This window comes from Paraburkholderia metrosideri, assembly GCF_904848625.1.
Taxonomy (GTDB): Bacteria; Pseudomonadota; Gammaproteobacteria; order Burkholderiales; family Burkholderiaceae; genus Paraburkholderia; species Paraburkholderia metrosideri.
Genome location: NZ_CAJHCP010000020.1, coordinates 1 through 99,557, shown reverse-complemented (window position 1 = coordinate 99,557; position 99,557 = coordinate 1). Strand labels below are relative to the sequence as shown.

At 62.5% G+C, this 99,557-nt stretch carries 84 protein-coding genes and 1 pseudogene; 37 read left to right on the top strand and 48 right to left on the bottom strand.

Features of this window, described 5'->3' with window-relative positions:
* The 3 genes from LMG28727_RS34700 to LMG28727_RS31610 all read left to right on the top strand — a co-directional run.
* On the top strand, positions 1 to 78 hold a 78-nt coding region (locus LMG28727_RS34700), incomplete at its 5' end, for an IS3 family transposase (protein WP_328811583.1).
* A 193-nt stretch (positions 79 to 271) separates the two neighbouring features.
* Positions 272 to 616: a type II toxin-antitoxin system RelE/ParE family toxin gene (locus LMG28727_RS31615; RefSeq protein ID WP_201646238.1), complete on the top strand. Its 345-nt coding sequence runs from the start codon at positions 272 to 274 to the stop codon at positions 614 to 616.
* Positions 613 to 945, top strand: a complete 333-nt coding sequence (locus LMG28727_RS31610) for a helix-turn-helix domain-containing protein (protein WP_201646237.1) — start codon at positions 613 to 615, stop codon at positions 943 to 945. Before LMG28727_RS31615 ends, LMG28727_RS31610 begins: the two co-directional genes overlap by 4 nt.
* Positions 946 to 964: 19 nt before the next feature.
* Here the strand turns inward: LMG28727_RS31610 and LMG28727_RS31605 are convergent, their stop codons facing one another.
* Positions 965 to 1,516 (bottom strand): cob(I)yrinic acid a,c-diamide adenosyltransferase, encoded by a 552-nt coding sequence (locus LMG28727_RS31605; RefSeq protein WP_201646242.1) that lies wholly within the window; start codon positions 1,514 to 1,516, stop codon positions 965 to 967.
* 254 nt (positions 1,517 to 1,770) lie between these two features.
* On the opposite strand from LMG28727_RS31605, the gene LMG28727_RS31600 reads away from it, so the two are divergent.
* From LMG28727_RS31600 to proC, 6 genes are all read left to right on the top strand, one after another.
* Entirely contained in the window at positions 1,771 to 3,186 is a 1,416-nt protein-coding gene (locus LMG28727_RS31600; protein WP_201646236.1) for an FAD-linked oxidase C-terminal domain-containing protein, read from the top strand.
* Positions 3,187 to 3,293: 107 nt separating this feature from the next.
* Entirely contained in the window at positions 3,294 to 4,787 is a 1,494-nt protein-coding gene (locus LMG28727_RS31595) for an FAD-linked oxidase C-terminal domain-containing protein (RefSeq protein ID WP_201646235.1), read from the top strand.
* A gap of 139 nt (positions 4,788 to 4,926) precedes the next feature.
* Positions 4,927 to 6,015: a glycolate oxidase subunit GlcE gene (gene glcE / locus LMG28727_RS31590; protein WP_201646234.1), complete on the top strand. Its 1,089-nt coding sequence runs from the start codon at positions 4,927 to 4,929 to the stop codon at positions 6,013 to 6,015.
* A gap of 8 nt (positions 6,016 to 6,023) precedes the next feature.
* Positions 6,024 to 7,250, top strand: a complete 1,227-nt coding sequence (glcF, locus tag LMG28727_RS31585; protein WP_201646233.1) for a glycolate oxidase subunit GlcF — start codon at positions 6,024 to 6,026, stop codon at positions 7,248 to 7,250.
* A 38-nt stretch (positions 7,251 to 7,288) separates the two neighbouring features.
* Complete coding sequence (locus tag LMG28727_RS31580) at positions 7,289 to 7,987, top strand: YggS family pyridoxal phosphate-dependent enzyme (RefSeq protein WP_201646232.1); 699 nt, start codon at positions 7,289 to 7,291, stop codon at positions 7,985 to 7,987.
* 57 nt (positions 7,988 to 8,044) lie between these two features.
* Positions 8,045 to 8,860, top strand: a complete 816-nt coding sequence (proC, locus tag LMG28727_RS31575) for a pyrroline-5-carboxylate reductase (protein ID WP_201646231.1) — start codon at positions 8,045 to 8,047, stop codon at positions 8,858 to 8,860.
* A gap of 144 nt (positions 8,861 to 9,004) precedes the next feature.
* On the opposite strand, the gene ubiA is transcribed toward proC, so the two are convergent.
* The 8 genes from ubiA to recG all read right to left on the bottom strand — a co-directional run bounded on the left by ubiA (position 9,005) and on the right by recG (position 18,870).
* The gene (ubiA, locus tag LMG28727_RS31570; protein WP_201646230.1) at positions 9,005 to 9,868 is read right to left on the bottom strand and encodes a 4-hydroxybenzoate octaprenyltransferase; all 864 of its coding nucleotides are present in this window, start codon (positions 9,866 to 9,868) and stop codon (positions 9,005 to 9,007) included.
* Positions 9,869 to 10,118: 250 nt separating this feature from the next.
* Positions 10,119 to 11,978, bottom strand: a complete 1,860-nt coding sequence (gene ilvD, locus LMG28727_RS31565; RefSeq protein ID WP_201646229.1) for a dihydroxy-acid dehydratase — start codon at positions 11,976 to 11,978, stop codon at positions 10,119 to 10,121.
* Positions 11,979 to 12,479: 501 nt separating this feature from the next.
* Entirely contained in the window at positions 12,480 to 12,974 is a 495-nt protein-coding gene (locus LMG28727_RS31560; protein WP_201646228.1) for a Dps family protein, read from the bottom strand.
* Between the two features lie 152 nt (positions 12,975 to 13,126).
* Positions 13,127 to 13,297: a hypothetical protein gene (locus LMG28727_RS31555; protein WP_201646227.1), complete on the bottom strand. Its 171-nt coding sequence runs from the start codon at positions 13,295 to 13,297 to the stop codon at positions 13,127 to 13,129.
* A 74-nt stretch (positions 13,298 to 13,371) separates the two neighbouring features.
* Entirely contained in the window at positions 13,372 to 14,823 is a 1,452-nt protein-coding gene (locus tag LMG28727_RS31550; protein ID WP_201646226.1) for a catalase, read from the bottom strand.
* Positions 14,824 to 14,964: 141 nt separating this feature from the next.
* A complete protein-coding gene (locus tag LMG28727_RS31545) occupies positions 14,965 to 15,105 on the bottom strand; it encodes a hypothetical protein (RefSeq protein WP_201646225.1) in 141 nt (46 codons plus the stop codon).
* A gap of 215 nt (positions 15,106 to 15,320) precedes the next feature.
* Entirely contained in the window at positions 15,321 to 16,280 is a 960-nt protein-coding gene (locus LMG28727_RS31540) for a LysR substrate-binding domain-containing protein (protein ID WP_201646224.1), read from the bottom strand.
* Between the two features lie 190 nt (positions 16,281 to 16,470).
* Positions 16,471 to 18,870 carry an ATP-dependent DNA helicase RecG gene (recG, locus tag LMG28727_RS31535; RefSeq protein ID WP_201646223.1) on the bottom strand — a complete coding sequence of 800 codons (2,400 nt, stop codon included), beginning with the start codon at positions 18,868 to 18,870 and terminating at the stop codon, positions 16,471 to 16,473.
* Positions 18,871 to 19,018: 148 nt separating this feature from the next.
* Between recG and queA the strand changes: the two genes are divergently transcribed.
* From queA to secF, 5 genes are all read left to right on the top strand, one after another.
* On the top strand, positions 19,019 to 20,074 hold the full coding sequence (gene queA / locus LMG28727_RS31530) for a tRNA preQ1(34) S-adenosylmethionine ribosyltransferase-isomerase QueA (RefSeq protein ID WP_201646222.1): 1,056 nt from the start codon (positions 19,019 to 19,021) through the stop codon (positions 20,072 to 20,074).
* Positions 20,075 to 20,258: 184 nt separating this feature from the next.
* The gene (tgt, locus tag LMG28727_RS31525; RefSeq protein ID WP_236592508.1) at positions 20,259 to 21,473 is read left to right on the top strand and encodes a tRNA guanosine(34) transglycosylase Tgt; all 1,215 of its coding nucleotides are present in this window, start codon (positions 20,259 to 20,261) and stop codon (positions 21,471 to 21,473) included.
* Positions 21,474 to 21,670: 197 nt separating this feature from the next.
* Positions 21,671 to 22,000 (top strand): preprotein translocase subunit YajC, encoded by a 330-nt coding sequence (gene yajC / locus LMG28727_RS31520; RefSeq protein WP_201646221.1) that lies wholly within the window; start codon positions 21,671 to 21,673, stop codon positions 21,998 to 22,000.
* Positions 22,001 to 22,116: 116 nt separating this feature from the next.
* Positions 22,117 to 24,192 carry a protein translocase subunit SecD gene (gene secD / locus LMG28727_RS31515; protein WP_201646220.1) on the top strand — a complete coding sequence of 692 codons (2,076 nt, stop codon included), beginning with the start codon at positions 22,117 to 22,119 and terminating at the stop codon, positions 24,190 to 24,192.
* Positions 24,193 to 24,210: 18 nt separating this feature from the next.
* Positions 24,211 to 25,161, top strand: coding sequence for a protein translocase subunit SecF (gene secF / locus LMG28727_RS31510; RefSeq protein ID WP_201646219.1), 951 nt, complete (start codon positions 24,211 to 24,213; stop codon positions 25,159 to 25,161).
* 92 nt (positions 25,162 to 25,253) lie between these two features.
* On the opposite strand, the gene LMG28727_RS31505 is transcribed toward secF, so the two are convergent.
* From LMG28727_RS31505 to LMG28727_RS31490, 4 genes are all read right to left on the bottom strand, one after another.
* A complete protein-coding gene (locus LMG28727_RS31505) occupies positions 25,254 to 26,531 on the bottom strand; it encodes an MFS transporter (protein WP_201646218.1) in 1,278 nt (425 codons plus the stop codon).
* A gap of 316 nt (positions 26,532 to 26,847) precedes the next feature.
* The gene (locus LMG28727_RS31500) at positions 26,848 to 27,414 is read right to left on the bottom strand and encodes a YceI family protein (RefSeq protein WP_201646240.1); all 567 of its coding nucleotides are present in this window, start codon (positions 27,412 to 27,414) and stop codon (positions 26,848 to 26,850) included.
* Between the two features lie 82 nt (positions 27,415 to 27,496).
* Positions 27,497 to 28,057: a YceI family protein gene (locus LMG28727_RS31495; protein WP_201646217.1), complete on the bottom strand. Its 561-nt coding sequence runs from the start codon at positions 28,055 to 28,057 to the stop codon at positions 27,497 to 27,499.
* 10 nt (positions 28,058 to 28,067) lie between these two features.
* The gene (locus tag LMG28727_RS31490) at positions 28,068 to 28,628 is read right to left on the bottom strand and encodes a cytochrome b (RefSeq protein WP_201646216.1); all 561 of its coding nucleotides are present in this window, start codon (positions 28,626 to 28,628) and stop codon (positions 28,068 to 28,070) included.
* Positions 28,629 to 29,064: 436 nt separating this feature from the next.
* Between LMG28727_RS31490 and LMG28727_RS31485 the strand changes: the two genes are divergently transcribed.
* The 8 genes from LMG28727_RS31485 (at position 29,065) to LMG28727_RS31450 (ending at position 38,045) form a co-directional block, all read left to right on the top strand.
* Positions 29,065 to 29,856, top strand: coding sequence for a paraquat-inducible protein A (locus tag LMG28727_RS31485; protein ID WP_201646215.1), 792 nt, complete (start codon positions 29,065 to 29,067; stop codon positions 29,854 to 29,856).
* Positions 29,857 to 29,863: 7 nt separating this feature from the next.
* Positions 29,864 to 30,514 (top strand): paraquat-inducible protein A, encoded by a 651-nt coding sequence (locus LMG28727_RS31480; protein ID WP_201646214.1) that lies wholly within the window; start codon positions 29,864 to 29,866, stop codon positions 30,512 to 30,514.
* On the top strand, positions 30,507 to 32,168 hold the full coding sequence (locus tag LMG28727_RS31475) for a PqiB family protein (protein WP_201646213.1): 1,662 nt from the start codon (positions 30,507 to 30,509) through the stop codon (positions 32,166 to 32,168). Before LMG28727_RS31480 ends, LMG28727_RS31475 begins: the two co-directional genes overlap by 8 nt.
* A complete protein-coding gene (locus LMG28727_RS31470; RefSeq protein WP_201646212.1) occupies positions 32,165 to 32,905 on the top strand; it encodes a PqiC family protein in 741 nt (246 codons plus the stop codon). Before LMG28727_RS31475 ends, LMG28727_RS31470 begins: the two co-directional genes overlap by 4 nt.
* Before the next feature lies 1 nt (position 32,906).
* Complete coding sequence (locus LMG28727_RS31465) at positions 32,907 to 35,042, top strand: site-specific recombinase (RefSeq protein WP_201646211.1); 2,136 nt, start codon at positions 32,907 to 32,909, stop codon at positions 35,040 to 35,042.
* A gap of 219 nt (positions 35,043 to 35,261) precedes the next feature.
* Positions 35,262 to 36,554: a THUMP domain-containing class I SAM-dependent RNA methyltransferase gene (locus LMG28727_RS31460; protein ID WP_201646210.1), complete on the top strand. Its 1,293-nt coding sequence runs from the start codon at positions 35,262 to 35,264 to the stop codon at positions 36,552 to 36,554.
* Between the two features lie 231 nt (positions 36,555 to 36,785).
* Entirely contained in the window at positions 36,786 to 37,169 is a 384-nt protein-coding gene (locus tag LMG28727_RS31455) for a VOC family protein (protein ID WP_201646209.1), read from the top strand.
* A gap of 135 nt (positions 37,170 to 37,304) precedes the next feature.
* On the top strand, positions 37,305 to 38,045 hold the full coding sequence (locus LMG28727_RS31450) for a helix-turn-helix transcriptional regulator (RefSeq protein WP_201646239.1): 741 nt from the start codon (positions 37,305 to 37,307) through the stop codon (positions 38,043 to 38,045).
* Positions 38,046 to 38,175: 130 nt separating this feature from the next.
* On the opposite strand, the gene LMG28727_RS31445 is transcribed toward LMG28727_RS31450, so the two are convergent.
* From LMG28727_RS31445 to LMG28727_RS31435, 3 genes are all read right to left on the bottom strand, one after another.
* Entirely contained in the window at positions 38,176 to 39,630 is a 1,455-nt protein-coding gene (locus tag LMG28727_RS31445; protein WP_201646208.1) for an NAD(P)(+) transhydrogenase (Re/Si-specific) subunit beta, read from the bottom strand.
* Positions 39,630 to 39,962, bottom strand: coding sequence for an NAD(P) transhydrogenase subunit alpha (locus LMG28727_RS31440; protein WP_144144498.1), 333 nt, complete (start codon positions 39,960 to 39,962; stop codon positions 39,630 to 39,632). Before LMG28727_RS31440 ends, LMG28727_RS31445 begins: the two co-directional genes overlap by 1 nt.
* A 101-nt stretch (positions 39,963 to 40,063) precedes the next feature.
* Positions 40,064 to 41,206 (bottom strand): Re/Si-specific NAD(P)(+) transhydrogenase subunit alpha, encoded by a 1,143-nt coding sequence (locus tag LMG28727_RS31435; RefSeq protein WP_201646207.1) that lies wholly within the window; start codon positions 41,204 to 41,206, stop codon positions 40,064 to 40,066.
* A gap of 461 nt (positions 41,207 to 41,667) precedes the next feature.
* Between LMG28727_RS31435 and LMG28727_RS31430 the strand changes: the two genes are divergently transcribed.
* The 8 genes from LMG28727_RS31430 (at position 41,668) to LMG28727_RS31395 (ending at position 50,849) form a co-directional block, all read left to right on the top strand.
* Positions 41,668 to 42,147 carry an NUDIX hydrolase gene (locus LMG28727_RS31430; protein ID WP_201646206.1) on the top strand — a complete coding sequence of 160 codons (480 nt, stop codon included), beginning with the start codon at positions 41,668 to 41,670 and terminating at the stop codon, positions 42,145 to 42,147.
* A gap of 59 nt (positions 42,148 to 42,206) precedes the next feature.
* A complete protein-coding gene (gene mnmA, locus LMG28727_RS31425; RefSeq protein ID WP_201646205.1) occupies positions 42,207 to 43,370 on the top strand; it encodes a tRNA 2-thiouridine(34) synthase MnmA in 1,164 nt (387 codons plus the stop codon).
* Positions 43,371 to 43,600: 230 nt separating this feature from the next.
* Positions 43,601 to 45,211: an FMN-binding glutamate synthase family protein gene (locus LMG28727_RS31420; RefSeq protein WP_201646204.1), complete on the top strand. Its 1,611-nt coding sequence runs from the start codon at positions 43,601 to 43,603 to the stop codon at positions 45,209 to 45,211.
* Positions 45,212 to 45,411: 200 nt separating this feature from the next.
* Positions 45,412 to 46,419, top strand: coding sequence for a glycine--tRNA ligase subunit alpha (gene glyQ / locus LMG28727_RS31415; protein WP_074763047.1), 1,008 nt, complete (start codon positions 45,412 to 45,414; stop codon positions 46,417 to 46,419).
* Between the two features lie 15 nt (positions 46,420 to 46,434).
* Positions 46,435 to 48,534, top strand: a complete 2,100-nt coding sequence (gene glyS, locus LMG28727_RS31410) for a glycine--tRNA ligase subunit beta (RefSeq protein WP_201646203.1) — start codon at positions 46,435 to 46,437, stop codon at positions 48,532 to 48,534.
* Positions 48,535 to 48,544: 10 nt separating this feature from the next.
* Positions 48,545 to 49,099, top strand: a complete 555-nt coding sequence (gene gmhB, locus LMG28727_RS31405; protein ID WP_201646202.1) for a D-glycero-beta-D-manno-heptose 1,7-bisphosphate 7-phosphatase — start codon at positions 48,545 to 48,547, stop codon at positions 49,097 to 49,099.
* Between the two features lie 58 nt (positions 49,100 to 49,157).
* A complete protein-coding gene (locus LMG28727_RS31400; protein ID WP_201646201.1) occupies positions 49,158 to 49,916 on the top strand; it encodes a lysophospholipid acyltransferase family protein in 759 nt (252 codons plus the stop codon).
* 42 nt (positions 49,917 to 49,958) lie between these two features.
* On the top strand, positions 49,959 to 50,849 hold the full coding sequence (locus tag LMG28727_RS31395; protein WP_201646200.1) for a M48 family metallopeptidase: 891 nt from the start codon (positions 49,959 to 49,961) through the stop codon (positions 50,847 to 50,849).
* A 133-nt stretch (positions 50,850 to 50,982) separates the two neighbouring features.
* Here LMG28727_RS31395 and LMG28727_RS31390 read toward each other — a convergent pair whose 3' ends face one another.
* From LMG28727_RS31390 to LMG28727_RS31380, 3 genes are all read right to left on the bottom strand, one after another.
* Positions 50,983 to 51,381, bottom strand: a complete 399-nt coding sequence (locus tag LMG28727_RS31390) for a nuclear transport factor 2 family protein (protein WP_201646199.1) — start codon at positions 51,379 to 51,381, stop codon at positions 50,983 to 50,985.
* Positions 51,382 to 51,406: 25 nt separating this feature from the next.
* Entirely contained in the window at positions 51,407 to 51,793 is a 387-nt protein-coding gene (gene gloA, locus LMG28727_RS31385; protein WP_201646198.1) for a lactoylglutathione lyase, read from the bottom strand.
* An 87-nt stretch (positions 51,794 to 51,880) separates the two neighbouring features.
* Positions 51,881 to 53,002, bottom strand: coding sequence for a porin (locus LMG28727_RS31380; RefSeq protein WP_201646197.1), 1,122 nt, complete (start codon positions 53,000 to 53,002; stop codon positions 51,881 to 51,883).
* Positions 53,003 to 53,569: 567 nt separating this feature from the next.
* Between LMG28727_RS31380 and LMG28727_RS31375 the strand changes: the two genes are divergently transcribed.
* Positions 53,570 to 54,508, top strand: coding sequence for a DMT family transporter (locus tag LMG28727_RS31375; RefSeq protein ID WP_201646196.1), 939 nt, complete (start codon positions 53,570 to 53,572; stop codon positions 54,506 to 54,508).
* A 143-nt stretch (positions 54,509 to 54,651) separates the two neighbouring features.
* Here LMG28727_RS31375 and rsmA read toward each other — a convergent pair whose 3' ends face one another.
* The 4 genes from rsmA to LMG28727_RS31355 all read right to left on the bottom strand — a co-directional run bounded on the left by rsmA (position 54,652) and on the right by LMG28727_RS31355 (position 60,550).
* The gene (gene rsmA, locus LMG28727_RS31370) at positions 54,652 to 55,482 is read right to left on the bottom strand and encodes a 16S rRNA (adenine(1518)-N(6)/adenine(1519)-N(6))-dimethyltransferase RsmA (protein ID WP_201646195.1); all 831 of its coding nucleotides are present in this window, start codon (positions 55,480 to 55,482) and stop codon (positions 54,652 to 54,654) included.
* A 205-nt stretch (positions 55,483 to 55,687) separates the two neighbouring features.
* Positions 55,688 to 56,698 (bottom strand): 4-hydroxythreonine-4-phosphate dehydrogenase PdxA, encoded by a 1,011-nt coding sequence (gene pdxA / locus LMG28727_RS31365; protein ID WP_201646194.1) that lies wholly within the window; start codon positions 56,696 to 56,698, stop codon positions 55,688 to 55,690.
* Positions 56,699 to 56,712: 14 nt separating this feature from the next.
* Positions 56,713 to 58,104 (bottom strand): peptidylprolyl isomerase, encoded by a 1,392-nt coding sequence (locus tag LMG28727_RS31360; RefSeq protein WP_201646193.1) that lies wholly within the window; start codon positions 58,102 to 58,104, stop codon positions 56,713 to 56,715.
* Between the two features lie 73 nt (positions 58,105 to 58,177).
* Positions 58,178 to 60,550, bottom strand: coding sequence for an LPS-assembly protein LptD (locus LMG28727_RS31355; RefSeq protein ID WP_201646192.1), 2,373 nt, complete (start codon positions 60,548 to 60,550; stop codon positions 58,178 to 58,180).
* A 223-nt stretch (positions 60,551 to 60,773) separates the two neighbouring features.
* Between LMG28727_RS31355 and LMG28727_RS31350 the strand changes: the two genes are divergently transcribed.
* Positions 60,774 to 61,853 (top strand): aminoglycoside phosphotransferase family protein, encoded by a 1,080-nt coding sequence (locus tag LMG28727_RS31350; RefSeq protein ID WP_201646191.1) that lies wholly within the window; start codon positions 60,774 to 60,776, stop codon positions 61,851 to 61,853.
* A 3-nt stretch (positions 61,854 to 61,856) separates the two neighbouring features.
* Positions 61,857 to 62,570 (top strand): N-acetylmuramate alpha-1-phosphate uridylyltransferase MurU, encoded by a 714-nt coding sequence (gene murU, locus LMG28727_RS31345; protein ID WP_201646190.1) that lies wholly within the window; start codon positions 61,857 to 61,859, stop codon positions 62,568 to 62,570.
* Between the two features lie 98 nt (positions 62,571 to 62,668).
* Here the strand turns inward: murU and LMG28727_RS31340 are convergent, their stop codons facing one another.
* The gene (locus LMG28727_RS31340; RefSeq protein ID WP_201646189.1) at positions 62,669 to 64,555 is read right to left on the bottom strand and encodes an ABCB family ABC transporter ATP-binding protein/permease; all 1,887 of its coding nucleotides are present in this window, start codon (positions 64,553 to 64,555) and stop codon (positions 62,669 to 62,671) included.
* A gap of 304 nt (positions 64,556 to 64,859) precedes the next feature.
* Between LMG28727_RS31340 and LMG28727_RS31335 the strand changes: the two genes are divergently transcribed.
* Positions 64,860 to 65,252 carry an acyl-CoA thioesterase gene (locus tag LMG28727_RS31335; protein WP_201646188.1) on the top strand — a complete coding sequence of 131 codons (393 nt, stop codon included), beginning with the start codon at positions 64,860 to 64,862 and terminating at the stop codon, positions 65,250 to 65,252.
* A 181-nt stretch (positions 65,253 to 65,433) separates the two neighbouring features.
* Here LMG28727_RS31335 and LMG28727_RS31330 read toward each other — a convergent pair whose 3' ends face one another.
* Both LMG28727_RS31330 and LMG28727_RS31325 read right to left on the bottom strand, forming a co-directional pair.
* Entirely contained in the window at positions 65,434 to 65,769 is a 336-nt protein-coding gene (locus LMG28727_RS31330; protein WP_201646187.1) for a DUF4148 domain-containing protein, read from the bottom strand.
* A gap of 211 nt (positions 65,770 to 65,980) precedes the next feature.
* The gene (locus tag LMG28727_RS31325; RefSeq protein ID WP_201646186.1) at positions 65,981 to 66,922 is read right to left on the bottom strand and encodes a LysR substrate-binding domain-containing protein; all 942 of its coding nucleotides are present in this window, start codon (positions 66,920 to 66,922) and stop codon (positions 65,981 to 65,983) included.
* A 160-nt stretch (positions 66,923 to 67,082) separates the two neighbouring features.
* Between LMG28727_RS31325 and LMG28727_RS31320 the strand changes: the two genes are divergently transcribed.
* Complete coding sequence (locus LMG28727_RS31320) at positions 67,083 to 67,697, top strand: glutathione S-transferase (protein WP_201646185.1); 615 nt, start codon at positions 67,083 to 67,085, stop codon at positions 67,695 to 67,697.
* 94 nt (positions 67,698 to 67,791) lie between these two features.
* On the opposite strand, the gene LMG28727_RS31315 is transcribed toward LMG28727_RS31320, so the two are convergent.
* From LMG28727_RS31315 to LMG28727_RS31305, 3 genes are all read right to left on the bottom strand, one after another.
* Positions 67,792 to 69,021, bottom strand: coding sequence for a serine hydrolase domain-containing protein (locus LMG28727_RS31315; protein ID WP_201646184.1), 1,230 nt, complete (start codon positions 69,019 to 69,021; stop codon positions 67,792 to 67,794).
* 106 nt (positions 69,022 to 69,127) lie between these two features.
* A complete protein-coding gene (locus tag LMG28727_RS31310) occupies positions 69,128 to 72,244 on the bottom strand; it encodes a sensor domain-containing protein (protein ID WP_201646183.1) in 3,117 nt (1,038 codons plus the stop codon).
* A 250-nt stretch (positions 72,245 to 72,494) separates the two neighbouring features.
* Positions 72,495 to 72,971: a nitrate reductase associated protein gene (locus LMG28727_RS31305; protein ID WP_201646182.1), complete on the bottom strand. Its 477-nt coding sequence runs from the start codon at positions 72,969 to 72,971 to the stop codon at positions 72,495 to 72,497.
* Between the two features lie 148 nt (positions 72,972 to 73,119).
* Between LMG28727_RS31305 and fdhD the strand changes: the two genes are divergently transcribed.
* A complete protein-coding gene (gene fdhD / locus LMG28727_RS31300; protein WP_201646181.1) occupies positions 73,120 to 73,959 on the top strand; it encodes a formate dehydrogenase accessory sulfurtransferase FdhD in 840 nt (279 codons plus the stop codon).
* Positions 73,960 to 74,004: 45 nt separating this feature from the next.
* Here fdhD and LMG28727_RS31295 read toward each other — a convergent pair whose 3' ends face one another.
* The 19 genes from LMG28727_RS31295 to LMG28727_RS31205 all read right to left on the bottom strand — a co-directional run bounded on the left by LMG28727_RS31295 (position 74,005) and on the right by LMG28727_RS31205 (position 98,659).
* The gene (locus tag LMG28727_RS31295; protein WP_201646180.1) at positions 74,005 to 74,775 is read right to left on the bottom strand and encodes an enoyl-CoA hydratase; all 771 of its coding nucleotides are present in this window, start codon (positions 74,773 to 74,775) and stop codon (positions 74,005 to 74,007) included.
* 118 nt (positions 74,776 to 74,893) lie between these two features.
* Entirely contained in the window at positions 74,894 to 76,093 is a 1,200-nt protein-coding gene (locus LMG28727_RS31290; protein ID WP_201646179.1) for an acetyl-CoA C-acyltransferase, read from the bottom strand.
* 25 nt (positions 76,094 to 76,118) lie between these two features.
* Positions 76,119 to 78,554, bottom strand: coding sequence for a 3-hydroxyacyl-CoA dehydrogenase/enoyl-CoA hydratase family protein (locus tag LMG28727_RS31285; RefSeq protein WP_201646178.1), 2,436 nt, complete (start codon positions 78,552 to 78,554; stop codon positions 76,119 to 76,121).
* Between the two features lie 145 nt (positions 78,555 to 78,699).
* Complete coding sequence (locus tag LMG28727_RS31280) at positions 78,700 to 80,487, bottom strand: acyl-CoA dehydrogenase C-terminal domain-containing protein (protein WP_201646177.1); 1,788 nt, start codon at positions 80,485 to 80,487, stop codon at positions 78,700 to 78,702.
* A gap of 101 nt (positions 80,488 to 80,588) precedes the next feature.
* A complete protein-coding gene (locus tag LMG28727_RS31275) occupies positions 80,589 to 81,188 on the bottom strand; it encodes a TetR/AcrR family transcriptional regulator (RefSeq protein ID WP_201646176.1) in 600 nt (199 codons plus the stop codon).
* A 250-nt stretch (positions 81,189 to 81,438) separates the two neighbouring features.
* Positions 81,439 to 83,013: a tetratricopeptide repeat protein gene (locus LMG28727_RS31270; protein ID WP_201646175.1), complete on the bottom strand. Its 1,575-nt coding sequence runs from the start codon at positions 83,011 to 83,013 to the stop codon at positions 81,439 to 81,441.
* A 381-nt stretch (positions 83,014 to 83,394) separates the two neighbouring features.
* Positions 83,395 to 84,654: a cardiolipin synthase ClsB gene (gene clsB / locus LMG28727_RS31265; RefSeq protein ID WP_201646174.1), complete on the bottom strand. Its 1,260-nt coding sequence runs from the start codon at positions 84,652 to 84,654 to the stop codon at positions 83,395 to 83,397.
* Positions 84,651 to 85,154, bottom strand: coding sequence for a dihydroneopterin triphosphate diphosphatase (gene nudB / locus LMG28727_RS31260; protein WP_201646173.1), 504 nt, complete (start codon positions 85,152 to 85,154; stop codon positions 84,651 to 84,653). Before nudB ends, clsB begins: the two co-directional genes overlap by 4 nt.
* 194 nt (positions 85,155 to 85,348) lie before the next feature.
* Positions 85,349 to 87,148 (bottom strand): aspartate--tRNA ligase, encoded by a 1,800-nt coding sequence (gene aspS, locus LMG28727_RS31255; protein ID WP_201646172.1) that lies wholly within the window; start codon positions 87,146 to 87,148, stop codon positions 85,349 to 85,351.
* A gap of 77 nt (positions 87,149 to 87,225) precedes the next feature.
* Positions 87,226 to 87,879, bottom strand: coding sequence for a DUF502 domain-containing protein (locus LMG28727_RS31250; RefSeq protein ID WP_074762989.1), 654 nt, complete (start codon positions 87,877 to 87,879; stop codon positions 87,226 to 87,228).
* Between the two features lie 73 nt (positions 87,880 to 87,952).
* Complete coding sequence (locus tag LMG28727_RS31245; protein ID WP_201646171.1) at positions 87,953 to 88,366, bottom strand: FmdB family zinc ribbon protein; 414 nt, start codon at positions 88,364 to 88,366, stop codon at positions 87,953 to 87,955.
* Positions 88,367 to 88,579: 213 nt separating this feature from the next.
* The gene (locus LMG28727_RS31240) at positions 88,580 to 89,203 is read right to left on the bottom strand and encodes a class I SAM-dependent methyltransferase (RefSeq protein ID WP_201646170.1); all 624 of its coding nucleotides are present in this window, start codon (positions 89,201 to 89,203) and stop codon (positions 88,580 to 88,582) included.
* A 175-nt stretch (positions 89,204 to 89,378) separates the two neighbouring features.
* The gene (gene ubiB, locus LMG28727_RS31235; protein WP_074762983.1) at positions 89,379 to 90,956 is read right to left on the bottom strand and encodes a ubiquinone biosynthesis regulatory protein kinase UbiB; all 1,578 of its coding nucleotides are present in this window, start codon (positions 90,954 to 90,956) and stop codon (positions 89,379 to 89,381) included.
* Positions 90,957 to 90,971: 15 nt separating this feature from the next.
* Positions 90,972 to 91,616 carry a ubiquinone biosynthesis accessory factor UbiJ gene (locus LMG28727_RS31230; protein WP_201646169.1) on the bottom strand — a complete coding sequence of 215 codons (645 nt, stop codon included), beginning with the start codon at positions 91,614 to 91,616 and terminating at the stop codon, positions 90,972 to 90,974.
* Between the two features lie 153 nt (positions 91,617 to 91,769).
* The gene (locus LMG28727_RS31225; protein ID WP_201646168.1) at positions 91,770 to 92,765 is read right to left on the bottom strand and encodes a Tim44 domain-containing protein; all 996 of its coding nucleotides are present in this window, start codon (positions 92,763 to 92,765) and stop codon (positions 91,770 to 91,772) included.
* Positions 92,766 to 92,803: 38 nt separating this feature from the next.
* Positions 92,804 to 93,535 carry a bifunctional demethylmenaquinone methyltransferase/2-methoxy-6-polyprenyl-1,4-benzoquinol methylase UbiE gene (gene ubiE, locus LMG28727_RS31220; RefSeq protein WP_201646167.1) on the bottom strand — a complete coding sequence of 244 codons (732 nt, stop codon included), beginning with the start codon at positions 93,533 to 93,535 and terminating at the stop codon, positions 92,804 to 92,806.
* A 67-nt stretch (positions 93,536 to 93,602) separates the two neighbouring features.
* The gene (locus LMG28727_RS31215; protein ID WP_201646166.1) at positions 93,603 to 94,016 is read right to left on the bottom strand and encodes a gamma-butyrobetaine hydroxylase-like domain-containing protein; all 414 of its coding nucleotides are present in this window, start codon (positions 94,014 to 94,016) and stop codon (positions 93,603 to 93,605) included.
* Positions 94,017 to 94,101: 85 nt separating this feature from the next.
* Positions 94,102 to 94,530: an HIT family protein gene (locus LMG28727_RS31210; protein WP_201646165.1), complete on the bottom strand. Its 429-nt coding sequence runs from the start codon at positions 94,528 to 94,530 to the stop codon at positions 94,102 to 94,104.
* 34 nt (positions 94,531 to 94,564) lie between these two features.
* Positions 94,565 to 98,659 carry a DUF3683 domain-containing protein gene (locus LMG28727_RS31205; RefSeq protein WP_201646164.1) on the bottom strand — a complete coding sequence of 1,365 codons (4,095 nt, stop codon included), beginning with the start codon at positions 98,657 to 98,659 and terminating at the stop codon, positions 94,565 to 94,567.
* A 701-nt stretch (positions 98,660 to 99,360) separates the two neighbouring features.
* On the opposite strand from LMG28727_RS31205, the pseudogene LMG28727_RS34400 reads away from it, so the two are divergent.
* Positions 99,361 to 99,557: pseudogene (locus tag LMG28727_RS34400) on the top strand (threonine ammonia-lyase, biosynthetic); the annotation flags it as partial.

The following is a 99,557-nucleotide window of genomic DNA, read 5'->3' as shown; positions in this document are numbered from 1 at the left end:
TACAATCACCACCGCATCAAGCTCAAGCTGAAAGGGCTGAGTCCTGTGATGTACAGAACCCAGCCCTCACGGCATTAGCCAACAACTGTCCAACTTTGCGGGGTCGGTTCAATTCGAGCCGGGCTTTTTTTATGGCACTAGCCGAACGGACGAATGGTGCTTCGTGAACCGTCTCTGTACCGTAACGACTCATCGCCGGATCGCTTCGAGGTCGCTTATGACTTGACCGCACGGCGCGTTACGTATAATATTTTGTACACGAAAGGCGGCTATGGAGCACGAAAAAGAAATACGCTGGCTGGGCTCCAGCTTTCGCGATTTACTCGCTTTTCCCGAGGAGCCACGGCGTCGGGCAGGGTTTCAGCTTCGCAAGATTCAGGCTGGGCTCGACCCTGACGACTGGAAGCCGTTCGACTCTATCGGCCCCGGAACACGCGAAATTCGCATTCGGGAATCCGAAGGCATTTTCCGCGTCATGTATGTGACGAAATTTGTCGAAGCGCTGTATGTACTGCACTGCTTCCAGAAGAAATCACAAAAGCTGGGACCGCTCGACAAAAAGATTGCCGCGACGCGATATCGCGCCATCCTCACTGATAGGAAAACTGAACAATGACGACCGACACAAAAATTCGTCACGTGACAAAGCCCGGTGCCAATCTGTTCGTCGAACTGGGCTTTTCACCCGACGAGGCGAAGCGTCTCTACGCGGCGTCGCAAAAGCAGATTAACGACACACGGCTGCTCAAGGAGCAGCTGATGACTGAACTCTCGAGCTGGATCGAACAACATCATCTGAAGCAAGCCGAGGCCGCAGAAATTCTGATGGTGTCGCGCCCGCGCGTGTCCGACGTGGTCAACAAGAAAACCACCAAGTTCACCATCGACACACTGGTGGAAATGATGAGCCGGATCGGCAAGCCGGTGACGCTGGCCGTTGGTTAGCCGTGGACGACAGCGAGGCTTACGCTTGACGCTCGTGTTGCCACAGCACGTCGGCACCACCGTCCGCGCGATTCAGCACGCGAGCGAGCACGAACAGCAGGTCGGACAGCCGGTTCACGTACTGACGCGGCGCCGCATTGACCGGCTCGTCCTCCCCTAGCGCGACAATCGCCCGTTCGGCGCGGCGGCAAACCGTGCGGCACACGTGAGCAAGCGCGGCCGCGCGCGAGCCGCCCGGCAGGATGAACTCCTTCAGCGGCGGCAACGCGGCGTTGTAGTCGGCGAGCCAGGTGTCGAGTTGCACAAGATGCTGCTCGGTGATCATCGTGTGGCCAGGAATGCAGAGCTCACCGCCCAGATCGAACAGGTCATGCTGGATCGCAACCAGCGCCGCGCGCACGCTGTCCGGCAGGTTTTCGCACAACAGCACGCCGAGGTTCGAATTGAGTTCGTCCACGTCGCCGATCGCGGCAATGCGCGCGCTGTCCTTGCGTACGCGGCGGCCGTCGCCGAGACCGGTGGTGCCGTCATCGCCTGTACGAGTGGCGATCTTGCTCAAGCGGTTGCCCATCATTTCTCCCATGCATTCAGTAACGATGCGTCCATGCAATACGACTTAAAAGGAAGGCTCAAAGGTGAAAGCGCGGCCCCGCCGCACGTAGGTTAAAACGGCCAGTAAAGCCACCGCGTTTATCCATATTGCGCGCATCGTGAAGTCGCCGCCATTATAGGAGCGGTCGCCGCCCCGACGGCGGCCCGCGGGCGATCGGCGTAAAATGAAACACCTGCTGCAAACAGCATTGCCCCAAAAATCAGGAGACAAGCGTGAACCATCCCGTGCCACCGGCCCCGCTGCGCCGGCCGTTTCCCGCCGAGTTGCTGAGCGCGCTCAAAGCCGCCTTCGGTGAGCGCGTGTCGGTTGCCGAAGCCGTTCGCACCCACCACGGCCGTGACGAATCGCCGTTCGATCCCCAACTGCCCGACGCGGTCGTGTTCGCGCGTAACACCGAAGACGTGCAAACCGTCGTCAGGCTATGCGGTCAGTACAACGTGCCGATCATTCCTTACGGTAACGGATCATCGCTCGAAGGACACTTGCTGGCCGTGCAAGGCGGCGTGTCGATCGACTTGTCCGAAATGAACCGGGTCCTGTCCATTAACGCCGAAGACCTGACGGTCACCGTCGAGCCGGGCATTTCGCGCAAGCAGTTGAATGAAGCACTGCGCGACACTGGGCTGTTCTTCCCGATCGACCCGGGCGCGGACGCCAGCATCGGCGGCATGTCGGCCACGCGCGCGTCGGGTACGAATGCCGTGCGCTACGGCACGATGCGCGAGAACGTGCTTGGACTCACCGTGGTTCTCGCCGACGGCCGCGTGATTAAAACCGGTACGCGGGCGCGCAAATCGTCGGCAGGCTACGACCTCACGCGTCTCTTTGTTGGTTCCGAAGGCACGCTTGGCGTGATCACGGAAATCACCGTGCGCCTTTATCCGCAACCCGAGGCGGTGTCCGCTGCGATCTGTGCTTTTCCGTCCATGGGCGACGCGGTGCGTTCCGTCATCGAGACGATCCAGATGGGTGTGCCGATCGCGCGCGTGGAATTTGTCGACTCGCTCGCCATCCGCGCCATCAATCGTCATTCGAATCTGACGCTGCGTGAAGCGCCCACGCTGTTCTTTGAATTTCATGGCACCGAGGCCGGCGTCAAGGAGCAGGTCGAACTGGTCCAGGAAATCACCGCGCAAAATTCCGGCGAAGGGTTTGAATGGGCAACCCGGCCGGAAGACCGCAGCCGTCTGTGGAACGCGCGTCACAACGCCTACTTCGCGATGCTCCAGTTGAAGCCCGGTTGCCGAGCCGTCACCACGGATGTTTGCGTACCGATCTCGCGCCTCGCCGAATGCGTGATAGAAACTGAAAAGGACCTGAACGCGTCACCGCTGCCCTGCCCGATTGTCGGCCATGTCGGCGACGGCAATTTCCACGTCGCGATCCTCGTCGATCCTAACAAACCGGAAGAACTCATCGAAGCCGAGCGGCTCAACCACCTCATCGTCCACCGCGCGCTGCGCATGGACGGCACGTGCACGGGCGAACATGGTGTCGGCTTGCACAAGATGGGCTTCCTGCTCGAAGAACACGGTGACGTCGCAGTAGATACGATGCGCTCGATCAAGCACGCGCTCGATCCGCACAATCTGATGAACCCAGGAAAGATTTTCGCTTGGGCAGCTTGACGTAGCTCACGCGTCACAAAGACGCGGCAAAGGCGCGGCGGCGTTTTTAAAGCGCGCGCGCCAGCCCCGAAAAGCACGATCAGTCAAAGCTGGAGGAGACAAGTCACATGAACGCACCCGCTGAACTGACGGCTGAAGTACTTGCCCAGCGCCAGCGCGAAGTCGTACAGGCGCTGATGGCCGTACTGCCGACCCACTGTCTGCTGTACCGTGAAGAAGACACCGTCGCTTATGAATGCGATGGCCTCGCTGCCTACCGGCGTCTACCGCTTGCGGTTGCGTTACCCGAAACGGAATCGCAGGTGCAACGCATCGTGCAGATTTGCCACCGTCTCGAAGTGCCAATCGTGCCGCGTGGCGCGGGCACCGGTTTGTCCGGGGGCGCCATGCCGATCCGTCATGGCGTGGTGGTGTCGCTTGCACGCTTCAGAAAAATTGTCGAAGTCGACTCGTATGCACGAACCGCCACCGTGCAGCCCGGCGTGCGCAACCTGTCGATCTCCGAGGCAGCCGCGCCATACGGGCTGTACTACGCGCCCGACCCATCGTCACAGATCGCATGCACGATCGGCGGCAATGTGTCGGAGAATTCGGGCGGCGTGCATTGCCTCAAATACGGCCTCACCGTGCACAACGTGTTGCGCGTACGCGCGGTGACGATGGAAGGCGAGATCGTCGAATTTGGCTCGCTCGCGCCCGACTCACCCGGTCTCGATCTGCTGGCGGTGATGATCGGCAGCGAAGGCATGTTTGCGATCGTCACCGAGGTCACGGTCAAGCTGATCCCGAAACCGCAGACTGCGCAGGTCATCATGGCCAGCTTCGACGACGTGGTGAAAGGCGGCGATGCGGTGGCCGGCATCATTGCGGCGGGCATCATTCCGGCGGGCCTCGAGATGATGGACAAACCGGCCACGCGTGCCGTTGAAGAATTCGTCAACGCGGGCTACGACCTCGACGCGGCGGCCATCCTGCTGTGCGAATCAGACGGCACGCCTGAAGAAGTCGCCGACGAAATCGTGCGCATGACCGCGGTGTTGCGTGAACAGGGCGCAACGCGAATTCAGATTTCCCGCTCGGAGGCCGAGCGGCTGCGTTTCTGGTCCGGTCGCAAGAATGCATTTCCGGCCGCCGGCCGCATCTCACCCGACTATTACTGCATGGACGGCACCGTGCCGCGCCGCAGTATCGGGCCGCTGCTCGCGCGTATCGAGGAAATGGAAAAGCGCTACAGCCTGCGCTGCATCAACGTGTTCCATGCGGGCGACGGCAATATGCATCCGCTGATCCTCTTTAACGGCAACGACCAGGATGAGTGGCACCGTGCCGAGGCTTTTGGTTGCGACATTCTCGAAGCCTGCGTGGAACTGGGTGGCACAGTCACGGGTGAGCACGGCGTCGGCATCGAGAAGATCAACTCGATGTGCGTGCAGTTTTCGCCCGAAGAGCGTGACGCCTTCCACGCGGTCAAACGGGCCTTCGACTCGCCCGGCCTCCTTAACCCCGACAAGGGCATTCCCACGCGGGCGCGGTGCGCCGAATACGGCAAGATGCATGTGCGGGGCGGCTTGTTGCCCCACCCTGAATTGCCGCGCTTCTAGTCAGTTATAAAAACGTAAGAACTGCTTCGGTGTCGGGTCTTAGGCCCCGCCACCCTGATTACCCGATGCGGGTCCGCTCCTGGTTGCCAGCGAGCCCCCGCCAGGTACAATCAATCGAAACACAACGAAGCAGGACACCATGGAAGAGGACGACATCGTCGCCGTATGGTCGGAACGCGTGCGTTCGGCCAGCGCCGAAGGACGCGCGTTGCGCATCCGCGGCGGCGGCACCAAAGACTGGTATGGCCAGACGCTGGAAGGTGACATCCTCGACACGCGCGCTCACCGCGGCATCATCGCGTACGATCCAGCGGAACTGGTCATCACCGCGCGGGCAGGCACGCCGCTGCTGGAAATCGAAGCAGCACTCGCCGAACACGACCAGATGTTCGCGTTCGAACCGCCGCACTTCGGCCCGCAGGCTACGCTTGGCGGCTGTGTTGCCGCTGGCATCTCCGGTCCGCGTCGACCCGCTGCGGGCGCAGTGCGCGACTTCGTGCTCGGCGCGGTCGTCATGAACGGGCAAGGCCAGAAGCTGCATTTTGGCGGACAGGTGGTGAAAAACGTCGCCGGTTATGACGTTTCCCGTCTGTTGGCCGGCTCGCTCGGCACCCTCGGCCTGATTCTCGAACTGTCGGTAAAGGTGCTGCCATTGCCGCCGACCGAAGCCACCATCAAGTTCGATATGAATGGCACCGACGCGGTTCGTAAGCTCAACGAATGGGGCGGCCGGCCGTTGCCGATCACGGCCAGCGCGTGGCGCCACGGCACACTAGTCGTGCGGTTGGCCGGCGCTGAAGCGGCAGTCAAGGCGGCGCGCACTTCCCTCGGCGGCGAAGTGGTCGATGCGGTCGAGGCGGAACGTTTCTGGTCCGGCCTGCGCGAACAGACCGACACGTTCTTCTCGGGCATCCCGCCAAAGGCCGCGCTCTGGCGTCTCGCGTTGCCGTCCATCACCGAGCCAATGCAGCTGCCCGGCGCGCAACTGATGGAATGGGGCGGCGGCCAGCGCTGGTGGATTACCGACACCGACGCGCAAACCGTGCGCATCAGCGCCAAGCAGGCCGGCGGTCATGCCACGATTTTCCGCACTGGCCACGGCTACGATCGCAGCGCCGGCGTATTCACCCCGCTGCCCGCACCGCTGATGAAAATTCATCGCGGTCTGAAAAACGCTTTCGACCCGGCCCGCATCTTCAATCGCGGCCGTCTCTACTCCGACTTCTGAGCGACGCGATGCAAACCAACCTCGCGGACTTCATTCGCAATACACCCGACGGCGACGAAGCCGACGCCATTCTGCGCAATTGCGTGCATTGTGGTTTTTGCACGGCCACCTGCCCGACCTACCAGATACTCGGCGACGAACTCGACGGCCCACGCGGGCGCATCTATCTGATCAAGCAGATGGTGGAAGGCGCACCGGTCACACGCAGCACGCAGGTTCACCTCGACCGCTGCCTGACCTGCCGCAGTTGCGAGTCGACCTGTCCATCGGGCGTGCAATATGGGCGGCTGGTAGAAATCGGCCGCAAGATCGCCGAAGAAAAAGTAACGCGGCCGCTGCGTCAGCGGCTCACGCGCCGCCTGCTGGCGAGCGTCGTGCCGAACAGCGCGATTTTCACGCCGACCATGAAACTCGGTCAGCACTTTCGCCCTCTTCTGCCGAAGAAGCTGCGCGACAAGGTGCCTGCGCGTCAACGTCCGCTCGAATGGCCGAGCGCGAAACATCCGCGCAAGATGCTGATGCTGGCCGGTTGCGTGCAACCATCGATGATGCCGAACGTCAACATCGCGACCGCGCGGGTGCTCGACGCGCTCGGCATCGAAACCGTGATTGCACCGGATGCCGGCTGCTGCGGCGCGATCCGCCTGCATCTCGGCTATAACGATGAAGCCCTCGACGACCTGCGCGCCAACCTCGACGCATGGTGGCCTTACGTCGAACAGGGCGCCGAAGCGATCGTGATGAACGCGTCAGGCTGCGGTGCAACGGTCAAGGAATACGCGCACCTGTTACGCCACGACCCGGCTTACGCGGAAAAGGCGCGCCGCATCGTCGAATTGACCCGCGACATCTCGGAGATCCTGCCGGAGTTCGAAGAAGCACTGGTCGCGCAAACGCGCCGCCGCTCGGTTCACACGGTCGCCTTTCATCCGCCCTGCACGTTGCAACATGGTCAGCAGGTGCGCGGCAAGGTCGAGCATTTGCTCACCGCGCTAGGTCTCGAAGTGCGCCTTCCCGCCGACAGTCATCTGTGTTGCGGTTCGGCCGGCACGTACTCGCTGACCCAGCCCAGGCTCTCGTACGCGCTGCGCGATCAGAAGCTCGAGCGCTTGCACGCGCAGGAGCCACAGGTGATCGTGTCGGCGAATGTCGGCTGCATTGCGCATTTGCAAAGCGGCACACCCACGCCAGTCGCGCATTGGATCGAGTTGGTGGAACACATGCTGTCCGTATAATCCAGTCATTGCCTTCGCTGGACTACCGGTTCCGTTCCATGCCCGATCTGATTCACAATCTCGCAGCGGTGCAACAGCGCATCGCCGTGGCCGCGCAGGCGGCCGGACGCGACGCGCGTTCGGTCACGTTACTCGCGGTCTCCAAGACCTTTCCTGCCGAAGACGTGCGCGCCGCGCACGCTGCCGGTCAGCGTGCGTTCGGTGAAAACTACGTGCAGGAATCGCTGACCAAGATCGAAACGCTGGCCGATCTGCGCGCGTCGCTCGAATGGCATTTCATTGGCCCGCTGCAATCGAACAAGACGCGGCCCGTCGCCGAGCATTTCGACTGGGTGCATTCGGTCGACCGGCTGAAGATCGCACAGCGGCTGTCCGAGCAACGTCCTGAGAACCTGCCGCCGCTGAATGTGTGCTTGCAGGTGAACGTCAGCGGCGAGGCATCGAAAAGCGGCGTGAGTATTGCCGAAGCGGTCGAAGTCGCGCAGCAGATCGCTGCGTTGCCGAAACTGAATCTGCGTGGGCTGATGGCCATTCCCGAGCCTGCCGGCGACATCGAAGCACAACGCGCACCGCATCGTGCATTGCGCGAATTGTTCGAGCGTCTGTGTGATGACGGGCTCGAACTCGACACGCTGTCGATGGGCATGTCGAGCGACCTCGAAGCCGCCGTGCTGGAAGGGGCGACGATCGTGCGGGTCGGCACCGCGATTTTCGGCGCACGGGATTACTCTAACTAACCCTGGTGGGCCTCCGTGGACCTCAAGGGCTCTTCACCGAACCTCATCCGGAACATCATGAAAATTGCTTTTATCGGCGGTGGCAACATGGCCGCTGCGTTGATCGGCGGCCTTATCAAACGTGGCGTCGCGCCCGCTGACCTCTACGCGATCGATCCCAACGAAGACGCGCGCAAGCGCAATGAAGAGCAGTTCGGCGTGCGCACCGGCGCGTCGGCGGACCAGGCGCTCGCCGCGTATGACGCCGTGGTGCTGGCGGTCAAACCGCAAATCCTGAAGAGCGTCGCCGAGTCGATCGCGCCGCATCTGACTGCATCGCAACTAGTCATCAGCATCGTCGCTGGAATCCGGATGGACGACATGTCGCGCTGGTTGAACGGCCACGGCCGCATCGTACGCGTGATGCCGAATACCCCGGCGCTGATCGGCATGGGCGTGACGGGACTGGTCGCGACTGCTGGCGTCGACGAAGCGGGGCGCGCGCTTGCATCGCAAGTACTGGGCGCGGTCGGCGACACGGTCTGGTTCGACGACGAAGCAAAGATCGACGCCGTCACCGCGATCTCGGGCAGCGGACCGGCCTACGTGTTCTATTTCATCGAAGCGTTGCAGGAAGCCGCGCGCCAGCTCGGCATGGACGACGCGCAAGGCCGCGCACTCGCTGTCGCGACCTTCACTGGCGCCGCGCAACTGGCCGCGAATTCCGACGAGCCGCCGAGCCTGTTGCGCGAACGCGTGACGTCGAAGGGCGGCACGACGGCGGCGGCGCTCGCATCGTTCGACGCGAGCGGGATCAAGGATGCGATCGTGCGTGGCGTGCTCGCCGCCGATGCTCGCGCGAAGGAAATGGGCGACGAGTTTGGCAAGCAGTAAGGGAATTGAAGCGCAGGTCGGCGCTTCAAGCCTCGTGATGCGTGACAGGCAGGAAATCGATCAGCCGTAGGACGCTGCCGCCTCAGGTTCGAACCAGGGCGGCGCCTACGGCACTCAATGTGCGTGCGTGGCGGAGCAAAGCGCTCAACCCGCGGCCATCAGATAATGCGCCGCAATTCCGACAAATAACGCACCACCCAGCCAGTTGTTATGCCGGAATGCCGCGAAGCACGCCATCCGTTCGCGCTTGCGAATCAGCGTGTAGTGATAGATCGCGCAGCCTACGGCGGCCGCCCACCCCAGCCAGTACAGCATGCCGAAACCCAGCATCACGCCGATGCCGACGTAAATCCCCAGCGTCACTGCATAGCACAGCATGATCGCCGCAACGTCGAAACGGCCGAATGTCAGCGCCGATGTGCGAATGCCGATCTTGATGTCGTCGTCGCGATCGACCATCGCGTATTCGGTGTCGTACGCGACTGACCAGAACACATTGGCCAGCAGCATTACCCACGCAAGCATCGGCACGTGGCCCTGAATCGCGGCGAACGCCATCGGAATGCCGAAGCCGAACGCGATGCCGAGATACGCTTGCGGAATCGCAAAGAAACGCTTGGTGAATGGGTACGAGCCAGCGACAAACAGCGCCGCGACCGAGAGCTCCTTCGTCAGCGTATTCAGCGGCAGGATCAGCAGAAATGCGAGCAGCGACAAACCCGCTGCCAGCGCCACCGCTTCCCATGCCTTGATCTTGCCCGATGTGATCGGCCGATTTTCGGTGCGCTTCACGTAGCGGTCGAAATCGCGGTCCGCGTAATCGTTGATCGCGCAGCCTGCGGAGCGCATCAATATCGTGCCCACGGTAAAAATTACCAGCAGTGGCCACGACGGATGCCCGTCGGACGCAATCCACAGCGCGTTGAGCGTCGGCCACAGCAGCAGCAGGCTGCCGATCGGCTTGTCCATGCGGACGAGCCGCAAATACAGGGGAAGTCGGGCGAACATGGGCGGATTCGGTGAAGTGCGGAGACGGGTGTCGCTATTTTACGGGATGCGGGGAGCGAGCAAGTTTCAGGCGGGCGGGACGCGCTTGGCTTGGCTTGGCTCGGCTTGACTTGACTTGGCTCGGCTCGACTAGCAAAAAACAAACGCGTTCGAACGCAAACCCCCATCGCCCTCCACGCGGCAATAAAAAAGCCGCTCCGAAGAGCGGCTTCATCAGCAGACACGGGCCACGAACAAACCCGCCGCCGTATCAGTCGTCCAGCAACGACAAGTCGCGCACGGCGCCCTTGTCAGCGGACATCACCAGCTTCGCATACGCCTTGAGCGCCGCCGACACCTTCCGCGGACGCACCTTCGAAGGCTTCCAGCCCTTCGCGTCCTGCTCTGCGCGGCGCCGCGCCAGCTCTTCGTCGGACAGCAATACGTTGATTGTCCGGTTCGGAATGTCGATGCGGATCTTGTCGCCATCGCGCACCAGACCGATCGCGCCGCCGGCTGCCGCTTCAGGCGAGCAATGACCGATCGACAGACCCGACGTACCGCCGGAGAAGCGGCCGTCCGTCAGCAGCGCGCAGGCTTTGCCCAGACCCTTCGACTTGATGTAGCTCGTCGGGTAGAGCATTTCCTGCATGCCAGGACCGCCCTTCGGACCTTCGTAGCGGACGATCACGACGTCGCCAGCCTTGACCTTGTCGTTCAGGATGTTCTCTACCGCCTCGTCCTGCGATTCGGTGACGTGCGCCGTGCCTTCGAACACCAGAATGCTTTCGTCGACGCCCGCCGTCTTCACCACGCAGCCGTCCAGCGCGATGTTGCCGGTCAGCACAGCCAGACCGCCTTCCTTCGAGAATGCGTGCTCGTACGAACGGATGCAGCCTTCGGCGCGATCCGTGTCGAGGCTCGGCCAACGCGTGTTCTGGCTGAACGCGACCTGGGTCGGAACGCCTGCCGGACCCGCCTGATAAAACGTGCGCACAGCTTCGTCCTGCGTACGGACGATATCCCACTGATCCAGCGCGTCTTTCAGCGTCGGCGTGTGCACGGTCGGCACGTCGGTGTGCAGCTTGCCCGCACGGTCCAGCTCGCCGAGGATCGCCATGATGCCGCCCGCGCGATGCACGTCTTCGATGTGGTACTTGTTCGTGTTCGGCGCGACCTTGCACAGTTGCGGCACGATACGCGACAGACGGTCGATGTCGTCCATCGTGAAGTCAATTTCGGCTTCGCGTGCAATCGCCAGCAAGTGCAGGATGGTGTTGGTGGAACCGCCCATCGCGATGTCGAGCGTCATCGCGTTTTCGAACGCCTTGAAACCCACCGAGCGCGGCAGGATGCGTTCTTCGTCATGCTCGTAGTACTGGCGAGCCAGTTCCACGATACGGCGGCCCGCGCGCTTGAACAGTTGCTCGCGATCCGCGTGCGTGGCGACTACCGTGCCGTTACCCGGCAGCGACAGGCCCAGCGCTTCGGTCAGGCAGTTCATCGAGTTAGCCGTGAACATGCCCGAGCACGAACCGCAGGTCGGGCATGCCGAGCGTTCCACTTCGGCCACGTCGGCGTCGGAATAGGACGAGTCCGCTGCGATCACCATTGCGTCGACGAGATCGAGCTTCTTGAACTCGAGCGTCTTCGTGACGGGATTAGCCAGCTTCGTCTTGCCGGCTTCCATCGGGCCACCCGATACGAAGATCACCGGAATGTTCAGACGCATTGCGGCGATCAGCATGCCCGGGGTGATCTTGTCGCAATTGGAGATGCACACCATCGCGTCCGCGCAGTGCGCATTGACCATGTATTCGACCGAATCCGCGATGATGTCGCGGCTGGGCAGCGAATACAGCATGCCGTCGTGGCCCATGGCGATGCCGTCGTCGACGGCAATGGTGTTGAATTCTTTGGCGACGCCACCCGCAGCTTCGATTTCGCGCGCGACGAGCTGGCCGAGATCCTTCAGGTGCACGTGGCCGGGCACGAACTGGGTGAACGAATTGACGACCGCGATGATCGGCTTGGAAAAGTCTTCGTCTTTCATGCCGGTGGCGCGCCACAGCGAGCGTGCACCCGCCATATTGCGGCCAGCGGTGGTGGTTCTGGAACGGTATTCGGGCATTGTGGTTGTGGGAGAAATATCGCAGTAAGGAAGCGGGCCGTGGGAATAAAGGCCCTCGCGCGCCCGTGCGAACAACCTTGTGAGCCGCGCTCTGGGCAAACGCCGATTATCCCACAGGCGGTAGGGGTGTGTCGGTCAAGGGGGCGATGGTGAGGTGTTCAACCTCTTTACACGCGGGATCGATACCCGCTTGGGATCCGATCGGATACGAAATGGACTGTCGTCCCACGCCGCGCGAGTTCGGACACGCCCAGTCTTACGGTTCTCGTCCTGAAGACAATTACTGTTCACCCGATGAGAATAGAAAAAACCCTTTGAGAAACAAGTCTCAAAGGGTTGTAGTCGAAATACCAGTATCCAGAAGAGCAAAGCCAGATCGCTAACAGGTCAAGCGATAGGCTTGCAAACAAGCAAAGCAGTTACCGTTTCAACTCGACATCCTATCCGCACGTCGCGACGCGTTTGTCGCGCGATCCAGCGGTCCGGCGGTCCGGCTCAACCTCAAGCCAGCATCGAACGCAACATCCATGCGGTCTTTTCATGCGTTTGCATGCGTTGCGTCAGCAGGTCGGCGGTCGGTTCGTCGTTGGCGGCTTCCGTCGACGGGAAAATCTCGCGGGCGGTGCGCACCACGGCTTCCTGACCTTCCACCAGTTGACGGATCATGTCTTCGGCAGCCGGCACGCCGTCCGCTTCCGGAATCGACGACAGCTTTGCGAATTCCTTGTAGCTGCCCGGCGCGTGAACGCCCAGCGCGCGGATACGTTCAGCGATCGAATCGACCGCCAGCGCCAGTTCGTTGTATTGCGTTTCGAACATCAGGTGCAACGTGTTGAACATCGGACCCGTCACGTTCCAGTGGAAGTTGTGGGTCTTCAGGTACAGCGTGTAGGTGTCGGCGAGCAGGCGCGACAGACCTTCTGCGATCTTCTTGCGATCCTTGTCGCTGATTCCGATATTGACGTGCTGTACGGCTGCGGCTTCTTTCTTGGCCATGATGACTCCTTTGAAGAGTGATACGAACCGGTCGGCAAAATGACGGTTTGCATAAAGCGAACGCGACACATCGAACGCTCGACAGTTTAGCCTGAAATCCGCGGCATTCGTGTGTACCGTGGGCACCTGCCGCACTCGCGGTACGGCTGCAATCAGCCGCCCAGTGTGTGTTGCAGCGCCTGTGCGACGACCACCGCGAAACCGCCCGTGACGATCGCGAATCCCACTGTCTTGCGCCAGATCAACGCGGTTCGTTGTGGTGCGCCGCGGGCGGCATGGCTTGCGGCTGGCGAGCCAATTGTGGCCATCATCATCTGGATCATGAGCGTACTCCGGGTTCGTATCGATACCAGCGGGACGCCGTTGCATCCCGCTTTGCTGCGTTTACTTCAGTGAGTTACCTGCTGCTTTCCTGCAATTCGGCCAGCGCGGCGATCACACCTTCCGCATACGCCGGGTCGGCACGCCGAAAATGCTCGATCTGCCGTGCGACGATTTCCTGCGGCACGCCGTTGATATGGCGCGCGATATTGCCGAACAGACGCTGACGTTGCGCGTCGTCGAACAGCGCGAACAGCATGCCCGGCTGCGTGTAGTAATCGTCGTCCGCGCGATGGTCGTAGCGATCCACGGTGCCCGCTGCGAGCGGCGGCTCCGACGCGTTCGTGTCCTGAGCGAAGTCGCCGAAACGGTTCGGCTCGTAGTTCACGTTGCCGCCGAGATTGCCGTCGACGCGCATCCCGCCGTCGCGATGGAACGAGTGCGGATTCGCTACCCGCGACGCGTTCACCGGGATCTGGTGATGATTGATGCCGAGGCGATAACGCTGCGTGTCGCCGTATGAGAACAGACGGCCCTGCAACAGACGATCCGGCGAAAAACCAATGCCCGGTACGACGTTAGCCGGCGTGAACGCGGCCTGCTCGACATCCGCGAAATAGTTCTGCGCGTTGCGGTTCAATTCGATCGTGCCGACGTCGATCAACGGATAGTCTTTCTGCGACCACACTTTCGTGATGTCGAACGGGTTGAACCGATACGTCGCGGCTTCCGCTTCCGGCATGACCTGAATCGCGAAGCGCCACTTCGGGAAATTGCCCGCGTCGATGTTGCCGATCAGATCGCGCTGCGCGCTCTCACGGTCTTGCGCGACGACCTGTGCGGCTTCAGCGTCGGTGAAGTTCTCAACGCCTTGCATCGACTTGAAGTGGAACTTCACCCAGAAGCGCTCGTTGTTCGCGTTGATGAACGAGTACGTGTGCGAACCGAAGCCGTGCATCTGGCGGAAATTTTGCGGGATGCCGCGATCACTCATCAGAATCGTGACCTGATGCAGCGATTCCGGATGACGCGCCCAGAAATCCCAGGCGGCGACATTGCTGCGCAGGTTGGTGTAGGGGTCGCGTTTTTGCGTGTGGATAAAGTCCGGAAACTTCAGCGGATCGCGAATGAAAAACACCGGCGTGTTGTTGCCGACCACGTCCCAATTGCCCTCTTCCGTATAGAACTTGATCGAGAAGCCGCGCACGTCGCGCTCGGCGTCGGCGGCGCCACGCTCGCCGGCCACCGTCGAAAAGCGCATGAACAGCGGCGTTTCCTTGCCGACCTCGGCGAACACCTTGGCCTTCGTGTAGCGCGAGATGTCGTGCGTGACCTTCAGCGTGCCGAAGGCGCCCGAGCCTTTGGCGTGAACGCGGCGCTCGGGAATCACTTCACGATCGAAGTGAGCGAGCTTTTCGAGCAGCCACACATCTTGCAGGACGACCGGACCGCGCACGCCGGCGGTCATCGAATTCTGGTTATCGGCGACCGGGGCGCCAGCGGCATTAGTGAGCTTCTGTTCGGACATGCGGAACTCCTGCTTGATTTTTATCGGATGAGATTGGGGAGAGGCACGGCACACGGATGCCTGACATCGATGCGTTGCGGCCTGACGGCCTGCTTCGCGTTTTTACGTACCTAACAGCGCTTTACGCGGCTTCACGTGGCTTTACGCGGACAACGCCCGATCGACCAGCAGCGACAACGCGACCGTGCGCATACCCCGCAATGTCGCGGCGAAGCTGTCAGCGGCGGCGCTATCCGGTTGTGCGGCGAGGGCCTGAACTTGCTGGGGATTCGGTTGCGTCATGATTTCCTCTTCGGTCTTGTTGGACTGGGATCGGGCGATCCATGGAGGAAACTATAACAATGCTATCGAACTATCGTGTTTGATTAATTTTATCTATTCGATAGGTAATTGGGGCATTACCCGTCACGCAGGGTAATCGCCGGGCTGTCTGCGTGGACAATGTGCAGCCAGCCCAAGACAAGGCAACGCGAAAGCATGGCCTGCAAGACTACCGATCAGTTGACCGCGACCGGCAGATCCAGCTTCTTGACGCCCGGCAGTTCGCACGCGTTGATCGCGTCGCAGATAGCCTCGATAGCGGGCATCCGCGTGAAGCTCTTACGCCACGCGAGCACGACGCGGCGATCCGGTACGGGTTCGTCGAACGCGACATAGCTGAGCAAGCCGGCGTCGATCCCGCCCGCGTGCGGCTTCACCTCATGCACCGACATGCGCGGCAGCACGGTAATGCCGACGCCGCTCGCGACCATATGGCGAATCGTTTCCAGCGACGACCCTTCGAACGTCTTCTGAATCCCGTCGGCGTTCTGAGAAAAACGCATCAGTTCCGGGCACACGCCCAGCACATGATCGCGGAAGCAATGACCGCTGCCGAGCAGCAACATGGTTTCCTGCTTCAGATCGTCAGCGTCGATTTTCTGGCGGTTTTCCCATGCATGGCCCGACGGCAGCGCGACGACAAACGGTTCGTCATACAGCGGACGCAGCATCAGCCCGGTTTCGGGAAACGGCAGCGCCATGATGGCGACGTCGATTTCGCCCTGCTTCAGCAGTTCGATCAGCTTGAGTGTGTAATTTTCCTGCAGCATCAGCGGCATCTGCGGGACGCGCTTGATCATCTGCTTGACGAGGGTGGGCAGCAGATACGGTCCGATCGTATAAATCACGCCGAGCCGCAGCGGTCCGACCAGCGGATCTTTACCCTGCTTCGCAATTTCCTTGATGGCCAGCGTCTGCTCGAGCACGCGCTGGGCTTGCGTGACGATCTGCTCACCGATCGGCGTGACGCTGACTTCGCTCGTACCGCGCTCGAAAATCTGCACGTTGAGCTCGTCTTCGAGCTTCTTGATCGCCACCGATAAGGTCGGCTGGCTAACGAAACACGCTTCAGCAGCCCGGCCAAAGTGCCGCTCGCGGGCAACCGCAACGATGTATTTCAATTCGGTGAGCGTCATTCGGGGACCAATCAGTGTATTGAATTCGATAGGTTCTAGTTATACACCGATAGGGTCGGTTCGCCAACCTCTGGTTTCGGGCGTGCGCGCGGGCGATCCTGGCGGGCGGCAGGCCAGCGCCGGGTTGCCACATCCTGAACTCCCGCCGCGCGTAGCGCCCATCGAACCCGATGTCGCATCCGATGTCACATCACGCCTTCAGATACTGCTCGCGCGCGCCGAGCCACCGCGCCAGATGCTGCAGCACCACTTCCGGATACTTGTCGAGCAAAGCGGCAGCCGCCTCGCGGGCCGGTTCGATCAGCCATTGATCGTTCTCGAGATCGGCAAATCGCAGCATCGCCGCGCCCGATTGCCTCGCGCCCAGAAACTCGCCGGGTCCGCGAATTTCGAGGTCCCGGCGGGCGATCTCGAAGCCGTCGGTGGTTTCGCGCATGGTTTGCAAGCGCGCGCGTGCTGTCATCGACAGAGGGCCGGTGTAGAGCAGCACGCACACCGACGCCGCGCTGCCGCGCCCGACCCGTCCGCGCAACTGGTGCAACTGCGCGAGGCCGAAGCGCTCCGCGTGCTCGATCACCATCAGCGACGCGTTCGGCACGTCGACGCCCACTTCGATCACCGTCGTCGCGACCAGCAACTGCACTTCATTGCGCGTGAACGCGTCCATCACGGCGGCCTTCTCGGCGGGCGCGAGCCGTCCATGCACGAGCCCGACCTTCAGTTCGGGGAGCGCGGCGACCAGCGTCTCGTAAGTCTCGACTGCGGTCTGCAACTGCAAGGTCTCGCTTTCCTCGATCAGCGGACACACCCAGTACACCTGACGCCCTGTCAGCGCCGCCTCGCGCACGCGGCCGATCACCTCTTCGCGGCGCGCGTCGGAAACGAGCTTGGTCAGGATCGGCGTGCGTCCGGGCGGCAATTCGTCGATGGTCGACACGTCGAGGTCGGCGTAGTAGGTCATCGCAAGCGTGCGTGGAATCGGCGTCGCGGACATCATCAGTTGATGCGGCTGGAAATCGCGTGCGCCGTCGGCGGCGTTCTGCGCCTTGGCCCGCAACGCGAGCCGTTGCGCGACGCCAAAGCGGTGCTGTTCGTCGACGATCACGAGCCCAAGACGCGCGAACTCGACCGCGTCCTGAATGATGGCGTGCGTACCGATCACGAGTTGCGCGGTGCCGAGTGCGGCGGCTTCGATTGCCGCGCGTTTTTCGCGGGTCTTCAGACTGCCCGCCAGCCACGCGACGGAGACGCCGAGCGGCTCCAGCCAGCCGCGCAATTTGCGCGCGTGCTGTTCGGCGAGGATTTCGGTCGGGGCCATCAACGCGGCCTGGTAGCCGGCGTCGATCGCCTGCGCGGCGGCGAGCGCGGCAACGATCGTCTTGCCGCTGCCGACGTCGCCTTGCAGCAGACGTTGCATCGGATGAGGCTGGGTCAGATCCAGCGCGATCTCGCCGCCGACGCGCTCCTGTGCCTTGGTCAGCGCAAACGGCAGCGCCTTCAGCAGACGCGCGACCAGCGCCGCTTCGTCGCCCAGCTTGCGACGCGGCATGGCCGGCGCGGCGCGCGTGCGGCGCTCGTCGTGTGCGCGTTTCAGCGACATCTGCTGCGCGAGCAACTCTTCGAACTTGATGCGCACCCACGCCGGATGGGTGCCGTCGATCAACGCAGTTTCGTCGGACTGCACACCCGGATGATGCAGCGTGCGCACCGCGTCCATCAGCGACGGCACGCCGAGCGGCTCCATATAAGCCCGCGCAATCGGCTCGGGCAGCAATTCGGGCAGTGACGTACGCGCCAACGCGTTGTCGATCGATTTACGCAGATACGCCTGCGTCACACCGGCGGTGCTCGGATAAACCGGCGTCAGCGCCTGCGGCAGCGGCGTGTCTTCATCGACGACGCGCACGGCCGGGTGGACCATCTCCATGCCAAAGAAACCACCGCGCACGTCGCCGCGCACCCGCAGCCGCGCGCCGATCGCCATCTGCTTGACCTGCGAGCCGTAGAAATTCAGGAAGCGCAGCACGAGTTCGTCGCCGGCATCGTCGTGCAGTTTCACCAGCAACTGACGGCGCGGGCGATAGGCGATCTCGTTGTCGAACACGACGCCTTCGGTCTGCGAGATACCGCCTGGCAGCAGATGCCCGATGGGCGTCAACGAGGTTTCGTCCTCGTAGCGCATTGGCAGATGCAGCACGAGGTCGATATCGCGCGTGAGGCCGAGTTTGGCGAGCTTGTCGACGGTTGTGACGGGCGCCTTGGCGGCAGATTTCGTGGCGGACTTCGAAGTAGACCTGCCCGCGGGTCTGCCTGCCGGTTTGTCGCCGAATTCGTTCGGCGGGTTGTCACTCGATGCGTCACCCGATGTGTCGGCCGATGCGTTACCCGAGAGGTCGCCCGGCGCGTCTCCCGGGTTCTGCGCCGACGCCTTACCAGGCTTGCCGTCTTCAGACGCGGCTTCGCGCGTCCGTACCGTCAATCCGGCGGCCGCCCCACCCTCCTGCGCCCCGCTATTCCGCGCGACGCGGCGCTTCGGTTCGGCGCTCTCTTCATCGTTAGCGGAGGGCAATCGGCGGTCGGACAAAGGCATGGGCTGCTTCGCAAGTACAATATCGGCTGTCAAAGGGTTCGCACGCCATACCGCGCGCGGGCTCGCGGGCTGTTCAGCGTCCCGCAATCATAGCCGTCCGGCTTAAGCTTCGGCTCAATTCAGTCTCAATTCGCATCCAGTCGTTCGCATGCTTACGCTTTCCGATTTCGATTTCGATCTGCCACCCGAGCTGATCGCGCAAGTTGCGCTACCCGAGCGTAGCGCCAGCCGCCTGCTCGAGGTGGAGAACTCCGCTTCAGCCGACACCGCGCGTCTGATCGACCGCCGTTTTGCCGAATTGCCCGAGTGCATCGCACCGGGCGATCTGCTGATCTTCAACGATACCAAAGTCCTGAAGGCGCGCTTCCTCGGCCAGAAGGCCAGTGGCGGCAAGGTCGAAGTGCTGGTAGAGCGCCTCACGGGCGAACGCACGGCGCTTGCGCAAATCCGCGCGAGCAAGAGCCCGCAGCCGGGCACCACGATCCGCCTGGCCGATGCGTTCGACGTCACGCTCGGCGAGCGCGTCGAACCGTTCTACACGCTGCATTTCCCCGACGACTGCCTGACGCTGATCGAGCAATTCGGCCGTCTGCCGTTGCCGCCGTACATCGAGCACGACCCCGATTCGACCGACGAAACCCGCTACCAGACGGTGTTCGCGCAAAACCCGGGCGCGGTCGCGGCCCCCACCGCCGGTCTGCATTTCGACGACGGGCTGCTCGCAAAACTCGACGCCCGCGGTGTGGAGCGCGCGACGCTCACGCTGCACGTCGGCGCGGGCACGTTCCAGCCGGTGCGGGTCGAAAACCTCGACGAACACAAGATGCACAGCGAGTGGTATCACCTGCCGCAGTCGCTCGCCGACAAGATCGCGGCGACGAAAGCGCGCGGCAATCGCGTGATCGCGGTGGGCACGACCTCGATGCGCGCGCTGGAAGCCGCCGCGCGCGACGCCGACGCCGCGGGCCGTCCGCTGGGCGCCGCGAGTACTGAGACTGATATTTTCATCACGCCGGGGTATAAGTTCCGCGTGGTCGACCGGCTGGTGACGAATTTCCATCTGCCCAAGTCGACTTTGCTGATGCTGGTGTCGGCGTTCGCGGGCGTGGAAACGATTCGCGCCGCCTATCGCCACGCGATCGAGCAGCGGTACCGCTTCTTCAGCTACGGCGACGCGATGCTGCTGACGCGTCGCGACGGCTGAACGCCCGGCCAACCGCCCGACACGCTCTACCGCCGCCGTTTCAAGTTTTTGCAGTTCCTCTGCCGCCGCGAGCCCTTCCGGCGGCGTTTCAACATTTGCGCCGGACTTGTCGACCGGAGTTGGCGCTTTAGCGGCTACTCCGGTCCCACGCAAAGCGCTTTCCGGTAGCACAGGAGTTCTCTAGATGACCGACGGTCACATCAGCAGCACGCGCGCCGATCACGGCGCGTACCTCGGCGATCACGTCCGCCCCGAAAACGGCCTCAAATTCGAACTGCTCGGCACCGACGGCCAGGCGCGCCGCGGCCGTGTCACGCTGAATCACGGCGTGGTCGAAACGCCGATCTTCATGCCGGTCGGCACCTACGGCACGGTGAAAGCGGTCCAGCCGCGCGAGCTTGAAGAGATGCACGCGCAGATCATTCTCGGCAACACGTTCCACCTTTGGCTGCGCCCGGGTCTCGAAACCATCGAGGCGCACGGCGGCCTGCACCGCTTCATGGGCTGGAACAAGCCGATCCTGACCGACTCCGGCGGCTTCCAGGTGTTTTCGCTCGGCGATCTGCGCAAGATCACCGAAGATGGCGTCACGTTCGCATCACCGATCAATGGCGACAAGCTGTTCCTGTCGCCCGAAGTGTCGATGCAGATCCAGAAGGTGCTGAACTCGGACATCGTCATGCAATTCGACGAATGCACGCCGTACGCAACCAATAACGTGCCGACCTCGCATCAGGAAGCGGCCGATTCGATGCGCATGTCGATGCGCTGGGCACAACGCTCGATCGACGAATTCAAGCGTCTGGGCAACCCGAATGCGTTGTTCGGCATCGTCCAGGGCGGCATGTTCGAAGATTTGCGCGACGAATCGCTGGCAGGTCTCGCCGAGAAAGATTTCCACGGCTTCGCAATCGGCGGTCTGTCGGTCGGCGAGCCGAAGGAAGACATGATGCGCGTGCTGAACCACATCGGTCCGAAGCTGCCGGCCAACAAGCCGCACTACCTGATGGGCGTCGGCACGCCGGAAGACCTGGTGGCGGGGGTGGCCGCCGGCGTCGACATGTTCGACTGCGTGATGCCGACCCGCAACGCCCGCAACGGCTGGCTGTTCACCCGTTTCGGCGACATCAAGATCCGCAACGCCGCGCACAAGAACTCGCTGCGTCCGCTCGACGAACAATGCGGTTGCTACACCTGCCGCAATTTCACGCGCGGCTATCTGCATCACCTGCACCGGGTCGGCGAAATCCTCGGCGCGCAGCTAAATACGATTCACAACCTGCACTACTACCTCGAACTGATGCAGGAAATGCGCGATGCCATCGACGCAAAGATGTTCGAGCCGTTCCGCAAACGCTTCCACGAGAACCGTGCACGCGGCATCGAACAGGCACCGTGACAAGACCCGGCAGCAGTTTCCGCAGAGGATTTCGCGGTCGTGGCCGGAGAAAACCTTACAATTAACTTTCGTTGGCCAGTGTAAAAGGCATAAACGGTTGATCGCAAAGCCGATTCCCCGTGCCGACGCTTAACGGGCCGGTGGTAGAATAATCGGCTGATTTTTTTGATCGTTTGACTGATAACGGAGAGACCAACGTGTCGTTCATTTCCAATGCCTTTGCCCAAGGCACAGCAGCAGGTGGCATCGAATCGAACCTGATGAGCTTCCTGCCGCTGATCCTGATGTTCGGCGTGCTGTACTTCATCATGATTCGCCCGCAAATGAAGCGCCAGAAAGAGCACCGCAACATGCTCTCCGCCATGGCTAAAGGCGACGAAGTGGTGACGAACGGCGGCATCGTGGGCAAGATCACCAAGGTGGGTGAAGCTTACGTCGGCGTCGAAATCTCGGAAGGCACGGAAATCACCGTGCAAAAAGCGTCGATCACGACGATTCTCCCGAAGGGCACGATCAAGTCGCTGTAAGGCCGGCTCTCTCGCGTCCGGCGCGGCCTCGCGGCGATCCACGGCAACCCTGCTGAATCGCCCGCGCTCATCGCCGGACGCATCGCTTCCAAGCCAACCTTCCCGTTGGACCACTCATGAATCGTTACCCCCTCTGGAAATACGCCGTGATGCTGGTGGCTCTGGTCATCGGCCTCGTGTACACGCTGCCCAACCTGTTCGGCGAAGCGCCGGCGGTGCAGGTGTCGAGCGGCAAGGCAACGGTCAGGCTCGACTCGACCACGCTGGCCGCGGTCGAAGCCGCGCTCGCCGCCAATCAGATCAAGCCGGACGGCGTCACGTTCGACAACTCGTCGACCAACGCGAACATTCGCGTGCGTCTGCCGGACACCGACACGCAATTGCGCGTGAAAGACTTGCTGCAGAAGTCGCTGAACGCCGACCCGACCGATCCGCAATACGTCGTCGCACTGAACCTGCAAAGCGCGTCGCCGAACTGGCTGACCGCACTGCATGCTCTGCCGATGTATCTCGGTCTCGATCTGCGCGGCGGCGTCCACTTCCTGCTGCAGGTCGACATGGCCGGCGCGCTGAACAAGAAGCTCGATTCAGACGCATCAGACGTGCGCACGCTGCTGCGTGACAACAACGTCCGCGATGGCGGTGTGAATCGCGTGAATCAGTCGGTAGTGGTCAATGTGGCCGATCAGGCTACGGCGGACGCGGCGCTGAAGCTGCTCGGCCGTGGCATCAGCGAACTCCAGTGGGCTACGCAGCCGGGTCAGGACGGTGGGTTGCAACTGGTCGGCACGTTCACGCCGGCCGTGCAGCGTGCGGTGCAGGACGCCGCGCTCAAGCAGAACATCACCACGCTGCATAACCGCGTGAACGAACTCGGCGTCGCCGAGCCGGTGATCCAGCAGCAAGGCGCCGACCGCATCGTGGTCGAACTGCCGGGCGTGCAGGACACGGCGAAGGCGAAGGACATCATCGGCCGTACGGCAACGCTCGAAGCGCGCCTCGCCGATCCGAACAATCTGCATCCGAACCCGAACGACCCGGTTCCGCCGGGCGACGAACTCTTCACGCAAGGCAATCAGGCGCCCGTCATGCTGCGCAAGCAGGTGATCTTCACCGGCGACCGGATTATCGACGCGTCGGCGGGCTTCGACGAGCATCAGCGTCCGTCGGTCAACATTCGTCTGGATTCGGCCGGTGGCCGTGCCGTGGCGAGCGTGTCGCGCGACAACATCGGCAAGCCGATGGCAATGGTGCTGTTCGAGAAGGGCAAGGGCGAAGTGCTGACGGTGGCGACCATCCAGTCGGAACTGGGCGACCGCTTCCAGATTACCGGCCAGCCTAACCCGCAGGCCGCCGCCGACCTCGCGCTGCTGCTGCGCGCCGGTTCGCTCGCGGCACCGATGGAAATCATCGAAGAACGCACGATCGGCCCGAGCCTCGGCGCGGACAACATCAAGAAGGGCTTCCACTCGGTGGTGTGGGGCTTCGTGGCAATCGCCGTCTTCATGGTCGCGTACTACATGCTGTTCGGCGTGATCTCGGTCATCGGCCTGTCCGTGAATCTGTTGTTGCTGGTCGCGGTGCTATCGATGTTGCAGGCCACGCTCACGCTGCCGGGTATCGCCGCTATCGCGCTCGCGCTCGGTATGGCGATCGACGCCAACGTGCTGATCAACGAACGGGTGCGTGAAGAACTGCGCCACGGCGCGCCGCCGCAACTGGCTATCCAGAACGGTTACGCGCACGCATGGGCAACGATTCTCGACTCGAACGTCACGACGCTGATCGCCGGCCTCGCCCTGCTCGCATTCGGCTCCGGCCCGGTGCGCGGCTTCGCGATGGTCCACTGTATCGGCATTTTGACGTCGATGTTCTCGGCGGTGTTCTTCTCGCGCGGTCTCGTCAATCTCTGGTACGGCGGCAAGAAAAAGCTGAAGTCGCTCGCGATCGGTCAGGTGTGGCGTCCGGAAACGGCACCCGCAGGCTCGAACGCTTACCTCGGTAGCGACGACGCCGCAACCGACACCGCGCAGGCTGTCGCCGCAGTGACCAAGAGCAAGTCGAAGGCGCAGCAAGCCGTCGCGCAGGCACGAGGTGGCAAGCCGACCGTGCGTCGTCGTAATGCGTCGGGCACGTCTGGCCAGCCGGCGGGTTCGTCGAATACGCCGCAGAAACCGGGTTCATCCCGCTGAGTCCCGGAGAACAAGACCATGGAATTTTTCCGTTTTCGCAAAGACATTCCGTTCATGCAGCGTGCGTTGATCTTCAACGCAATCTCGCTGCTGACGTTCGTTGCCGCTGTGTTTTTCCTTGTGCATCGCGGGCTGCATCTGTCGGTGGAATTCACCGGCGGTACGGTCATCGAGGTGCAGTATCCGGGCGCTGCTCCGCTGGATCCGGTGCGCGGCACGTTGTCGAGGCTCGGCTATGCCGACGCTCAGGTGCAGAACTTCGGCACCTCGCGCGACGTACTGATCCGTCTGCCGCTCAAGCAGGGCTACACGTCAGCGCAACAGAGCGACCAGGTGATGGGCGCGCTGAAGACCGACACCCCTGAAGTGCAATTGCAGCGCGTCGAGTTCGTCGGCCCGCAGGTCGGCAAGGAACTCGCCACCGACGGTCTGCTCGCGCTCGCCTGCGTGGTGGTCGGGATCGTGATCTACCTGTCGTTCCGCTTCGAATGGAAGTACGCGGTGGCCGGCGTGATCGCGAACTTGCACGACGTGGTGATCATTCTCGGCTTCTTCGCGTTCTTCCAGTGGGAGTTCTCGCTGTCGGTGCTGGCTGCCGTGCTGGCGGTGCTCGGCTACTCGGTGAACGAATCGGTCGTTATTTTCGACCGGATTCGTGAAACCTTCCGCCGCGAACGCAAGATGACGGTGACCGAAGTCATCAACCACGCGATCACCAGCACGATGTCGCGAACCATCATCACGCACGGTTGTACACAGATGATGGTGCTGTCGATGTTCCTGTTCGGCGGCCCGACGTTGCACTACTTCGCTCTGGCGCTGACGGTCGGTATTCTGTTCGGTATCTACTCGTCGGTGTTCGTTGCTGCGGCGCTGGCCATGTGGCTCGGCGTGAAGCGCGAAGATCTGGTGAAGGACAAGAAAGATAGCGCGGATCCGAACGACCCGAACGCGGGCGCGCAGGTCTGAGCCTGCTGTTGAGGTAGACGTTGCAAAGCAGAAGGCCGGTTCTTTCGAACCGGCCTTCTGCGTTTACCGCTGTCGTGCAACCTGCATCAGCATCAACGGAAACCCAGCTTGCGACGCGCCGCGATCAACGCCACAAGGCTCACCACCGCCGCAAAAATCATGTAGTAGCTCGGCGCGGCCTTCGAGCCCGTCACGTTGATCAGCCACGCGATGATGAACGGCCCAAAGCCGCCGAAAATCGTCACTGCAATGTTATAGGCGAGCGACATCCCGGTCGTGCGCGTCTGCACCGGAAACATCTCCGACAGTAGACCCGGCAACGCGCCGAAGTAGCCGGTCATCAGAAAACCGAACACGATCTGCAACGCGATCAGCGTGCCGAAGGTCGGATGCGCGACCAGATACACGAAGGCCGGATTGATCAGCACGAGCAGCAGCACTGCCGAGCCGAGCATGATCGTCGTGCGCCCGTGCCGATCCGACAGATGCCCGACCACCGGCGAGAACACCATCTGGATCACACCAATCAGCGCAATCGCCGAGAACGCCACTGACGGCGCGAGTCCCAACTGCTTCACGCCATAGGTCGGCATGAACAGCACGAGATAGGTCGACACGGTCCCCAGCACCACCACGCCGATCGCAATCAGCAGTCGCAGCTTCTGACTCGCGAAGGTATCGCGCAGCGGTGTGTCCGTCGTTTCCGCCGCGAGGAACTCGGGCGTCTCATCGAGCTTCGTGCGAATGAACCAGGCGACCGGTCCGATCAGCAGACCGAAAAAGAACGGCACGCGCCATCCCCAGGTGTTCATCTGTTCGGGCGACAACTGACCGGTGAGCAACACCCCGAAGCCTGCGGCCAGCAGCGTGGTGAGGCCCTGGCTCGCCACCTGCCAGCTCGCGAAGAAACCGCGCCGCCCCGGTACATGTTCGGCGAGAAAGGCAGTCGCGCTGCCGAATTCACCGCCCGCCGAGAAGCCCTGCATCAAACGCGCGATCACGAGGATCACGGGTGCGGCCAGGCCAATGCTCCGGTAAGTCGGCAAGATGGCGATGATCAGCGTGCCGCTCATCATCAACAGGATCGACAGCGTCAGCGCGGCCTTACGTCCGGCGCGGTCAGCGTATGCACCGATGACGATCGCCCCGAGCGGTCGCATGAAGAACGACACGCCGAAGGTGCCGAGCGTCAGCAGCAGCGACACCGTATCGTTGCCGGCCGGAAAGAACAGCTTCGAGATGATCACCGCGAAGAAGCCGTACACCACCAGATCGAACCATTCCAGCGCATTGCCTATCGACGCTGCGACCACGGCGCGCCATGAACTCTGTCGACTCCCCGCGATGCTCGTTGCGGTCGTTGCATTCATCCAGATCTCCAGTTCGCGCGGAATATTTTTGATGCGAGCTTGATAGCCCTCATATGTCCGTACCGGATACGCGCATAACCGGTACGGTTTCAGCGCTCTATTTAACTTGAAAATTAATCCGACGCGAGTGGCAAATTGGAAGCAGTGCCGCATAAAGTTTTTAGTTCGCGCGGTATCAGGTTGCGCAGGTAATAAAAAAACCGCTTCATCGCCAACGCGAATGAAGCGGTTTTCGTGTTGCGGCGCAATGTGCGCGGCTATTAATACCGGTACTAAAGGCACATCAGACACGCTCATTCAAGACCGATAGAAACGCTTACTGCTTGATCCCTTCAGTCTGGATATGCAGCTTCGTCTGCATGCTGAAGCCGTATTTCGTACCGAAATCCATGCCGAAATCGGCGCGGTTGAATTCCGTGCTCGCTTCTACACCGCACACTTCACGCTTGAGCATCGGGTGCTGCATGCACTTGAACGATTCGATCTTCAGATTCACCGGCTTCGTAACGCCACGAATCGTCAGGTTGCCGATCACTTCGACCGGCTTGTCACCGTCGAACTTGATATCGGTGCCCTTGTAAGTCACCGAAGGATATTTGGCGACGTCGAAAAACGCGTCCGTCTTCAGATGCTCGTCGAGCTTCGCGTTGCCGGTATCGACCGACGCGGGGTCGACGGTCACCTCCACGGTACCGGTTTTGGCCGCGCGGTCGAGCGTCACCGTGCCGGAGCTTTTCGTGAACTTGCCGCGCCACACCGACAGACCGCCGAAGTGATCCGCCTCGAAGCTCGGGTACGTGTGGGTCGGGTCGAGCTGATAGGTGTCGGCGGCAAACGCGCCGAGCGACAACGACGAAGCCAGCGCGCCAACTGCGATCAACAGGGATGTCTTCAATTCATGCTCCTGGGTATCTGTAAAAAAGCCTCGCCCAAACCGCTCAGCGAGTATCACGACTTCACGAACGTCACTTGCTGGAAACGATATGAAATTTGATCACCACGTCGTCGGCGACCACCGACGTGTCTTTCCACTCGCCCGTGCCAATGTCGAATTGCAACCGCTTGATCGGCAATGAGCCGTCGAAGGTTTGCATCCCGCCCTGCTGGGTCACCGTGACGGGCACCGTCACCGTCTGCGATTTACCCTTGATGGTCAGCTTGCCCGTCACCTTGAACTGGTTGCCGCCCGCCGCTGCAATCGCGCTCGACACAAACGTCGCATTCGGATAAGTCTTTGCGTCGAACCAGTCCTTGCCGCGCACCTGGTCGTTGTAGCTCTCGTCGCCGAGATCATAGCTGCCTACGTCGATGGTCAACTGCGCGCTGCCCTCGGCGGGTTTGGCCGGATCGAACTTGATCTGCGCGGTGAATTTGTTGAACTTGCCTTCCACCGGCACGTTCATCTGCTTCGAGGTCGCCGTCACGGAACTCTTCGCGACATCGACCTGCGCGAGCGCGCTGCCTGCGGCGGTCAGCGAGGCCGCGGCGAATGCGGCGAGCATATAGCGATAAAACGAGACCTTCATGGTGTTCCTTTTATTTGAGGAAAGGGAGCATGCGCGACAACAGGCCGTCGCGATCCAGCCATTGATGTTTGAGCGCCGCCACGACATGCAGCGCGACCAGCACGAGCAACGTGTAATTCAGCGTGATATGGACGGTTTTCAGCAGTTCCTTGAGATGCGGGTCGGGTGCGATCAGACGCGGCAGCGGAATCAGCCCGAGGTACACCACCGGCACATTGGCCGCCGAGCTGTACAGGTAACCGGACGCGGGAATCGCGACCATCAGCACGTACAACAGCAGATGCACGAGATGCGCGGCACCTCGCTGCCACAGCGGCATGCGGCGCGGCATCGGCGGGGCGGCGTGACTGGCGCGCCACAGAATGCGCAGGATCGCGAGCGCGAACACCGTCACGCCGATCCATTTATGCCATGAAAAGTAACGCAGCTTGGTGGGCGTAAAGCCGGGAATATCGGTCATCACCCAGCCGAGCGCGAAGCCGCAAACGATCAGCAGCGCGATCAGCCAGTGAAACGCGATAGCCGTCCGCGTGTACGACTCCCTGCCGCCAAATGAAGGATTGAGTGCCATGACAGATCAACGCAAGCGAGAGTAGGTTAACGGCGCAACTTGCGCTGCTATTCCAGGACTTCCGTCGACGATGCGAACGGCATCGGCGGACAAAACCGGGGTCCAGGTTTGCTGCGGCGCGCTGCGGTACACGTCAAGGGCGCCATGCTACCCCAAGCGCACAAAGCTGGCTGGGCTGATCGGGCGCGGGGCTGGTCCGAATTTTGCAACCGGAGCATGCCACGCTTGAACAATTGGGGACGGAGAGTGTCGGAGCTATGTCAGATAATCTGGAACACGGTATAAGAACCGTTCCTACAACCCGATCGGTTCGTGTAGTCTGCGGACGAAGTCATGCCCCGCACGGCCCAGTAGCCGCGTTTGGTACTATGGCTCCCGACCCGCATTAGAAACCGGCCTTGCACGCTTCCCCTCACGTCGTTTGCCCTTCTGCCGTATGGAACATGACAACCTGATCGCGTGCCATGAATGCGATACGCTGTTCCGCAAGCCACGGCTTGTGGGGCGCGTGTCCGCTCGCTGTCCGCGCTGCGGCGCAACGCTCTATCGCGGCGTGTCGCGCAAGCTCGACACCATCTGCGCGATGACGCTGGCCGCGCTGATCACGTTCCTGATCGCGCAAGGCTTTCCGATCGTCGAACTCGAAACCAACGGCATCACGTCGGAAACCACCCTGTTCGGCGCCTTGATCGCGCTGTGGGGCGAGGACATGCAGATCGTCGCCGTGATGGTGTTCTGCTCGACCATCCTCTTTCCACTCACCGAACTGCTCGCGCTGCTTTACGTGCTGATCCCGCTGCGCGCGGGTTATGTGCCGCCCGCGTTCAACCGGGTGCTGCGCGCGATCCAGTTCGTGCGACCCTGGGGGATGATCGAAGTGTTCATGCTCGGCGTGCTGATCACCATCGTGAAGATGGTCAGTCTCGCGCGCGTGATTCCCGAGGCGGCGCTGTTCGCGTTCGGCGTGCTGACACTGATGTTCGCGGTAGTCGTCACGTTCGATCCGCGCGTGCTATGGGATCTCGCCGACGAACTGGGCGATCGCAGCCAGCGGCCCTTGCCGCGCACGTCGGCGGACAGCGCGGCGGTCGCGGTCAGTTCGGTCGCCGGTCCGCCCGCGCCGCACGATCTGCCAACGACGGCGCAAACCACTGCGCAGACCACCGCGCAACCGGACGCAAAGCCCGGTGCGCCAGGCGCGCTGCCGCCCGCGCCCCATCAGGGATGACGCCGCGATGAAATACGTCACCGCCAGGCGCGCGGGCCTCGTTTCCTGCCACGCATGCGGGCGCGTCGAACCGCGCATCCGCTCCATTACCCCGCAACATTGCACGCGCTGCGGCGCGCGCCTTCACTCGCGCAACCCCGACAGCCTGATGCGCACCTGGGCGCTGCTGATCGCCGCCGCGCTGCTGTATATTCCGGCGAATCTGTTGCCGGTTATGCACACTGCGTCGCTGCTCGGTTCCGAAGACGACACCATCATGAGCGGCGTCGTGTACTTCTGGACCTCGGGCGACTGGCCGCTTGCGGTGATCGTGTTTATCGCCAGCATCATGGTGCCGATGCTCAAGCTGAGCGTGCTCGTGCTGCTCACCATCACCGCGCAGCGCCGCTCGCGCTGGCGGCCCGACCAGCGCACCACGCTGTACCGGATGGTCGAGCGGATCGGCCGCTGGTCGATGCTCGACGTGTTCGTCGTCACGCTGACCGTCGCGCTGGTGCGCTTCAAATCGCTTGCCGTGATTACGGCCGGGCCGGGGGCGATCGCGTTCGGCTCGGTGGTGATTCTGACCATGCTGGCATCCATGCAATTCGATCCACGCCTCATCTGGGACCACGTGGACGGCCGTACTCAAAAACCTCAGGATTCTGACCATGACTAGCCCGCAAGGACCGACGCCCGCCTCCGCCGATGCGCCGCGCAGCGATTCGAACGGACCGAAGCTGCCGCCGCAACTGCCGGACCCCGACATCGAGCCGCGCAGCCGCTGGCTGCCCTCGCTAGTCTGGGTGATTCCGCTGATTGCCGCGCTGATCGGCATCGCGCTCGTGATCAAATCGGTGACCGAAAAAGGCCCGACCATCACGATCAGCTTCATCAGCGCCGAAGGTCTCGAACCGGGCAAGACCCAGGTCAAGTACAAGGACGTGACCGTCGGTTCGGTGAAGACCATCACGCTGTCGAAAGACCTGTCGCACGTTCTGGTCGAGGTGCAACTGACCAAGGAAGGCACAAACTTCGCGGTCAAGGATTCGCGCTTCTGGGTGGTGCGGCCGCGAATCGGCGCAAGCGGCGTATCGGGTCTGACTACATTGCTTTCCGGTGCTTACATCGGCACCGACGCGGGCCGCTCGACAGACACCGAGAAAAACTTCGTCGGGCTTGAGACGCCACCGCCCATTACCGGCGACCAGAAGGGCCACCAGTTCATCCTGCATGGCGATTCGCTCGGCTCGATCGACATCGGCTCGCCGATCTTCTACCGGCGCGTGCAGGTCGGCCAGGTGGTCGGCTTCTCGCTGGATAAGGACGGCACCGGCGTGACCATGCAGGTGTTCGTGTCCGCGCCGTTCGACCAGTACGTCGGCACCAACTCGCGCTGGTGGCATGCGAGCGGCGTCGACCTGCGGCTCGATTCCAGCGGCTTCAAGCTGAACACTCAGTCGCTCGCCACGGTGATCGTCGGTGGTCTGTCGTTCCAGTCGCCGCCGGGCCAGGGCGTCGGCGCGCAGGCACCGAACAACATGACGTTCCGCCTCGCCTCCGACGAATCGGATGCAATGCGCGAACCGGACGGCGTGCCGCTGCGCGTGGTGATGAACTTCAACCAGTCGCTGCGCGGTCTGTCGATCGGTGCGACGGTCGATTTCCGCGGTATCGTGCTCGGTCAGGTGACCAACATCGGTATCGACTACGACCCGAAGACGCGCAGCTTCACGATGCCGGTGACGATGAACATCTACCCCGACCGTCTTGGCAAGCGCTTCCGCGAAACTGCGCCGCAACCGGGCAGCCTGGCGGGCCAGAGTCTGTTGCAGGCGCTGGTCAAGCATGGGCTGCGCGGCCAGTTGCGCACCGGCAATCTGCTGACGAGCCAGTTGTATGTCGCGCTGGATATCTTCCCGAAAGCGCCGCCGGCTACGGTTGATGTCGCCAGCGATCCGCTCGAGTTGCCGACTATCCCGAACACGCTCGACGAGTTGCAGGTTCAGGTCGCCGACATCGCGAAGAAGCTCGACAAGATTCCGTTCGACCAGATCGGCGACAACCTGAACAGCGCGTTGAAGAACGCCAACGGACTGTTCAAGCGTCTGGATACGGAAGTCGTGCCGGAGGCCCGCGATACGCTCACGGCCGCCAAGCAGACCTTCAACTCGGCGCAGGCCACGCTGCAGCAGGACTCGCCGATGCAGTCGGATGTTCATCAGGCGTTGCAGGAATTGACGCGCACGTTGCAGTCGCTGAATGCGCTGTCGGACTACCTCGAGCGTCATCCCGAGTCGCTGTTGCGCGGTAAATCAGGAGATAAACCATGATGTTTGCCCGGCCCCCCCGCCCGCCGCGCGGGCTCGTCCGCGGCGCTATGTATGCCGGCGCGTTGGCCGCACTGGTCGCCATGGCCGCGTGTTCGTCGCCGTCCAGCCGTTTTTACACGCTGGGCGCCGACGGCTCGGCAGCGGCGCCGGCAGCGCCCGCGCCGCTCGCCACGGCCAGAACGCTCGCGGCGCCGGGCTGGATGATCGAAGTCGCGCCGATCGACGTGCCGCCGCAGGTGGCGAAGAATCAACTGGTCGTGCAAACCGGTCCGACCCAGGTCAGGGTGCTCGAAGAGGAGCGCTGGGCGTCGCTGCCAGGTGACGAAATCCGGCGCGCGTTGTCGACCGATCTGACGCAGCAGCTCGACACCATCGACGTGTATGGCACCGCGCACCCGAACGCGACGCCGGTGTACCGCGTCAGCATGAACGTGCAGCGCTTCGAGTCGTGGCCCGGCTCGCATGCGTTGATCGACGCGGTATGGAGCGTGCGCTCGGTCAGCAGCAACGCGGTGATGACCTGCCGCAGCGTGGTGAATCAGCCGGTGGGCGAAGGCTATGACGCGCTGGTCGATGGGCATCGGCAGGCGTTGCAGCAGATCTCCGTGCAGGTTGCTTCGGCGGTGAAGGCGATGGCGGCGGTCAACTCGCAGAGCCCTTCTTCGTCGTCGGCCAAAGCGAACGTGCCGGTGCCAGCGTGTCCTTCGGCGGCTGGCAGCACGGGGACCGGCGCCTGACGTGTTCGACTCGATCAAACGGCTCATCAGGAAATGGCGTGCTTCACGCGATGGCGGTCACCAGCTCGATGCACTGCTGGCGATCGCCGACCGCAGCGCGCCCTACCCCGAACGCAGCGAATGGCTGATCGAACTGGCGCACTGGATTTGCCGGGGTCGCGCGGTCAATCCTGGCGCCGCTGAAGACACTCCCTCTCACTCGACCCCGCCGCATACGCGCATCCGTTACCTGCTTCATGTGCTCGATCGCAATCCTGCGTGGAAGGCGAACGTCGCGGGCATTCTGCGGGCGCTGCTGCGCGAAAGCGACGGCCTTTCATTGCTTTGCGACGCCGGCATGCCGGTGCATTCGGGCTTTTTCGGCGCGTTGTTCGAGCGCATCGAAGCGTCGTTGATTCCGCCTGCACCGAACCGGCGCGATCTCACCGCCATCGTCACGCTGATGTTCAGCTCGGAGCGCGACGCCGAATGGATCGCCGCGCTGCCCGCGGATCTGTTGACGCGCATTCATGCGCTGTTCGACTACGCTGAAGACCAGGATGAACAACGCGACGCCACGCCGTTTTCGCTCGACCTGCTGGCCGCGCTGCACAACCTGACCTGCCAGATCAGTTCGACGGGGTTATCGCAAACGGTGCGCAGCCGGCTGGGCGGAACGCACGCCAGTCGCGCCGGCGACGACGACATGCGCGACGCGAGCGACGTCCGCGTCGCGATGGAAAAGCAGCCGTTCTACCGCCTCACGCGCGCCATGCTCGCCGTCGAAGCCGCGCATCACGCGTTCGTGGCTGGCGGGTCGCAGGATCAGCTGCTGCGCGAGGTGAACTATCTGCGGCTGCTGCTCGACGAATGCCGGGGTGCCACCGACAAGGTGTTCGCGCATCTGTACCGTAACGGCGTCAGCGTCGACATCGTGTTCCAGGTCGAACGGATGCGCATGCGGATCGTGCGCGCCGAGCATCTGTTGAACGCCTGGATGGCGCACGACGATCCGCACGCGAACGCGCGTCTGACCGCTGAACTCGTCAACGCGAATCACGCGAGCCAGAGTGTCGCGCATCTGGTGCGCAGCAACTTTTCGCTGCTGGCGCGCAAGGTCGTCGAATACAGCGCGGATACCGGCGAGCATTACATCGCCCGCGACCGCGCCGAATACCTGAAGATGCTGCGCATGGCGGCGGGCGGCGGGCTCGTTACCGTCGTCACGGTCTGCGTGAAATTCGCCATCACCAACGCCCATTTCCACGCGATGTTCGAAGGGCTGCTCGCCGGCATCAACTACGCAGCCAGCTTCCTGCTGATGCACTTCCTGCACTTCTCGCTCGCCACCAAGCAGCCGGCGATGACCGCGCCGACCCTCGCCCGCGAGCTTGACGGGGTGGGCACGCCTGCGGGCGTCGACAGTTTCGTGAGTTCGGTGACCGCGTTGATGCGTACCCAGGCCGCTGCGGTGTTTGGCAACGTGCTGATGGTATTTCCAGTGTGCCTCGGCGTGCAATTGCTGTGGCGCGCGCTGTTTCATGCCGACATCATTTCGCCGGAGAAGGCGCACGCCACCTTGCATTCGTTCTCGCTGTGGGGGCCGACGCCGTTCTACGCTGCGTTGACCGGCGTGCTGCTGTGGTCGTCCAGTCTGCTGGCAGGATGGGCGGACAACTGGTTCGTGCTGCATCGCGTTGCCGATGCGCTCGCCTACAACCGCCGTCTGCGGATGACGCTAGGCGCAGCAGGCGCCGACCGGCTCGCACGCTTTTGCCGGATGAATGTGGCGGGGGTCGTCGGCAATATCACGCTCGGCCTGATGCTCGGGCTGGTGCCCGCAATTTTCACCGCGTTTGCGTTCCCGTTCGAAGTGCGTCATGTGACGCTCAGCGCCGGGTCGATCGGCATTTCGCTCGGCGTACTCGGCAAGGGCGCGCTGAAGCTGCCGGAGTTGTGGTGGGCGGTGGCGGGGGTCGGCAGTATGGCGATTCTCAACGTCGCCGTGAGTTTCGCGCTCGCGTTCTACATGGCGGTGAAATCGCGCGACTTGCGGCGCAATGCGGTGCGCTCGCTGCGCGGCGCGATCTGGCGCCGGGTGTTTCAGCATCCGCTGGAACTGATGTGGCCGGCAAAGGCCGAGCGCGAAGTGAGGTAACGCGGGGTGCTTGCTCCGCCCTGAACTGATGAGCGGCCAGCAGCCAATTGCCCGTGAGAGGTGGCGGACCAGCGTCGCCGGACATGCGCGACGGGTCGCCGCCGCTCATCGCTACGGCGCCGCACCGCACTGCCTACGCAGGCGTCCAGGCAATCGCACATGGCGCGCCACCCTGACCGCGTACAATAGCGCCTTATCTAACGCCCTCCGGCAACCTCAATGTCCTTCGATTTCTTCCTCCCTTGCCCTCGCGGCCTTGAAGCCTCGCTTGCGGCTGAACTCGCCGAAATTGCCGCCAACCATCTGAACGGCGCGCAATTCGTCGCCGGTGCGCAAGTGCCAGGCGGCGTGCATTTCCGCGGAGGCTGGGCCGCCGGCATGGCCGCCAACCTGCATTCGCGTCTCGCGAGCCGCGTGCTGCTGAAGATCGCGCATCGGCCGTATCGCAGCGAGCAGGATATTTACGCGCTTGCCGTCGAACAGCGCTGGGAACAGTGGTTCTCGGCGAACGAAACGCTGCGGGTCGACGTCACCGCGATCAAGTCGCCGTTGCGCAGCCTCGAATTCACCACGCTGCGTGTGAAGGATGCGATCTGCGACCGTCTGCGTGAAGTCAGCGGCGCGCGGCCCAGCATCGACACGGGCAACCCCGATGTCCGCGTGTTCGCGTTCCTGACCGCGACCGACTGCACGCTGTATCTCGACACCTCCGGCGACCCGCTGTTCAAGCGCGGCTGGCGTCTCGACAAGGGCGCGGCGCCGCTGCGCGAGAACCTCGCCGCGGGCATTCTGCGTCTGACCGGCTGGACCGCCGGCACGCCGCTGTATGACCCGATGTGCGGGAGCGGCACGTTCCTCGCGGAAGCCGCGCAGGTCGCGCTGAACATTGCCCCGGGCGCGGACCGGAGCTTCGGCTTCGAGCGGCTCAAGCAATACGAAGCAAAGACCTGGCAGACGTTGAAGGCCGCCGCGCTGGACGCCAAACACGCAGCGCGCACCTCGCGCGCCGATCTGCAGATTTTTGGCAGCGATATTTCCGGCGACATGCTCGACAAGGCGCGCGCCAACTTCCAGCGCGCCGGCTTGCCGAACATTCCGCTCAAGCAGGTCGACGCGCGCGGCATGACGCCGCCGAGTTCCGATGCGGGCATCCTGGTGGCGAATCCGCCGTACGGCGAGCGGATCGAAGTGCGCGGGCGCAATGCGCGTGGTGAGCTTCGCGAAGGTCGCGGCAATCGTGAGAATCGCGACGACGACAGCTTCCGCCGCGTTCAGGAAGAGGCGCCGGACAGCGAGTTTTTCCAGTCGCTTGGCGACGCGTTGAAGCAGCGCTTCACCGGCTGGCATGCGTTCATTCTTACGTCGGATCGCAAGCTGCCGGGGCAGTTGCGTCTGCGTGAATCGACGAAAACGCCGCTGTTCAACGGCGCACTGGAATGCCGCCTGTTCCGCTTCGATCTGATCGCAGGTAGCGTGCGTCAGCGTCCGCAGAATGCTACGCCGACCGAGTGAGGCGGAGCGCGCCTGATGCGCGCGGTCGCATAGACAACGAAAACCGTGGGGCCTTCAGGCTACGCGGTTTTTTTTCGACCGACGCTCAAGCCCTGGCTGCCTGCGCTACTGACGCTTTGCTGCTGCCCCTACTGACACCACGCTGTCAGTAGCCCCCCTGCACACTTCTTTGCACGCCATCCGGCGATTCACGCGGCTGACCCGCCGTCCACCTTGCAGGGAGAAAGTGTCATGTCCACCTCATCCAAAGTCGTTGCTTGGTTCGAAATTCCTTCTGTCGATTTCGATCGCGCCGTGCGTTTCTATGAAGCCGCTCTCGGCACCCCGCTCAATCGCCAGCAATTCGGCGATCAGCCAATCGCCGTATTCAGCTACGAGGAGCCCGCCACGGGCGGCGCCATCGTCCACAATCCGTCGATGAAACCGGCCAGCGGCGGCGTGTGCGTCTATCTGAATGCGCAGCCAAGCGTCGACGCCGTTCTTGCCCGCATCGAAAAAGCCGGTGGCAAGACCGATGGCCCGGTGATCAAGCTGCCGCAGGACATTGGCTACATCGCGTTTTTTATCGACACGGAAGGCAACCGCGTCGGCCTGCATTCGCTCACCAACGGTTGACTCGCGATAGGGTTCGCGTCGCGGCAAGCGGCTCGGCCGCACGTGTACCTGCACGCGCCGATGCTGACGAAGCATCGCATTGCGCAACCGCCTCGCCATCGCGAACCCGAACCCGAACCCGAACCCGAGCGCAGCATGCGGCGCTATCATCGCGGGACCGTCCCCGTCCTTTTCTACAAGACGCCCACGATGACGCGCCGCGCCGACCGCCTGTTCCAGATCGCCGAACTGCTGCGCGGACGGCGTCTGACCACCGCGCAACAACTCGCCGACTGGCTGCACATCTCGTTACGCACGGTTTATCGCGATGTTCGCGATCTGCAACTGTCGGGCGTGCCGATTGAAGGCGAAGCCGGTATCGGCTACCGGCTGAGCCGCGCGGCGAGTCTGCCGCCGCTCACCTTCACCGTCGATGAACTCGCCGCACTGGCCGCGGGCGCACGCATGCTCGAATCGTGGGGCGGCGCGGATTTCGCGAGCGGCGCGCGTGGGGCGTTGGCCAAGATCGCATCGGCGATGCCCGCCGACAAACGCGCGACGATCGAGAGGCTGGCGATCTTCGCGCCGTCGTTTCACATCAAGGGGGAATTTTCCACGCAACTGGACGCGCTGCATCGCGCGATCGACTCACGACACGTCGTCGGCTTTGCGTACACCGACGCCAATCAGGCGGCGACCGAGCGCCGCGTCTGGCCGCTCGCGCTCGCCTATTGGGGCGCGCGCTGGACGCTCGGCGCGTGGTGCGAATTGCGCGGCGACTTCCGCAATTTCTCGCTGGAAAAGATGGCCGACCTTCGGGTGCTGGAGCAGTATCCGGATCAGGAAGGCAGACGGCTTGCGGATTGGTTGCGGCATGTGAAGAAGAAGCCGACGTGAAGATCGCGGAGCTCCACCCGATGGGCCCGCGAACATTCTTTACGCAAGCGGCGGTCCGGATCTTCTTGTACAGCAGCTTGAACTGAAAATCGCGGGTCCGTTGCTCTGCAACCCGCGACGCCAGAGACCGTCATTCCACCGCTTTCACCATGTCCTCGATCACCTTCTTCGCGTCGCCGAACACCATCATCGTCTTGTCCATGTAGAACAGGTCGTTGTCGAGCCCGGCATAACCCGCCGCCATCGAGCGCTTGTTCACGATGACCGTGCGCGCCTTATATGCCTCGATAATCGGCATCCCCGCAATCGGCGACTTCGGATCGTTCTTCGCGGCCGGATTCACCACGTCGTTTGCGCCGAGCACCAGCACCACGTCGACCTGGCCAAACTCACCGTTGATGTCGTCCATTTCATAGACCATGTCGTACGGCACTTCGGCTTCGGCGAGCAGCACGTTCATGTGCCCCGGCATCCGTCCGGCCACTGGGTGAATCGCGTACTTCACCTCGATGCCCTTCTCGACCAGCTTGTCGGTCAACTCCTTCAACGCATGCTGCGCACGCGCAACCGCCAGCCCGTAACCCGGCACGATCACCACGGTTTCGGCATTGCCGAGCATGAACGATGCGTCGTCGGCAGAACCGGATTTCACCGGACGCTGTTCCGCCGACCCGCCGGCCACCGCCGCACCCGCCTCATTACCGAAGCCGCCGAGAATCACGTTGAAGAACGAGCGGTTCATCGCGCGGCACATGATGTACGACAGAATCGCACCCGACGACCCGACCAGCGAGCCCGCGATGATCAGCATCGGATTGTTCAGCGAGAAGCCGATGCCCGCCGCCGCCCAGCCCGAATACGAGTTCAGCATCGACACGACGACCGGCATGTCCGCGCCGCCAATCGGGATGATGATCAGCACGCCGAGCACGAACGCAATGATCGTCATGATGATGAACGGCAGCCACGCCTGCGTGAGGAAGAAGATCACGCCGAAGCCGAGCATCGCGATCGCGAGCATCAGGTTGATCAGATGCTGGCCGCCGTACACGACCGGTGCGCCCTGAAACAGCCGGAACTTGTATTTACCCGACAGCTTGCCGAACGCGATCACCGACCCCGAGAACGTAATCGCGCCGACGAACGTGCCGATAAACAGTTCGATGCGATTGCCGAACGGCAGGAACCCCGGCACCGGATATTCCGGATCGACGAGGCCGAACGCGGCCGGCTCCGATACCACCGCGTACGCGATGCAGACAGCGGCGAGACCGATCAGCGAGTGCATCGCGGCGACCAGTTCGGGCATCTTGGTCATCTCGACACGCGCCGCGACGAACGAGCCGACCGCGCCGCCGACCACCAGTGCGACCAGCAGCAGACCCAGTCCCAGGCCGAGATTCGAACCGAGCCCGTTGGCCTCCTTGATGATCAGCGCGATGGTCGTGAGAATCGCAATCGCCATCCCGGCCATACCGAAGGTATTGCCGACGCGCGCCGTCTTCGGATTGGACAGCCCTTTGAGCGCCTGAATGAAACAGACCGACGCGACCAGATAAAGCAGCGTGACGACGTTCAGGCTCATTACGCGTTCTCCTTGGCGGTCTTGTCGGCGATGAGCTTCTTCGGCTCTTTCTTGCGGAACATCTCCAGCATTCGCCTCGTGACGAGAAAGCCGCCGAACACGTTGACCGCCGCGAGCGCGACGGCAACGGTGCCAAAGAACTTGCCGGGCGTACCCAGCGTGAGGCCCGCCGCGAGCATCGCGCCGACGATCACGATCGCCGAAATCGCGTTGGTCACCGCCATCAGCGGCGTGTGCAGCGCGGGCGTGACGTTCCAGACAACGTGGTAGCCGACGTAGATCGCCAGCACGAAGATGATCAGGTTGATGACGGTGTGGTTGATGACTTCCATTGCCGCTCGCCTCCCATGCAATTTATGGCGGTCGACCGGAGTGAGTGCGTTCGCTGTTGACCCTGCAACGCACCTGCGCCGGTCCTATGCATCCCTGTTGCTCAGCCCTTGCGGGTGACTTCGCCGTCGCGGGCCAGCAGCGTGGCCGCGACGATGTCGTCCGCGAGATCGATGTTCAACGTGCCTTCCTTCGTGATGATCAGCTTGAGGAAGTCGAGCAGGTTGCGCGCGTAGAGCGACGACGCATCGGCGGGCACCATCGACGCCAGATTCGTATAACCGACGATCTGCACGCCGTGTTTGGTGACGACCTTGTCCGCCTCCGTCAGCGGACAGTTGCCGCCGCGCTGGCCCTCGTATTGCGCCCCGCGTCCGGCGGCGAGATCGACCAGCACCGAGCCCGGCTTCATCGCCTGCACGGTGTCGACCGAGATCAGCGTCGGTGCAGCGCGCCCTGGAATCAACGCGGTGGAGATCACGATGTCGGCCTGTTTCGCACGCTCGTGGACCAGCGCGGATTGGCGCGCGAGCCACGAAGGCGGCATCGGCCGCGCATAGCCGCCGACGCCCTGCGCGGCTTCGCGCTCCTCGTCGGTTTCGTAGGGCACGTCGAGAAATTTGGCGCCGAGCGATTCGATCTGCTCTTTCACCGCAGGCCGCACGTCCGACGCTTCGATCACCGCGCCGAGGCGCTTGGCCGTCGCGATCGCCTGCAGACCGGCGACGCCCGCGCCGAGAATCAGCACGCGCGCGGCTTTGACGGTGCCGGCGGCGGTCATCAGCATCGGCATGAAACGGGGGTACAGCGTTGCCGCCAGCAACACCGCCTTGTACCCGGCAATGTTCGCCTGCGACGACAGCACGTCCAGGCTCTGCGCGCGCGTGGTGCGCGGCGCGGCTTCGAGCGCAAACGCGGTGACGCCCGCCGTGGCGAGCTTCTGCGCGTTGTCGGCGTTAAAGGGATCGAGCATGCCGACCAGCGTCGCGCCGCGCTTTAGCAGCGGCAACTCGGAATCGGTAGGCGACTGGACTTTGAGAATGAGATCGGCGCCGAAAGCGCTTGCCGCGTCGACGATTTCCGCGCCGGCGGCTGTAAAGGCGTCGTCAGGAAAGCTCGCGCCGGCGCCGGCGCCGCTCTGGATCGTGACCCGATGACCCTGGCCCACGTATTTCTTGACCGTTTCAGGCGTCGCGGCGACACGGGTTTCGTGCGCGCGCGTCTCGGCTGGCACTCCGATGTGCATCGTTGTTCCTCCTCGACTTCCTGTTTGACGACAGTTCCGCCGACGAGGCACGCCGGCTTGCAAGTGCAACGGCTAACGCCCCACTGTAACCGAAACCGATTATTGGTCGAAACCGGGGACAATACGGGGGCGTTCGGGATTCAACGGGCATTGTGGAGGGTGGGTTGCATCCTCTCGGTTTCTCGCTATGCGCCGTGCGGGTTTGCGCCGTGCCGGTTTGCGCTACGCTGGCGCCGATGGTTTGCGGCTAATCTTGCTTAGCCAGTCTGGGGCTGAGCATCATGGCTGTCGCGGCCGGCGCGGTTCGCCCCACGTGGCCGCCTGGAACCGTGGTTGCCCCGCTAGGGCGAAGCAAGCTCCGCCAGCCACGGCCATCGGCGTGCATTGCCCGGCGTATCAGTCCGACCCTCCCCGGCCCGCTTCCCGGCAGCCCAGGCCTATAAACGGTAAAATGCGCACCCATGAAACCGGAAACCTGGCTGCCGCACGTCACCGTGGCGGCGATCGTCGAGCGTGACGGGCGCTTTCTCGTCGTCGAGGAACATACCGTCGACGGCTTGCGTCTGAACCAGCCCGCGGGCCATCTGGAGGCGGGCGAATCGCTGCTGGACGCGGTGATCCGCGAAACGCTCGAAGAAACGGCCCATCCGTTCGCGCCCGAGGCGCTGGTCGGCATGTATATGACCCATTTCGAGCGGCCCGGCAGCGAGGGCGTCACGTATTTGCGCTTCACCTATTGCGGCGCAGGCGGCGAACCCGACGCGGCGCGCGCACTCGACCCCGATATCGTCCGTACTTTGTGGATGAGCGCCGACGAATTGCGCGCCTGTCCCGAACGGCATCGCACGCCGCTCGTCATGCAATGCATCGACGATTACCTCGCAGGCCGGCGTTTCCCGCTCGACTTCGTGCATACGCATTCGGTCGGGCAAAAAAGGTAGCCGTCACGAGCGGCCATCCCCACGATCCATGCAGTGATGCAGCACCCAGTGAGCACCTTATGAGCAAGCAGAAAGTCGTAGTAGGCATGTCGGGCGGCGTCGATTCGTCGGTTACCGCGTGGCTGCTGAAGGAACAGGGCTACGACGTGGTCGGCCTGTTCATGAAAAACTGGGAAGACGACGACGACAGCGAATACTGCTCGACGCGGCAGGACTGGATCGACGTGGTGTCGGTCGCGGATCTGATCGGCATCGACGTCGAAGCGGTGAATTTCGCGTCCGAATACAAAGACCGCGTGTTCGCCGAATTCCTGCGCGAATACTCGGCCGGCCGCACGCCGAATCCGGACGTGCTGTGCAACGCCGAAATCAAGTTCAAAGCGTTCCTCGATCACGCGATGTCGCTCGGCGCGGAAACCATCGCGACCGGCCACTATGCGCGCGTGCGCGAGAACAACGGCCGCTTCGAACTGCTGAAGGCGTTCGACCATACGAAAGATCAGTCGTACTTTCTGCATCGGCTGAATCAGGCGCAGTTGTCGAAGACGCTGTTCCCGTTGGGCGAGATCCCGAAGACCAAGGTGCGCGAGATCGCTGAACAGATCGCGTTGCCGAATGCGAAGAAGAAGGATTCGACCGGTATCTGCTTTATCGGCGAACGGCCGTTCCGCGACTTCCTGAACCGCTATCTGCCGACCCAACCAGGCCCGATGAAAACCACCGACGGCAAAGTAGTCGGCGAACACATCGGCCTCGCGTTCTACACGTTCGGTCAGCGCAAGGGCATCGGCCTCGGCGGCAGCAAGGACGGCAGCGGCGAACCGTGGTTCGTGGCCGGCAAAGACATTCCGTCGAACACGCTTTATGTCGCGCAAGGGCACGATCATTCGTGGCTGCTGAGCCATACGCTGAGCGCCGGCAACACGAGTTGGGTCGCAGGCGAGCCGCCGGCGGAAGGCTTTACAGGCGGTGCGAAAACGCGTTACCGCCAGGCGGATGCGCCGTGCACCTTCAACGCGGCGAAGATCAACCCGGCAAACGGCGACGGCAAAGGCCTTTTCGAACTGACTTTCGATACCGCGCAGTGGGCTGTCACACCGGGGCAATCGGCGGTGCTCTACGATGGCGACGTATGCCTGGGCGGCGGCATCATCGAACATGCGGTGACGGGGCAGCCGGTCGCGCGTCAGCCGCAAAAGGCGGCGCTGCTGGGCGGGCGTTAAATCTCGGGCGCCGGCGAGTCGTGAGGTCTGGTCACACTCGCCCGCGTGGCTTCATCTTTGTGTTTTTCACCGGGCGTGCCGTCTGCACGCCGCACCCACGCTTCGGCGTTCCCAGCCGGGGCTAGCTTCACCATAACAAGCAGCCATCAGTTTTCCCTCGCGGCGGATTCCGTCTGCGCCGACAGCGTCGACGATCCCGCCGTGACGATCTTCACTGCACTGGAGTCCCCATGTTTTCTCGACGTTATCTGGCCATGTGGTGCGCAGTTGCGCTGCTGGCCGTCTGCACGGTGCTCGCCGTCACTCACCAGCTTTCGTGGCTTTGCGTCGTCGTGCCGCTCGCGCTCGTCGCGCTCGGCCTGTTCGACCTCACGCAGCAGCGCCACGCGATTCTGCGCAACTATCCGCTGTGGGGCCATTTCCGTTTCATGTTCGAATTCATTCGGCCGGAAATCCGCCAGTATTTCGTTGAAAACGATACCGACGAAAAGCCGTTCTCGCGCGTCCAGCGCAGCATCGTTTATCAGCGTGCGAAGAACGACGTGGACAGCCGCCCGTATGGCACCGAACTCGACGTCAAGGCCGTCGCGCATGAATGGATCAGCCACTCGCTCGCGCCGACCACGCTCGATAACCACGACTTCCGCGTGGTCGTCGGACCGGATCGCGCGCAACCGTATTCGATGTCGATCTTCAACGTCTCCGCAATGAGCTTCGGCTCGCTGTCGGCGAACGCGATCATGGCGCTGAACCTCGGCGCGAAGAAAGGCAACTTCGCGCACGACACCGGCGAAGGCTCGATGTCGAAATATCACCGCGAACATGGCGGCGACATCATCTGGGAAATTGCGTCAGGTTACTTTGGGTGCCGCAACGACGACGGCACCTTTAGCGCGGAAAAATTCGCGAAGCAGGCCGCCGAGCCGCAAGTGAAGATGATCGAAGTGAAGCTGTCGCAAGGCGCGAAGCCCGGTCACGGCGGCGTGCTGCCCGCAGCGAAGATCACGCCGGAAATCGCCGAAACGCGCGGCGTGCCGATGGGCCGCGATTGCATCTCGCCCGCCACGCACTCCGAGTTCTCGACGCCGCGTGGCCTGCTCGAATTCGTCGACCGTTTGCGCACGCTGTCCGGCGGCAAACCGACCGGCTTCAAGCTGTGTATCGGGCATCCATGGGAATTCTTCGGCATTGCGAAGGCGATGCTGGAAACCGGGATTCTGCCGGACTTCATCGTCGTGGATGGCGCGGAAGGCGGCACTGGCGCCGCGCCGCTGGAGTTCACCGATCACGTCGGCGTGCCGTTGCAGGAAGGTCTGCTGCTGGTTCACAACACGCTGGTCGGGATCGGCCTGCGTCAGCGGATTCGCATCGGCGCGAGCGGCAAGATGATCACCGCGTTCGATATCACCAAGACGCTCGCGATCGGCGCCGACTGGGTCAACGCGGCGCGCGGCTTCATGTTCGCGGTCGGCTGCATCCAGGCGCAGACCTGCCACACCGGCCGCTGCCCGACCGGCGTCGCAACGCAAGACCCGGTGCGTCAGCGCGCGCTGGTCGTGCCGGACAAGGCCGACCGCGTATTCAACTTCCACCACAACACGCTGCATGCGCTGAAGGAGATCATTCAGGCGGCGGGGCTAAAGCATCCAGCGGAATTGCGCGCGCATCACATCGTGCGGCGCGTGTCGTCGCATGAGGTGCGGCTGATGTCGGAGTTGCTGAAGTATCTGGACCCGAACGATCTGATTAACGGCAAGTATCGCTATTCGCTGTTCGAAAAGTACTGGCCGGTCGCGCAAAGCGACTCGTTTTCACCGAAGGTGGAATTGGCGGCGACGTAACAGAGACGCCATCACCGATCAGCAGAGGGCCGCAACACGCGGCCCTTTGTCGTTCAAAAACCGCACACCTTCGCGTCCGACCCCGCAAAACGGACACCCCCTTCCCTTTCCGTTAAAATCTACGGTTTAGCACTTCGCTCCACGGCCATCCCGTGCGCTTCGGCGCCTCGCGGGTCGGCCCACTGCCCGAAAGGCACTTCATGCTCACGTTTCAGCAAATCATCCTGACGCTGCAGTCCTACTGGGACAAGCAGGGTTGCGCGTTGCTCCAGCCGATCGACATGGAAGTCGGCGCGGGCACGTCCCACGTTCATACGTTTCTGCGCGCCATCGGCCCCGAGCCGTGGCGCGCCGCTTATGTGCAGCCGTCGCGTCGTCCGAAAGACGGCCGTTATGGCGAAAACCCGAACCGTCTGCAGCATTACTACCAGTACCAGGTGGTCCTCAAGCCGGCGCCGGAAAACATCCTCGACCTGTACCTCGGCTCGCTCGAAGCACTCGGCTTCGACCTGAAGCAGAACGACGTGCGTTTCGTCGAAGACGACTGGGAAAATCCCACGCTCGGCGCATGGGGCCTCGGCTGGGAAGTGTGGCTGAACGGCATGGAAGTGACGCAATTCACGTACTTCCAGCAAGTCGGCGGTCTGGATTGCAAGCCGGTGCTCGGCGAAATCACGTATGGCCTCGAGCGCCTCGCCATGTATCTGCAGAAGGTCGAAAACGTCTACGACCTCGTGTGGACCGAATGGGAAGAGCAAGGCCCGAACGGCCCGGAAATCCGTCGTCTGACTTACGGCGACGTGTATCACCAGAACGAAGTCGAACAGTCCACGTACAACTTCGAGCACGCGAACGTCGACCTGCTGTTCACGTTCTTCAACAGCTACGAAGCGGAAGCGAAGCGCATGATCGAAGCGCAGATCGCGCTGCCCGCCTATGAACTCGTGCTGAAAGCCGGTCATACATTCAACCTGCTCGACGCACGCGGCGCCATTTCGGTCACGGAACGCGCGGCGTATATCGGCCGGATTCGCGCGTTGTCGCGTCTGGTCGCCCAGGCTTACTACGAGTCGCGCGAAAAGCTCGGCTTCCCGATGCTCGGCAATCCGGTGCACGGCGTGCCTGGCCTCACCACCGACGCGCAAGATGCCGCGATGCCTGCATGGGCGCCGCCGCTGAAAGTCGAACGCAAGATCGACCCGGACTGACGAGAACATCACCAAATGACTCAACCCCATCAAGCTACCCTGCTCGTCGAACTGTTGACCGAAGAACTGCCGCCGAAAGCACTCGCGCGTCTCGGCGACGCGTTCGCTGAAGGCATTGCGCAGCGCCTCGCGGCGCGCGATCTGATCGACGGCGAAGTGTCGTTCGAGCGTTATGCAACGCCGCGCCGTCTCGCGGTCACGATCAAGAACGTCCGCGCGGTTGCGCCGGAAAAACAGGTGCGCGAAAAAGTGCTGCCGGTTTCCGTCGCCCTCGACAAAGACGGTCAACCCACCGCACCGCTCGCGAAGAAACTGGCGGCGCTCGGCTTCCCCGACTTCTCGGTGAACGACCTGGAGCGCGCGCAGGACGGCAAGGCCGAAGCGTTCTTCCTGCGCTACGCCGCGCCGGGTGCGACACTCGCCGACGGCCTGCAAGCCGCGCTCGACGAAACGCTGACCAAGCTGCCTATTCCGAAGGTGATGACCTATCAGCGTCCGGACGGCACCAATGTGCAGTTCGTGCGTCCGGTGCAGCGTCTGACTACGCTGCACGGCGACGAAGTCGTGCCGGTCAGCGCACTGGGCATCGACGCCGACGACACCACGCTCGGCCACCGCTTCCTGTCCGAAGGCTTCGTGCAGATCCAGCACGCCGACGCGTACTCCGAGACGCTGATGCACAAGGGCCGCGTGGTCGCCAATTTCGCCGACCGCAAGGAAACCATCCGCACGCATCTGCTCGCGCAAGCCAATGGCGACCAGGTGGTGATGCCTGAATCGCTGCTCGACGAAGTGACGTCGCTGGTCGAATGGCCGGTGGTCTACTCGTGCCGTTTCGAGGACGAGTTCCTGCAAGTGCCGCAGGAATGCCTGATCCTCACGATGCAGACGAACCAGAAATACTTCGCGTTGACCGACGCAAGCGGCAAACTGCGTTCGCGCTTCCTGATCGTGTCGAACATCGAAACGTCGACGCCGGGCGATATCGTCGAAGGCAATGAACGTGTGGTGCGTCCGCGTCTGGCCGACGCGAAGTTCTTCTTCGAGCAGGACAAGAAGAAGCCGCTCGCCGACCGCGTGCCGCTGCTCGCGAACGTCGTCTATCACAACAAGCTGGGTTCGGCGCTGCAACGCGTCGAGCGCGTCGAAGCGCTGGCCGGTGCGATTGCCGGCATGACCGGCGCGGACGTCACGCTTGCGAAGCGCGCCGCGCGTCTGGCCAAGGCCGATCTGATCACCGACATGGTCGGCGAATTTCCCGAGCTGCAAGGCACGATGGGCACGTACTACGCGCGCCACGACGGCGAGCCGGAAGAAGTCGCGCTCGCGTGTTCGGAGCACTATCAGCCGCGTTTCTCGGGCGACGCACTGCCCACCACCGCGACCGGCACTGTCGTCGCGTTGGCCGACAAGCTCGAAACGCTGGTCGGCATCTGGGGCATTGGCCTGCAGCCCACCGGCGAAAAAGATCCGTTTGCGCTGCGCCGTCATGCGCTCGGCGTGCTGCGTATCCTGGTCGAGAAACAACTGCCGGTCGACTTCGTCGAACTGCTGCGCGCCGCTTACGCGCAATTCGCCGCGGTGCCGAACGTCGCCGATTCGACGCAAGCCATTTACGAATTCAGCATGGACCGCCTGCGTGGTTTGCTGCGCGAACGTGGTTATGCAGCGGGTGAAATCGACGCGGTGCTCGCACTGAATCCGACGCATCTCGACGACATCGTCGCGCGTCTCGACGCCGTGCGCGAGTTCGCCACACTGGCCGAAGCGGCATCGCTCGCGGCGGCTAACAAGCGCATCTCGAACATCCTGAAGAAGTCGGAAGGCGGTGCGACCGGTGGCGTGCAGGTCACGCTGCTGATCGAAGCGGCGGAAAAGGCGTTGCATGCGCAACTCGAACAAGTCGCGCCGCGCGTGCAAACGCAACTCGCCGCACGCGACTACACGGGCGCACTCACCGCGCTCGCCGCGTTGCGTGAACCGGTCGACACATTCTTCAACGACGTGATGGTCAACGCCGAAGATCTGGCGTTGCGCGCTAACCGTCTGGCCCTGCTCGGCGCACTGCATCAGCAGATGAACTGCGTCGCCGACATCTCCCGACTCGCCACCTGAGCCCCGCACCATGCCGACCAAAAAAGTGGTGATCCTCGACCGCGATGGCGTGGTGAACGTCGACTCCGACGCGTTCATCAAATCGCCGGACGAATGGGTCGCCCTGCCCGGCTCGCTCGAAGCAATCGCACGGCTGAATCAGGCCGGCTATCGCGTGGCGATTGCGACCAACCAGTCGGGCATCGGCCGCGGCCTGTTCGACATGAACGCGCTCAATGCGATGCATCTGAAAATGCACCGGATGGCGGCGGCGGTCGGCGGCCGTATCGACGCGGTGTTCTTCTGCCCGCATACGGCAGAAGATCACTGCGAGTGCCGCAAGCCGAAGCCGGGCATGCTGAAGATGATCAACGAGCGTTTCGAAGTCGAGCCGGCCAATACGCCGGTCGTCGGCGATGCGATACGTGATCTGCAAGCGGGCGCGGCGCTCGGTCATCCGACTCATCTGGTGTTGACGGGCAAGGGCCGCAAAACACTCGCGGCCGGCAATCTGCCCGAAGGCACGATCGTTCACGACGACCTGCGTGCGTTCGCGCTCGACTTCCTCGCCGACGCCCACGAGTAACGCACGTCAACCACGCTAACCACGTCACGCGCGTTCACCACTCTCACCGACCACGCCGATGCGCTTCATTCGTTCTTTGCTTCTGCTGATTTACTTCGTGCTGTTCACGGTGCCGTACGCGACCGCGTGCTTCATCGCGTTCCCGTTCATGCGCGCCGACAATCGCTACTGGATGGCCGCCGGCTGGTGCCGCGCGACACTGAATACGGTCCGCTGGCTCAACGGCATCCGCTACAGGATCGAGGGCTTCGAGAATCTGCCTGATGGTCCGGCGGTGCTGCTGTCCAAGCATCAATCCGCATGGGAGACGCTGGCCTTTCCCGCGTTGATGCCGAAGCCGTTGTGCTACGTGTTCAAGCGCGAACTGCTGTACGTGCCGTTCTTCGGCTGGGCGCTCGGCATGTTGAAGATGGTTCACATCGACCGCAAGGAAGGCAAGTACGCGTTCGAGTCGGTCATCCGGCAAGGCAACGCGCGGATGGCGGAAGGCGCCTGGGTCATCATGTTTCCGGAAGGCACGCGCACGCAGACCGGCAAGCAGGGCAAATACAAAACCGGTGGTGCGCGCTTTGCGATTGCCACCGGCGCACCGGTCGTGCCGATTGCGCATAACGCAGGACGTCTATGGCCGCGCAACTCGTTTCTCAAATATGCGGGTATAGTCACAGTGTCGATCGGCAAGCCGATTGAGACAACGGGGCTCACGCCCGACGAAGTGAACACGCGCGTCGAACAGTGGATCGAAGCTGAAATGCGCCGCATCGATCCTACTGCGTACCGCGCGGCGGAAAGCGATTCCGCCGCCGCACCAATCTGACGCGCCCACGCCCTCGAAGGCGTATTGCGCGAAGCGAATCCGATGCAGAAGTCTCCCACGTCGCAGCCCGCTGCGGCGCTCGATAACCGGCAACTCGATCTCCCGCTCTTCGCCGAGCCGGGGTCGACGTCGTCGTCCCCTTCGCCCTCGGCACCTTCACCGGGTTCGTCTGTCAATCAGCGGCCGGCCGCGCCGCTTGCACCAGACGGCAGCAAACTGCGCAGCCTGACCATCGGTTCGCGCACGCTGCACTACGCGTTGAAACGCTCGGCGCGTCGCTCGATTGGTTTTGCCATCGACAGCACCGGTCTGACGATCACCGCACCACGCTGGGTCACGCTCACCGATATCGAAACCGCGATCACCGAAAAGCAGCGCTGGATTTTCACGAAGCTGATCGAATGGCAAACGCGCGTCGAACAGCGCGCGCTGCCCAAAGTCGACTGGAAAGATGGCGCTGAGGTGCCCTATCTCGGTCGCCCCGTGCGCGTGAAACTGGGCGCGCCGCAAGGTACGCTGGTGTTCAGTGCTGAGAACGCGGCTCTTCAAGTGCCGTTACCGTTGCAGGCCGATCCGCAGCAGATCAAAGACCGCGTGCAAGGTTGGCTGCAAAGCGAAGCCAAGCGGCTGTTCGGCGAACGTCTCGCTATTTATGCGGAAAAGCTGGGTGTGAACTATCGCGCGTATGCGCTTTCTTCGGCGGCCACACGCTGGGGCAGTTGTTCGAGTGACGGCAAGATTCGGCTGAACTGGCGGCTGATTCATTTTCCGCTGTCCATTATCGATTACGTCGTCGCACACGAACTCGCGCATCTGCGTGAGATGAATCACAGCCCGCGCTTCTGGCAAACGGTCGAATCGATTTTTCCGGAATTCCGCGAGGCGCGGCAGACCTTGAAGTCGCATCCGCCGGAATTGCTGCCGACGCTTTGAGCCGTCCTTCATGCTGTGAAGCCGGCGCTTCGGTGTGAAGCGCCGGGTGGTTCGAATCATCAACTAGCTGCTATCCGCCAATCGTGACGATTGGCGGCTGACTAGCGGCCTGACCCACGGCCCGGTTCAACGCTCATTCCGCGCAGAGCGTTTCCTGCAAATGAAGCCACGTTACCTTGCCGTGCGCATCGAGCTCCATCACCGCTGTTGAGCGCCGCACGTTCGCATTGCCCGTGCTATCGCGCTGATACTCGCGATACGTCACCACCGCACCCGACGCGTACTCCGCGACCATCGCCATATCGCGAATCGTGATTTGCGAGCCGGGGCGCGCGCCGCGCAACTTGCCGAACACCTCGCTCAAACCGTTGCGATCGAGCGCGGCACCGGACGGCATCACCAGCGAGAATTGCGGCGCGAAACGCGCCACGATTCGTTGCAGCGCGCCGTCATCCACAGAGCCGTCGAACCATGCCTGAATGTCAACGTGAATATCGACGAGTTCTTTGAAGTAGGGATTGTTGTTATTCATTGTGTTGAACCGGGTCGCCCACCAATTACTTTTTCTTCTGGATGAACTCGATCTTGTAGCCGTCCGGGTCCGTGACGAAAGCGATGACGGTGGTGCCGTGTTTCATCGGGCCGGCTTCGCGCACGACCGTGCCGCCTTGCGCCTTGATCTTGTCGCACGCAGCGTACGCGTCTTCAACTTCCACCGCGAGGTGACCGAAACCGGTGCCCAGATCGTATGACGGGGTGTCCCAGTTGTGCGTCAGTTCGAGGACGGTGCCGTCGCGCTCATCCGTGTAGCCGACGAAAGCCAGCGTGAATTTGCCGTCCGGATAGTCTTCGCGGCGCAGCAGTTTCATGCCGAGCAATTCGGTGTAGAAGGCAATTGAGCGATCCAGGTCGCCGACCCGGAGCATGGTATGAAGCAGGCGCATTGTGCACTCCCTGTTACGTGAAAACGAGACCGTCAATGTACCCGGAATCACGCGGCGCTGCAGAGCGCGGCACACCTGTGGCGGCATTCAGAACTGATGCCGCAGTCCCGCCATCAGGCCGAGTTGCGTGCTTTTCTGCGCGAGCCCGACGCCATTGACGCCTTGCAGTTGCGCACCGATCAGCCCGCCGCGATACAGCGAATAATCGCCTTCCAGATAGACGTCAGTATGCTTTGACAGGCCGTAGTCGGCGACCAGTTGATACTGCCATGCCGAGCCGTCCTGTGCGGCGCTCGTGCCATCCTGCAACGTGCGCCATACGTTGGCGGCAAAGTGCCAGGCGTTGCCCGCCTGCTGTGTGATGCCGCCCATGATCATCCGGCGTCGCGCGAAATCCGTGTACTTGAGCGCGGCCAGCACAGGCGCGGAGAACGGCCCATTGGCGAAATTAGAAAATCCCGCATCGCGCTGATTGACGATGTAGCCCGCCGAAAAGCGCGTGTAATTCCACGTGTACGAGCCACCGAACGTCCACGCTTTCAGCGCGGCGCCGTTGATCGAGTCCTTCGATTCCGCGTACGCGCCGCCGACGCTGAACGGGCCACCCGCCGGTGCGTACGCGGCGGCCGCGCCAACCTGACTGCCGTACGAATTGCCCGCGTTGCCGCCAAACGCGTAACCGGCCGCAAAGTTAAAACCGTTGTATTTCGCCTGATATTGCACCTGGTTGCTGGTCCAGATGCCGCCGGTCATCGTCACTTCCGGCTGGAAGCTGAAATCGTACGGAATCCAAAGATTGCTGCCGTAGCCGCCTATCGTGATGCCTTCGATCATCACGTTGTACTGGCGCCCCAGGATCACCTGGCCGAACGAATCCGAACGCACACCCACTTGTGCTTCGTTGAAGAACGGCAGCGTGGGATCGCTTTGCCCACTGTTGATGTAGAAGCGGTTTTCGAGCTTGAAGAAGGTGGACCATCCGCCGCCCAGATCCTCGACGCCCTTCAGGCCCCAGCGGCTTTGCGTGATACCGCCGACACCCAGCCCAACCGACGCATCGCCGGCCGTGTTCACGTTGGTCAGATAGCGCACGCTTTCGTCGACGACACCGTAAAGCGTCACGCTGGACTGCGCATGCGCCGCCTGACAGATCAATGACGCGATGGTTGCGGGCACGACGCTCGCCATCCAGCGGCTCAGCTTTCTCATATCGTTCCTCGTACCGTCGGCGTCGCGCGCGGACCGGGTGCGTCGGCAGAAGCAGCGAGGACCCATTGATCCTGCGTGCTGCACGCGCGCGCTTCGCGTTGACGCGTGGCGGCATTGCTGTGATGCAGTCCGTACGAATAGCCTGACGAAACACGTGTATTCGCACCTTAGCGCGAAACGTTGGCGGCACGAAATTAGTCGTGGGTGCGTGTTGCGCGGGTGTTGCCAAGTCCGCAACTGGATCAGCAAAAGCTTGCAGGCCGTATGAAGCACGCGTAGAACGTAGGGGCTTCATCTGCCGGATGGCGGCGGTTTGATATCGTATGAGTTGCGATGACGGTTAGGTATTGCTGAAATCGGGCATGACAGATCGCTCGTTGCAACGGTGGCCGCGGGCCCTTTGGCGTTGTCGAGCCTCGGGCTTTTAACTGTGGCTGTAGCCATCGCCTTTGCCTTGACCGCCGCTTCGACTAGCCATTCGGCCGACTAGCCCGATCCCCTGCTTCAGCAGATACTGTCGACCGCACCGTTCCTCACTGATTCAGCCACCACGCCAACCAACCGCCCATGAGCATCGCCGTCGTGCCTGCCCGCCGCGCTCCGGATAGCTTCGCCATCCTGTTGATGATCGGCTTGTGCGCGATCTGGGGACTTCAACAAGTGGCCATCAAGAGCACAAACGCGGCATTACCGCCGGTGTTTCAGGCGGGTTTGCGCTCCGCGATTGCGGCTGTGCTCGTATGGGGCTGGGCGCGCTCGCGCGGTACACCGCTCTTTCGCGACGACGGCACGCTCGGCGCCGGCCTAGTCGCGGGCATGCTGTTCGCCGCAGAGTTCATCTGCATTTTTCTCGGACTGACGCTAACCAGCGCATCGCGCATGGCGGTCTTTCTGTACACGGCGCCGTGCTTTACGGCGCTCGGTCTGCACTGGTTTGTCGACGGCGAACGGATGCGGCGCATTCAATGGATCGGCATCGTTGTCGCGTTTGCGGGGATGTCGCTGGCATTCGCCGACGGCTTCCTGCATGGGCACGCCGGGCGCGGATCAGCGCTCCCGGAGGTAGCCGGCGACGCGCTCGGCATACTGGCCGGCATCGCGTGGGCCGCGACGACCGTAGTGGTGCGCGCAACCTGCCTCGCTCAATCGAGCGCGAGCAAAACGCTGTTCTATCAACTGACGGTGTCGGCGGTGGTGCTGCTTGCGCTGGCACTTGGGCTCGGTCAGATCCGCGTGGAAAACGTCACGCCGGTCGCGCTGGCGAGCCTCGCGTATCAGGCGGTGGTCGTCGCATTCGTCAGCTATCTGGTGTGGTTCTGGCTGCTGACGCGTTATATCGCTTCGCGCCTGTCGGTATTTTCGTTTTTGACGCCGCTGTTCGGCGTGACATTCGGCGTATTGCTGCTCGGCGAGTCGTTCAGCGCGCGCTTTCTGATGGCCGCGGCGCTGGTGCTGAGCGGGATTGCGCTGGTGAATGCGCCGGCGAAAAAGCGGCTCAACGCTTAGTTCACAGGTCGGGCCTGGCCACACCTGAGATGACCTGGCGCAGTCCTGACCTAACGGCCGCCATGCCTGGTTTCTGTGGCTGCGGGCCTGGCCAGTTACCCGCGTCAGCCCGACATCTCACTCAGCGGCGCGTCACGCGCAAACTACTTCTTCTCCGCCACGATCTGCGCCACCTGCACATACTCGGCAACCGACACATCTTCGGCCCGGCGTTGCAGATCAAAGCCAATCGCGTCGAAATCCACCGAATCGCGATACATCGCCAGCGTGTTGCGCAACATCTTACGACGCTGCGAGAACGCCGCCGTCACCACTTCGCCGAGCACGCGCTCGTTCACCGGCGCCAGTTCGTGCAACTCGTGCGGGATCATCCGCACGATCGCGGAATCGACCTTCGGCGGCGGGTTGAACGATTCGGGCGGCACGTCGAGTTGCTTGTCGATGACGTAGCGATATTGCAGCATCACCGAGAGGCGGCTGAATGCCTTGCTGCCCGGCTCCGCGACCATCCGCTCAACGACTTCGTTCTGCAACATGAAATGCTGATCGATCACGCGATCCGCGAACGTCGTCAGGTGAAACAGCAACGGGCTCGAAATGTTGTACGGCAGATTGCCGACAATGCGCAGCGACGCCTTCTCGCCAGGCGCGGCCAGCGAGCCGAAGTCGAATGCGAGCGCGTCGCCCGCATGCAGCTCGAGCAGATCGCCGAATCGGGTCTTCAGGCGCCCGATCAGATCGCGGTCCAGTTCGACCGCGTGCAGCGGCGTTTCGGGCGTCGCAAGACGCTCGATCAGCGGTTCGGTGAGCGCACCGAGCCCCGGCCCGATTTCGACCATGCGCTCGCCGCGCTGCGGCCGGATCACGTCGACGATCGAATCGATCACGCCCATGTCGACCAGAAAGTTCTGACCGAAACGCTTGCGCGCGATATGACCCTGGTGGCGGCCCTGCTGCTGTCTGCTGGTGGACATCGAAAAAAACGCTAAGAAAGAAAACTGCTTAAAGAGAAGAATGCGCGTCGTGCGCCGAATTTGGGGTGAGCAGACCGTGCAAGCGATGCGTCGGTCATGGCTTCACGCCTGAGATCCTGCAACAGCGCGGCACGGTTCACGCACTGCCGGACATATCCCGCTACATCACGAAACGCAGTAGAAGCTGCGCCGCTGCCGCGCCAGATCAGCCCACGCGGCGGTGCTGCGCCATCGACACCGCGGTATCGATCGCGGCGATCAGGCTGCCCGCGTCAGCGCGGCCGGTGCCGGCCAGATCGAGCGCGGTGCCGTGATCGACCGAGGTGCGGATGATCGGCAAGCCGAGCGTCACGTTGATGCCTTCGCCAAACGTGGCGTACTTCAACACCGGCAGACCCTGATCGTGGAACATGGCCAGCACGCAGTCGGCCTGCTCGAGATAACGTGGCTGGAACAGCGTGTCGGCCGGATAAGGACCGCGCGCGTCGATACCTTTATCGTTCGCGCGATTCAGCGCCGGTGTGATGACCTCGATTTCCTCGCGGCCCAGGTAACCATTCTCGCCCGCATGCGGGTTCAACCCGGTTACGAGGATACGCGGCGCGGGTAAGCCAAAGTGATTCCGCAAATCCTGGTCGATGATCGAGAGCGTCTCGACAATGCTCTCGATCGTCAACGCAGCGGAGACATCTTTCAGCGGCAAATGGGTGGTCGCGAGCGCCACGCGCAGCGGCCGCTTGCCGGTGCCGGCCAGCATCATCACCACACGCGGTGTGTGGGTGCGTTCGGCCAGATATTCGGTGTGGCCGGTGAACGGCACACCAGCGTCGTTGATCGTGCTTTTTTGCAGCGGCGCGGTCACGATCGCGTCGAACCTGCCGGCCACTGCGCCGTCGATCGCGCTATCGAGCAGATCGAGCACGTAGCGGCCATTGGCGGCGTTCAGCCGGCCCGCCAGCGACGGCGCGCCGAGCGCCGTGTGCTGCACCCGTACGCGCTTGCCGTCCGCCACCAGCGCGGCCCAATCGACTCCCACAGCGCGCGCACGTTCGGCGAGCAGACTCGCATCGCCCAACACGGTGAACTGCGCGGTGGGCCAGTGCGCCGCCGCGCCGGCCAACGCCTGCGCGGTCAGTTCGGGGCCGACGCCGGCGGGTTCGCCGGTCGTGATCGCGATCTGTAACGGCAGGCTGGTGGACGGGGCGGCGCTTGTCATGATGGCTAAAACGGTTAGTTCAAGCTCGCCTGCGTGGGCTTCACTTCCACGTAGGCGGTGTCACGCAGTTCACGCAGCCAGTCGGCGTAAGCCTGTTCGGCCTTGCGCTGACCGATTGCCTGACGCGCCAGATCCATCTGCTGCGAAACCGAACCTTCTGCTTCGCGGCGGCCCAGCACCTGGATCAGGTGATAGCCGTATTCGCTGCGAACCGGGTCGCTGATCTGGCCATCCTGCAAGTTGTTCATCGCGCGTTCGAATTCCGGCACCGTTTCGCCCGGGCTGATCCAGCCGAGGTCACCGCCTTGCGACGCGGAACCGTCCTGCGAGTAGGTACGGGCAAACTTCTCGAAGTCGCCGCCTGCGGCAAGCTGGCTCTTGATGTCGAGCAGTCTCTGACGCGCTTGCGGCTCCGACATGCCGTCGCCGACGCGCAGCAGGATGTGACGCACGTGCGTTTGCGTGAGTTTCGGCGCGTCCGAGCTGCTGCCCTGACCGACGCGGCGCTCGACGAGGCGCACGATTTCGAAGCCGTCATTGGTGCGGACCAGATCCGGATTGATCTCGCCCGGACGCAAGGCCGACGCAGCCTTCACGAACTCAGGCGGCAGTTTGGACGGCGCCACGAAACCCAGATCGCCGCTGTTCTTCGCCGCATCCGGCGCTTGCGAATTGGACTTCGCGAGCTTTTCGAAATTGGCACCGCCCTTGGCTTCGGCCAGCAAAGCCTGCGCCTTGGTCTGCGCGGCTTCGATATCGGTTTCGGACGCGTTCAACGGCGCCTTGATGAAGATGTGCTGAATGTGCAGGTCGCTGGTCGCACCCGCATTCGGGCCACGCTGACTGGCGATGTAGTTCGCCACTTCGCCGTCCGACACCGTGATCTTGCTGTCCACTTCCTTTTCACGCAAACGCGACAGCGTCAGTTCGGTACGCGCGTCGCTGGTGAAAGTGGTCCAGGGCACGCCTTGCGCCTCGATCCGCGCGCGGTACATTTCGAGCGACATGTTGTTCGCCTGCGCAAGACGCTCAAGCGTTTTCTGCACGGCGGCGTCGTCGACGACGATGCCGTCGTCTTTCGCCTTCTGCAACTGGATGCGCTCCAGCACCATCTGGTTGAGCACCTGTTGACGCAACTGGTCGAGCGGCGGGACCGGCGCGTTCTGCTGATTCAGCCGGTGCGTGATCAGGCCCATGCGCTCGTCAAGCTCACGTCGTGTAATGACACCGTTGTTGACGACTGCGGCGATAGTGTCGACCGTTTGACCGTTATTGGCGACGGGGACGCTGCTGCCGTTAGTGCCGGGCAGCGCCTGAGCGTGAACCGGCGCAACCGACAGGAAGGACGCTGCGGCGGCAAGACCGGCCGCAAGCGTTGCCAAGCGAAGCTTTTTCATGATTGCCACAGATACTCCAATGATGTCGGGCGCGCCTGGCCCGTCTTTTCGCATGCCATGAATGATCGCGCAGCGTCATTCGTCATTCGTAATTGGTGAAACGTGATTCCGGCGGAGGCGGCGGCGGCAACGGCGTGTAGCCCGCCACGCCATTGCGGAACGCGGTCATCAGTCCGTTGTCGACGCTCGACAAGCCCTTGAACGTCAACTGCGCGAGGAACCGCGTGCTCGACTGATTCTGCCCCGACGTGTTCAGCCCGTTTGCGTAGCGCTGGATCCCCGCGCCGAGCGTCCAGCAATCGGCGTCGTACTGCATGCCGATCAGGCCGTCGACGATCCGGTGCCCGCCCAGGTCGTAGTTGAACCGTGCAACGCCGTACACCCGGTGGCTGAGCGGCCATTGGCCCGACACCAGTATCTGGTTGATCGGCTCGTTGTCCAGCGTGGTGTTCGCGCGGGTGTAGCGATACCCGACGTTAATCACCTTGCCGGTGGCCGGACTGAAGCCGAAGCCAACGCTCGTCTTGATCAACTCGTTGTTGTCGGCATTATATTGGAACGCCGTTTCCGAAGCGAAACCGGCCCCGAGCTTGACCGACGCGCCTGCAATCAGGTCCGAATGGGTCGCCTGCGTACTGGTCTGGCCCGGCTCCAGCGTGACGCGCTGGTCCTGGAAATAGTACTGCTGCGCAATTACGAAACGCGCCCGCTCATCGCCGGTGGCCGCGTTGATGAAGCGCGTGGTGATACCCGCGGTCAGGCGGTTCGCGTCGGCGATCCGGTCATTACCGACAAACGTGTTCGGCGTGAAAATCTCCGCCAGACCGAAGTCGGAGTCGGCCGTGTCGAACAGCGGCGCGTTTTCCTGATTGCGGTACGGCGTGTACACGTAGTACAGGCGCGGCTCCAGCGTCTGGATATAGTCCGCGCCGAAAATCCGCACCGAGCGCTCGAAGGTCAGGCCCGTGTCGAAGCTCAGCGTCGGAATCGACTCGGTGAAGTTCTTCTGCGCGTTGGGCACGCCGTTCAGATCGGTGCCGATGTTGTTCAGGTTGTACGACGCGAAGTGCCACTGCACCTTCGGCGTGACGAAGTACCCCGGCCCGACCACCGAATACGACAGGTACGGGTTGAATACGACCCGCTGGCCTTCCGACAGGTCCTCGGTCGTGATGCGGAAGTTCGTGTAGTCGGCTTCCGCGCCGAAGTCGAATCCACCGACGTTGTACTTCGCGTACTTCACGTTCAACTGCGGCTCGCGGCCATATGGCGCGACCGACGGCGTCAGCGTCTGCCAGTGCTGTTCGCGAGCGAGCACCGACCACGGGCCGTTGTTATAGGTCAACCCGGCTTCCTGTTGATACAGGAGCTGGGTGCCGTTCATGAACTGGTTGACCGACGACGACAGGTCTTCCGGATACTGGTTGTCCGAAACCTTGTTGTAGTAGACGTAACCTGCGAACCCGTTACCGAAATTCTGGTTGTGCTGGATGTACAGCGCGTAACGGTTGGTGTGCGTCAGGTGATCGTCAGGCAGGAATTCGCCGGTGATCGAGCCCGAATACGTGGGCGACAGATAGCGGAACGAAGTCTGCAACTGCACACCGCGCTTGGAGATCAGACGCGGCGTGAGCGTCAGATCGCGGTTCGGCGCGATGTTGAAGTAATACGGCACCGACAGTTCGAAGCCGTTGGTCGAACTCAGCGAGAACGTGGGCGGCAACAGCCCGCTGCGCCGCTCGCCCGACAGCGGGAACGACAGCCACGGCGACGCGAACACCGGCACGCCCTGGAAGAACAGCACGCTGTTGTACGCGACGCCTTCGTCCGCGCCGGTGTCGAAATCGAATTCGCTGCCCTTGATGTACCAGGCCGGGTTGTCCTCGCACGAGCAGGCCGTGTAGGTGCCCTTCGTGAACACCGAGCGCTCCGCGTCGAGCAGGTCGACGCGCTGCGCGCTGCCCGAGCCGCCCGTCAACGTGAAGTGGTACTTCGGCGAAGTCATGAAGCCTTCGGTCGAATCCACCCGCAGATGCGCGTCGGGGCCGATGAAGGTGTTGCCGCTGTTGATCACGTGGACGTTGCCGTAGGCATCGGCCATGTCCGTGTCCTGATCGTAGTGCAGCGCGTCGGCCTTGATCACGGTCGTATTGCGGCGCACCTCGGCTGAACCCTTGGCCGCCAGGTCCTGGTCGATCGTGCCGCTGGCGGCGTCGCCGAGCACGAACGTGGCCGGCGACTGGCCGGGTTGCAACAGATGGTCCTCGAGCTGCGGCGCGAGCCGCATGCCCCAGGGCGCGTAGATAGATTGCGGCTGCGCGGCTTCCCCCACCAGTTGGGCGTGAGCAAGCGCAGGCATCAGGCCCGGAACGGCGATCAACGCCGCGACGAGCCGCCTTTTGCGCGGCGCGGCCGCACAGGAGGGAGTCGTTTGGGAAAGCTGTCTAGGCGGCATGTATCGTTTGGCGAATCGGCCCGTCCGTCAGCTTTTGCAGTCACGATCCACCGCCTGCACATCCCGACCGTGACAGTCGGCTGCACATCCATATTTACAATCTGTCGAACGATGAGGCGGGCGGTGAAGCGGAACACGCGAAAAGCCAGCGTGAGTCGCGTCAAAAAAGTCGTGGGGTATTATATGGCAAGACGTTGCCCCTAAGAATTTGCCGCCGGTTTACATGACGCTGCCACCCTCCCAAGACACTCCCGACTCCCGCCTGCAACTGCTCAAGACCTGGCTGCAAGGCCATGCAGCGCGCTATTCACTCGAACTCGACACGCTTGCCCCCGCTTCATCCGACGCCAGTTTCCGGCGCTATTTCCGTGTCGCCGGTAAGGTGGTGGAAGGCGAAAACACCGGCTCGCTGATCGCCGTCGATGCCCCGCCGCCCGAAAAGTGCCGCGAATTTGTGCAGGTCGCCCAATTGCTCAACGCAGCGGGCGTGCACGTGCCGCGAATTCTGGAGGTCGATTTCGACGCCGGACTGATGCTCGTGACCGATCTGGGTACGGCTTCGTACCTCGGCGCACTGACGCAAGCGCAGAACGGCGACGATCCGCGCCGTGCCCGCACGCTGATGCGCGATGCACTCGACGCGCTGATCCGCTGGCAGCTCACGTCGCGCGAAGGCGTGCTGCCCGAATTCGACGAAGCGTTCCTGCGCCGCGAGATGGAGTTGCTGCCGGAATGGTTCATCAGCCGGCATCTGGGCCGCGAGGTCGACGAAAAGACCCGCGGGCTGCTCGATCGCACGTTCGCGCTGCTGATCGCGAGCGCCCGCACGCAGCCGCAAGTGTTCATGCTGCGCGATTTCATGCCGCGCAATCTGATGGTCGCCCCGCAGCCGAATCCGCTGAATCCCGGCGTGCTCGACTTTCAGGACGCGGTTTACGGCCCGATCACCTATGACGTCGCGTCGCTGCTGCGCGATGCGTTCATCGGTTGGGACGAAGAGTTCGAACTGGACTGCTTCGTGTACTACTGGGAACGCGCGAAAAAAGCCGGCTTGCCGGTCGATCCCGATTTCGGCGAGTTCTACCGCCAGCTCGAATGGATGGGGCTGCAACGGCACATCAAGGTGCTCGGCCTGTTCTGCCGGATCAACTACCGCGACGGCAAGCCTCACTACATGAACGATCTGCCGCGTTTCATCGGCTATGCGCGCAAGGTGGCTGAACGCTACGCACCGCTGCGCCCGTTCGCGAAACTGCTCGACGAACTCGAAGGCCGCGCGAATGAAGTCGGCTACACGTTCTGACCGATGACGATGTCTGTGAAGAAAGCGATGATTTTCGCCGCGGGCCGCGGCGAACGGATGCGTCCATTGACCGACGCGTGCCCGAAGCCTTTGCTCGAAGCCGGCGGCAAGCCGCTGATCGTGTGGCAGATCGAACGGCTCGCGCAGGCCGGTTTTCAGACCATTGTGATCAACCACGCGTGGCTCGGCGAAAAGATCGAGGCGACGCTGGGCGATGGCTCACGCTGGCAGGTCGAGTTGCGTTACTCGGCTGAGCATGACGCATTGGAGACAGCGGGCGGTATCGTGCAGGCGCTGCCGCTGCTGGAAGATAACGGCGAGAGCGAAGTATTTCTCGCGGTCGCGGGCGACGTGTACGCCGATTTCGATTACGCCACGCTGCATGCGCATGCCGACAGATTGCAGACGCTTGCAGAGCCGGGCATGCATCTGGTGATGGTGCCGAATCCGGTGTTTCATCCGGCTGGCGACTTCGGTCTGGTCGACGGCGTGCTGTCTCTTGATGCCCGACCGCGTTTGACCTTCGGCAGCATCGGGCTTTACGACACACGCATGTTCCACGCTCTGCCGCGCGGCACACGTCGCGCGCTGTCGCCGTATTACCGTGACACGATCGGGCGCGGACTGGCGAGCGGGGAGTTGTACGAGGGCTCGTGGGAGAACGTCGGGACGCCGGCGCAATTGCAGGCGTTGGATCAGCAGTTGAAGGCGCGCTGAGCGCGAAAGCCCTCGCTCGCGCGCGACAGCCCGAGGGCATGTTGCCGCCGCTACCTCACGCGCCTGCCGGCAAGCACGTCGCGTCGCATCGCGCTCGCTTAGTGCCCACCCTCCCCCGCATCCACCGCTTCCATCGACTCCGGCACCTCTGCCGCGCGCTGCTGCAACGCCCACATCTGCGCGAACAGTCCGTTCGCGCGCAGCAACTCGGCATGCGTGCCGCGTTCGACAATCCGCCCCTTGTCCATCACGATGATCTGCTGCGCGTGTACCACGGTCGACAACCGGTGCGCGATGATCAACGTCGTGCGTTCGCGCGCGATCTGATCGAGTTCGTGCTGGATCGCGCGCTCGGAACGCGAGTCGAGTGCGGAGGTGGCTTCGTCGAAGAGCAGGATCGGCGGATTCTTGAGTATGGTTCGCGCAATTGCTACACGCTGCTTCTCGCCACCGGACAATTTCAAACCGCGCTCGCCGACCGGCGTTTCATACCCCTTCGGCAATCCTTCGATGAACTCGTGAATATGTGCGGCGCGCGCCGCCGCAATCACTTCGTCGCGTGTCGCCGACGGCCGGCCGTACGCGATGTTGTAGTAGATCGAATCGTTGAACAGCACGGTGTCCTGCGGCACGATGCCAATCGACGCGCGCAGCGAATCCTGCGTGACGTCGCGAATATCCTGACCGTCGATCGTAATCGCGCCACCGTTCGCGCGATCCAGATCGTAGAAGCGGAACATCAGCCGCGCGAGCGTCGATTTACCCGAGCCGCTGTGACCGACAACGGCAGTGGTCGTACCCGCCGGAATCGTAAAGCTCACGTCGTGCAGAATCTGCCGCGCGGGTTCGTACGAGAAATTGACGTGCTCGAAACGCACTTGCGCACCGCTCACCTGCAACGCCGACGCATTCTCGAGATCGGGCACTTCCTGCGCGGCGCCGAGCAACGTGAACATCCGATCCATGTCGGTCAGACTCTGCTTCAACTCGCGATACACGACGCCAAGGAAATTCAGCGGAATATAAAGCTGCAACATGAACGTGTTGATCAGCACCAGGTCGCCGAGCGTGAGCCGCCCGGCCATCACACCTTGCGTCGCGCGCCACAGAATGAACACGAGCCCCGTGCCGATAATCGCCTGCTGTCCGAAGTTCAGCGCCGACAGCGAACGCTGCGACTTGATCGCCGCGGTGCGATAGCGCTTGAGATTTTCGTCGTAGCGGCTCGCTTCCCACTCTTCATTGCCGAAGTATTTGACGGTCTCGTAGTTGAGCAGCGAATCGATTGCACGCGAATTCGCCTTTGAATCGAGATCGTTCATCGTGCGACGAAAATGCGTGCGCCACTCGGTGACCTTCACCGTGAAAACGATGTACACCGCCAGCGCGATAAACGTGACGATCGCGTAGTACGCCTCGTATTTGACGACGAAAAAGCCGAGCACGAGACCGACTTCGACCAGCGTCGGCAGAATGCTATATAGCGAATACGAAATGAGTTGTGTGATGCCACGCGTGCCGCGTTCAATATCGCGCGACATGCCGCCGGTTTGCCGTTCGAGATGAAACCGCAACGACAGCGCATGCAGATGGCGAAACACCTTCAGCGCCAGTTGACGCACCGCGCTTTCCGTTACTTTCGAAAACAGGATTTCGCGCAGTTCGGTAAAGAGCGACGTGGACAGGCGCACCACTGCATACGCGACCACCATCAAACCGATGCCGCCCAGCAGCACGATACCCGGCGCATCGTGCGCACGGCCGAGCGCCGTGAGATGCCGCACCGACGCGAGGCCGTCGACAATCCGCTTCATCACGATCGGCACGCCGAGATTGGCGACCTTCGCGCCGATCAGGCAGGTCAGCGCGAAGCCGACGCGCCATTTGTACGTGGCGAGATAGGGCAGCAGTGACAGAATCGTCTGCCAGTCGTTGCGAGGCTGGGTGGAAACAGGGGAGAGTTCGGACGAAGACGAGCGGCGCATGGGGATAGGCTGGGGAAAGTGGAAATGCCGGAGTTCGCAGCGGTGCGCCGACCCTCGCGTGCCAACCGGCACACTGCTTTGTCGCGCGACCTGGCTGGGCGCTTTCCCGTACAATTCCTGATCTTTCTATTGTCGCAGAAGCTGGCTGGCGCCGCTTTTGATGGGCTGTCCGGCCGCTGGCCGCAGCCTTGGCTGCGCGGCCGCCTTGTACCGCCGGGTTGTCCGTGACCAGGTACAGTTGTCGTGAAGTCCCCGCCTGCCGGTCGAGCCGACCGAGCCAATCACGTTTTCAAGGGTTCCCCCGATGACCGATCTTCAACTCCCGCAAAAGCACTGCGCACTGCGTGTCGTACCGCAACCGTCGGACGCGAATGTCCACGGCGATGTATTCGGCGGCTGGATCATGGCGCAGGTGGATATTGCCGGCTCGATCCCGGCAAGCCGTCGTGCGAACGGGCGGGTGGCGACCATCGCGGTCAATTCGTTCGTGTTCAAGCAGCCGGTGTTCGTCGGCGATCTGCTGAGCTTTTACGCGGATATCGTCAAGACCGGCAATACGTCGGTGACAGTCTCGGTCGAGGTCTACGCGCAGCGCATGAGCCTGACCGAAGAGGTCGTGAAAGTCACCGAGGCGATCCTCACCTATGTCGCGACCGACAGCGACCGTCGCCCGCGCGCATTGCCGGTGCTGGATTAAATCGAAACGCTTAAGTCTTCAACACGCTACCGCTGCTGAAGCACAAACAGAACGAGGCGCTGTCGCGCCTCGTTCTGTTTCATGCGTTGCAATCTGCATTAGCAGGCCGCAAAAGCAGGCCTCAAATGCAGGCCTCACAAGGCCCCACAAGCGGGCCGGACCGCTCCAGCTTCGCTACCGCTTACTGACTCGCCGCGGCACCAATCCCTGCCTTCTTCTGCGCATTCTGGATATCGTTCGGATAGTTCGGATCGTTGCGCGCGGGGTTATAGCCGTGCGCTTCCAGATTCTTCAACTCCGCGTTCTTCTTCGCCCGTGCCTCTTTGTGCGCGGCCTTGCGCTGCGCTTTCGTGGTGTGCGACTTCGCGCCGGTGTCCGCCTTCGCCGAGTCGGAATTCTCTCCGGCCGGCCCTCCTCCACCGCCGCCGCTTTGTGCGAACGCTGGCGCGGCGGCCGCCACGCTCAGTACAACCGATGTCAACAAAACAGCCAGTTTCTTTGCAGGTGAAGACGTCATTGTTTTCTCCAGTCGGATTGGCGAATAGTCGACAACGCAACGCCCGGGACCGGGTATGAGCAGCGAAAACGACACTCGAGCGGACGAACGGACGGGCGGAGCGCTGCTTGAATCGGTACTTCGTGGTTCCCAGCAACTCTGAAATGGGAACCACGAATATATACGACTGAAATTCACACGCAAATCGCTTTTACGTTGCGCCGAACGCCAATCAGGCGCTCCGAACGGACGCCGGATAACCTTGTGCAGCACCGTTGCCGCGCAAATAGACATCGACTTGCGCTTCGATCCACTGCGCAAAATGGGCCTGGCGGGCGTTGAGAATTTCGCGTTGCTGCCACACGAGCCAGTACGGATACCGATACGGCACGCGGATGCCGGTAATCTGCACCAGTTCCCGTTGCGCCAACGCGTGCGCGACCAGGCTGCGCCGTTCAAGTGCGACGCCCTGGCCCAATCGGACTGCGCTGATCACGATATTCGAGTCGTTTGCCGACAACACCACGCTTTGTGCCGCCGGCTCCGCGACTTGCGCTGCCTTGCACCAGTCGGCCCACGGCGTATCGGGGCTGGAAATCAGCGGACAGGCCAGCACGTCTTCAGCGGTAACGGGAAGACGGCCATCTGGTCCAAGCGAAAAATGGGGAGCGGCGACGACCACCATCTCGTCGTCGAACAGCTTTTGTTGCGCGACGTCGGGCCAGTGGCCCTGTCCCATGCGAATGCCGATATCGGCGACACCCTGACGAAAATCCTCGACTTGCAGACTGGTCAGCAGACGAACCCGATAGTACGGATGCGCTTCGCGAAAGCTCGCGAGACGCGGCACGAGCCAGTGCTGCGCGAACGACGGCAACGTGGAGATCACCAGTTCGCTTTCATGCGGACGCGCCTGCGCGCGACGCGTGGCATGCGTGATGTCGCGCAGCGCCGCGCGTATGTCGAGCGCGTAAAGCCGCCCTTCCTCGGTCAGCCGCAGCCCGCGCGCCTCGCGCACGAACAGCGCAACACCCATGACGTCTTCGAGCACTTTGATCTGCTGGCTGACCGCCGAGTGCGTGACATGCAGCTCGCGCGCCGCCTGCGTCACGCCGCCCAAACGGGCGACGGCTTCGAAGCAGCGGAGTGCGGTAAGGGGTGGAATCGGCTTCATGTAAGAAATTCTGACGTAGCTCGTCGGTAATTGTCGCTTTTTTTGACGCGCGGAGATGCTTAATCTATCGGCTGAACGCGCGAGAATGGATGCCGGTTGGGCAATCGCCACGCTGCGTCAGGCCCGCGCGGATGATGATAGAACTTCTAACGGAATGAACATGAAACTGATCGGAATGCTCGATTCGCCGTACGTTCGGCGGGTCGCTATCTGCGCCAAATTGCTGAAACTCGATGTCGAGCATGACTCGATCTCGGTGTTCAGCACCTACGACCAGTTCGCGAAGATCAACCCCGTCGTCAAGGCGCCCACGCTGATCGCCGACAACGGCTGCTGCGTGATGGATTCGACGGTGATTCTTCAGTACCTGGCAACGCTCGCCGGGCCGGCGCAGCGCCTGTTTCCCAGCCGCCCCGACGATGCGTTGCGCACCGCCCGCCTGAACGGCCTGGCGCTGGCCGCATGCGAGAAGACGGTGCAGATCGTGTATGAGCGCAATCTGCGTCCTGCCGAGAAGCAGCACGAGCCGTGGGTCGAACGCGTGCGCACGCAATTGCTCGCCGCTTACGGCGAACTCGAACGCGAGGTGGCCGCGTCCGCGCTGCCGGTCGACGCTGAACAGTTCGACGCGGCGGACGTCACGGTAGCGGTGGCGTGGCATTTCACGCAGATGATGTTGCCGGAGATCGTCAGCCCGGCCGGGCATCCGCATTTACAGGCGTTTTCCGCGGCGGCGGAGGCGTTGCCGGTCTTTGTGGAGACCCCGGCGCAGTGAGTGAGGCTGCATTTCGGTACGGCGCGTTGAAGCTACATCGCGGAACCTCGCGGCAACGGTTACGCGCCGGTCCGATCCGCGGCGGGTTCGCTCATCACTGCGCCGCGTCGCCAACGGGCACGTGATCCACGCCATAAATCGCGTCGCGCAACGCAAACACAAAATCGCCGGACATCCCCTCGTAAAGCGTATTGGTCAACGCCACGACGCTCAATCCGCGAGCGCGATCGACAAACCACGAATGTCCATAGGCACCGCCCCAGCGCCAGGTGCCGGGCGATTGCGGCGACGCCGCCGCGAGCGGGTCGCGCAACACCGCGAAACCCAGACCGAAGCTGAAGCCCGGAGGATCCGGCGGTCCCATCTCGCCGGTCTGAATGCGGCCCATCTCGTCGACCAGCTCACTCGCCAGCAACTTGCCGCCGCCCTGGCGCAGCGTGTCGAGTAGCTTCAGCACGTCATCGGCGGACCCCACCATGCCCGCGCCGCCCGATGGAAACGCCTGCGCGTCCAACGCACGCGCCGGCTCGAAATCGATCCCGACCACCCCTTCGATCGATGCGACACGCTCATGGTCCCGCATCCGGTGCGGCGCGTGAGGGGGCGCGTTCACATAAGGCGTGGCGAGGCGCGACGCATCGAGCGCGTGAAAAGCGGAATCGTTCATCTCTAACGGCGCAGTCACGAGTTCGCGCACCGCCTGATCGAGTGGCATACCCGTCACGCTTTCGATCACCGCGCCCAGCACGTCGATCGACAACGAGTAAAGCCATCCGGTACCCGGCGCGAACATCAACGGCACACTGGCGATCCGGCGCACGTTTTCAGCGAGCGTGATATCCGGGTGGTCCATGCCGTCGGACACGCCGGCGCGTGCATAAGGACCGTGCCCGTCCGCTTCGAGAAAGCGGTAGCCGAGACCCGCCGTATGCGTCAGCAAATGCCGTACGGTGATCGGCGCCGGCATGCCGTCCGGCCCCTCGGGCGTGAATTCGGGCAGATAGCGGGTGACCGCGTCATCGAGTCCGAGACGCTTTTGCCCGACCAGCACCATCGCGGCTGTCGATACCACCGGCTTCGAAATCGACGCGAGACGGAACAGCGTGTCTTCGCGCATCGGCTGCCGGTGCTCACGATCGGCGAGACCCGCCGCGCGGCGATACACCGGCTCGCCGTGCTGTGCGATCAGCACGACACAGCCGACGAGCCGCTGCGAAGCCAGCGCAGCGTCGATCACCGCATCGACGCGCGACGACAGTGGCGCGGCCGGAGTGGCGGAGGCGGAAGCAGAGGCAGAAGCAGGCGGGATAGGTGAAGACGGCATGGCGGCTCCATCGGCAGGAATGAGAGGGCGGGTGCCGCCATCATACGGGCCCGGCGCGCGAAGAAAAACTGGCACGGGTGCGCCGAAGTACGGCGCTGCCCGTGAATCAGGCCGGCTCCGCCTCCAACTCCCGTCCCACGCCGTCCTGCATCAACTGAGCAATAGCCTGCGTCGACAACGGCCGCGCGAAGTAGAAGCCTTGCATTTCATCGCACGCACGCTCCTTCAGGAACGCGAGCTGCGCGGACGTTTCCACGCCCTCCGCGATCACCTGCAACTTCAGCGAATGCGCGAGCGCGATGATCGCCGACGTGATCGTCTCGTCATCCCCCGACACGCCGATGTCCGACACAAACGAGCGGTCGATTTTCAACCGGTCGACCGGGAAGCGCTTCAGATAGCTGAGGCTCGAATAGCCGGTGCCGAAGTCATCGATGGCAAGGCCGATACCCAGCGCGTGCAACTCGTTGAGCATCGACACCGCCTCTTCGGCGTTGCGCATGATCGTGCTTTCGGTCAATTCGAGTTCGAGGTACTTCGGTTCGAGCCCGGTTTCGTCGAGCACCTGCATCACGAGTCTGGCGATATCGCGTTGCTGGAACACCCGCGCCGACAGATTCACCGACACCCGCGCCGGCGGCAAGCCTTCATCCTGCCAGGCCTTGTTCTGCCGGCACGCCTCGCGCAGCACCCATTCGGACAGCGGCCCGATCAGCCCGCTCTCCTCCGCCATCGGAATAAATGACGACGGCGGCACCAGCCCGACTTCCGGGTCGAGCCAGCGCACCAGCGCCTCGGTGCCGACAATCTGTCCCGTCGTCATATCCACTTGCGGCTGGTAATGCAGCAGGAATTCGTTATCGCGCAACGCGCGGCGCAAACGCCGTTCGAGATTCAGCCGCGCGCCTGCGCTGGCGTTCATCTCCGGCTGATAGAACTGGAACGTATTGCGGCCCATGTCCTTCGCGCGATACATCGCGAGGTCGGCCTTCTTCATCAGCGTTTCGGCGTCGTCGCCGTCCTGCGGGAACAGGCTCGCGCCCATGCTGCAGCCGACGTAAAGCTCGGTGCCGTCGAGCCACACCGGTTCGGCGATCGACGCGCGCACCCGCTCCATCCACGCAATCAGCGATTGTTCGTCGACGGTATCGGTCATCACGATCACGAACTCGTCGCCGCCGTGACGCGCGACCGTATCGCTGGTACGGGAACAGCGCGCCAGCCGCTCGGCGACCACCGCCAGCAGACGATCGCCGACGCTATGACCCAGGCTGTCGTTGACGTTCTTGAAGCCGTCCAGATCGAGAAACACGACCGCTACGCCCGAGTGATGCCGTTGCGCAACGACCAGCGCATGCTCCAGCCGGTCGCGCAGCAGGTTGCGGTTCGGCAGGCGCGTGAGGCTGTCGTAGTTCGCCTGATATTCGAGTTGCTCCTGATAACGCATCAGGTCAGTCACGTCATTGATCACGCCGATATGATGCGTGATCACACCCTCCGCATTCGGCACGGGCGCGATGAACAACTGATTCCAGAACAACGCGCCGTCCTTGCGATAGTTGCGCACCACCGCGCTCACTTCGCGGTTCGCCGCCAACGCCTGGCGGATCAGCGCGACCCCTTCCTGTTCGCGGTCGTCACGCTGCAACACGCGGCAATCGTGGCCGATCACTTCGGCCGGGTCGTAGCCGGTGATACGCATGAACGCCGGGTTCACATACTCGATCAGATTGCCGGTTGGAGACGGCGCGGTAATCAGAATCGCGTTGACGCTGGCGTCGAGCGCGCGGCTTTGCAGGCGCAACGCGAGATCGGCGCGCTTGCGCTCGGTGATGTCCGTGTACGAGCCGAGTACGCCGATCACGCGGCCATCGCCGTCGGTGAATGGCAGCTTGCTGGTGATCGTGGTGCGGTGCACGCCATCGATCACGAAGTCGACTTCGAAATTCATCTTCGGCATGGAGGTGTTCATGACCTCCTTGTCGTGCTTGTTCAGCATCTCGGCGAACGCGCGCCATGGCAGCTCGGCATCGCTTTTGCCGACCACCTGTTCGGGATACGCCAGTCCCGCATCCCGCGCAAAAGCCATGTTGCAGCCGAGATAGCGCGACTCCTCGTCCTTCCAGAAAATGCGCTGCGGAATATTGTCGATCACCGCTTCGAGCATCTGGTTCGAACGCTGCGCTTCGGCTTCGGCGTTGATCTGATCGGTGACGTCGACGGCCAGCACGAACAGCGCGGCGCGGCCAATGAAATCGAGCGCGTGATACGACACGTCGACGCTGATCGACGAGCCGTCCTTGCGCTTGTGATGCCAGATGCCTGCCATCGTGCGGCCATGGCCGATCGCGTCGCTGCGTTGCAGATGCGATTCGAGACGCGCGATTTCGCCATGCGAGCGAATCGCGCGAATCGTCATGTTGAGGAATTCGCTCTCCGAATAACCGTATTGCTGAATCGCAGCGGCGTTCACGGCAAGAAAGCGCAACGTCTCGCGGTCGAAGATATACATCGGCACCGGGTGATCGGCGAACAGCCCGCGAAACCGCTGGTCGTTGCGGCCGAGCGCGCGCACCGTACGCAGCTTTTCACGCGCGCTCCGCTCGCGCGCGCCGAAGGTCAGGATCAGCAGCACGCTGCCCGCCAGCATCGTCACGATCAGCACGACCATGGCGCGCTGCGTTTCCCTCGCCGACGCCGACAGCGACGCCTGCAGCGCGCGACTTTCCTCGTTGCGCAGCGCGGCCAGCGCGGCCTCGACGCGATCGAGTCCGAGACTGAGATGCGTGTAAGTCGACGACGCCCACGCGTGCGACGCCTGCATACCGACACTGGGATCTCTCAGCAACGCGTCTTCGATGTCATGTTCCAGTGCGTGACTGTCCTTGCTCAGCGCGGCCAGTGCGTTGAGGGTGGCGGGTTCGTCGCCCAGATTCTCGCGCAGATTGCGCTCCAGACTGGCCAGCTTCGAGGCCATCGCGGAGGCCGCGCTGATCGGTGCGGACCGGTCCGACGCTTCGAAGCGGCTGAGGGCGGCAAGCCCGTCATCGAGCGCCGCATGATAGGCGTCGAGGTCCTCGCGCGCACTCGTTGACCGCAACATGCGCAGGTCGGCGTCGCGTTGACCGCAAATCTGCGTGTAGGCGACGAACGCGTTCGCACCGACAGCAGCGACGACGACCGCTATGTTGATCAGCAGCCGCTTCGATAAAAAAGGAGTCATGGGTTCCGAACGTCAATCGTTCCGAGTGCGGGAGCGCGTATCGGTTCGGCGCGGCAGGCCGCATCGATTCGAGGCCTTTACGCGCCAACCCATGAATAACGGCAGGGTTCGGACAGGATTGAGGGTGCGGAGGTGAAATAAATGATTGCGCGCGACGCGTTGTGCGGTGCGGTTGGAGGCCCGCTTTCAGCGAAAACGTTTGCGCTCGATGCGCGTTGTGCAGTGCGCTCTGCAGAGTTGTTCGCCGACGCTACCCGGCTGCGTCAAACTCCTTCATTGCCGGGACGAAGTCGTGGTTGGCCTCCGGCTTGCGCGACAGTTTGGCCAGCACATAGCGCTTGAACGGCTCCAGCTCGGCCCAGCGGCCGACGCTCGGCGTCACCAGACCCGCCAGTTCCGCCTGACGCGCGACCCCTTCCGGCACGCTGTCGGTACGACGCCACACCGGCGACTCTTCCGGCGTGAACCACTCCGGTTCGACATTCGCATGCGTGCGCAGCATTTCGAACAGCGCGTGATCGAAGTTCGGTTCGATCTGCGCGTCTTCGTCGACGGGGAAACGGGCTAGTAATTTTCGGTCTTCGAGCGGCAGCAGTTGCCATTGTGCAAGCGTGATACGCAGCCCGAAACGGTCGAGATTAAAGCGTACCGACATGGGGATGTAGGTGAAATTCTCCGAAGACTCGACCTCGAAGTTGAACAGAAGCGGCGCTTCGTTGAGTCCCATGACCGTGTTCCTCGTAGATGGCGGGCAGCGTGCAAGCCCAGCTTGAGGTATTTTAGAACCTTATTCGCGCGACGGCGGCCCGGTTTTGGCGCTGCCAGCCAGCACCGGAAATCGCCACGCGCACCCAGCATCGCCAAGGAGTCACGCATTGAACGAACTGGACACAGCCGGACAACCCGGCGCCGTTGAGCGCCAGGTGCACCGGCATCGCGGCGCAGCGGTCGAAACCGTCGCAGATCACGTCGGCCAGGAATGGCCGGTCGCGCTCGTCTTCAACGGCATTTCGCATGCGGTGATGATGTGCACGCCGCGCGATCTGGAAGCGTTCGCGGTGGGGTTCGCGATCTCGGAAGGAATCGTGGATCGCGGCAGCGACATTCAGGATATCGAAGTCGAATTACACGACGATGCGGAATTGCCGCACGCCGAAGTGCAATTGCAGGTGGTACAGCAGGCCTTCGTCGCGTTGAAGGAAAAGCGCCGCGCGCTTGCCGGGCGCACGGGCTGCGGCGTCTGCGGGATCGAAAGTATCGACCTGCTCGATCTAAAGCCGGAGCGGGTGGCGGACACCGGCTTTTTGCAGCGGCTCGCACCGGACGCGATTGCCCGTGCCGCGCGCGAATTGCCCGCTCATCAGGCGCTGACCAAACTGACCGGCGGCCTGCACGCAGCCGCATGGTGCGACGCGGCAGGCGCGATCCACTATGCGTTCGAGGACGTCGGCAGGCACAACGCGCTCGACAAGTTGATCGGTCAACTCGTGCTCGATCGCGCGGATACGCGCGACGGTTTCGTGTTTCTGTCGAGCCGCGCGAGCTATGAACTGGTGCGCAAGGCCGCGCGCGTCGACGTGCCGATGGTCGCGACGATCTCGGCACCGTCGTCGCTGGCGATTACGATTGCCCGCAAGGCGGGCGTGCGGCTGGTGAGCTTCTGCCGCGAAAGTAGCTACGTCGACTACGATACGTTGCAGCCGGCGCAGCGTTGAATGGCGAGGCGTCCGAAGCACAACCGCACGTTCTGCCGCAGCCAGTCAATCGAATTGCCGGAAATCCGGCTTGCGCTTCTCGAAGAACGCCTTGAACGCCTCGCGCGCTTCCGGCGCGAGCAGCATCTTGCCGAAATGCACGGCTTCTTCCGACATCTGCGTCTGCAATTCCTGGTGGCTCGCGCGCTTCATCAGGCTCTTCGTCACGCGCAATGACGACGCCGGCAACGCCGCCAGTTTGGCGGCCTGCGCAGCAGCAAACGCGTCGACCTCACCCGCCGGCAGCACGCGATTCACGAAGCCCATACGCTGCGCTTCTGCCGCATCGAAAGCTTCGCCGAGCAGCAATTTTTCCGCCGCCGCCTGATAACCGCCCACGCGCTGCAACAGCAGACTCGACGCAGCTTCGGGACACAGCCCAAGCTGCGTGAACGGCAGCGAGAAGCTCGCGTTGTCGCCCGCGTAAACGAGATCGCAATGCAGCAGCAGCGTCGTGCCGATGCCCACCGCCGGTCCCGCGACCGACGCCACCACCGGCTTTTCCGCCGACACCAGCGCGCGCAGGAACTGGAACACCGGCGCGTTCTCGCCCATCGGCGGCGTCTTCATGAAATCTTCGAGATCGTTACCTGCGCTGAAAATACCCGCGCTGCCACGAATCAGGATCGCGCGCACCGATGCGTCGCCGTGCGCTTCGACCATCGCGTCGGCCATCGTCTGATACATCGCGGCCGTGATCGCGTTTTTCTTGCCGGGCCGGTTGAAGGCAATCGTCAGCACGCCGTCGGCGCGCTCGACCAGGATATCCATCGTCATCTCCGTCATCTCCTCGTAGTCCTGCTGATGCAAATGTAAAAACGGTTCGCAAGCCTGGCAGCCTGCGAACCGTTCTTCGGGTTCGTCACTCGTTACGGCGAGAACCTGGGGCGAACAATTACAGGCGCTCGATAATGCCCGCCGCACCCATGCCCGTGCCGACGCACATGGTCACCATGCCGTACTTGTAGTTACGGCGACGCAGGCCGTGCACCACGGTCGACGCACGAATCGCGCCCGTCGCGCCGAGCGGATGGCCGAGAGCGATCGCGCCGCCGAGCGGGTTGATCTTCGACGGATCGAGACCGAGGTCCTGAATCACCGCCAGCGATTGCGCGGCGAAGGCTTCGTTCAGTTCGATCCAGTCGAGGTCGTCCTGCTTCAGACCTGCGGCCTTCAGCGCGGCCGGAATCGCTTCCTTCGGGCCGATGCCCATGATTTCCGGCGGCACGCCACGCACCGCGAAGCTGACGAAACGCGCCAGCGGTGTGAGGTTGAATTCCTTCAACATCTTTTCCGATACGACGATCAATGCGCCCGCGCCGTCCGACGTCTGCGAGCTGTTGCCTGCCGTCACCGAGCCCTTGTTCGCGAACACTGCGCGCAGCTTCGCGAGACCTTCGAGCGTCGTTTCCGCGCGCGGGCCTTCGTCGAGCGACACTTCGCGCGTCTTCACGCGGACTTCGCCGGTGGCGAGGTCGGGGAAGCGTTCGGTGATCGTGTACGCGGCGATTTCGTCGTTGAACTCGCCGTTCTGCTGCGCGGCGATCGCGCGACGGTGCGATTCGACCGCGAACGCGTCTTGCGCTTCGCGGCTGATCTTCCAGCGCTCGGCGACTTTCTCGGCGGTCAGGCCCATGCCGTACGCGATGCCGACGTCTTCGTTGCGATCGAAGATATGCGGCGACAGCGACGGCTTGTTGCCCATCATCGGCACCATGCTCATCGATTCACAGCCGCCTGCGATCATCGCGTCCGATTCGCCGACGCGGATGCGGTCAGCGGCCATCGCCAGCGCGGTGAGGCCCGATGCGCAGAAGCGGTTGACCGTGACACCGCCGACCGTGTTCGGCAGACCGGCGAGCAGCGCGCCCATCCGCGCGACGTTCAGCCCTTGTTCGGCTTCCGGAATCGCGCAGCCGATGATCGCGTCTTCGATCACTTTGGTGTCGAGGCCCGGCACTTGTGCGACGGCCGATCTGATCGCGTGGACCAGCAGTTCGTCGGGTCGCGTGTTCTTGAACATCCCGCGCGGCGCCTTGCCGATTGGCGTACGGCTCGCGGCGACGATGTATGCGTCTTGCAATTGCTTTGCCATTTGTGGCTCCTTTGTCGGCTCGCGCTTAGTTACGTACCGGCTTGCCGGTCTGCAGCATGCCCATGATCCGTTCCTGCGTCTTCTGCGTACCCAGCAGATCGACGAACGCACGACGCTCCAGTTGCAGCAGCCATTCTTCATCGACGAGGCTGCCCGCTTCCACATCGCCACCGCACACCGCTTCCGCGATGCGGCCGGCGATCAGGTAATCGTGCTCGCTGATAAAGCGGCCGTCGCGCATGTTCACGAGCGACGCCTTGATCGTCGAGATCGCCGAACGGCCTGCCACCGGCACCTGCGTCACGCGCAGCGGCGGACGATAACCCGCCGCGGTCAGCGCGCGCGCTTCCTTCTTCGCGACGTCGAGCAGTTCGAACACGTTGAACACGATCGTGTCGGACGGCTTCAGGTAGCCCATCGTGCGAGCGTCGAGCGCGGAAGCGGACACCTTCGCCATCGCCGCATTCTCAAACGACTTCTGCACGAACTTCAGCAGATCGGTCGTCGCGCCGACTTGCGTCGCGGCTTCCGCTGCGCGCAATGCCGCTTCCTTCAGACCGCCGCCAGCCGGCACCAGACCCACGCCGACTTCGACGAGGCCCATATAGCTTTCGATGTGCGCGACCCGCTTCGCGCTATGCAGCGCCAGCTCGCAGCCGCCGCCGAGCGCAATGCCCGACACCGCCGAGATCACCGGCACGCTCGCGTACTTCACGCGCAGCATGCCCTGCTGGAACTTCTTCACGAACGGCTCGATACCCTTCGCGCCGCCCATCATGAACGCGGGCATCGCTTCTTCGAGATTCGCGCCTGCCGAGAACGGGCCGCCAGGCGTACCGAGTTTCAGCGACGTCGGCTGCCACACGACGAGGCCCTTGTAGTCTTTCTCGGCCAGTTCGATCGCTTGCGTCAGACCGTCGATCACCGACGGTCCGATCGTATTCATCTTGCTTTTGAACGACACGATCAGCACGTCGTTCTCGCCGGCGCGGTCATCGACCCATGCACGCACGGCGTCGGTTTCGAACAGCGTCTTGCCGTAGGTCTTCGGATCAGCCGAAGTCTCGCCGACCAGCGGTGCACGAAACACCTGTTTGTCGTAGACGGACAGCGACGAACGCGGCACGAACGTCTTCGAAGCCGGCGACCACGAACCTTCGTTCGTATGCACACCGCCCTTTTCGGCGACCACGCCTTCGAGCACCCACGACGGCAGCGGCACGTTCGACAACGCCTTGCCCGCGGCGATGTCTTCCTGCACCCATTCCGCAACCTGCTTCCAGCCTGCCGTCTGCCATCCTTCGAACGGACCTTCGTTCCAGCCGAAGCCCCAGCGAATTGCCAGATCGACGTCACGTGCGTTGTCCGCGATCGATTCCAGATGCACGCCGATGTAGTGATACACGTCGCGGAAAATCGCCCACAGGAACTGCGCCTGCGGATGCTCCGATTCGCGCAGCAGCTTCAGACGTTCCGCCGCCGGGCGTTTCAGAATGCGGCCAACCAGTTCGTCCGCCTTCGCGCCGCCATCGACGTACTCGCCCGTCTTCGGGTCGAGCACCTTGATCGCCTTGCCTTCCTTCTTGTAGAAGCCGCCACCGGTCTTCTGACCGAGCGCGCCCTTCTTCACCAGTTCGGCCAGCACGGCCGGCGTTTCGTAGACCGGGAAGAACGGGTCGTCCTTCAGCGTGTCCTGCATCGTCTTGATGACGTGCGCCATCGTGTCGAGACCGACCACGTCGGCGGTACGGAACGTCGCCGATTTCGCGCGACCGAGGCGCGAGCCGGTCAGGTCGTCCACTTCGTCGAAACGCAGGCCGAACTTCGCGGCTTCGGTAATGACGGCGAGGATCGAAAAAATACCGACGCGGTTGGCGATAAAGTTCGGCGTGTCTTTTGCACGCACGACGCCCTTGCCGACCACGCTCGTCAGGAACGATTCGAGCTGATCGAGAATCTCGGGACGTGTCGTCGCGGTCGGGATCAGTTCGACCAGGTGCATGTAGCGCGGCGGATTGAAGAAGTGCACGCCGCAGAAGCGCGCCTTCAGTTCATCCGGGAAACCTTCGGACAGCGCCGTGATCGACAGACCCGACGTGTTGGTCGCGAAAATCGCGTTCGGTCCGAGGTGCGGCGCGACCTTCTTGTACAGGTCGTGCTTCCAGTCCATCCGTTCGGCGATCGCTTCGATCACGACATCGCACTCGGCGAGCTTCGCGATGTCGTCGTCGTAATTGGCGGGCTGGATGTATTGCGCGTCGTCCTTCACGCCGAACGGCGCGGGCGACAACTTCTTCAGATTCTCGATCGCCTTCAGCGCAATCGCGTTCTTCGGGCCTTCTTTGGCGGGCAGATCGAACAGCAGCACGGGCACCTTGGCGTTGATCAGGTGCGCGGCGATCTGCGCGCCCATCACGCCGGCGCCGAGCACGGCTACCTTGCGAATGATCAGATTGCTCACGTCGTTCCTCCGGGGAGTTATGCGGATGTCGCGAAGCTTGTTGACGCTTCGCGATGTGTGGCTTGAGGCTGATTTCGAGGCTGGTCGAAACCAGGCGCCGCGGTGTTATCGCGCGCGGCGCCTGCCTCGAGGGTATTAGGTTCGCTTAGAACAGCGACTCTTCGACGTCCATCATCGACTTCGAACCGGCGCGTGCCTGACGGATCGTCATTGCCGTTTCCGGCAGCAGCTTCGCGAAGTAGAAACGTGCGGTGGCGAGCTTCGCCTTGTAGAACGGATCGCCCGACGCCTCTTTGTCCAGTGCGATGCGTGCCATGCGTGCCCAGAAGTACGAGAACACGAGATGGCCGACGGTACGCAGATACGGCACAGCCGCGGCGCCGACTTCGTCCGGGTTCTGCATTGCCTTCATGCCGATTTCCATCGTCAGCTTCTGCACCTTGTCGCCGATGTCCGCGAGCGGGTTGATGAACTCCTGCATTTCCGGCTTGATGCCTTCGGCTTCGACGAATTCCGTCACCAGCTTGCCGAACTTCTTCATCTTCGCGCCCATGTCGCCGAGGATCTTGCGGCCCAGCAGGTCGAGCGCCTGAATCGCATTGGTGCCTTCGTAGATCATGTTGATACGCGCGTCGCGCACGTACTGCTCCATGCCCCACTCGGCGATAAAGCCGTGGCCGCCGTAAATCTGCATGGCGTGATTGGTGCCTTCGAACGCGTTGTCCGACAGGAACGCTTTCAGGATCGGCGTAAGCAATGCGACGAGGTCGGCGGCTTCCTTACGCGCGGCTTCGTCGGCGTGCGACAGTTCCTTGTCGATATGCAGCGCGGACCAGTACGAGAACGCACGCGCACCTTCCGCGTAGGCCTTCTGCGTGAGCAGCATGCGGCGCACGTCCGGATGAACGATGATCGGATCAGCGGCTTTTTCCGGCGCTTTCGGGCCAGTGAGCGAGCGCATTTGCAGACGCTCTTTCGCGTACGTGAGCGAGTTCTGATACGCGACTTCGGTCAGACCCAGACTCTGCATGCCAACGCCCAGACGCGCGGCGTTCATCATCACGAACATCGCGTTAAGGCCCTTGTTCGGCTCGCCGACGAGCCAGCCTTTCGCGTTGTCGAGGTTGATCACACAGGTGGCGTTGCCGTGAATGCCCATCTTGTGTTCGATGGAACCGCACTTCACGCCGTTACGCTCGCCCGGCTCGCCCGCTTCGTTCGGGACGAACTTCGGCACGATGAACAGCGAAATGCCCTTGGTGCCGTTCGGTGCGCCCGGCAGACGCGCGAGCACCAGGTGAACGATGTTTTCGGCGAGATCGTGTTCGCCGCTGGAGATGAAAATCTTCGTGCCGCTGATCGCGTACGAGCCGTCGCTATTCGGTTCTGCCTTGGTGCGCAGAATGCCGAGGTCGGTGCCGCAATGCGGCTCGGTCAGACACATCGTGCCGGTCCAGACACCCGCCACCAGCTTCGGCAGATACGCCTTTTGCAACTCGGGCGTGCCGTGCGCATGCAGACATTCGTAAGCGCCGTGCGACAGGCCTGGGTACATCGTCCACGCCTGGTTCGCCGAGTTCAGCATTTCGTACAACGCGTTGTTGACGAACGCGGGCAGGCCCTGGCCGCCGTATTCCGGATCGCAGCCCAGTGCGGGCCAGCCGGCTTCGACATACTGCTGATACGCTTCCTTGAAGCCCTTCGGCGTGGTCACGACGCCGTCGCCGACGTAGGTGCAGCCTTCCTGGTCGCCGCTGTGGTTGAGCGGGAACAGCACTTCGGAGCAGAACTTGCCGGCTTCTTCGAGCACGGCGTTGATCGTGTCGGCATCGAGATCAGCGTGCTTTGGCATCTGCTTGATTTCGGCTTCGACGTTAAGCAGTTCGTGCAACACGAATTGCATGTCGCGCAGCGGCGCGGCGTACTGTCCCATGACTCTCTCTCCCAAGTTTGACAAGAAGCCAGGCTGTTAGCTGAGTCCGTGGATCGGAACTTTCTGCGCCGCCGAATCCGTTTGGGTTCCCGGCGACGCTGCTAACGGCTTTCGCTTTGATACGAAACAATCAATTTTTCCAGCGCGGCCCACGTGAGGCGCACGGCATCCGGCAAGTGCAGGAAACGTGCGTCATGATGCAGACCGAGCGTGAAGCTATACAGTTCGAACAGCATCAACTGCGGATCGGTGTCGGCACGCAGATGCCCTTCTTCCATTGCCTGCGAAATCGCGCGATTGAGTGCCGCTCGCCAGATCGTCACGCTCGACACCAGTTGCTCGCGCACCTGGCTGTCCGCGCGATCGTCATATTCGACCGCGCCGCTGATATAGATGCACCCAGTGGTGACTTCCTGAATGCGTTTTTCGATCCAGCGGGAAATCATCGCGCGCAAGCGCGGCAAGCCACGAGGCTCACGCAAACTCGGGAAAAACACCTCGTCTTCAAAACGACGGTGATATTCGCGTACGACTTCAACCTGCAAATCTTCGCGCGACCCGAAATGCGCGAACACACCGCTTTTGCTCATCTGCATGCGCTCGGCCAGCAGCCCGATTGTCAGACCTTCCAGTCCGTCCCGGCTTGCCAGATCGAGAGCCGCCTCAAGAATCGCGACCCGTGTTTGTTCGCCTTTTCGCATAGCTGTTTTACCGTTCTAATGAGACCGAAAGAAAATCGAACGGCCGTACTATTATTGAGTGCTGCCGTCCGCGAAACAAGGACTTTATTAGAAACCGGTTTCTAACCGAGTTTCAATTCTGCGACATCCGTCAATCAGATGAATCGGATTTTTTAGAGGCCTTTGTCGTTCGACAATTGTTGCAGATTGGCCTATCTGTTTTTCGAGATGGTCGCAGTCGGCTGACATGATGCAGCAAGTGGGTGGAAATCTAGAAGAGGTTGGAATTCTGATGGGGAAAACGCTGCTGGAGTGCCGCGCCGACGCGTGTTAGCACGTCGTCCCAGTTGCCGCGCTGTTGCTGCGTGAAAAGACGCAGGCTGGGATACCACGGGCTGTCGTCCCGCTCGCGCAGCCAGCGCCAGCAGCCCGCGAAGCGGTTGAGCAACCACACCGGTCTGTCCATGGCCGCGGCGAGATGCGCGACCGAGGTGTCGACGGAAATCACCAGATCGAGGTTTTCGATCAGTGCAGCGGTCTCTGCGAAATCGGCGAGGTCGGCGGTCCAGTCCGTTAGACGCGCGTGGCTGGCCGGATCGGCGAGCTTTGCCGGGTCGTCGGTCTTTTGCAGACTGATCCAGCGGATTTGTTCCAGCGCGAGCAGCGGCGCGATTTGAGCGGCGGTGAGGCTACGCAAGCGGTCCACCGCAATGCCCGAATGGCCGCCAGCCCATACCACGCCGACGCGTGGCATATGGGCGTCCGGGAACGCGTCGAGCCGCGTGCGCCAGCTCGCGGCACGCACTTTATCGGCGTATAGATAGGGCGTGTTGGCCGGAATGGTCGCGAGTTGCGTGTTGAAAGCCATCGGCAACGACATGAGCGGGCAGTAGCAGTCCCAGTTGCCCGGCTCAGCCGGTGCTGCGCCGAGCAGCACGAGCCCGGGCCAGCGTGAACACAACGATTCTTCATACAGACGACGCAGCGGCGCCGGACACACATAGCCGACCTGCGCGAAGCGTTCGAGCGCCATCGGCAGATAGCGAACGAATTGCAGACTGTCGCCGTAACCTTGCTCGCCGAGTACGAGTAGGCGTTCGCTTGGCACACCTTTCCTACCCGCGGCGTGGACGCCTGACGGTCCCTCGCCCGACCAGCGCGGCAACGGTGCTTGCACAGGCTCGGGTGCCGGGCTTCCATCGGCGCGACGGAAGCTGGCCCAGCGGTCTTCAAAATACGGCCACGCCTGCTGATAACGGCCGGTGGCGAGCAGCACCATCGACAGGTTATTGCGTGCGATGAGATTGGCCGGCGCAAGTTCGAGCGCGCGGCGGTAGTGATGCTCCGCCTGCACGGGAACGCCCAGGTCCGCGAAGATGCGGCCGAGGTTGTTGTGCGCTGCCGAGTGGCCGGGATCGAGTTCGAGCGCCCGGCGGTAGCTCACCGCGGCGTCTTCAGGACAATCGAGATGTTGCAGCGTCAACGCGAGGTTGTAGTGGAGCGCGGCGAAGTCCGGCTGCAGCGCGAGTCCGTTGCGCAGGCTCTGAATGGCTCCGGCGTTGTCACCCAATCGGAGTTGAACGGCATAGAGCGAGTTGTACAGGTTCGGCTCCGGACGGAGCTGGATTGCCTGATCGAGCCACTGTTGCGCGCGTTGCGGGTTACCGGCTGCAAGGGCGAGCAAACCCTTCAGATGCATGGCGCCGGTGTGCCTGCTATCCGCCTGCAGGATCTGATCGGCGAGCGTCTGTGCCTGGTCATGGTGGCCGGCCTGGTAAGCGGCGACAGCCTGGTCGTGAAGGCTCGATGTTGCGCTGCTGGATGGAGTGGGACGATTAGCGGACATGAGGGGCGGACAGGCCTCTGTTACGGCCCGGCTGGGCTGCACCGCTCACTGTGCTCGGCGCGGTGCGGCCGGACACACTGCTTGTTCTGGAAGAGGTCTTGGCGACGGCAGGCGCTTTTGCGTCGGGCGCTCGACTTCTGGCGAACTGTGATTATGGTTTGCGTGGTGGGCCGGGGATTTGGGAAAGGTCCGCAATGGGGTGGGAAAAAGTCTGAGCCCGATTGAGGTTCTGCCGTTTTCTTATTCCAGCATCGATAGCCGCGTTTTACGTTCACGCGGAGGCCTGGGTGTTGTCCGTGACGGCCTTGACTGTTCGGGGCGTGTCCTGGTGGCACTCACTGTCTTTGCCGCTCACCAATCCATCGCAGCACGCTCCCCGTGCTAGTCGTAGCCGCCCACCGTCAACAACTTCATCGCCACCCGATAGGTCGTGTAAGCCACCCAATTCAGCGCCCGCTCCCCCGCGGGACGCGCTTCATATCGCGCCTCGTCGATCCGCCGTGCATCCTTGAATGCACCGAGGATCGCCTCGCGCAACACGTCGATTGACGGGTCGTTCACCAGCACTACGTTCGCCTCGTTATTGAGCATCAGGCTCAAGGCATCCAGGTTCGACGAGCCCACCGTCCCCCAGTTCGAATCCACGACCGCGACCTTGCCGTGCAGCAGCGTTTTCTCGTACTCGGCGATCTGCACGCCGGCGCGAAGCAACGCGTGATACAGGAACGGCACTGCGTAATCGAGCGCCTTGAACTCCTTGCGCCCGATGATGAGCTTCACCACCACCCCACGTCGCGCGGCAAACACCAGCGCGCGCCGCAACTTGCGCCCCGGCATGAAGTACGGATTCGCCAGCAGCACCTCGTGACGCGCCTGGCCGATCGCGGCGAGATACGCCTTTTCGATCGCGCGACGGTTGATCAGGTTGTCGCGCGCGACAAACGCCACGCATGGCTGACCGCCCGCCCATAATTGCTCGTTACGACGCCGGCGACGACGGCGCAAACTGCCAAGCGACGCGGTGTTCTGCGTCGCGAGATCGGGTTCCATCGACTCGAGTGGCCGATGCCCGAGACGGATCCGCCGCCATTGCACCTCGAATGCCTGACGGACATCGGCGACCACCGGCCCGTGCAGTTCGACCGCAAAGTCCCAGCGCCGGAACGGCAGCGTCTCGCCGTTGTTCTCGTAGTCGTCGACGATGTTGATCCCGCCGCAATACGCAAACTGATCGTCGATCACCGCGAGCTTGCGATGCGTGCGCGAAAAGCCGAAGCGCCCAAACAGATGCGGGTTGTAAATGCGATGGTCGATGCCGGCTAGCGGCCATTCGTTGAACATCGTCAAACGCGCGGTGCCGATGCCGTCGGTAATCACGCGCACTTTCACGCCGCGCGAGGCTGCGCGCAACAGAGCCGCGCTGACCGCTTGCCCGGCTTTGTCGTAGCAGAAGATGTAGGTTTCGAGAACGACATCATGCTGCGCTTCGTCGATCCGCTCGATCAGCGCGCTGAAGAATTCATCGCCGGAGCGCAGGAGTTTGACGTCGTTGTCGCTCGTGAAGCGATAGCGTTGCCAATAACGGCGGCCCAGCAGCGCATGCCGCAGTCGCGCGAAACGGCTCACGCCGCCTGAGCTCACTGGCTGCGCCCCGTGGAAAACTCATCAGCAGGACGCCTGCCGAGCCGCTTGGGCAGTTGCAAAATCGCATCCGCATTCGATGACGAAAAGCAGCGCGACGCAGCCTCTTCATACGGAAGCCACACGAACGCGGTGTGCTCGCGCGGCGCGAGCGTCACCTCGAGCTGCTCGGGCACCTGCACGCTGAACCAGTGCTCGGTGTTGTGGATCACGCCCTCGGCGTAACGATGCCGGAACTCCGGATAAATCTCGTATTCGATCGAATACTGCCAGTCGAATAACGCGCCCGGCGGCACGAGAGCACTCCCCACCACAATGCCCGTTTCTTCGGCGACTTCGCGGGCCGCCGTTTCGGCGAGCGGTTCATCGAGCGCATCTTTTGAACCGGTGACCGACTGCCAGAAGCCTGGATGATCGGCGCGCTCGATCAGCAACACGTCGAGCGCGGGCGTATGGATGATGACCAGAACGGATTGTGGAATTTTCGGCGGTTTCGGCATGGTGTAAAAACTGGGCGCAACCTATGCGCGGTACATGTCGGCGAATGGTCCAATGAACGCTCGAAAGCAGTTGCATCGACTGTAACGCAAAAAAAGAAAAAGGCGCCGGGAGTTTCCTCCTGCGCCTTTTTCGGGTGCTTCTACTGTCGCTTCCGGACAGCACTCAGCGGCATCGAGCGACTGACCTCAAGCCATTACGCCTTCGGTTCCGGCGTACGCACGCGGATGTGCAACTCGCGCAACTGGCGCTCGTCCACTTCGCTCGGCGCCTGCGTGAGCAGACACTGTGCGCGTTGCGTCTTCGGGAACGCGATCACGTCGCGGATCGAATCGGCGCCGGCCATCATCGTGACGATGCGGTCCAGACCGAACGCGATACCGCCGTGCGGCGGCGCGCCATATTGCAACGCGTCGAGCAGGAAGCCGAACTTGGCTTGCGCTTCTTCCGCGTTGATCTTCAGCGCGCGGAACACCTTGCTCTGCACTTCTTCACGGTGGATACGCACCGAACCGCCGCCGATTTCCCAGCCGTTCAGCACCATGTCGTAGGCCTTCGCGAGGCAGCGCGCCGGATCCGTTTCCAGATACTCGAGATGCTCGTCCTTCGGGCTCGTGAACGGGTGATGCGCGGCGACGTAGCGGTTGTCTTCCTCGTCGTACTCGAACATCGGGAAGTCGATCACCCACAGCGGCTTCCAGCCCGACTCGACCAAGCCGTTGGCCTTGCCGAATTCCGAATGACCGATCTTCAGACGCAGTGCGCCCAAGCTGTCGTTCACCACCTTCGCGCGATCTGCCGCAAAGAAAATAATGTCGCCGTCTTGCGCACCGGTGCGCTCGATGATCGCCTTGACCGCTTCGTCGTGCAGGTTCTTGACGATCGGGCTTTGCAGACCGTCACGGCCCTTCGCGACTTCGTTGACCTTGATCCACGCGAGACCCTTCGCGCCGTAGATGCGCACGAATTCCGTGTAGCTGTCGATATCGCCACGCGAAAGCTCGCCGCCCTTCGGCACGCGGATCGCTGCGACGCGGCCGTCCTTCGTGTTGGCCGGCGTGCTGAACACCTTGAAGTCGACGTCCTTGACCGCGTCGGTCAGGTCGGTGAATTCGAGCTTCACGCGCAGGTCCGGCTTGTCCGAACCGAAGCGGCGCATCGCTTCCGAATACAGCATGACCGGGAATTTTTCGTCCAGCGAGACGCCGATCGTTTCCTTGAACACGTGACGGATCATGTCTTCAAACAGATCGCGGATTTCCTGTTCCGACAGGAACGAGGTTTCGCAGTCGATCTGCGTGAATTCCGGCTGACGGTCGGCGCGCAGGTCTTCGTCGCGGAAGCACTTGACGATCTGGTAATAGCGATCGAAGTTCGCGACCATCAGCAACTGCTTGAACAGTTGCGGCGACTGCGGCAGCGCGAAGAACTGACCCGGGTTCGTACGCGACGGCACCAGGTAGTCGCGTGCGCCTTCCGGCGTGCTCTTGGTCAGCATCGGCGTTTCGATGTCGATGAAGCCGAGCGAGTCGAGATACTTACGCGCTTCGATCGCGACGCGGTAACGCAGACGCAGGTTGTGCTGCATTTGCGGACGGCGCAGGTCGAGCACGCGATGCGTGAGACGCGTGGTTTCCGACAGGTTGTCGTCGTCGAGCTGGAACGGCGGCGTGATCGACGCGTTCAGCACGATCAGTTCGTGGCACAGCACTTCGATCTTGCCGCTCTTCAGCGCGGCGTTGGTCGTGCCTTCCGGACGGCTGCGCACGACACCCTTGATCTGCAGGCAGAACTCGTTGCGCACGCCTTCGGCGGCCTTGAACATTTCCGCGCGGTCCGGGTCGCAGACGACTTGAACGAGGCCTTCGCGATCGCGCAGGTCGATGAAGATGACGCCGCCATGGTCGCGGCGGCGGCTCACCCAGCCACACAACGAAACAGTTTGGCCCAGCCGTTCTTCGGTCACCAGACCGCAGTATTCAGTTCTCATCGACATGATGTTTGTCTTTCGTTATGCATTGGTTGATCGGCGCGCGGCAGTGAAACACTGCGTGAAACTTTTGCGCACCGGCATTACAGCGGAGGCTCGACTGTCGTGCGGCGCACCGGCGCCGGAGGCGCGGACGGCGCCACGACGCCCATCGAGACGATGTACTTGAGCGCGGCGTCGACTGTCATGTCGAGTTCGATCACTTCGCTCTTGGGCACCATCAGGAAGAAGCCGGACGTTGGGTTCGGCGTAGTCGGCACATACACGCTGACGTAATCTTCTTTCAGGTGGTTGACCACGTCGCCGCCCGGAATGCCGGTCAGAAACGCAATCGTATAGGAGCCGCGGCGCGGATATTCGATCAGCAGCGCCTTGCGGAACGCGTTGCCGCTACTCGACAGCAAGGTGTCGGACACCTGTTTGACGCTGGTGTAGATCGGGCCGACCACCGGAATGTGAGCGACCAGCAATTCCCACCACTTCACGAGCTTCTGCCCAATGAAGTTCTGCGTCAACAGTCCGACGACAAAGATAAACGCCAGCGTCAGCACGGCGCCGAGCCCGGGCAGTCGATAACCGATAGCCCGTTCCGGCTGCCACGAAGTGGGCAGCAGCAACAGCGTCTGGTCCATCGTGCCGATGATCAGACCGAGCACCCACAGTGTGATAGCCAGAGGCACCAGCACCAGCAGGCCAGTCAGAAACACCGATTTGAGCGTCGTTTTTTTCGTCGTCATGTGTACCGCCAGAAAGCCGCGCGAGCCGAAGCTCTACGCGCTGTGTGTGCGCCGCCCGAAGGCGGCAGTCCCACTAGGCGCTGCCGGAACCGCTCGAACTCGCCGAAGCGGCCGGTGCGGCAGCAGATGCGGCCGGCGTTGCGGCTGCGCTCGATGAACCGGCTGCGGCCGTGCTGCCCGCCGAGCCCGTGTCGGATTTCGCGACGCCATTATTGGCAGCCGCTGCATTCTCGCCCGATTTGGCATTGGCGCCATTCGAGTCGCCATTAGCGTCGGGCTTGGCCGGCGCGCTGGCGCCGCCATTGCCGCCGCGGAAATCGGTTACATACCAGCCGGAGCCCTTCAACTGGAAACCGGCAGCAGTGACCTGCTTGCGAAAGGTGTCTTTCCCGCACTCGGGACACTGCGTCAACTGGGGGTCGCTCATCTTCTGAAGCACGTCCTTCCCGAAGCCGCATGACTCGCAACGATAAGCGTAGATCGGCATGATCTTTTCCCTACTGAAATCTTGTAAACGCTTGCAAAGCCTTGAATTATAGCCGCAAACAGTATGGGTTCCCCGGATTTCAGGAACCAATGCTCGACGCAGCCGCCGTTCACGTAAATTGGGGCGGCTGTGTGCGAATCAAGTGCGGGTTACTGGCGACGTCGGGTACTTCAGCGTATGCGCATGGGGATTCACTTCCCGTTGGGTGTGCCCTCAGCCACGGCGACGCCAGGTGAGCCAGCGCTCCCGTCCTGCAAAAACCGCGATTGAGTCGTTCACCGCCTCGTCTTCGATCAACTCGAAGTGCGGCGTCAGCAATGCGTCGAGTTCCGCGCGCTCGATACCGAACGGCGGCCCTTTGGGCGTCGCGCCGATGAAATAGAAGCCCGCGAGAAGTGCGCCTGCGGGCAACAGCTCGGCCATGCGTTGCGCGTAGTCAGCGCGACGAGCCAGCGGCAGCGCGCACAGGAACGCGCGCTCGTAAATCCAGGCGGGTGTAAAAGGCGGCTCGTAGGTGAAGAAATCCGCCTGCTCCACCAGCTGCGCATATTGCTCGCCCAACTGCTGCTGTGCCGCCGCGACCGCAGCCGGCGAGAAGTCGATTGCGCGGACCGGGTTGCGTTGCCGTGCGAGCAAAACGGCCTCGTATGCGCTGCCGCAGCCTGGGATCAACACAGCCGCGCCGCCATGTCGCCCGGCGAATGAACGAAACGCCGCAGGCACGCCCGCCTGATCCCACGGCATGAAGCCGCGCTCGAAGCGTTCGTCCCAGAAGGCTGGCGAATTGGGATCGCGGGTCGCAAAATCGGGCGCGGGAGATTGGGTCGGGTCGCTCATCGGAAGCCTCGCTGTTTTGCTGTCGATCGCTCGGACCAAGTGCTGGAATGGGCGCGGTAATCCGTCACCGGCTCAGATGCGGGACTTGCTGCCCAGCATCGGGCGCGAAATCGGGCGTCTGGGTCGGACGCTGAACCGGGCACTGGAACCGGGCGCAAGAATCAAAAGCCTAAGATCAGCCACCATAAGCGAGCGCGAGAACCACCCGCGCCAGCACCGCCCCGACACCGACCGCCACGCCGAACATCAGCAGGCCTTGCAGCAAGCGGTTGGTGCGTTTCTGCTCGAGCAGAATCTGGCGAATCATCTCGTCGTTCGCGCCACGCGTGTTGTCGTGACGCTCCGCCAGCACGTGATGAATCAGCCGCGGCAGTTGCGGCAGCGTCTTGCTCCACTGCGGCGCTTCGATCTTCAGACGCTCGTACCAGCCGCGCAGACCGATCTGCTCGTTCATCCAACGTTCGAGATAAGGCTTGGCCGTTTTCCACAGATCCAGTTCGGGATCGAGCGAGCGCCCCAAGCCTTCCACGTTGAGCATGGTCTTCTGCAGCAGCACGAGCTGCGGCTGGATCTCGACGTTGAAGCGGCGCGACGTCGAGAACAGCCGCATCAGCACCTGGCCCAGCGAAATATCCTTCAGCGCGCGATCGAAATACGGCTCGCAGACCGCGCGAATCGCACTTTCGAGTTCTTCGACGCGGGTGGTCGGCGGCACCCAGCCCGACTCCAGATGCAGCGTGGCAACGCGGTGATAGTCCCGCTTGAAAAACGCGAGGAAGTTCTGCGCGAGATAATTCTTATCGAAGTCCGACAACGCGCCGATGATGCCGAAATCCAGCGCAATGTAGCGGCCGAAATGCGCCGGATCGAGACTTACCTGAATGTTGCCCGGATGCATGTCCGCGTGAAAAAAACCGTCGCGAAACACCTGCGTGAAGAAAATCTCGACGCCTTCGCGCGCCAGCTTCGGAATGTCGACGCCCGCCGCGCGCAACGTCTCGACCTGGCTGATCGGCACGCCGACCATCCGCTCCATCACCAGCACCGTAGGCGTGCAGAACTCCCAGTACATCTCCGGCACCAGCAGCAGATCGAGCCCGGCGAAGTTGCGCCGCAACTGGCTGCCATTGGCCGCCTCGCGCATCAGGTCGAGTTCATCGTGCAGATATTTATCGAATTCGGCGACCACCTCGCGCGGCTTCAGGCGCTTGCCGTCGGCCCACAAACGCTCGGCCCACACGGCGATATCGCGCAGCAACGCGAGGTCGGAATCGATCACGGGCAGCATGTTCGGGCGCAGCACCTTCACCGCGACCGCCTTGCCCGCGTGCTGGCCGGCCTTCACCTTCGCGAAGTGGACCTGCGCGATCGAAGCGCTCGCCACCGGCACGCGCTCGAAATCGTCGAACAGTACGTCGACGGGAGCGCCGAGCGACTTCTCGACCAAGCCGATTGCCACCGCCGAATCGAATGGGGGCACCTGGTCCTGAAGTTTCGCCAGCTCGTTCGCGATATCGACAGGCAACAGATCGCGCCGTGTGGACAGCACCTGGCCGAACTTGACGAAGATCGGCCCGAGGCTTTCGAGCGCGAGCCGCAACCGCACGCCCGGCGGCGCGTCGAACTTGCGGCCGATGGTGGTGATACGCAGCAGCAGACGCACACGCCGGTCGTTGACGCGGCTCAGCATCATCTCATCGAGACCGAACCGGATGACTGTGAAAAAAATCTTGAGGAAACGCAGAAAACGCATAGTTGTGCCCGGTGACTAGCGCGTGCCGCGCGACGTGGCGGCGCCGCCCGGCGCATCGGCGCCGCGGGCTTCGACCTTCTGTTCAAGACGCTCGATGCGTTTTTCCACACGCGCCAATGCATCGCGCGCGCGGGCCAGTTCGACGTTGAAATCTTCAAGCGAGGTACGCCGCACCAGTTGCGGATTCTCGTCGAGCAGATATTCGGCGGCCGTGTCGAGCAGATTGCGGCCGGTGCGTTGCACATGCTCGCCGACCGTCCGCACGACTGATGCCACCCGCCACGCGGGACCGTCGCCGATCAGCTTCGACAGGTCTTCCTCCGGCTCCCAGCGCAAATGCTCGGCGAGCTTCGCGATCACGGTGGCGAACTCGGCGTCGCCCTCGATCTTCACATGCTTCATGACGGCGGCCTGGCCGCCTTGCACGAAGGCCGGCAGCGCGTCGGACGCAACCGAAATGGTCACGTCGTACTGATGCGTATCGGATTCGGAAACTGCGCCCAGATAGCCGTCTGGCTGCACCAGCAGCGTCAGCACGACCGGCGGACACGACAGCCGGGCAGTCTTGCCCGCATAAGGGACGAGGCGCTCACGAGCCCACGATTCGCGGGCGAGCAGATGATTGACAGCAGCAGCGAAGGGCTTGGCGGCGAGGGTCATCGAAAGTGGCAAGAAAAAACCCGCGCGAACGAGGTGCTCGCGCGGGTTCCTATTGTAACGTCCGTTCGCTTCGCAGCTTGCTCAGCCGAACGGCCAACGTTGGGTGCCCGATCGAGGCAACGCGCACTGGCTCCGCGCCGCCTCGCCGATAGTTTAGTGCTGCTCCACCTGCTGGATGCCGGCGAGCAACCAGCCTTCGCCTGCACGGTTCGCCTTCGTCAGATTCCACACCTCGACGAACGGCTCAGCCGCTGCACCGGGCGCTTCACGAATCAGACCGGAAAAACGCACACTGGCGAAGAATTCGCTCGCGCGTTCTTCAACGCCCAGCAGTTCGGCATTCAGTTGCACCACGTCGGTCTGATTGGACTCCGAACCGCGCGAAGCCAGATCGACCCGTACTTCAGCGAACATTTCCGGCGTAGTGAATTCGCGGATGTCTTCGACATTGCCGACGTCCCACGCAGCCTGCAACCGTACGAAGTACACCTTCGCGTTGCGCAGGAACGCTTCCGAATCGAAGCCGGCCGGCACGACGGGCATCGGATTGATGGACGGCGTGGTCAGCGGATTGCCTTGCGGTTCGAGGTACGAGCCCGACGGCGGCGCGCTGTAGCGCGGTTCCATCGGCTGCTGGTTATAACCGGTGTTGCCCGCATTCAGCGACGGCGACGCGCCCGCGTAAGCCGGTTGCGCCGTGTCGCGCCTGCGGCCCGTGAAGCGGCGGATCAGCCAGATGACGACCATCGCGATCACCGCGAGCACGATCACGTTCGCCATCATGCCGGCAAACGCGCCGCCCAGACCGAAGTGCGACAGCAACGCGGCAATGCCGAGACCGGCAGCGAGACCCGCGATCGGCGCAAGCCAGCGCGAGCGGTTAGGTGCGGCGGGCGGCGTGGGCGTGGGGGACGGCTGCGCACGCTGCTGCATCGCCTGATTGCTCTGGGAAGGCTGCGACGGCGCCGCCTGTTGTTGAACGGTGTTCGACTGACGGCCGAAGCTACGGCCACCGCCCATGCGGCGCGCTTCCGCATCGAGCGAAGCGAGAGAGCCGGCCATGATCAGACCGACCACCGCGATCAGTCCGATTCTTCTCACCAGCGACCGCCCAACCTTACGGGGAGATAACACACCTGAATCGGACATTTTCGTACTTTCCTTTAAAAATCGATGGGTTAGGGACCCTAGTATTTGGTCCCCACATGTAAAGCTACCACGCCAGCTGACAAATTGTAATATTTGACGCCGTCGAGACCCGCTTGTTCCATCATTGTTTTCAAAGTTTCCTGATCCGGATGCATCCGGATCGATTCCGCCAGGTACTGATAGCTCTCGGCGTCTTTCGCAAAGCGTTCGCCCAGCCACGGCAACACCTTAAAAGAATAGACGTCGTAAACCTTTTTGAGCGGGTCCCACACCTTCGAAAATTCCAGCACCAGCAGACGGCCCGCCGGCTTCAGCACGCGACGCATTTCCGCGAGCGCGATGTCTTTGTGCGTCATGTTGCGCAGGCCGAATGCCACCGTGACGACATCGAAGTAATTGTCCGGAAAGGGAATTTTCTCCGCGTCGCACAACAGCGCAGGCGTGATCACGCCTTTGTCCAGCAGACGGTCGCGACCCACGCGCAACATCGATTCGTTGATGTCGGTATGCCAGACTTCACCGGTGTCGCCCGCCTGTTTCGCGAAGGCCTTCGACAGGTCGCCGGTGCCCCCGGCGATGTCGAGCACCTTGTAGCCCGGCCGCACGTTCGCCTGGGCGATCGTGAACATCTTCCACGCCCGGTGCAACCCGCCCGACATCAGGTCGTTCATCAAGTCGTAGTTGGAGGCGACCGAGTGGAATACGCCCGCCACCTTCTGCGCCTTGTCCTGTTCGTCGACCGATTGAAAGCCGAAGTGGGTTTTGCTCATCGCGCTCGTCCTTTCGCGTATTCTCAAATGTTGCGCCGCATCAGTGCGGCGTTCGGGGCGAATCGTATCAGTGACAATGCCCGTGCGCAGCGCCGGCCGGCACCATCGGCGTATCGCGGTCGACGCCGGCTGCTGCGAGTCTGGCGAGATAGTCGCGCCAGAGTTCGTCCTGGCGCACGGCCATGTCGTACAGCAGGTCCCACGAATAGATGCCAGAAGCGTGCCCGTCGGAGAAAGTCGGCTGCACCGCGTAGTTGCCGACGCCTTCGATCATCGTGATCGTGACTTCGCGCTTACCGGTTTGCAAAGTCTCCTGGCCGGGCCCATGGCCCTGCACTTCCGCCGACGGCGAACACACGCGCAGCAATTCGAACGGCAACCGGTACGATTCGCCGTTCGCGTACTGCAATTCGAGCACGCGCGACTTCGAATGCACGACCACCCCGGTTGGCACCGGAGTCTGGGGAGTCAATCCGCTCATGATGAGCCTCGTATGAAAATACCGTACCGCCTCGGGTCTTCGCCTTTTCTACAAGCGAAGTGCGAAGCGGCAAGTCAGGCAGCGCTCAACCAAGCGCCTGTTCGATTTCCTGCCGCACCGCTTCACGCAGCAACGTGGCTTGCGCGCGGCGCGACGACAGCATGACTTCGGACACCGTGCGCTGGCGCGGCGCCCAGATGGGCAGTGGAAAATGTGCGTCGTTCGAAAAACGCGGAATGACGTGCCAATGCACGTGCGGCACCTGGTTGCCGAGGCTCGCCAGGTTCACCTTGACCGGCTGAAGAATACGCCGGATCGCGCGTTCGACCGCGTACACGGCCTTCATCACGCGATCACGGTCGCTCGCGGCGAGATCGGAAAATTCGGCTACGTGCTGGTTCCAGATGACCCGGCAAAAGCCCGGGTAATCGTGTTCGTCGGCAAGGACGACACGCAGCGTGTCGTCCTGCCACAGCACATCGCCGCCGTCTTCACGGCAAAAAACGCAGTCCATCGTCGTCCTCAGGCAAAAATCGTCAGTCGTGCCATTAAACCAGCACGCGCTCGATTCCGCCATTGTTCGCCCGCTGGACGTAGTCCGCCATCCAGTCTTCGCCCAGCACGTGACGCGCCATTTCGACGACGATGTAGTCCGCTTCGGTGCCCGCATCTTCGTTGTAGCGCGACAAGCCTTGCAGGCACGACGGGCAGCTCGTGAGAATCTTCACGTCGGTGGCGCCCTTCGGCTGCGGACCGTCACCGGCCTTCAGCACGGAGCCGTCCGGCGCACCCGCCGCCCCGGCCGATGCATTGGCCGTATTGATCCCGTTCGCGCCGGCTTCAGCGACCAGCGGAATACCACGCAGTTTGGCCGCGCCCTTGCGCATCTCCTCTTCCTTGCGGAAGCGGACCTGCGTCGAGATGTCGGGACGCGTCACTGCCAATGTGCCGGATTCGCCGCAGCAACGATCGTTCTTCTCGATCTTGTAGCCGTCTTTCTCCGAACCCATCAGCTGATTGACCAGTTTGACCGGGTCCATCGTCTTGATCGGCGAGTGGCAAGGGTCGTGGTACATGTAGCGCACGCCGTTCACGCCTTCCAGCTTGATGCCCTTCTCCAGCAGGAATTCGTGGATGTCGATGATCCGGCAGCCCGGGAAAATCTTCTCGAATTCGTAGCCGGCGAGCTGGTCGTAGCACGTGCCGCACGACACCACCACCGTCTTGATGTCGAGGTAGTTCAGCGTGTTGGCGACGCGGTGGAACAGCACGCGGTTGTCCGTAACGATCTGCTCGGCCTTGTCGAACTGGCCCGAGCCGCGTTGCGGATAGCCGCAGCACAGGTAGCCCGGCGGCAGCACGGTTTGCACGCCCGCTTCCCACAGCATCGCCTGGGTAGCGAGACCGACTTGCGAGAACAGCCGCTCGGAGCCGCAGCCCGGGAAGTAGAACACCGCTTCCGTGTCCGCCGTGGTCGTCTTCGGATTGCGGATGATCGGGACGATCTTGTTGTCCTCGATATCGAGCAACGCGCGCGCGGTTTTCTTCGGCAGATTGCCCGGCATCTTCTTGTTCATGAAGTGGATCACCTGCTGCGTGACCTTCGGCTTGCCGACCGTCGCGGGCGGGTGCGCCGTCTGCTTCTTCGTGAACTTCTTCAGCACTTCGTTGCCCAGGCGCTGCGCCTTGTAGCCGACGCCCATCATCGCGGTGCGCGCGAGGTTGATGGTCTGCGGATTCGTGGCATTCAGGAAGAACATGCCCGCTGCATTACCGGGGTTGAATTTCTTCTTGCCCATCTTGCGCAGCAGGTTGCGCATGTTCATCGTCACGTCGCCGAAGTCGATCTTCACCGGACACGGCGTCACGCATTTGTGACAGACGGTGCAGTGATCGGCGACGTCGTTGAACTCGTCCCAGTGCTTGATCGACACGCCGCGGCGCGTCTGCTCTTCGTACAGAAACGCCTCGACCAGCAGCGAAGTGGCGAGAATCTTGTTGCGCGGGCTGTACAGCAGGTTCGCGCGCGGCACGTGGGTCGCGCAGACGGGCTTGCACTTGCCGCAACGCAAACAGTCTTTGATCGACTCGGAAATTGCGCCGATGTCGGACTGCTGCATGATCAGCGATTCATAGCCCATCAGCCCGAAGCTCGGCGTGTACGCGTTGCGCAGGTCGGCGCCTTCGAGCAGCTTGCCCGCGTTGAAGCGGCCATGCGGATCGACGCGCTGCTTGTACTGGCGGAATTCCGCGATCTCTTCTTCGGTCAGGAATTCGAGCTTCGTAATGCCGATGCCGTGCTCGCCGGAAATCACGCCGTCGAGCGAACGCGCCAGCTTCATGATGCGCGCGACCGCCGTGTGGGCGTCCTGCAGCATCTCGTAGTTGTCGGAGTTGACCGGCAGGTTCGTGTGGACGTTGCCGTCGCCCGCGTGCATGTGCAGCGCGACGAACACGCGGCCGCGCAGCACCTGCTTGTGGATCGCCTGCGCTTCTTCGAGGATCGGCTTGAATTCGCCGCCGTTGAAGATCTGCCGCAATTCGGCGCGGATTTCCTGCTTCCACGACACGCGGATCGTGCGGTCCTGCGTGATATGGAACACGCTCGCATCGGGCTGCGCATCGACGCGATCGGCGAATTTTTCCGCCAGCGCTTCGTAGCCGAGACCGACCAGATAGTGCTGCGCCTCGCGCACCGACAGATCAAGCTTGTCGCGCAGGAATTCCCAGCGCGTACGCACGCGTTTCAACAGATCGAGCGCCTGCTGGACACGGTCTTCGAGCAGTTCGGCGCTCGGGATTTCGTTCGCGTCGTCGCTCTTGCCGAGCGGCAGCTTGCCGCCCTGGAAGAACGCTTCGAGCGCGTCGACCAGTTGCAGCTTGTTCTTGATCGACAGCTCGATGTTGATCCGTTCGATGCCGTCCGTGTACTCGCCCATCCGGTCGAGCGGGATCACGACGTCTTCGTTGATCTTGAACGCGTTGGTGTGCTTCGCGATCGCGGCCGTGCGGCTGCGGTCGAGCCAGAAGCGCTTGCGCGCCTCGGCGTTGACCGCGACGAAGCCTTCGCCGCTCTTGCCGTTGGCCATGCGCACGACTTCCGAGGTCGCTTGCGCGACCGCGTCCGCGTCGTCACCGACGATGTCGCCGATCAGCACCATCTTCGGAAACGCGTTGCGCTTGCTCTTGGTCGCATAACCGACTGCGCGCAGGTAACGCTCGTCCAGATGCTCCAGACCGGCGAGAATCGCGCCGCCCTGACGGGAGGTTTCGAATAGGTAATCCTTGATTTCGACGATGCTCGGAATCGCTTCACGCGCCTGGCCGAAGAATTCGAGGCAGACGGTGCGCGTATGCGCGGGCATCTTGTGCAGCACCCAGCGCGCGGACGTGATGAGCCCGTCGCAGCCTTCCTTCTGCACGCCGGGCAGGCCGGCGAGGAATTTGTCGGTGACGTCCTTGCCGAGGCCTTCCTTGCGGAACACGCGGCCCTTGATGTCGAGCGCCTCCGTGCGCAGCAGCTTTTCGCCCGGCGCGTAGTTGCCGTCGAACCACTTCAGCTCGAAACGCGCGACTTCGATGTCGTGAATCTTGCCCATGTTGTGGTCAAGACGCGTGACTTCGAGCCAGTTCCCTTCCGGGTCGACCATGCGCCACCAGGCGAGATTGTCGAGCGCCGTGCCCCACAGCACAGCCTTCTTGCCGCCCGCGTTCATCGCGACATTGCCGCCGACGCACGACGCATCGAGCGAGGTCGGGTCGACCGCGAACACGAAACCGGCCTGCTCGGCCGCCTCGGTCACACGACGCGTCACCACGCCCGCGCCGGAGAAAATCGTCGCGACTTTACGATCGACACCCGGCAATTCGGTCATTTCGACCGCGCCAAGCTGTTCGAGCTTTTCAGTATTGATGACGGCCGAGAACGGCGTGAGCGGCACCGCGCCGCCCGTGTAACCCGTGCCGCCTCCGCGCGGAATCACGGTCAGACCGAGTTCGAAACACGCCTTGATCATGCCGGCGATCTCGGTTTCGGTATCCGGCGTGAGCACGACGAACGGGTATTCGACGCGCCAGTCGGTCGCGTCGGTCACGTGCGACACGCGGGACAAACCGTCGAACTTGATGTTGTCTTTTTCGGTGACCTTGCCCAGCACCTTGGTCGCGCGGCGGCGCAGATCGTAGGTCTTCTGGAACTCGCTCGCGAATTCGTCGACGGCGCGACGCGCGGCCTGCACCAGCGTTTCAACGCGAGCGGCGCGGTCGATGCCGGCTTCATCGCCATGCGCGACCAGATCGGCGCGGCGGCGCTTCTCGATCTCCGACAACCGGTGATGCAGCGCTTCGATCAGCATCGCGCGGCGCTTCGGGTTGTCGAGCAGATCGTCCTGCAGATACGGATTGCGGCGCACGACCCAGATATCGCCCAGCACTTCGTACAGCATCCGGGCCGAGCGGCCGGTGCGGCGTTCCGCGCGCAATTCGGCCAACGCGTTCCAGGCATCGTTGCCTAGCAGACGGATGACGATTTCGCGGTCGGAAAACGACGTGTAGTTATAGGGAATTTCGCGCAGACGCGCTTCGGGATCGGCGGCCACCGTAGCGGCGGCACCGTGCGGATCGAAAACTTGAGGTGCGTTCATGTTTGGACGACTCTGTAGGTCAATCGGGCGCGCTCCTCAGGAGCCGCCGACTGACAATGCGCGTGGGGCGCAATGCTTGGAAATCTTCTTGGGGAACGAAGCACAACCGACGGCCTGATCACATCGGTCTCTTCGCGGCGCTCAGATACAGCTACACGATCGTGCGTGGCGGACGAGACGCTCCGCCGCGGGGCAGGACTCACGCGGGACGGGCATCAAGTGGGCGATCTGAGGCTGCCAGTGCATCTTCCGATCCTTATTCCAAAACGGAATTCTACCGCATGATTCCGCCACGCGTTGACGGGTGGAATTGCAGTTGAGAAAGCAGTTTGGGCAGATTCGGAAAGAATTGGCTTCTTTTGCACGCGCGCGGAACTTCTTGACCGGACGGTCGGGTTGGGGTGTGGGCGTGGGAGCCGGTTGGGCTTCGGAGGGGTTTTGGCGATACTCTGGCGAGAATTCCGGGAAACTTCGTGTGACTTCCAGCGCGTTTGCACCAAACTTCCGAGGTTGTTCTATCGGGACTCGGCCCGACCTCAGCAGGAACGCCATCGGGCTCCGGCCGCACTTCTGTCGAACATCCAACCGGATTTCCGGGCAGGCCTTCGTACAACTTGCGTGGCGCTTCAGCACCATTTGAGAAAAGCTTCGGCAAGACCTCCACTCGGCTCTGGCGCGGCCTCGGCACGGCTCCCACGCAGATGCCAAAGGCCAGAGCCCGCACCGTTGGCGCTATCATTGACCCTTTCCCGTCTCACAAAGCGCACCGCGCCACCCGCATGGCTTCCCACGACTACCTGAAAAAAACCCTGACCGCGCGCGTCTACGACGTGGCCCGCGAGACCGAACTCGAACGCGCGCCGAATCTGTCGGCGCGGCTGCGTAACCCGGTATATCT

What these genes read in the sequence shown, in the direction of transcription:
- LMG28727_RS31615 (WP_201646238.1), top strand. Translation starts at nt 272, where the DNA reads ATGGAGCACGAAAAAGAAATACGCTGGCTGGGCTCCAGCTTTCGCGAT.
- LMG28727_RS31610 (WP_201646237.1), top strand. Translation starts at nt 613, where the DNA reads ATGACGACCGACACAAAAATTCGTCACGTGACAAAGCCCGGTGCCAAT.
- LMG28727_RS31605 (WP_201646242.1), bottom strand. Translation starts at nt 1,516, where the DNA reads ATGGGCAACCGCTTGAGCAAGATCGCCACTCGTACAGGCGATGACGGC.
- LMG28727_RS31595 (WP_201646235.1), top strand. Translation starts at nt 3,294, where the DNA reads ATGAACGCACCCGCTGAACTGACGGCTGAAGTACTTGCCCAGCGCCAG.
- glcE (WP_201646234.1), top strand. Translation starts at nt 4,927, where the DNA reads ATGGAAGAGGACGACATCGTCGCCGTATGGTCGGAACGCGTGCGTTCG.
- glcF (WP_201646233.1), top strand. Translation starts at nt 6,024, where the DNA reads ATGCAAACCAACCTCGCGGACTTCATTCGCAATACACCCGACGGCGAC.
- LMG28727_RS31580 (WP_201646232.1), top strand. Translation starts at nt 7,289, where the DNA reads ATGCCCGATCTGATTCACAATCTCGCAGCGGTGCAACAGCGCATCGCC.
- proC (WP_201646231.1), top strand. Translation starts at nt 8,045, where the DNA reads ATGAAAATTGCTTTTATCGGCGGTGGCAACATGGCCGCTGCGTTGATC.
- ubiA (WP_201646230.1), bottom strand. Translation starts at nt 9,868, where the DNA reads ATGTTCGCCCGACTTCCCCTGTATTTGCGGCTCGTCCGCATGGACAAG.
- ilvD (WP_201646229.1), bottom strand. Translation starts at nt 11,978, where the DNA reads ATGCCCGAATACCGTTCCAGAACCACCACCGCTGGCCGCAATATGGCG.
- LMG28727_RS31560 (WP_201646228.1), bottom strand. Translation starts at nt 12,974, where the DNA reads ATGGCCAAGAAAGAAGCCGCAGCCGTACAGCACGTCAATATCGGAATC.
- LMG28727_RS31555 (WP_201646227.1), bottom strand. Translation starts at nt 13,297, where the DNA reads ATGATCCAGATGATGATGGCCACAATTGGCTCGCCAGCCGCAAGCCAT.
- LMG28727_RS31550 (WP_201646226.1), bottom strand. Translation starts at nt 14,823, where the DNA reads ATGTCCGAACAGAAGCTCACTAATGCCGCTGGCGCCCCGGTCGCCGAT.
- LMG28727_RS31545 (WP_201646225.1), bottom strand. Translation starts at nt 15,105, where the DNA reads ATGACGCAACCGAATCCCCAGCAAGTTCAGGCCCTCGCCGCACAACCG.
- LMG28727_RS31540 (WP_201646224.1), bottom strand. Translation starts at nt 16,280, where the DNA reads ATGACGCTCACCGAATTGAAATACATCGTTGCGGTTGCCCGCGAGCGG.
- recG (WP_201646223.1), bottom strand. Translation starts at nt 18,870, where the DNA reads ATGCCTTTGTCCGACCGCCGATTGCCCTCCGCTAACGATGAAGAGAGC.
- queA (WP_201646222.1), top strand. Translation starts at nt 19,019, where the DNA reads ATGCTTACGCTTTCCGATTTCGATTTCGATCTGCCACCCGAGCTGATC.
- tgt (WP_236592508.1), top strand. Translation starts at nt 20,259, where the DNA reads ATGACCGACGGTCACATCAGCAGCACGCGCGCCGATCACGGCGCGTAC.
- secD (WP_201646220.1), top strand. Translation starts at nt 22,117, where the DNA reads ATGAATCGTTACCCCCTCTGGAAATACGCCGTGATGCTGGTGGCTCTG.
- secF (WP_201646219.1), top strand. Translation starts at nt 24,211, where the DNA reads ATGGAATTTTTCCGTTTTCGCAAAGACATTCCGTTCATGCAGCGTGCG.
- LMG28727_RS31505 (WP_201646218.1), bottom strand. Translation starts at nt 26,531, where the DNA reads ATGAATGCAACGACCGCAACGAGCATCGCGGGGAGTCGACAGAGTTCA.
- LMG28727_RS31495 (WP_201646217.1), bottom strand. Translation starts at nt 28,057, where the DNA reads ATGAAGGTCTCGTTTTATCGCTATATGCTCGCCGCATTCGCCGCGGCC.
- LMG28727_RS31490 (WP_201646216.1), bottom strand. Translation starts at nt 28,628, where the DNA reads ATGGCACTCAATCCTTCATTTGGCGGCAGGGAGTCGTACACGCGGACG.
- LMG28727_RS31485 (WP_201646215.1), top strand. Translation starts at nt 29,065, where the DNA reads ATGGAACATGACAACCTGATCGCGTGCCATGAATGCGATACGCTGTTC.
- LMG28727_RS31480 (WP_201646214.1), top strand. Translation starts at nt 29,864, where the DNA reads ATGAAATACGTCACCGCCAGGCGCGCGGGCCTCGTTTCCTGCCACGCA.
- LMG28727_RS31475 (WP_201646213.1), top strand. Translation starts at nt 30,507, where the DNA reads ATGACTAGCCCGCAAGGACCGACGCCCGCCTCCGCCGATGCGCCGCGC.
- LMG28727_RS31470 (WP_201646212.1), top strand. Translation starts at nt 32,165, where the DNA reads ATGATGTTTGCCCGGCCCCCCCGCCCGCCGCGCGGGCTCGTCCGCGGC.
- LMG28727_RS31460 (WP_201646210.1), top strand. Translation starts at nt 35,262, where the DNA reads ATGTCCTTCGATTTCTTCCTCCCTTGCCCTCGCGGCCTTGAAGCCTCG.
- LMG28727_RS31455 (WP_201646209.1), top strand. Translation starts at nt 36,786, where the DNA reads ATGTCCACCTCATCCAAAGTCGTTGCTTGGTTCGAAATTCCTTCTGTC.
- LMG28727_RS31450 (WP_201646239.1), top strand. Translation starts at nt 37,305, where the DNA reads ATGCGGCGCTATCATCGCGGGACCGTCCCCGTCCTTTTCTACAAGACG.
- LMG28727_RS31445 (WP_201646208.1), bottom strand. Translation starts at nt 39,630, where the DNA reads ATGAGCCTGAACGTCGTCACGCTGCTTTATCTGGTCGCGTCGGTCTGT.
- LMG28727_RS31440 (WP_144144498.1), bottom strand. Translation starts at nt 39,962, where the DNA reads ATGGAAGTCATCAACCACACCGTCATCAACCTGATCATCTTCGTGCTG.
- LMG28727_RS31435 (WP_201646207.1), bottom strand. Translation starts at nt 41,206, where the DNA reads ATGCACATCGGAGTGCCAGCCGAGACGCGCGCGCACGAAACCCGTGTC.
- LMG28727_RS31430 (WP_201646206.1), top strand. Translation starts at nt 41,668, where the DNA reads ATGAAACCGGAAACCTGGCTGCCGCACGTCACCGTGGCGGCGATCGTC.
- mnmA (WP_201646205.1), top strand. Translation starts at nt 42,207, where the DNA reads ATGAGCAAGCAGAAAGTCGTAGTAGGCATGTCGGGCGGCGTCGATTCG.
- LMG28727_RS31420 (WP_201646204.1), top strand. Translation starts at nt 43,601, where the DNA reads ATGTTTTCTCGACGTTATCTGGCCATGTGGTGCGCAGTTGCGCTGCTG.
- glyQ (WP_074763047.1), top strand. Translation starts at nt 45,412, where the DNA reads ATGCTCACGTTTCAGCAAATCATCCTGACGCTGCAGTCCTACTGGGAC.
- glyS (WP_201646203.1), top strand. Translation starts at nt 46,435, where the DNA reads ATGACTCAACCCCATCAAGCTACCCTGCTCGTCGAACTGTTGACCGAA.
- gmhB (WP_201646202.1), top strand. Translation starts at nt 48,545, where the DNA reads ATGCCGACCAAAAAAGTGGTGATCCTCGACCGCGATGGCGTGGTGAAC.
- LMG28727_RS31400 (WP_201646201.1), top strand. Translation starts at nt 49,158, where the DNA reads ATGCGCTTCATTCGTTCTTTGCTTCTGCTGATTTACTTCGTGCTGTTC.
- LMG28727_RS31395 (WP_201646200.1), top strand. Translation starts at nt 49,959, where the DNA reads ATGCAGAAGTCTCCCACGTCGCAGCCCGCTGCGGCGCTCGATAACCGG.
- LMG28727_RS31390 (WP_201646199.1), bottom strand. Translation starts at nt 51,381, where the DNA reads ATGAATAACAACAATCCCTACTTCAAAGAACTCGTCGATATTCACGTT.
- gloA (WP_201646198.1), bottom strand. Translation starts at nt 51,793, where the DNA reads ATGCGCCTGCTTCATACCATGCTCCGGGTCGGCGACCTGGATCGCTCA.
- LMG28727_RS31380 (WP_201646197.1), bottom strand. Translation starts at nt 53,002, where the DNA reads ATGAGAAAGCTGAGCCGCTGGATGGCGAGCGTCGTGCCCGCAACCATC.
- LMG28727_RS31375 (WP_201646196.1), top strand. Translation starts at nt 53,570, where the DNA reads ATGAGCATCGCCGTCGTGCCTGCCCGCCGCGCTCCGGATAGCTTCGCC.
- rsmA (WP_201646195.1), bottom strand. Translation starts at nt 55,482, where the DNA reads ATGTCCACCAGCAGACAGCAGCAGGGCCGCCACCAGGGTCATATCGCG.
- pdxA (WP_201646194.1), bottom strand. Translation starts at nt 56,698, where the DNA reads ATGACAAGCGCCGCCCCGTCCACCAGCCTGCCGTTACAGATCGCGATC.
- LMG28727_RS31355 (WP_201646192.1), bottom strand. Translation starts at nt 60,550, where the DNA reads ATGCCGCCTAGACAGCTTTCCCAAACGACTCCCTCCTGTGCGGCCGCG.
- LMG28727_RS31350 (WP_201646191.1), top strand. Translation starts at nt 60,774, where the DNA reads ATGACGCTGCCACCCTCCCAAGACACTCCCGACTCCCGCCTGCAACTG.
- murU (WP_201646190.1), top strand. Translation starts at nt 61,857, where the DNA reads ATGACGATGTCTGTGAAGAAAGCGATGATTTTCGCCGCGGGCCGCGGC.
- LMG28727_RS31340 (WP_201646189.1), bottom strand. Translation starts at nt 64,555, where the DNA reads ATGCGCCGCTCGTCTTCGTCCGAACTCTCCCCTGTTTCCACCCAGCCT.
- LMG28727_RS31335 (WP_201646188.1), top strand. Translation starts at nt 64,860, where the DNA reads ATGACCGATCTTCAACTCCCGCAAAAGCACTGCGCACTGCGTGTCGTA.
- LMG28727_RS31330 (WP_201646187.1), bottom strand. Translation starts at nt 65,769, where the DNA reads ATGACGTCTTCACCTGCAAAGAAACTGGCTGTTTTGTTGACATCGGTT.
- LMG28727_RS31325 (WP_201646186.1), bottom strand. Translation starts at nt 66,922, where the DNA reads ATGAAGCCGATTCCACCCCTTACCGCACTCCGCTGCTTCGAAGCCGTC.
- LMG28727_RS31320 (WP_201646185.1), top strand. Translation starts at nt 67,083, where the DNA reads ATGAAACTGATCGGAATGCTCGATTCGCCGTACGTTCGGCGGGTCGCT.
- LMG28727_RS31315 (WP_201646184.1), bottom strand. Translation starts at nt 69,021, where the DNA reads ATGCCGTCTTCACCTATCCCGCCTGCTTCTGCCTCTGCTTCCGCCTCC.
- LMG28727_RS31310 (WP_201646183.1), bottom strand. Translation starts at nt 72,244, where the DNA reads ATGACTCCTTTTTTATCGAAGCGGCTGCTGATCAACATAGCGGTCGTC.
- LMG28727_RS31305 (WP_201646182.1), bottom strand. Translation starts at nt 72,971, where the DNA reads ATGGGACTCAACGAAGCGCCGCTTCTGTTCAACTTCGAGGTCGAGTCT.
- LMG28727_RS31295 (WP_201646180.1), bottom strand. Translation starts at nt 74,775, where the DNA reads ATGACGATGGATATCCTGGTCGAGCGCGCCGACGGCGTGCTGACGATT.
- LMG28727_RS31290 (WP_201646179.1), bottom strand. Translation starts at nt 76,093, where the DNA reads ATGGCAAAGCAATTGCAAGACGCATACATCGTCGCCGCGAGCCGTACG.
- LMG28727_RS31280 (WP_201646177.1), bottom strand. Translation starts at nt 80,487, where the DNA reads ATGGGACAGTACGCCGCGCCGCTGCGCGACATGCAATTCGTGTTGCAC.
- LMG28727_RS31275 (WP_201646176.1), bottom strand. Translation starts at nt 81,188, where the DNA reads ATGCGAAAAGGCGAACAAACACGGGTCGCGATTCTTGAGGCGGCTCTC.
- LMG28727_RS31270 (WP_201646175.1), bottom strand. Translation starts at nt 83,013, where the DNA reads ATGTCCGCTAATCGTCCCACTCCATCCAGCAGCGCAACATCGAGCCTT.
- nudB (WP_201646173.1), bottom strand. Translation starts at nt 85,154, where the DNA reads ATGCCGAAACCGCCGAAAATTCCACAATCCGTTCTGGTCATCATCCAT.
- aspS (WP_201646172.1), bottom strand. Translation starts at nt 87,148, where the DNA reads ATGTCGATGAGAACTGAATACTGCGGTCTGGTGACCGAAGAACGGCTG.
- LMG28727_RS31250 (WP_074762989.1), bottom strand. Translation starts at nt 87,879, where the DNA reads ATGACGACGAAAAAAACGACGCTCAAATCGGTGTTTCTGACTGGCCTG.
- LMG28727_RS31245 (WP_201646171.1), bottom strand. Translation starts at nt 88,366, where the DNA reads ATGCCGATCTACGCTTATCGTTGCGAGTCATGCGGCTTCGGGAAGGAC.
- LMG28727_RS31240 (WP_201646170.1), bottom strand. Translation starts at nt 89,203, where the DNA reads ATGAGCGACCCGACCCAATCTCCCGCGCCCGATTTTGCGACCCGCGAT.
- ubiB (WP_074762983.1), bottom strand. Translation starts at nt 90,956, where the DNA reads ATGCGTTTTCTGCGTTTCCTCAAGATTTTTTTCACAGTCATCCGGTTC.
- LMG28727_RS31230 (WP_201646169.1), bottom strand. Translation starts at nt 91,616, where the DNA reads ATGACCCTCGCCGCCAAGCCCTTCGCTGCTGCTGTCAATCATCTGCTC.
- LMG28727_RS31225 (WP_201646168.1), bottom strand. Translation starts at nt 92,765, where the DNA reads ATGTCCGATTCAGGTGTGTTATCTCCCCGTAAGGTTGGGCGGTCGCTG.
- ubiE (WP_201646167.1), bottom strand. Translation starts at nt 93,535, where the DNA reads ATGAGCAAAACCCACTTCGGCTTTCAATCGGTCGACGAACAGGACAAG.
- LMG28727_RS31215 (WP_201646166.1), bottom strand. Translation starts at nt 94,016, where the DNA reads ATGAGCGGATTGACTCCCCAGACTCCGGTGCCAACCGGGGTGGTCGTG.
- LMG28727_RS31210 (WP_201646165.1), bottom strand. Translation starts at nt 94,530, where the DNA reads ATGGACTGCGTTTTTTGCCGTGAAGACGGCGGCGATGTGCTGTGGCAG.
- LMG28727_RS31205 (WP_201646164.1), bottom strand. Translation starts at nt 98,659, where the DNA reads ATGAACGCACCTCAAGTTTTCGATCCGCACGGTGCCGCCGCTACGGTG.